Genomic DNA, 110113 nt, shown 5'->3' with positions numbered 1-110113 from the left:
TCGAGATCGTTGACCGGCTGCTTCATGAAGCACCGCGCGGCAACCGGCAGCACGTCGAGCGTGCGGTCGGTGCGGAAGGCGACCTTGCCGGCGAGCAGTTCGCTCCCGGCCGGGACATTGAGCGCGTCTGCGCTGCCGCGTTCGTTGGCAAAGCACACCAGCCCGCGCGCCTCGCGCGCCGGTTGCAGCCCGATGCCCAGCAATTGCAGGAACTTCAGACGGTTGCGCTCCGGCACCTGGTTGGTGCGGTAGATCATGTTTTCGGCGACATGCGCGAACAGCTGGATCAGCGTGATCCCCGGATCGCTGTCGTTGAAATTGGTCCATTCGGGCGTGTGGACGGGTATCCGCGCGACCAGCTCGGCGACCAGATCCTGGTAGCGGCGGTTGTCGATCGAGGGTGCGGATAGTGGCATCTGGCGGTCCCTCTCAGTTCGGTGCCGTCGACAGGCTGATGCCCACCGACAGGCGGTTGCGCTGGCCGCTGGCGACCAGCCGGTAGGTGATCGTGGCGATCGCCTGGGTGGAATTGTCCGGGCTGGCGGCGACGGTGACCTCCTCCAGCGCGATGCGCGGCTCCCAGCGGCGCAGCGCCTGCTCGACCGCGTGGGCGATGCGGGCGTGGGTATCGGGGGTGTTCGGCGCAAACAGCCAGCGTTGCAGCCCTGCGCCGAAATCGGGGAGCGCGATCCGCTCCAGCCGGTCGGTCCGCAGGATCACCGCGATGGATTCGCGCACGTTCTCCTCGCCGTCGGACCAGCCGATCCGGCCCGCGCCGTCGATGCGGAAGGGGAAGCCGATGCTCTTGCCGAAGATGCTCGCGGTCATGGCGCGGCCTCCTGCTGCTTGCCCTTGAGGCCCGGCACCGGGAAGCACATGATGAACCACGGCAGCCAGCGGAAGATGAAGTCGAGCAGGCTGACGATGATCATCAGCAGGATCAGCGCGCACAGGGTGATGATCGGGATCGAGATCGAGCAGATCATGCCGATGTCGGCCCCCGACGAGCTCTTGCAGCCGCCGCCCGCACCGATGTCGATGTCCTTGTGCAGCGGCCACGGCAACACCTGCCGGACGAGGTCGATGAACCCCAGCCCCTTGGCGCGCTGAACCTGTCCGCACAGCATGTTCGACATGACGAAAGCGGTGCCGCGCGCGTGCCTCCTGAGCCCGGCCGCACTGGTATCGCCGGGCAGGGTGATGCGGATCGGGCGGGCGGGGGCATCGGGATCGAAAAAGCTCGCCAGCTCGAATTCGACGCTCGGGCCGGACAGGGTGGGCGGATGCAGCGGCCCGCAATCTTCGTTGAGGTGGACCATGCGGATAACGAACCGCCCGCTGTCAGCGGTGGTCGCCAGCATCGTCTGGCTGAGCTTCATGGCAAAGGGCACCGCGCGGGCATCGGCCTCGTTGCCGACCGGCAGAGCGCGGCCGACGAGCGCGACCAGCTTGTCCACCCGCTCGAACCAGATCTTCGAGGTCGTCGTCGGATCAGGGGGCTCGGCGGGGTTCAGCGTCGCCGCTTCGATCTCGGAATTGCCGCTGGTGCTTTCGACCAGCTGGTCGAGCAGGCGGAAACCGCCGCTGGCGGAGATCGTCTCGCCGCTGCCGTTGCTGGCGATACCCGCCAGAAGGAAGTGGAACGAGGGCCAGTCGCCGCGCTCGCCGGGGTCGTCGCGATAGGCGGTTTCGACTCGCTCGAGCTGCGCGGCCTCCTCCGCGTCGTCGATCCGCCGCAGCGCCGCGGCGATGCTGGCGGGATGCGACGGCGTGCCGGCGAGCAAGCTCCCCATATCGGCAAAACCGTTGCGGAGCGCGTCGATCTGCCCCGCGTCGAGCTCGAGCGAAAGCCACTGGTAAAGCTCGCGCGACTTGCCGGTCAGCGTGCCGGGCGTATTGGCGCGGACAGCGGCGGCGACCGGCTTGAGGTGCCGGTCGAGAAAGGCGAGCAGGTCCTTGAGCAGCAGCCACGACTGGTGCTGGAAGGCGTGGTTGGCTTCGCGCACGCGGCGCTGGCGCTTGCTCGCGCCCGATCCCGTGCCGCGGTCGTCCTCGATCTCCGACGCGCTCTTCAGCGCCGCCTGGATCATCGCCTTCCAGCTTTCCGACACGTCCATCTTGAATTCGGCAAGCCGCGCCTGGGTGGAATTGGGACGGGACGGGGGCGGGGCGGGGTTGGCGGCGGCGAGCTGGCCTTCGAGCAGGCTCGGCGCGGCGGCGGCGATATCGGCAGCGAGATATTCCTCGCGCCGCCCGACCGGGATCACCGCGCCCCACAGCGTGCGGCGCAGCTCGGCCCCGTCGCGGTGGCGCAGCGGGAACAGCTTCAGGCGCTCCTCGCCCGGGGCCAGCTGGAGCGGGTCATCGCCCGCCAGCCGCTGCCAGACGCCGCCGCTCGCCTGCCGGACATAGGCGTGCTCGAACAGGGTGCCCGACCGGTCGGCCAGCAACCGGCGCACCACGTAGCCGACCTGTTCGTGCGGCCCTGCGGGCTTGCGATCGGGGAAGCCGGGGCGTTCGCAGGCCAGCGTTCCGCACACCACATAATGACGCATGTGGACCGGCTGGTAGAGCTTCAGCCGCTGCGGCGCAGGCGGGGCGATGTCGGCCGACAGGCCGGCGCGCCGACCCAGCAGCGTCCGGCGGCGCGCCTGGCGGATCGGAGCGGGCAGCGGCACGCGGGCGGCAAGATCGGGCGGATCGCTTTCGCCCTGCACGCTCCGCCAGGTCTCGTAGCGGGCGACATGGCCCGCCAGCAGGCCCGGATCGGTTTCGAGCAGGCCGTTCAGCTCGTCCATGAAATCGTCGTGCGCAAAGCGCAGGATCGCGGGCGCGCCGCCCAGCCCCCGGGTGTTCGACCACAGGGGGCGCGGACCCGCCCAGCGCACCGGATGGCCCGCGGCGGTCACCAGATATTCCCCGCGCCGGGGGAGTAGCTGGCCGCGACGATCGAATTGCAGATCACCGTATCGGCGCGCACCACGCCCGAGAAGTTCGACATGCCCGCATCGACGCTGACCATCGAGGCCGAGACCGAGACCTGCGCCGCGCTGATCGAAAGCCGCGCCGCCGCCTCGATCGAAATGCCGCTGGCCTCCAGCTTGACCGTGTTGCCATTGCTGTCGGCGATCTCGATCTGGCCGGGGCCGTCCTTGAGCGTGATGGTCTGCCCGGCGGGGGTTTCCAGCGTCAGGCTTTCCTGACCCCGTTCGTCGGCGATGGTGATGACCACGCCGTTGCGGCTCTTGATCTGCTTGATGGTGTTCGCATCGCTGCCGCTTTGCGCCGGGGTATCGACCCCGTTCCACAGACCGCCGAGCACATAGGGACGGCGCGGATCGTTCTGTTCGAAGGCGACCAGCACCTCGTCGCCGACCTCGGGCATGAACCAGGTGCCGCGGTCCTTGCCGGCATAGAGCGTGGCGACCCGCGCCCACAGCTCGCATTCGGCATTGTCGGGATCGGGCACGGCGCTGAGCGCGATCCTGACCCGGCCTTGCCCGTCAGGGTCCTCCAGCGAGGTAACGGTGGCGGGCATGACCCCGCCGAACAGCCCGCCGAAGCCGAACGGGCTGCGCGCCTGCGCCTCGGCTTCGCGGCGGTCGCCGGTGAGGAGGGGGTCGGCCAGCATCAGCCGCGTCCCAGCCCGGCGCGGTCGCAGGTGAACTGCGTGCGTGCGCCCTCGGCGGCGTCGAACAGGTGGGTGCGCGCGCGGATGCGGTAGTCGCCGTCGAACAGCGGCCCCAAGCCCGTGAGCGAAAGCTTCGCGCCGACCCGCAGCAGCGGATCGGTTTCGCATTCACCCTCGCCGACCACGAAGTTGCGCGCCAGGTGGCGATAGGCGGCCTCGGCCAGCGTGCGCGCCTCGGCATCATTGGCGGGCACCAGATGCGCGACCTGATCCTTGCGCTGACCGAAGGCCTCGCGGAGAATCTCGCCGCCCGCCTGATCCTGTCCCAGCTCGCTGCCGAGCGCACTGGTGTCGGCCTCGTGCCGGGCGGCCTTCTTGTCGGCGACATTCCAGCCGGTGGCGAGCAGCGCGGTGCGCTGGGTGGCCAGATCGGCGCAGACATCGAAGCTGCGCAGCGTCCCCGCCCAGGCGAGCGATACCCCCGACACATCGCGGCTGCGCCTGACCACCAGCTTGCCCTGGTCGATCCACACCATCGCATCCTCGCGCCGGGCGAGGTCGATCAGGAAGGCAAGGTCGCTCTGCGCCACCTGCGCCAGCGCCTTCCAGCTGGGGCCGGAGACGGAGACGTCGGCTTCCAGCCCGTGGTCCGAGGCGATGGTGCGGGCAATGTCGCCGAGACCCTGCGCCGCGAAGGAGCGTGTGCGGCGGGTCATGCGCAGATCCTGCAACCGGTCTTCGGCGAGCACCGAAAGTTCGGGCGGGCGGCCTTGCGGGTAATGCGCGGTGATCGCGGTGATGCGCCCGGCGAACAGCACCTCGCCGCCCTGCTTCACGGTGATCTCCTTGCCGAAATCGAGCAGCCGCCGGTCGAACCACTGGAAGCCCGGCTGCGCGCCGCCCCAGTTGCCGAAGCGCAGTTCGGCGTGGGCCATCGTGTCGATCCCGTCGGCGAGCATGTATTCGAGCAGCGCCGCTTCCAGCCGTGTCTGCTGCTGTCCGGCGATCTCGATCGTCGGGCGTGCGGAGCGTGAAGGCAGGCGGGTGATGGTCTGGGGCATGGTCCGTGCCTCAACCCCGCAGCCGCGCGTGACGCCGGGCGAGGCGGCGCAAGGTGCATTCGGCGGCGACCCGCGCCGCGCTTTCCGAACGGGGCGCGCGGCCGCCCGCGCTCGCGCCATCGCCGCTGCCATCGGCGGGAAGCGTCTCGAAATCCTGAATGACGACAGGCATGGTTCGGGTCCTCGTCAGCTGATGCCCAGGCGGGGCGGGGCGATGGTGAAATCGGGGGCGGACAGCGCAGGCGCGGCCGGTGCGCCCGCGCCGAAAGACGTGCCCGCGCCGATCCGCGCGGAGGCGCCCGTCCCCAGATTGAGGTCGATCGGCGTGCCGGGCTTTATCCGCAGCGGATCCTCGATCCGGTTGGCCGAGGCGATCGCCTGCCAGTCACCGCCCTTGCCGTCGGCGGCGGCCATGTCCTGCAGGCTCTTGCCTTGCGGGGCGGGGGTGAAGGGCCGCTGGCCGGCGCGCGGGCCGGCGCTGTTCGGGGTGCGGAACTCCGACACCAGGATCTTCTGCTGCCCGACTGTCAGGGTGATCTGTGCGCGCAGCGGCTTGCCGTCGGGCGAGAAGAATTCGAGGCTCTCCTCCAGCCCCTCGACCATCCCGTCGAAGATGAAGCTGCCCCACACGAAGCGCAGCCCCGGCGGCACCAGCTTGGAGGCATCGCGCTGGGATGCGCGCGGGGTCATGAAATAGATCACCTTGCTGGTCAGACGCCGCACATCGTCGACCGGCTCCTCGGTCATCGCGGTGACATCGAACCACAGCGTCAGCGCCAGCTTGGTCGTCCCCGCACCGACGAACTGCATCCCCGACGTGCCGGCCGCCTGATCGCCGCCCTCGGGCTGCTTGACCTCGTTGGCGTAGGTGACCTTGAAGGTTTCGGGGTTGAACTGGACGGGCACCGGCACGAACCCGGCCTTCTCGGTGACCAGATCCTCCTCGAGTTCGATCAGCTTGGCCTTGACCAGCGCGGCGTCGGTCATCGCGCGCCTCCGCCGCCGCCGGGGACAAGCTCGAACTTCTCGTAGGACAGCGCGAATTCCTCGATCGCGATGCTGCCGTCCTTGGCATTGAGCGCGGGGGCCTTGAACTTCACCGGCAGGCAGCGGTGCAGCTGGAACCGCGCGCGTTCGGTCGCGCCGTCACCGGCGAACAGCACCACCTCGGCATTGGCCCTCAGCGCGGGGTTGGCGACGGTGTCGCTGGCCCATTTCCAAAGGTCGAAATTGTCGGTCATGCCGCGCTTCAGGGTGAGGTTGGCATAGGACGCCTGACCGGGCACCCGCACCACGCGGTCGTTGACGCCGCCTTCCTTGATCGCCTTCACGTCATAGGTGACCTCCAGCCCGTCGCACTCGGCGAAGGCCGCCTTGCACAGCGGCGCGCTGGCGCCGTCGGGGTAGATCTCGACCCCGAAGTTGAAGGCGATGAAGGGGCGGCCGGCCATCACGCGGCCTCCGCGAGGGTCAGCCGCGCGCCCTGCTGGACGAGGCGGAAGGTCAGGAAGCGCAGCGGCTGCGAGGGCGCGACGCCGATCTCGGCGACGATCCGGCCATTGTCGCGATCGGCCTGGGTGGTCTCGACCGCCAGTCGCCAGCCACGGCTGCGACCGGCAAAGGCGCCGCGACGCTGGAAGTCGCCGAGCATCTGCGCGAACTCGCGCTCCAGCGCGCGGCGCAGCTGGTCGCCATTGCTTTCGAACACCAGCGGCTCGCCGCGGCGCAGGGCCACCAGCCGCAGGAAGATCATCAGGCGCCGGACATTGATCTGGCCCCATTCCGGCTCGGGGCTGAGCGTCATCGCGTCGAGCGCCGCAAAACCGCGCACCACCGGGCCGAGCGCGTTGATGCGCGCCTCCTGAAGGATAAGCCGGTCGGCGGGCGAGAGCTGCGGGTCGACCCCCGCGCAATCGGCGACGGCGCGGTTGGCGGGCGCGATCCAGGCGCCCTCGCTGCGGGCCAGCGCCGCCATCTGCCCGGCGACGCAGCCTTCCGAAGGAGCGGCGAGCAGCGCCTCGCGCGATGCGGGCGCGGCGCGGTAGAGCAGCCAGCCGTAATGCAGCGCGCCGTAGCTCAGCGTGCGCCGCTCGCCCGGGCCGAGCCGGTCGGGGCGGGCATAGTCGCCCGCCACATCGGTCAGCCGCCGCGCCTGCGCCGCCGCTTCGGCGGGCCGCAATCCGCCGGGCATGGGCAGCAGCGCGACATTGTCGAGCGAGCCCGCGGCCGCGCGCAGCAGGGCGATCTGCAGCACCGGCAGCAGCGGGCCTATCGCGGGCAGCGCGACATAGTCGCTGGGGCGCACCACCACCGCGTGCACCGACCAGGCCGAGACATTGGTGCCGTCATTGGCGCGCAGGCGGAAATACCACGCGCCCTCGCCGAGCCCGCCGAGCGCAAGGTGATCGCCGGTTCCGGCATAAATCCGCGCCGAAGCTGCGAAATCGGGGGCGGCGCTCTGTTCGAGTTCGACCGGAACGCCCGGATCGCCGCCGGTCCAGCGCAAGGTGAAGGTGCCGCTGCTGACCGGCGTGACCGGCCCCGACAGGTCGGGCGCGGCGAGTAGGCGCGTGTCGCAATCGAGGAAGCGCGCGAAATCGGGCCGCGTCGGCGGCGTGGTTGGGGCGAAGGCCGGGCAGCCGCCTTCGTGGGTCAGCCAGCGCGCGGGCGGACGTGGATCGAGCGGCGTGGCGTGCGGCAGACCGCCGATCACGTCGAGCTCCCAGCCCGGCTGTGCCATGTCGGGTGCGGCAAGGATCGTCGGCGTGCCGAAGCGGGTGTCGGGCGTGTCGAGCAGGGCGTGGATGCCGAAAAGCTGGCGCTCGGCGACGTCGCGGTGGCGGGTCAGCGCACCGGCCACCTGATCGGTCGCCAGCGCGGCGAAGGCCGGGTCGACGAACAGCGCCTCGTCGAAGCGCGACAGGCCGTCGCGTTGCAACGCGCGGCGGGGCGAGGGCAGGGCGCGGCCCGGCGCGGCATAGGCCTGTTCGCAACCGAGCGGCAGCCAGCAGGCGCGCAGCACCTCGCGGTCGGCGGCGGTGAAAGCGGTGGTGCCCATCCGCGCGGCAGCTGCGGTGAAGCCCTCCATCCCCAGCATCGGGTCGCCCGCCGCGCCCAGCTTTGCGCGGTCGCGGGCGCGCATCGCAAGCGCAAAGCGCGGCTCGGCCCGGCGGCGTTCGCGCGGCGCGAACCAGTCGTCGTCGCACATAAGGGTCGCAGGCCCGCCCGTCCCGGCAAAGCCCGGCGCCAGTCCGGCCAGCTGCGCGCCGGCACCGCCCAGCGCGGTGCGCAGGTCGAAGCTGATGGCGCGCGCCGAATAGGTCGATCCGGGGACATGGTGCGGGATCTGCCGCCACACCGGCCCGGCGATGGTCGTCTCGCCGACCTGCTCGGCTTTCAGGAACAGGCCCGCGCTGCCGAGCGTGATCTGCACCCAGCTTCCCGGCGGGGGCATGGGTTCATGCCGTGCGGGCAAGGTCAGCCGGCCCAGAGCGGGATTGAAGGTGACGTCGTGCCGCGCCGGGCTGCCGACGAACTGGCACTTGCCCGCCTGCTCGATGTCCTCGCCCGTGGCCGGAGCGAAGGCTGCGACCCACAGGGCGTGCCATTTCCCGCCGCTGCGGCGAATGATCCGCGCAAAGCGCCGCGTTGCTCCGGTGGCGCTGGCGAATTCGACCAGGTCGCCCGCCGCCAGCCCGCCCGGATCGTCGAATTGCACCCCCGCATGGAGCGCGCGGAAGGCGGCAAGCTGCGCGGGCCCGAGCCCCGCGGAACCGCTGTCCGGCGCATCGGGCAGGGCGGCGCAGCCGCTCAGTGCGAAGGGGCGCGGCGCGATCCGCACCTGCACTTCCATCGCATCGGCCCAGCTGCCGACGCTGGCGGCGGCAAGCCATGCCGGGCGCAGCCGGGACGAGCCGCCGCCGGCCTGCCACGGCAGACGCTGGAGCACTCCGGGCAGGGGAAAGGTCGCGGCCTCGGCGAGGTTGGTTTCATCGGGCGCCCGCCCGGTGTCCGCCTGCCACTGCGTCTCGCTGGCGATGGTGCGGGCGAGGCGCACCACCCAGCAGCGGCGCCCGCCATTGGCGAAGAACCCGCGCACCGTGCTGGCAAGGCGCGAGACCGCGGGCGCCCCCCCGTCGCGCCCGGCGGCCAGCGTGACCTCGTCCCCGAACAGCGCGGTGAAGCTCGCCACGCTGTCGACCGCGATCGCCCGGTGGCACGGCCCGCGCGCCGCAAACCCTGCGAACCCTGCCACGTCCATCCGCGGCAGGTCCGGCGCGCCGGCTTGCACCTGCGGGTCGACGGCGATTCCGGGCAGAATGACGGGCGCGGTCACGGGCCTATTCCATTTCCAGCCGTTCGTAGGCCATCACCAGCTCTTCCATCGCCACGTCGGTGCCCTTGGCGTTGAGCGCGCCGGAGGTGTGCTTGATGATCCGCGCGCGCAGCAGCTTCCAGGTCATGACGACCTCGGAATGGTCCTCGTTCTGGAGCTGGATGGTGACCGTGCGCATCGCGTTCTGGTCGCCGTTCCTGATCTGGTTGAGCCAGTTGTAGAGGTTCAGCGAACCGATCACGCCGCGCTTCAGCGTGACGTCGCTGGCCTTGTTGAGCCCGGTGGTCTTCATCACCGAATTCTCGAGGCTGTTGCCGTTGCGGTATTCGCTGACGGTGACTTCCATGCCGATGCCGGAAATCTCCTGGAACCCGGCATCGGGGCCGCTGGTGTTGCCGTCGCCCAGATCAACCAGGAAGTTGAACTGGACGTAGGGCCGATCGCGTTTGACTGCCATGTGCGTGCTCCTCAGGCCTTGCGGTCGGCCGTCCATTGGCCGACGCGGAAGATGACGAATTCGGCGGGACGCAGCGGAGCGACGCCGACCTGGCAAATCAGCCGGCCGTTATCGAGATCGTTCTGCGTCATGGTGGAGCGGTCGCATTTGACGAAGTAGGACTTCTCCGGCTTGTCGCCGAGCAGCGCGCCGTTCTGCCATTCGTTGAGCAGGAAATCCTCGATCGTGCGGCGGACATTGGCCCACAGCTTCTCGCCATTGGGCTCGAACACGGCCCATTGGGTGCCCTTGTCGATCGAGCGCTCAAGGTAGGCGAAATAGCGCCTCAGATTGACGTATTTCCATTCGGGATCGCTGGTCATGGTGCGCGCGCCCCACAGCCGCATCCCGCGCCCTTCGAAGAAGCGGAAGCAGTTGACCCCTTCGGGGTTGAGCACTTCCTGCTGGCCCTTGTTGAGGAACTTCTCGAAGCCGATGGCAAGGTTCACCACCTCGTTCGCAGGGGCCTTGTAGACCGCGCGTTCGATGTCGTTGCGGGCGAAGATCCCGGCGACGAAGCCCGAGGGCGGGTAGTGGTTTTCCTGATTGGTGACCGGATCGATGATCCGCACCCAGGGATAGTAGAAGGCGGCGTATTTGCTGTCGAACTTGCCGCGATAGGCGCGCACGTCGGCGATCGACTGGCCCTTGATGCTGTCGATGATGGCGATGCGGTAGCGCATGGTCTGCGCATGGGCGATCAAGGCATTGGCGACGCCCTGGGCGTCGGTGGCGGTGGCGCTCGATCCCGGCGCGGCGACGATCGAGATGTCCTCGACATTCTCGAAGGTCTTGAGGCCGGTGCGGCGATTGGTGGCGACGTCCTCGGCGCCGATATAGGTGTTGGCATCGGGCGCGACGCCGTCCCGGCCGTTGTCGAGGATGAAGGTCAGCGAGGTCTTGGCCGGATCGGCGGCGTCGGCGATCAGGTCCGCCAGCCGGATCTTGGAGGCCGTGGCACTCGAGCCCGTCGTGGTGAAGGCGGCGATCAGATCGAGCCCCGTGGGGTCGGCCGAAACACCGTCGCGTTCGATCACGATCGGGGTGGTGCGCGCCATGCCGTCGCTCGGCAGGTCCCGGGCGAAGACCTTGAGCAGCGAATCCGGTGTGCCGTTGCTGGTGTGGCGGTTGTCGAGCGCCAGTTCGACCTGCGCGAAGGTCGGCAGATCGGTGGCGGCGGGCTCATAGAACACCGACACCGAAACGCGCCGGATGCGGACATTGGCGGAAATCGCGCCGTCCGTCAGCGGCATCGATTTGGCAGGCACGGCAGCCACCGGCGGGGTGGCGGCAGGGTCGGCCGCGATGGCGGGCTGGGTCAGCTTCCAGGCATTGGCGGGGCCATCCCAGACCAGCAGGTAGAAGCCGACCAGGCCCGCCGGCGCGGCGGGCGGAGAGGCGGGCGGTTCGACCGGCGGCGGATCGAAGGAGACGTAAACGATATCGCCATCGCCGAGGCCCTTGAGCGACTTGTTCGATCCATCGATGACCAGCCGGTTCTGGCCCAGCGCGAATTGCAGGGTCAGCCGGCCATTGCCAGCCACGCCCGGGAAGCGGGCCGAGAACTTGAGATTGTTGACCGCCGTGCGGGTCGCTGCGCCGACATTGCTGCCGTCGCGCTTGTAGACGCGGCTGACATACAGCCGCTTGCCGCCTTCCTCGAAAAAGGCGCGGGCGGCGTTCCACATGTAGTTGTCGATTTCGGTGCCGTTCCACACCAGCTTGCCGCGTCCGCCATAGACGCGCTCGAACTCGACGAGCGAGGTGATCACTTCGGGTTCGAGATCGGTCGGGCCGAACCGGGTCGGGCCGACAAAGCCGGTGGTTGTGGTGCTCACGCCTTCGATCGACTTGGCGCGATAGCTCACCTCCTCGACGAAGACACCGGGTGCGAGATATTCGGGCATCCTACTTCTCCTTGGCGCGAAATCAGGGGTTGTTGAGGTACAGCGAAGATTTGCGGGTGCCGGGCGGGCTTTCGCTGCGCAGCACCAGCGGGGTGCCGAGCAGCAGGCGTTGCACGCCGAGCGCGGGCAGCGCGGCGGCGGTGGTGCGCAACGCTCTCCGCGCAGGCTGGGCAAGCTGGGCGAGAATGGCGGCGAGATCGGGCACCACGGCGGCATCGCCCGGCTTGCCGAGACCGGTGCAGTGCACTGCGATCGTCACGTCCCATCCGGCGACGGGGCGGCCCTGGGTCTTCTGCTGCGGGGTCAGGTCGGGGAGCAGCGGGTAAGGGAAGAACACTCCGACCGCGCCGCCCGCGTCGGCCAGACCGAGGCCGATCACGCGTGCGCCCAGCGAAACCTTGACCAGTGCCCAGGCAGCGTCGACCAGCGCGCCCGTCGCCGGATCGCGCAGCGCCAGATGCGCATGCACCCGGGCGAGCGGCCCGGCAGAATAGGCGCTCGAGGGGAACAGCGGCAGCCACGCAGGCTTGAACCCCTGCGCCGCGCCCGCCGGCATCAGCGGCCCGTAGTCCGCCGCCGGCAGCGCCGGCCATCCGCCCCACACCAGCGTGCCATTGACCGGCAGGTCGCCGACCAGCCGCAGCGGCAGGTATTGTCCCGAGGGGTCGTCAACCGCGATGCGGAACGCGCGGCGGTTGGCGGGCCACGCGGCAGGATCGGCCGGCAGGCTGCGCAATTCGCCCAGCACGCCCTGGTTCACCCAGTGGCCCGAAGGCGTCGGTGCGAGCACGTGGCGGCGCGCGGCGGCGACCGCGCGCTCGACCCCGACATCGACACCGCTCCCGACAAAGCGCGCCGTGGCCGTGTCGCGCAGGCGAATGCCGAGCGGCACGGGCAGCGCGACCACGTCGTGGCCCGGGGCAAGCTGCGCGATCATTCCGCCGGCACCCCTGCCTTGATCACGCGCTCGACCACCGGCGCGCCGGTATCGAGCGACATCTCGCTGTCGATCAGCACCATCCGCACCAGATAGTTGATGCCGAGCGGCGCCTTCTCGATGCGCGACCACATCGTGATATAGTCCGCCGTCGCGAGCGGATCGCAGACCGGCTCGACGCTTTCGATCGCGGGGAATACGTCGGTTTCGGACAGGTAGTGGTTGAGCTGGCCGGCGTTGATCGCCCCGGCATCGGCCATCGCCCGCATCATCCAGCCCAGAATGCGGTGCTGGCGCTCGGCATTGGTGGCGTAGGGCAGCATCATGATGTGCAGATCGAGCGGCAGCGAGGGCCGGAAGGTGCGCCCGTCGGCATCGACGCGCGGCGGCAGGCCGCGCCGCTGGGTGTTGACCGTCACCCGCCACAGCAGGATCGCGATGCCCTCGTCGCTGAGTGTGGCGACATCCTTGGGCTGGATCGTGTCGATCTTGAGCTTGGTGCCGAACTGGCTGCGCGGATAGGTCTCGCTCAGCACGCCCTTGATCGCGGCACAGACCGCGGCGATGGCCATGTGGCGGGCCATCAGTGGCGTGTCCCCGCCAGGCCGCGGGCCGCCTCGCGCACGATCCCGCACAGATCGCCGGGTGCCGAGAGCGGCTCCTCGCGGCATTCGAGATGCAGGATCGCGGCCTGCTCTCCCCTTGCGTCGAGCGCGATGATCGCGGGCGGATTGGCGCGCAGCAGATCGGCAAGCGCGACGTTGTCGCCTGTCCCCGAACACAGCAGCAGGACATCGGACCCGGCCCCCGCAGGATCGCGGGTCTGCCCGGTGACATCGAAATCGGGCTGGGTCGCGAGGGTCGATGCGATGATCTCGCGCAGGAGGCTCGGCATTGTTCCGAGGGTGATGCGAATCACGGCGTGCACCTCGCTGCTCAAAGCTGCTGCGGACATGCCTTGGCTTAGGCGCGGGGCAGGGCGCGGGCCTATGACCCGAACGGGCCAGCCGGTGGCCTGCGCCGGGTGATCCGGCCATCCGATCAGGCTGCTTTCCCGGCCCGACGGCCTGTATCCTCTTGCCCCCCGGAGCGACGCGAAGGCCGGCATTGCGGGGGCGTTACAGCTCGCCGTCCCGACCTATCCGGTTGTAATTGCTGATTGCGGCGGGGCCGCAGGCATAGGCCGAATGGTCCATGCCCCCGGTCCGGACCGGAGGCGCGCGGCCTGCCCGGCACCCCTCTATCCGCGTGGCCCTGGAAACTTGGCGGAAAAAGCCAATGTGGCGGTCAAGGACGGGCCTATCCTGTGCCAATTGATGGGACAGAATTTTCAGCGATGACCGGCACAGGCCGCAGCCCGGGTGAGCTGCGGGACGGCCAGCATCGGCTACCGACAGGTCGGAGGGCAGGATGTCTATCGAATTACCGCTGCCGCGCAGGGGTCTTCCGCGATTGCTGATCGTCGGTGATATCGTGCTGTTCCGCGAAGGCATGCTCGCCGCGCTCTCGCGCACGCAGCGCTTCGAAATGGTCGGTGCCGCTGCCATCGCCGAGGCGATCGAGATCGTTGCGGATGGCGGGATCGAGGTGGTGGTGCTCGATACCTCGCGGCGGCGCGCGCTGGGTCAGGCGCGGCAGCTGAGCAAGGCCAGTCCGGGGATCGGGATCGTCGCTTTCGGGATCAACGAGGTCGACGATGCGCTGGCCTGCGCCGAAGCGGGGGTGCGCGCCTTTGTCGGGCAGGACGGTTCGATCGAGGCGATCTGCGAGGCGGCGATGCAGGCCGCGCATGGGCTCAGCGCCTGTCCGCCGGATCTCACCGCGCGGCTGCTCGACCGGCTGGCCGCCATCGCCCGCGATGCAGAACTGCGCGCCAGCGATAGGCTCACCTCGCGCGAGGCAGAGGTCGCCAGGCTGGTCGCCAGCGGCCTGTCGAACAAGCAGATCGCGCGCGAGCTGGCGATCAGCCCGGCGACGGTCAAGAACCATGTCCATGCCATTCTGAGCAAGTTCGACCTGCCGCGCCGCAGCGCCATTGGTCGCCAGCTGGAAGGCCGGTCTTTCGAAGAGCCGGTCCGCCACGCCGCAGGCGCGCCCGTCAGCTTCTAGGCTGCCGGACAAGCGCCAGCCGGACAACGCCGGATAGGGCAAACAGATTGTCAGGATAGAAGTCCACTGGTCGGGACGAGAGGATTCGAACCTCCGACCCCCACACCCCCAGTGTGATGCGCTACCAGGCTGCGCTACGTCCCGTCACCAGTGGAGCGGGGCCTATAGGCGCGGTGTTTGAGGCTGGCAAGCGGGTTTGGGAGGGTTTGTTGTGCGATCGCGCTCACGCGCGATGCAGACCTCCCGCCCCGCCTCCCCACCCGGCCACCAATGATACGATCATGCTATGGTGGCCGGGTGGGGAGGCGGGGCGGGAGGTCTGCGCCAACGCAGGTGGCCCCAATCATTGCGACCCGCTTGCAATGCTGCTAGGCGCGCCCACTTGAACGCCGGGGGCGACAAGCTCCTTACGAAGTTTCACGGGATCTGACGGGCTCTAGCGCATGACAATCGACCTTCTCGCCGCCGCTGCCGGGGCGGGCGCGCCTTCGGGGGCGGCCTTCTGGCTCAACATCGTGCCGATCGTCGGCATGATCGCGATCTTCTGGTTCCTGATCATCTCGCCGCAGATGAAGAAGCAGAAGGAACACCAGGCCAAGATCGCCGCCGTCAAGAAGGGCGACCAGGTGGTGACCGCGGGCGGCCTTGTGGGCAAGGTGGTCAAGGTCGACGACACCTATGTCGAGCTCGATCTCGGCCCCAATGTCCGCGTCAAGGCGATCAAGGCGACGCTGGGCGACATCATCCCGCCCGCCGGCAAGCCGGCCAACGACTGAATTTCTGCGCGGCCGCATCGGCTGGTCGCGACCATGAACTTTTGCGTGTGAGACCCTGACGCAATGCTCGACTTTCCCCTCTGGAAAAAGCTGTCGCTGTGGGCGACGACGCTGGCGGCATCGCTGCTGGCGCTGCCTTCGCTGGCCAATGTCGCCGGGATCGACTGGCCCTCGGCGCTGCCCGACCCGCAGGTCAATCTCGGCCTCGACCTTGCCGGCGGCTCGCACCTGCTGCTCGAAGCCAAGGCCGCCGACGTGCGCGCGCAGCGGCTCGAGAACATGGAGGAGACGGTCCGCCAGCTGATGCGCAATGCCGAGCCGCGCATCCGCATCGGCGACGTGTCGACCGCGGGGGGGCAGCTGTCCTTCATCCTCGAGAATGCCGCCGACATCGACCGCGCGCGCGGGCTGATCGAGCCGGCCATGCAGGGCGCGACCACGGTGCGCGAGTGGGAGCTCAACGTCGTCGACGGGCAGCGCATCGTGCTCTCGCAGACCGATGCCGGGGTGAACCAGGCGATCGACGATGCGATGGACAGCGCCACCGAAGTCGTGCGCCGCCGCATCGACGAGCTCGGCACGCGCGAGCCGACCATCATCCGCCAGGGCGCGACCCGCATCGTGGTGCAGGTGCCGGGCCTGCAGGACCCGCAGGGGCTGAAGGATTTGCTAGGCAAGACCGCGCAGCTCGAGTTCAAGCTGGTCGATCTCAATGCGCTGCAGACCAACATCGACGCAGGGATTGCGCCGGCGGGCAGCCAGATCGTCCAATATGCCCCGGGCACCCCGGGCGCGGGCAGCGCCATCGCGGTCAAGCGGCTGGGCGGGATCCGCGGCGACAACCTCACCGGCGCGCAGGCCGAGCGCGATCCGCAGAACGGGCAGGCCGTCGTCACCATCGCCTTCGACGCGCAGGGCGGGGCCAAGTTCGCCAAGCTCACCACCGAGAACGTCGGCAAGCCGTTTGCGATCATCCTCGACGGGCAGGTGCTTTCGGCGCCGGGCATCAACGAGCCGATCCTCGGCGGGCGGGCGCAGATCTCGGGGAGCTTCACCGCCGAGAGCGCCAATACCCTCGCGATCGCGCTGCGTTCAGGCGCGCTGCCGGTGCCGCTGGCGGTGGTCGAGGAACGCACTGTCGGGCCGGACCTTGGCGCGGACTCGATCCGCAAGGGCCTGATCGCGATGGGAATCGGCAGCCTCGCGGTGATCGTGCTGATGATCGTCAGCTATGGCCGCTTCGGGGTCTATGCCACCGTGGCGCTGGTGTTCAACGTGCTGATGCTGCTCGGGCTGATGGCGCTGTTCGGCTTCACGCTGAGCCTGCCGGGGATCGCGGGCTTCGTCATCACCATCGGCGCGGCGGTCGATGCCAACGTCCTCATCAACGAGCGCATCCGCGAAGAGCGCGCGCGCGGGCGCAAGGTCGTCGCCGCGGTCGAGACCGGCTACAAGGAAGCCAGCCGCGCGATCTTCGACGCGAACCTCACCAACCTCATCTCGGCCGTCGCGCTGGGCATGTTCGGCACCGGCCCGGTGCGCGGCTTTGCGGTGGTGCTGTTCATCGGGATCATCACCTCGGTGTTCACCGGCGTGACCCTCACCCGCATGTTCGTCGCCGGATGGCTGCGCAAGGCGCGCCCCAACGACATCACCATCTGAGGAGCCGGGTCACATGAAACTCCTGAAGCTTGTCCCCGACAACACCAACATCCAGTTCCTCAAACTGCGCATTCCCTTCTTCGTGCTCAGCATCGTGCTGATCGTGGGGAGCTGGATCGCGGTCGCGGTCAACGGCCTTGCCTTCGGCGTCGACTTTGCCGGCGGCCAGGAAGTGCGCATGACCTTCACGCAGCAGACCGCCGCGCCGATCCCGAGCCTGCGCGAGAAGATCGCCACCCTCGGCTATGGCGAGCCGGTGGTGCAGGAATTCGGCGCCCCCAACCAGGTCTCGATCCGGGTCAAGCTGCCCGACGGCGTCGAGGAGTCCCCCGATGCCGCCAAGAAGATCGGCGAGCAGGTGATCGGAGCGGTCAAGGCCGATTACGCCGACGCCCGCGTCGACGGCAACGACACGGTCTCGGGCAAGGTCGCGGGCGAGTTCCGCAACCAGGCGATCCTCGCGCTGCTCGCGGCGATGGCGGCGGTCTCGGTCTATATCTGGGTGCGCTTCGAATGGCAGTTCGGCGTGGGCGCGATGTTCGCGCTGGTGCACGACGTGTCGATCACGGTGGGGCTGTTCGCGCTGACCCAGTGGGAGTTCAGCTTGCAGATCGTCGCGGCGATCCTCGCGATCATCGGCTATTCGCTGAACGACACCATCGTGGTCTACGACCGCATCCGCGAGAACCTCAAGAAGTTCCGCAAGATGGAGATGGGCGCGCTGCTCGACCTGTCGGTCAACGAGACGCTGGCGCGCACGGTGATGACCTCGCTGACGCTGTTCGTGGCGCTGATCCCGCTGCTGTTCTTCGGCCCGCCGAGCCTGTTCGGCATGGTCGCGGCGATCACCGTGGGCCTGTTCGTGGGGACCTATTCCTCGATCTACATGGCCGGCCCGCTGCTGATCTGGATGGGGGTGACGACGAGCAGCTTCGTCCCCGCCGCCGAGACGGCGCTGGAGAAGCAGGAAAAGCTGGCGAAGGGGCAGGGGTAGGGGAGGCTTGCGCTGCCGTCAGGCGGCCACCAACCCCTCCCAATAGGCCGCCAGCGCCGCCGCATTGGCGTCCCAGCTGAAACCCTCGGTCAGCGCGGCCACCGCCTCGCGCGGGGGCGGGCTGGCGAGGATGGCGTTGATCCCGGCCGCCACCGCTTCCGGCGTGCGTTCGACCAGCCGCCCGGCCGTCTCGCTCGCAATCAGCTCGCGCGCGCCGCCGACGTCGCAGGTCACCACCGGCGTCCCGCAGGCGAGCGCTTCGACCCAGGCATTGGCGAGCCCCTCGTTCGCGGTCGGCAGCACCATCACGTCGGCCGCCGAGAGCAGCAGCGGCATCAGGTCGTGGTCGACGGAACCTGCGAAGAAGACGCGGCTCTCCACGCCTTCGCGCTGCGCCTGCGCGCGCAGGGCCGCCTCGTCCTCGCCCTTGCCGATCAGCACCAGCCGCGCCTCGGGCACGGATTGCAGCGCCTTGATCGCGATGGCCTGGCCCTTGCGCGCGATCAGCGCCCCGACGCAGACGAGCAGCGGCACCCCCGTCGGCATGGCAAAGCCCAGCTCCTCGGAGAGCTGGCGGCGCAGCTGCGGGTGGTCGAAGGGCCGGAAGCGGTCACGGTCGAGCCCAGTGTAATGCACCGTGATCTTTTCGGCCGGCATGCCCATTGCCGCCATCTGGCGCGCGAGATCATGGCTTACCGCGAGCAGGCCTTTCGCCTGCCGTGACGCCTCGACCATCTGCGCCGCCGCAAATCCCTCCTTGCCCCACAATGTGATGTCGCTCCCGCGCGCCTTGATCGAGAGCGGGAGGCCAAGCCCGCGCGCGATGATCGCGGCCGCAGGGCCATCGGGAAAGAAGAACTGCGCATCGACGAGGTCGAAGGGCGTCTCGGCATGGAGGCGCTGCGCCAGCGGCAGCACGGCGCGCGCGATGGCGGCGGCGTTGCGGCGCGCGCCGATGCGCGGGATCAGGGTGAAGTGCGGGCGGTGCACGGTGACACCGCCTTCCTCGGCCACTTGCGGCAGGTCGGCGAGCGCGCGGTAGCGGCCGAGCGCCAGCGGCGGCAGGCCGATGGGGTTCACCACCGTCACCCGCCAGTCGCCGCGCTTCGCCAGCGCCTCGATCGATCGCGCGACGAAGGTGCCGAACCGGGGGTTCACCGGGTTGGGGTAGAGCGTCGAGAGGACGAGAGCGTGCTTCACGCCTGCCTGCCTACCAGCGCGCGCGTTAAAGCGCTCTGACCAGCATGAAGGCGACCGCGACCCAGGGCGGGTTGTCGACCACCACCTGCTTCTGCCCCGCGCCCGGCGGCAGCAGGCCCACAAGCGAGCCGCGCCGGTCTATCAGCCGCCCGAAGGCGAAGCGCCCGCCGGGCTTGGGGACGAGGCAGTCCCGGTTGATCGCCGATTGCAGAGCATCCGGATCGAGCGGGCGCAGCCACACGAGGTCGCCCGGCCGGTATTCGCCGACGCTTTCGGTGACCGCGAGAACGAGCGGGGGCGGGCCGTCGCCTTCGGCGAGCGCGCTCGGCGCAAGCGCCTCGCGCGGGTTGGTAAGCGCCTGCGGGCCCGAGGCGGTAAGGTCGGCGACGATCTGCGCCGGTGCGGCGGTCTCGGCGCGCATCAGGCTGGCGGGCTCGACGCCCAATGCGGCGGCGATCTTGTTCATCCACCCGAGCGACAATTGCCGCATCCCGGTCTCGAGCCGCCCGATGGTCTGTGCGGTGGTCGGCGGCTGGCAGGCGGCGGCGAGATCGGCGAGCGTGAGCCCCTTGGCCTTGCGGATGTCGCGGATGCGGTTGGTCATCATGCCCCAATAGAAAAATGTAACCGGATTGGTTTCTTCTTTCCTACAGATGATCTTTCTTGGCAAGTCCTGTGGGCAACAACCGGAGGATTCGCCCATGAAGCGCCATCTCGTCGAACGCGAACTGACCTCGGAAGGCCCGCGCCTGCGTCCGGCGGGGCCGGGGGGGCTGGCGCGCTCGCGCTCGGTGACGGTCAATCTGGCCGAAAGCCCGCTCGCCTGGCTGCACGCGCGCGGGCACCTCTCCGAACGGCTGTTCGATGCGGGCGAGGCCCTGCGCGCCGATTACGAGCGCGCCCAGCTGCCTGCGAGCATCACCATGCGCTGGGACCCGGTGCGGGCCAAGTCGACCGCGCCGGGCGGGCTCGACCCGAGCGAGAAGCACATCGCCGCGCGCCGACGCTTCGACGGGGCGATCAGCGCGGCGGGGCGGGGGCTGGAGGACATCCTGTGGCGCGTGGTCTGCGCCGGCGAGGCGCTGCCCGAGGCGGAGAAGAGCCTCGGCTGGCCCTCGCGGAGCGGCAAGCTGGTGCTGCGCATCGCGCTCGAGCGGGTGGCGGACTACTACCGGATCAGGTGAGGCGGTTTTCGTGTTCTGGACAGTGTCTCATGTGTCTCCAACACGGGCGAGGCGGGCCGCCACCAGCGCCCGCAGCGGCGGGAGCACCTCGGCCTCGAACCACGGGTGCTTGGCCATCCACAGCCGGGAGCGCCATGCGGGGTGGGGCAGCGCGATGCGGTTGCCGAACTGCCCGAAGGCGCGCACGCGGTCGGTCATCGACCAGCCCTTGGTCTCGGGCAGGTAGCGGGCTTGGGCATGGGCACCCACCAGCAGCGTGAGGCGGTCTTCGGGCAAGTGGGCGAGCACCGCCTCGTGCCACTGCGGCGCGCACTCGCGGCGCGGCGGGGCATCGCCGCCCGCCGCGCGGCCGGGGTAGCAGAAGCCCATCGGCATCTGCGCGAGCCGCGCCTCGTCGTAGAAGGTGGCCTTGTCGACGCCGAGCCAGCCGCGCAGCCGGTCGCCGCTGTCATCGTCCCATGGCACGCCGGAGAGGTGCACCCTGGTGCCCGGCGCCTGCCCGATGACGAGGACGCGGGCGGTGGGCGAGAAGCGGGTGATCGGGCGCGGGCCCAGCGGCAGGTGCGCGGCGCACAGGGTGCAGGCGGCGATGGCCGCCTTGAGGTCGTCGATGCTGCCTTGTGCCCCCACAGGAGGCCCGCTCATCCCTCGATCAACTCGGCGAGGGTCAGCCAGCGCTCTTCGGCCGCGTCCTTCTCGGCACGAGCATTGGCGATGCCCTGCGAGATGGCGGCGAAGCGGGCGGGGTCTGTGGTGTAGAGCGCGGGGTCCGAGAGCAGCGCCTCGCCCTTGGCGATCGCGGCTTCGAGCTCGGCGATGCGCGCCGGGAGGATCTCGTAGTCGCGCTGGTCCTTGTAGGTCAGCTTGGTGCTCCCCCGCCCGTCTGCGGGAGGGGGCTGGGGGGTGGGAGTGGCGGGAGCGGGTGCCTTGGCCGGAGCGGCAGCGGCGGCAGGCTTGCGGCGCTTGGCCTCCCAGTCGGCATAGCCGCCCGCGACAATGTCGACCTTGCCCGACCCGTCGAGCCCGAGGGTCACGGTGACAGTGCGGTCGAGGAAGTCGCGGTCGTGGCTGACGATGAGGACGGTGCCCTCGAAGTCGGCGATCACCTCCTGCAGGAGGTCGAGCGTCTCGAGGTCGAGGTCGTTGGTGGGCTCGTCGAGCACCAGCAGGTTGGCGGTGCGGGCGAACTCGCGGGCCAGCAACAGGCGGGAACGCTCGCCGCCGGAAAGGATGCCGACCTTGGTGTCGACGAGGCCGGGATCGAACAGGAAGTCCTTGAGGTAGGCCATGACATGCTTGCGCACGCCCCTGACGTCGATCCAGTCGCCGCCCTCGGCCAGGATCTGGCGGACGGTCGCCTGGGGTTCGAGCAGCTTCCGCTGCTGGTCGATCATCACGCCCGAGAGGGTGCGGGCATGGGTGACCGAGCCGGTGTCGCTCTCGATCTCGCGGGTCAGGAGCTTCAGGAGCGTGGTCTTGCCCGCCCCGTTCGCGCCGACGATGCCGATGCGGTCGCCGTTCTGGATGCGCAGGGAGAAGGGCTTGATGACCGCCCGCCAAGAATCTCCGGCGCCATATGTCTTGGAGATGTTCTCGGCGACGATCACCGACTTGGACTTGAAGTCGTCATCGCTCGCCAGCTTCAGCTTGGCGGTGCCCGCGCCCGAAATCATCGCGGCCCTCACGGCGCGCATCTGGTGCAGCTTCTCGAGCCGCCCCTGATTGCGCTTGCGCCTTGCGGTCACCCCGCGCTCGAGCCAGTGCGCCTCGATCTTGAGCTTGGCGTCGAGCCGTTCGGCGTTGCGGGCCTCCTCGGCGTAGACGGTCTCCTCCCACGCCTCGTAGCCGCCGAAGCCGATGTCCTTGCGGCGCATCGTCCCGCGGTCGAGCCACAGGGTCGCCCGCGTCAGCCGGGTGAGGAACGTGCGGTCGTGGCTGATGGTGATGAAGGCGCCGCGGTAGCGGGAGAGCCAGTCCTCCAGCCAGTCGATCGCGGCGAGATCCAGGTGGTTGGTCGGCTCGTCGAGCAGGATGAGGTCGGGGTCCTGCGCCAGCGCGCGGGCAATGGCGGCGCGGCGCTTCTCGCCGCCGCTGGCGGTGGCGGCGGGTCGGCTCATGTCGATGCCGAGCTGGCCGGCGATGGCCTCGACCTCGTGGGCCGCGGGCGCATCCTCGCCGCCGAGGGCGAAGTCCATGAGGGTGGCGTAGGGCGCGAAGTCGGGGTCCTGTTCGAGGAACACGATGCGCGTGCCCGGCTTGACCCGGCGCTGGCCGCGGTCCGCCTCCAGCCGTCCGGCGATGAGCCGCAGCAGCGTCGTCTTGCCCGCGCCGTTCCGCCCGATCAGCGCCAGCCGGTCGCCCGGGAGCACATGCAGGTCGATCGGCGCCGCGCCGCTGGTCGGCGTCGGCCCGCCGAACAGCCAGCGGCCGCCCTGCTGCAGGGCCACGCCTTCGAGCGAGAAGATGGGGGGCTGTGCCATGGTGCGCCGCACCTAGGGACTGGAGCGGCCAGCGGCAAGCCTGCGTATCCCGCATGGTTCAGTCATGCGAAAGGCGAGACGCTTCAAAGGCGCGGCAATACGAAAGGAAATACCCATGCTGAAACCCGTCGCCACTCTCGCTGCCGCCTCGGCGCTGATGCTGCCCGCCGCCGCCTTCGCCGCGCCGCAGGTCAACCTCGCGCCCACCGGTCCGGTGGTCGAGCTCAGCATCTACGAGAGCGTTGATGCCGCGCCCGATCAGGCGACCGTCAGCGCGGGCGTCACCACCACCGAGCCGACCGCGACCGCCGCGATGCGCCGCAACGCCGAGGAGATGACCAAGGTGATCGCCCGCATCAAGGCGCTGGGGATCGCCGAGAAGGACATCCAGACCACTGGCGTCGCGCTCGGCCCGCAATATGATTACCAGAACGGCAGCCCGGTGTTCCGCGGCTATCAGGCCAGCAACCGGGTGAGCGTGATCCTGCGCAAGATCGACGACACCGGCCGCGTGCTCGATGCGCTGGTAGAAGCGGGCGCGACCGACATCGGCGGGCCGAGCTTCGCCATTGCCGACGACACCGCCTTGAAGGAGCAGGCCCGCAAGGCCGCCGTCGCGCGCGGCGCGGCACAGGCGCGCGCCTATGCCGCGATGCTCGGCTATGCGGACGTCCGGGTGCTGGCGGTCTCGGAGGCGATCGAGAGCATGGTGCCGCGCTACGCGGAAGCCAAGGCGATGGCGCTTGAGGCGACCGCGACCCCGATCCAGCCCGGCCAGGTCGCGACCGGCGTGAGCGTCACCATCACCTACGAACTGCTCGGCAAAGCCGCTCCCGCAACGAAGTGAGCCATTCACGGCTTGTTCAATGGACACTTGCTAGGCACAATCCTGTCATGAACGTGCAACTTGCCTTTCTAACCGGTGCGCTGGCCGCCCTTGCTCTGGCAGGGGAGCCTGCGCTCGCGCAGAAGCCGGACCAGCTGCGCGGCGAGCAGGGCGAGGCGCGCCGCGAGGCGCAGGCGGGCAACATCATGCGTTCGGGCGAGATCGAGGCGAAGATCCTGCCTCAGATGCGCGATGCCGAATATCTGGGCTTTGCCTATGATTCGACCGCGCGCGCCTATCGCCTCAAGTTCATCAAGGATGGCCGCGTCACCTATGTCGATGTCGACGCCCGCACCGGGCGCATCATCGGCCGCTCGCGCTGACGGCTGCGCCATGGCCACTGAGCGGGGGAAAGCAGCCGGATCGGCGCAGCGGGCTTGCTTGACGCCTGCGGCCCAAAAGCGCACGAACCTGCCGAACATCAATCAGGAAACCGGGGACCCATGCGCATTCTGATCGTCGAGGACGAACCCACGCTGGGCGCGCAGCTGAAGGCGACGCTCGAAGGGCAGGGCTATGCCGTTGACCTCTCCACCGATGGCGAGGACGGGCACTTCATGGGCTCGACCGAGGATTACGACGCGGTGGTGCTCGACTTGGGCCTGCCCGAGATCGACGGGCTGACCGTGCTCGGCATGTGGCGGCGCGAGGGCAGGGCCTTCCCGGTGCTGGTGCTGACTGCGCGTGACAGCTGGAGCGACAAGGTCGCCGGGCTCGATGCGGGGGCGGACGACTATCTCGCCAAGCCGTTCCAGACCGAGGAACTGATCGCCCGCCTGCGCGCGCTGATCCGCCGCGCTTCGGGCAACACCTCCTCCGAACTCACCGCCGGCGACGTGCGGCTGGACACCCGCTCGGGCCGCGTGACGCTCGCGGGCGAGCCGGTCAAGCTCACCGCGCAGGAATACAAGCTGCTCAGCTACCTCATGCACCACAAGGGCAAGGTGGTGAGCCGCACCGAACTGATCGAGCACATCTACGATCAGGACTTCGACCGGGATTCTAACACCATCGAAGTCTTCGTCACCCGCATCCGCAAGAAGCTCGGCGCAGACGTGATAACGACCATCCGTGGCCTCGGTTACAGCCTCGACGACCCTGCCGACCAGCCCCGCGCCTGAGGTTTTGCCTGAGGCTGGGGCGGGCGGCGGCGATGCTCCGCTGACCTTGCCCGCGGGCGGGGCCGGGGGCGTGCACGAGGACGCTGCCACTGCCGCGCCCAAGCCCCGCGCCAGCCTTGCGCGGCGCATGGTGCTGATCGCGGCGGGGTGGATCTTCGTCCTCCTGCTGGGCGGCGGCATCGCTCTCGAACGCACGCTGACGAGCCAGGTCGAGGCCAATTTCGACGAACAGCTCGACTACCAGCTCACCGCGATGATCGCCTCGGCCGAGATCGATGCGAGCGGGGAGGTGTGGTTCTACCGCACGCTGGGCGACCAGCGCTTCCTCGAACCCGGCAGCGGGCTCTACTGGCAGATCTCGGGCGGCAATTTCGAACCCTGGCCCTCGCGCAGCCTGTGGGACCGGACATTGAAGCTCCACGGGGCGCAGGGGAAGGGCGAGCACTTCGACAGCGAGGTGCACATCTACAATTCCGACCAGTTTGCGGGCGAGCCGCTGAGAATCGCCGAGCGCACCGTGATCCTGCCCGGCAGCGAGACGCGCTGGACCTTCGCGGTCGCCAGCGCCACCGAGCAGATGGACGCGCAGATCGGGCGGGTGCGGCTGATCCTGATCTGGAGTTTTGCCGTCCTGGGCCTCGGCCTGCTGGTCATGGCGTTGCTCCAGATCCGCTACGGGCTGTCTCCGCTGCGGCGGGTGCGCGCGGCGATCCAGAACCTGCGCACCACCGGCGCGAACCGCATCACCGATCCGCTGCCGCTGGAAGTGCAGCCGCTGGTCGAGGAGTTGAATGCCCTGCTCGAACATTCCGAGCGGCAGGCGGAGGAAGCGCGACGGCACGCGGGCAATCTGGCGCATGCGCTCAAGACCCCGCTGACCGTGCTGACCAATGCCGCGACCGCGCGCGCGCCCGACCTCGGCGAGGCGGTGATGCGCGAGACGCGGACGATGCAGCGCCATGTCGACCACCATCTCGCCCGCGCCCGCGCCGTCGGCCGCCGCGCGGTCGGCCACGCGCGCACCAATGTCATGGCGAGCGCCGAGGCTGTGCGCCGCGCGGTCGAGCGGCTCTATCCCGAGGGTCGGCTCGACATCGCGGGCGACAAGCAGGCGCTGGTCTCGCTCGAACGGCAGGACCTCGACGAATTGCTCGGCAACCTGATCGAGAACGCGGCCAAATATGGCGGCGGCTCGGTCTTCGTCACCATCGACCCCGACGAGGCCGAGCGCGATCCCAAGATGTGCCTCATCTGGGTCGAGGATGACGGCACGGGCATCCCCGAGGCCGAGCGCATCCGCATCTTCGACCGCGGCGTCCGGCTCGACACCGGCAAGCCCGGGACCGGCCTTGGCCTCGCGATCGTGCGCGACGTGGCGGAAATCTACGGCGGCAGCGTCACCCTCGGCGAGAGCGAGGATCTGGGCGGTTTGCTGGTCGAATTGCGCCTGCCGCGCGCGCAGTGAAATTGCCGCGAAGGGTTTCTTAGCCGCCTGCGTTGTAGGGGCGAACACCCAGACGCAAACAGGCCATTTGCGACCCTATGAACACCGCGACCGAGCCCGCTCCCGCGACCGCAATCGCCCCGCCGCCGGGCGATGACGCCGCGTGGGCGGAGCGGCTGGCAGCGCGCGATCCGGCGGCTTTGCGCGAAATGATCGCGCGGCACGGGGCCACGCTCCACCGCGTCGCCTATCGCATGACCGGCGACGCGCACGAGGCCGAGGACATCGTGCAGGAGGCGATGCTGCGGCTGTGGGACCATGCGCCCGCCATCGCGGCCAAGCACGCCGTCGGCAGCCAGGCGGCGGCGCGCCTCAGGCTCGGCGGCTGGCTGAAACGGGTAGCGACCAACCTCGCCATCGACCGCCTGCGCCGCGCCCGGCGCATCTCGGGCGGCGAGGTGCCCGAGGAGGAAGACGACGCCCCGCTCGCCGATGCGGTGATCGAGGCGGGCGAGCGTGACAATCTGGCGCGGGCCCTCGTGCTCGCGCTGCCCGAACGCCAGCGCGCCGCGATCGTGCTGACCTATTACGAGGAGCTGCCCAATGCCGAGGCAGCCGAAGCGATGGACATGAACATCAAGGCCTTCGAGAGCCTGCTCCACCGCGCCCGGACGGCGCTGCGGCAGGCTCTGACGGCGCAAGGAGACGCGCCATGAGCGTGAACGAACCCGATCCCGGGCTACCCATTGCCCCCGGCTCGCCGCTGGCGCGGGTGCTCGACGGCTACCGCGCGCCCGATCTGCCCGCGGGCTTTGCCGACCGCGTGCTGGCGGCTGCCGAGGCTCGCCCGGCGCCGCTTCCCGAACTGCGCCGCCCCGCGCGCACCCGCCGCTGGCGCATCGGCCAGCGCATCGCCATCGGCGCCCTCAGCTTCGGCGCGCTCGCGACCGCCGCGGCGGCGACGGGGCTGCTCGAACAGCTCGCGATCCCCGTGCCCTCGGCCGAGACCGTGTGGGCGAGCCTCACCGGCAAGGCGCAGGCCTCGGCCGCTCCCGAGCCCCTGGTTGCCGCCGCCGCTGTCCCCGCGCCCACCCCCGCGCCGGTCGTCAACGAAGGCCCGATCGACACGCCCGAGGAACTTGCCGAGAAGCTGCGCCGCGTCGACCAGGTTCGCGCCGGCCGCCGCGAGGAACGCCGCGCGATCATCGACCAGCGCATCAAGTCCGAGATCGAGCGCCGCGGCGCCGCGGGGCTGCGCGTGCCGACGCCCGAAGAAGAGGCGCGGCTGCGCGCCAAGATCGAACAGGCCGTCACCGCCCGCGAACAGCGCGCCGATGCCGCCGCCGCCGCGCGGCGCGAGGCGATGCAGCGCAAGGTCGAGAACGGCGAGGCGCTGACCCGCGAGGATCTGACCGGCCGCAAGCCCGTCATCCCCGAGACGCGCGAGCGCTTGCGTGGCCTGCGCGGCCTGTCGCCCGAGGAACGCGCCAAGGCGTGGCGCGAACTGACCCCGGAAGAACGCCGCTTGGTCACCGAGGAACTGCGCGCCCGCCGCGCGGCTCGCCTTTCCGGGCAACCCGCGGCTGCGCCGACTGCTGTCCCGCCGCAGGACACGCCGCCCTCCGAATAGATTTTTCCTCCCTGTCGCGAAGGGTCTTCGCGGCAGCGGCGTTGAGTTCATGTCACCGGCAGCGACCCCGCCACTTTCGCCGGTACGGGCCAAGGCCCTGACAGGATGGAGGAAAATTACGATGATCAAGACCCCGCTGATGATCGCCTCGCTTGCCGCGCTCGCGCTTGCCGCGCCGCTCGCCGCGCAGGAAAAGACCCGCACCAAGACCTATGAAGGCGACAAGTACACCGCCACTCAGACCACCACGGTCAATCCCGACACCGGCACCGCGACCCGCACCGGCGTCGCCGTCAACAACGACAACGGCAAGACCGCGACCAGCATCGCTGTGCGCCAGCGCACCGACACGGGCGCGACCGTCTCGGTCACCCAGACCGGCACGCAGGGCCGCACCCGCGATCTTCAGGGCGAGCGTGTGCGCACCGAAACCGGCTCGACCTTCACCGGCACCGCCACCGGCCGCGGCGGCCAGTCCTACGGGCTCGCGGGCAGCCGCAGCCGTGACGGGCAGGGCAATTCGCAGGCGAGCCAGAGCGTGACCAATGCGGCAGGCGAGACCCTCGCCTCGCGCGACCGCGTCACCACCCGCGCCAATGGCCAGGTGAGCACCACCGTCAACAAGACCCGCGCCGAGGGCTTCAGCCGCCCGCCGCGCGCCCGTCGCCCGCGCGGCTGACCGACCGGATTCCGCCGCTCCCGCAGGCACCGCGGCCCCGCACGCCTGTTGACCCGTAGCGCGCGGATGTGGCGGGCGCGAGGCTGGCCGGTATCGACCGGCCTCGCGCCAACACGCTGGGGGCACGCAGCCCGGGATGGCTGCGTGCCCCTTTTTTGTCGCTGGAAATCAGCCCGCCGCGGCGCGTTCGTGGTGGCGGATCACTTCGTCGATGATGAAGCGCAGGAACTTCTCGGAAAACTCGGGGTCGAGATCGGCCTCCTCCGACAGCTTCCTCAGCCGCGCGATCTGGCGCGCCTCGCGGTCGGGATCGGCGGGGGGGAGGGTGGCCCTCGCCTTGTACTCGCCCACGGCCTGCGTGATCCGGAACCGCTCGGCGAGCATGTGGATCAAAGCCGCGTCGATATTGTCGATGCTCTTGCGGAAGCCCGCCAGCACGGGGTCGGGTTCGGTGGAGTGTTGCGGATCATGCGCCATTGCGCGCGAAACTAGCAGCAATTCTGCGCTTGCCAAGCACGCTGGGGCCGCCCTAGGAGCCAAGGCAGCATGAGTGCCGACATCATTCCCATGCCGCGCAAGGCACCGACGCTGGATCCGATGCTGTCGCTGACGGCAGGCGGGATGAATTCGGTCAACGCGGTGATCCTCGACAGGATGCAGAGCGAGATCCCGCTGATCCCGCGCCTCGCCGGGCACCTCATCAGCGGCGGGGGCAAGCGGCTGCGGCCGATGCTGACCTTGGCGGGGGCGGAGCTGGTCGGCTACAAGGGCACGCGCCACCACAAGCTCGCCGCCGCGGTCGAGTTCATCCACACCGCGACGCTGCTGCACGACGACGTGGTCGACGGCAGCGAGCTCAGGCGCGGGAAGGCTGCGGCCAACATCATCTTCGGCAATCCCGCGACCGTGCTGGTCGGCGATTTCCTGTTCAGCCGCGCCTTCGAGCTTATGACCGAGGATGGCTCCCTGCGCGTCCTGTCGATCCTGTCGCGCGCGAGTGCGGTGATCGCGGAAGGCGAGGTCTCGCAACTCTCCGCCCAGCGCCAGATCAACACCAGCGAGGAACAATACCTCCACATCATCGGCGCCAAGACCGCCGCGCTCTTCGCCGCCGCGAGCCAGATCAGCGCGGTGGTGGCGGAGTGCTCCGAGGAACAGGAGCGCGCGCTCGAGGCCTATGGCCGCAACCTCGGCGTCGCCTTCCAGCTGGTCGACGACGCCATCGACTATGATTCCGACGCCGCCGAAATGGGCAAGGACCAGGGCGACGACTTCCGCGAGGGCAAGATGACCCTGCCGGTGATCCTCGCCTATGCGCGCGGCAACGAGGACGAGCGCAAGTTCTGGAAGGACGCGATCATCGGGCATCGCACGTCGGACGCGGATCTCGCCCATGCGATCGGGCTGATCGGCAAGCACAACGCCGTCGAGGACACCCGCGAGCGCGCCCGCCACTTCGCGCACCGCGCGATCGACGCGATCTCGATCTTCCCCGACGGCAAGGCGCGTCAGGCGATGGCCGAAGCCGCGCAATTCGCGGTCGCGCGCGGGCATTGAGCAGGCTATCGGGCGGGGCGTGAGCCTCGACCTGCCCATCCACGCCGTCCTCCCGCAAGTCCGCGCCGCTTTGGCGGGCGAGGGTGCTGGCGTGCTGATCGCGCCGCCAGGGGCGGGCAAGACCACTGCCGTCGCGCCCGCTTTGATGAGCGAGCCGTGGTGCAGCGGCCAGATCATCATGACCTCGCCCCGCCGCGTCGCCGCCCGCGCCGCCGCCGAACGTATGGCCGAATTGCTCGGCGAAAAGCCGGGCGAGACGGTCGGCTATATGACGCGGCTCGACACCAAGGTGTCCGCCCGCACCCGTATCCTCGTCGTGACCGAGGCGATCCTCGTCAACCGCTTGGTCGAAGACCCGGAGCTCCCCGGCGTTTCGGCCCTGCTGTTCGACGAGGCACACGAACGCGCGCTCGACAGCGATCTGGGGCTGGCGCTGGCGCTGGAAAGCCGCGCCGTGCTGCGCGAGGATCTGCGCGTGCTGGTGATGTCCGCCACGATCGACGGCGCGCGCTTCGCCGGCTTGCTGGGCGAAGGCGCGGCGGTCGTCGAAAGCGAGGGGCGCAGCTTTCCGCTGACAATCAAATGGCTTGGCGGCGATGCCTCGCTCGCGATCGAGGATCGTATGGCCGCTGCCGTGATGACCGCTTGGCGCGAGGAAGCGGGCGACATCCTCGCCTTCCTCCCCGGCGTGCGCGAGATCGAGCGGGTGCGCGAGCGGCTGGAGGGGCGCCTGCCGGACACGCCGATCCACCCGCTCCACGGACAGATTGAACCTGCTGCCCAACGCCTAGCGATCCGCCGCGACCCGGAAGGCCGCCGCCGGATCGTGCTCGCCACGGCCATCGCCGAAACCTCGCTGACCTTGGACGGGGTGAGCGTGGTGGTAGACAGCGGCCTTGCCCGCCTCGCCGAATTCGACCGCGCGGCGGGCACCACGCACCTTGTCACCCGCCGCGCCTCGCAGGCGTCGGCCGCGCAGCGTGCGGGCCGCGCGGCGCGGCAGGGACCGGGGGTCGCCTACCGCCTGTGGGAGGAGGCCGCGCATGCGGGCCTGCCGCCCTTCGCACCGGCCGAGATCATGCAGGCCGACCTCGCCCCGCTGCTGCTGCGGCTGGCGAAGTGGGGGACGGTCGACCCGGCAGGCCTGCCGTGGCTCGACCCGCCGCCCGAAGCCTCGGTCGCGGCGGCGCGGCGGGCGCTCGAGGGGCTCGGCGCGCTGACCGATGGGCGCATCACCCCGCTGGGCGAGGCGATCGCGAGCCTGCCGATGGCGCCCGATCAGGCCGCGGCCGTGCTCCATGGCGCGGCGGCGGGCGAACGTGAGGATGCGGCGCGGCTGGTGATGCTGTTGCAGGAGCGCGGTCTTGGCGGGCGCGGGGAGGACCTGATGCAGCGCCTCGCCCGCTGGCGCGGGGATCGTGCGCCCCGCAGCACGGCGGCGGCAGGGATCGCGCGCGGCTGGGCGGGGCAGGCAGCCAAGCTGGCGGCCGTGCTTGGCGAAAGCCCCGCGCAGGACGCTGCCGAGGCGCTCGCGCTCGCCCGCCCGGACTTCGTCGCCCGCCGCCGTGATCCTTCCGGCGAGCATTGGCAAAGTGCGGGGGGGCGCGGTTACATCCTCGACCCTGCCTCGCCGCTCGCCCGTGCCGAATGGATCGTAGTGGGCGACGCGCAGGGGCAAGCCAAGGGCGCGCGGATCACCGCCGGGGCGGAAATCGCTCCCGAACGGATCGCCGCGCTGTTTGCGAGCGAGCTTGAACAGCGCGTCACAACCCGCTGGAACAGCGAGAAGAACCGTGTCGAAGCACGCCGCGAACGCCGCCTCGGCGCGATCGTGCTGGCGAGCGTGCCCGAACCTTCGCCCGATCCCGCACTGCTTGTGGATATCCTTGTGGAGAAGGCGCTGGAGAAGCTGGGGGAACTGCTCCCCGACGGCTTCCTCGCCCGCGCCCGCTTTGCCGGGGTGGAGGCGTTATCGCCCGAGAGCCTGCGTGCCCACGCTGACGGGTGGCTGAGGCCGCTGCTGTCGGGCCGCCGCGATCTCGATCTCCCGCCCCACCGCTTTGCCGAGGCCGCGCTCGGCCTGCTCGACTGGAACGCGCGTCAGATGCTCGACCGCGCCGCGCCGACCCACTTCACTTCGCCCGCCGACACCCGCCACGCGATCGACTACGCGGGCGACGATGCGCCGAGTGTCGAGGTGCGGGTGCAGGGGGTGTTCGGTCTCGACACCCACCCGATGATCGGCACCACTCCGTTGCTTTTGAAACTCACCAGCCCAGGCGGGCGTCCGGTGCAATCGACCCGCGACCTCCCCGGCTTCTGGCGCGGCAGCTGGCGCGACGTGGTGAAGGACATGAAGGGCCGCTATCCCAAGCACCGCTGGCCCGACCAGCCCTGGCTCGAAAAGCCGAGCATGAAGACCAAAAACGCCTTCAACCGCAGCGATTCGTGATCTAAGGGCACCGCATGAGCGCAAGGATATACCAGAAGCCCAAGCACGCCATGCAGTCCGGCAAGGCCCATACCGACGAGTGGGTGCTGGAGTTCGAACAGTCGCAGGCGCGTTTTGCCGATCCGCTGATGGGCTGGACGGGCACGGGCGATACCCAGTCGCAGGTGCGTCTGACCTTCCCCTCGAAGGACGCCGCGCGCGCCTATGCCGAGAAGTACGGCATCCCCGCGCGCGTAATTGCGACCCCGCCCAAGCGCCTGAAGCTCCAGGCTTACGCCGACAATTTTCGCTAGGCGCGCAGGCCCACCCCGCTGCGACTAGGCCCGGAACAAGTCCGGGCCTAGTCTCGCTCCCCTCCCGCTTGCCGGAGGGGTCGGGGGTGGGACGTCGGGCTTGAAATCTACCGAAACCCCCGCCATATGCCGGTTCGGGAGTCGGGTGGACGTTTGCGTCCGCTCACCGTGTCAGGGCCGGAAGGCAGCAGCACAGGTGGATTGCGGCGGGTCGCCCGGCTCCTTCTTCATGCATCCTCGCTCGCAATGCCCGCACTGACGCGCATCCGCTCGCGCGCGGCATTGCGCGATCCGGTCGCGGGTACCAGGCCGGCAAAGCGCCCCAGCCCGAACGGGGGCATATTGCCATAGACGGTCTCGTGCGCTCCGGCCGCCACCGCATAGGTCTCGTGATAGATGCCCACCGTCCCGTCGTTTCCGATCGCCTTGTTGAACGCGGTCCAGGCCGGCCAGTGGCGCGCATTGCGGTCGCGCGCATAGGCCTCGAGCGAATCAAAATCGCGCCAATATTGCAGCAGCAGGATCTGGCGCGGCGAGCACAGCGCATATTCGGTGCCAAGGAAGCCGCTCTCGGGGTTGCTGTAGAGCTCGCGCAGCATCGGCCCCATTGCGCGGAACACCGGTAGCCATTTGCCGACCTTGTGGAAATGGTTGATGCGCATCCCGATCAGGAACACGACCAGCGGCCCCTCGTGATTGTCGGTCATGCGACCCGGCGTGATGGTCATCGCGGCCCTCCCTCTTAACCTGAGTTAGATTGCAGACGGGGCGCCTCCGTCAAGCGCGGGGATGGTGATGATCACCGGCAAGCCTTCGACATTGGCGCGGGGCAGGCCTAAGATGGCGGCATATGAGCGATTCCGATCCAGACCTTCCCGAGGAAGACACCGGGCCGACCGCCGCCGAGCTCGAGGCGGCGGGGCAGAGCGCGCTGTTCGGCGATCCGGTACCGCCGCCCGCGCCCGCGCCGGAGGCGCCCCCGCCAGCGGCCACGTCGGACCCTGCGCCAGCAGGGCTCCCTCAGCCTCCTCGGCCTGCGGCGACGTCGGGGAGCGGCGGGCAGGCCTACCGCGTGCTCGCGCGCAAATACCGCCCGCAGACCTTCTCCGAGCTGATCGGGCAGGAGGCGATGGTGCGCACCCTCGCCAATGCCATCGCCCGCGACCGGCTGGCACACGCATTCCTGATGACCGGGGTGAGGGGGGTCGGCAAAACCTCGACCGCGCGCCTCATCGCCAAGGCGCTGAACTGCGTCGGCACCGACGGGCAGGGCGGGCCGACCATCGACCCTTGCGGCGTGTGCGAGCCCTGCACCGCCATCGCCGAGGGGCGCCATATCGACGTGATCGAGATGGACGCGGCCTCGAACACCGGGGTCGACGATGTGCGCGAGATCATCGAGCAGGTGCGCTATGCGGCGGTCTCGGCGCGCTACAAGATCTACATCATCGACGAAGTTCACATGCTGTCGCGCAATGCTTTCAATGCCTTGCTCAAGACACTTGAGGAACCGCCGCCGCATGTGAAGTTCCTGTTTGCCACCACCGAGGTCGACAAGTTGCCGGTCACGGTGCTGAGCCGCACCCAGCGTTTCGACCTCAGGCGCATCCCCGCCCCGCTGCTGGCCGAGCACTTCGCGCGAGTATGCGCTTTGGAAGGCGTCGAGGCCGAAGCCGAGGCGCTCGGGATCATCGCCAACGCCGCCGAAGGATCGGTGCGCGACGGGCTCTCGATCCTCGACCAGGCGATTGCCCATGCCGATCTCGACGGTGAGGGCAAGGTCGCCGCCGCGCGCGTGCGCGACATGCTGGGGCTCGCCGACAAGAGCGCGCAGCGCCGCCTGCTCGGGCACCTGTTGTCAGGCGATGCCAAGGCCTTGCTCGCCGCAGTTGACGAGCAATATGCGCTCGGCGTCGAACCGCTGGCGCTGATGCGCGCGCTGATGGACCTCGTCCACCGTGTCACCCTCGCGCAGGTCTCGGGCGGCGAGCCCGATGCTCCTGCCGAGGACGAACGCGCCGCGCTCGCCGATTTCGCCGCGCGGCTGGGGGCGGCGGAGTTGCACCGGCTGTGGCAGCTGCTGCTCAAGGGCCACGACGAGGTGCGCACCGGGCCCGATCCGCTGGTCTCGCTCCAGATGGCGCTGCTGCGCATCCTCCACGCCGCGCAGATGCCCGATCCGGGCAAGCTTGCGAAGCGGATCGAGGAACTGGCGGCGAACGGCCTCGCCGCTGCACCCACGACTGCCGGTTCCGCGCCAACCGCCGCGCCCGTCGCTGCCGCGCCTGACCAGAGCTGGGCCGCGCTGGTCGATCAGGTCGATGCGATGGGCCAACTCCGCATCGCCCAGATGATGCGCGACCGTGTGCGGGTGATCGAGCTCGGCCCCGAGCGCCTTGTTTACCAGCAGGCCGACAATTTCCCCGATGACCCCGCGCCCGAAATCCGCGAGGCGCTGTTCAAGCTCACCGGCAAGCGCTGGCAGATCGAGCGCGGCACCGGAACCGCGCAGCCCTCCCTGCGCGAAGCCGCCGAGGCCGCCGCCGCCGCCGAGGACGCGCGCATCCGCTCCGATCCGCTGGTCAAGGCCGCCTTCGAAGCCTTCCCCGATGCCGAACTGCTGGACGCCCCGCTCAAGGCCGCGAGCGGTTCGGCCGGTTCAAGCTCTAGCCCCCCCTGGAATTGACGGAGTAACCCCCGATGAAGTCGATGGAAGAGATGATGGCCGCCGCCCAGAAGGCCGCCGAGACCATCCAGAAGCAGATGAACGAGATGCAGGTGAAGCTCGACTCGATCGAAGTCGAGGGCACCGCCGGTGGCGGCCTCGTCAAGGTCCGCGCGAGTGCCAAGGGCCGCATTCTCGGGGTCTCGATCGACGACAGCCTGATGAACGCCGACGACAAGCAGATTCTCGAAGACCTTGTCGCCGCCGCCTTCAACGATGCCCGCGACCGCGCCGACCGCGTGTCGGAGCAGCAGATGAAGGACATGCAGTCTTCGATGGGCCTGCCGCCGGGCTTCAATCTGCCCGGGCTGGGTTAAGCGCTGCTAGACCGCCTTGCGCCCGAAGCCCCGTTGCGGGGCCGCCGGGGCGCGGGGTGACGGCCGGGGAGTAGCGGGGCGCGGTTTGTTGTCCGGCTCCGGCTCCTCTTCGCGCGCCTTGCGCTGCTCCATGTAGCGCGCGAAGGCCTCGTCGGCATCGAAGTCCGAGACCGGCGCGTCATCCTCGCCCAAGCGGCTGCGAGCCTCCGGCTTGCGATAGCTCTTGCCGGTCGCCACGCCCCACAGGTCGCCCACGGCGCTGCGCAGACCGCGCCAGATGCAGATATTGCCCGTCGCCACCAGCAGCAGCTTGGGGAGGGTGCCCGCAAGGCCCGTGGTCATCATCGCCTGCGGCGCAGTGCCGCCGTGCAGCGCGGCTGCCGCGACGTTGAGGCCGATCCCGCAGGCAATCCAGATCACTGTCTTCATCGCGCGTCGCTCCGGTTCGCAGCAGGTGCGAGGATAGCGGGCAAGGGTTAACGCCGTGTGGGGGGCGAGCGATCAGGCGCCCTTGCGACCGAACCCGCGCGGCTGCGGCGGCGGCAGCGCGTTCTGGCCACTCGGCTGGGGGGCCTGCGACCCGCTCTCGCCGCGCCGCTCCATGTAGCGGGCGAAGGCGGCATCGACATCGAAGCTGTCGGCACCGTCGTCGGGGAGGGTGTCCGCCAGACGCCGGGCGGGACGTGCGCCGCCGCCGGGCCCGCTGCCGCCCTTGTTCTTGCCCGTGAAGTTGTCCCAGAGGACGCGGCCCGCTCTGATGAAGCAGAACGCGGCGCCGCACAGAACGACAATGGCAAAGGAGTAGATCGGCAGGCGTTCGCCCGCGGTCGCGCCGCGGTCGCCGATCGCTTCGACAAATTTCGCGGCGATGAGCAACACCCAGCCGCCCATGACCCAGAACATCGCTTTCATCTCTGCCTCCTGTGCGATTGCGGCAGGCCTAGATGAAAAGTCTTAAATCCCTGTCATTCATGTCCACAGTCTAACCCGTGCGCCCCATTGCGGGTGAGCGCCCCGCTTCCCATATCTCCGCCATGACCCATACCTACCCCCTCCTCCCCCTTCGCGACATCGTTGTCTTTCCCGGCATGGTCGTGCCTCTCTTCGTCGGCCGCGACAAATCGGTGGCGGCGCTCGAGGCCGCGATGGAGGCGTCGAAAGACATCGTCCTGCTCGCCCAGCTCGATCCGGGCTGCGACGATCCGGAGGGCGATGACCTCTATGATGTCGGCGTGATTGCGCAGGTGCTCCAGCTGCTGAAGCTGCCCGACGGGACGGTGCGCGTGCTGGTCGAGGGCAAGACCCGCGCCCGGCTTTCCGCGCTCGAGAATGTCGGCACGCACCTTCTCGCCGAGGTCGAGGCGATCGTGCCCGAGACCGTCTCGGGCAGCGAGGTCACCGCACTGATGCGCCAGGTGACCCAGCAGTTCGGCGAATATGTGAAGCTCAACAAGAAGATGGGCGAGGACGCGGGCGTGGACCTCAGCGAGGTCGACGATGCCGGCCAGCTCGCCGACACCATCGCCGCCGCGATCAGCGCCAAGGTGGCCGACAAGCAATCGCTGCTGACCGAGAGCAATCCGCTGAAGCGGCTCGAGCTGGTGATGGCCTTCATGGAAGGCGAGCTCTCGGTCCTCCAGGTCGAACGCCGCATCCGCGGGCGCGTGAAGCGGCAGATGGAGAAGACCCAGCGCGAATATTACCTCAACGAGCAGCTGAAGGCGATCCAGTCGGAACTCGGCGGCGGCGAGGACGGGGAGGGCGGCAACGAGATCGCCGAACTCACCGAGAAGATCGAGAAGACCAAGCTCTCCAAGGAAGCCAAGGCCAAGGCGCAGGCAGAACTGAAGAAGCTGCGCTCGATGCAGCCGATGAGCGCCGAGGCGACGGTGATCCGCAACTATCTCGACGTGCTGCTCGGCCTGCCGTGGGGCAAGAAGTCGAAGCTGAAGAAGGACATCGCGGCCGCGCAGCGCGTGCTCGATGCCGATCACTATGCGCTCGAGAAGGTCAAGGACCGGATCGTGGAGTATCTCGCGGTGCAGGCGCGCACCAACAAGCTGAAGGGGCCGATTCTGTGCCTCGTCGGCCCTCCGGGCGTGGGCAAGACCTCGCTTGGCAAGTCGATCGCCAAGGCGACGGGCCGCGAATTCGTGCGCCAGTCGCTGGGCGGGGTGCGCGACGAGGCCGAAATCCGCGGCCACCGGCGCACCTATATCGGCTCGATGCCGGGCAAGATCGTCGCCAATCTGCGCAAGGCCGGGACGAGCAATCCGCTGTTCCTGCTCGACGAGATCGACAAGCTCGGCCAGGACTTCCGCGGCGATCCGGCCTCGGCGCTGCTGGAAGTCCTCGACCCCGAGCAGAACGCCAAGTTCCAGGACCATTATCTCGAACTGGACCTCGACCTCAGCGACATCATGTTCGTATGCACCGCGAACAGCCTCAACCTGCCGCAGCCGCTGCTCGACCGCATGGAGATCATCCGCCTCGAAGGCTACACCGAGGACGAGAAGGTCGAGATTGCCGAGCGGCATCTGGTCGAAAAGCAGGTCAAGGCGCACGGGCTGAAGAAGGGCGAATTCACCCTTCAGGAAGAGGCCCTGCGCGATCTGATCCGCTACTACACCCGCGAGGCCGGCGTGCGCACGCTCGAGCGCGAGATCGCCAAGCTCGCGCGCAAGTCCTTGCGCCAGATCCTCGAAGGCAAGGCGCAAAGCGTCACCATCACGCCCGAAAACCTCGGCGACTTCTCCGGCGTCCGGCGCTTCAAGCACGGCGTTTCGGAAGAGGAACCGCAGGTCGGCGCGGTGACGGGTCTCGCCTGGACCTCGGTCGGCGGCGAGCTGCTCACCATCGAAAGCGTCACCACGCCTGGCAAGGGCGAGGTCAAGACCACCGGCAAGCTCGGCCAGGTGATGAACGAGAGCGTCGCGGCGGCCTTCAGCTTCGTCAAGGCGCGGGCGCCCGCCTACGGGATCAAGCCCTCTGTCTTCAACCGCAAGAACGTCCACATCCACCTGCCCGAGGGCGCGGTGCCCAAGGACGGGCCGAGTGCAGGCATCGGGATGGTCACCTCGATCGTCTCGACCCTCACAGGCGTCGCGGTGCGCCCCGACGTGGCGATGACCGGCGAGGTCACGCTGCGTGGCCGCGTGCTGGCGATCGGCGGTCTCAAGGAAAAGCTGCTCGCGGCGCTGCGCGGGGGCATCAAGACCGTCCTTATCCCCGAGGAGAACGTCAAGGACCTCGCCGAAATCCCCGCCAACGCCAAGGAGGGGCTGGAGATCGTGCCCGTGTCGCATGTGGACGAGGTGCTCGCCCGCGCGCTGGTCGAGCCGCTCTCGCCGATCGAGTGGACCGAGGCCGACGATCTCGCCAGTCAGCCGGGCGCAAATCCCTCCGCATCGGGCTCATCGGGCGCGACGGGAGAGGTGCCAACCGCGCACTGAGCCGCTAAACACGGCTTACTTGCGGTGATTCGCCGCAGGGTCGCATTCTTCCGGCAGTCGGCAAAACGGGACTGAACCGCGCGTCCAACCCAGGTTAGGCGCGGGAAGTTCCACGTCTTTTTGCCCGGGCCTGTGACCGAAGCCGATAGGCTTTGACAGGCTTGGCAAAAACGTCTCAATTTGCGCGCTTTCGGCACGTGCGATTCACAGACACAACGAAATCCTGAAGCGAGGGGGTTCCCATATGAACAAGAACGACCTGATCAGCGAAGTTGCCAACGCGAGCGGTCTTTCGAAGAACGATGCATCGAGCGCGGTCGAAAGCGTGTTCGATGCGATCACGAAGGCGCTGTCGAGCGGTGACGAGGTGCGGCTGGTCGGCTTCGGCACCTTCTCGGTCGCCAAGCGCAAGGCCTCGACGGGGCGCAACCCGCGCACCGGCGAGCCGATGAAGATCAAGGCCTCCAACCAGCCCAAGTTCAAGGCGGGCAAGGGCCTGAAGGACGCGGTCAACTAACCCGCGCCTGATACGACAGGGGCACGAAAAACCCCGCCAGCCTTAGCGGCTGGCGGGGTTTTTTCATGGCCCTTGCCGCGGGTTCAGTTGCCGGCGGCGATCAGCGCGGTCGGGGCCTCGGCGGTGCGCGGGCTGATCTGCCACACCAGCGCCTCGCCCGCGGTGCTCGCGACCGGGCCTTCATCGGTGTTGTTGGCGAGAATACGCATCCCGGGCGCGGCGCGGATGGTGAAGGTGCCGTCGATCTGCGGCACGCCGGGGATGCTCGCCGCGTCCCCGCCGTTCTTGGCCGCTTCCTCGGCCGCGCCCATGGCGGCGAGCCCGGCGAAGGAGCCCGCGCCCAGGACCGTTCCCATCCCCGCGCTGCCGCTGTCCTGCGCCGAGAAGCCCGGCGCGTTGATCCGCACCTGACCGCCCTTGCGCAGGAACACCTGCACGAAGGGATTGGTGGTCGGGATGCCCTCGATCAGCGGGAACATGAAGTCGTGCCCCATCGTGCCCGAAATCTTGTAGCTGACGTCGAACACGCCGTCGCCCTTGTGGACCACCCGCTCCCAGCCCTTCTGGCGCTGGAGCAGCTTGATGAGTTCATCGGCAGCCTTGGGGTCGCTGGGGTCGATCCCGCCCATCAGCGCCGCCATCTGCTGGGCCTGCTTCTTCGCCTGCTCGGCCCGCTCGGCTGCGCCCGCTTCCCACTCTTCGCGCTGGGCGGCGAGTTCTTCCTCGGTGCAGTCGCGGGTCTCGAAGGTCTCGTCATTGTAGCATTCGCTGGGCGTGAATTCCTCTTTCCCTGCGTCCATCTGCGCGAGCTTGGAGAGACCGAGGAAGAAGATCTCGCCCTCATAGGTGAAGGTGAAGCTGTCCGGCCCGGTGATCGCGAGCTCGGAGGTGAACGTGCCCGGCGTCATGAAACAGCCGCTGAGCGCCAGCGCGAAGCCGGTCAGCAGTGCGGCGGCGCGCAGCCGGATGTGCGAGAACATCGTCATGGTAATTCCCCCTCTCGTCCCCGCTTCTACCCGCGCGAGGCCACCGCATAAAGCGCAATCGCACCGGCGTTGGAGACATTGAGGCTCTCGATCGCCGAGGAGATCGGCAGCTTGGCGAGCACGTCGCAATGCGCGGCGATGTTGTGCCTGAGGCCTTCGCCCTCCGCACCGAGCACGATCGCGACCGGGCCGGTGGGCAGGATGTCGGCGAGCACGGCCTCGGCCTCGCCCGCCAGCCCAATCCGCCAGTAGCCGGCGTCGGCAAGCTCCTCCAGCGCGCGGGCGAGGTTGACCACGCGCACCCAGGGCACGGTCTCCAATGCACCCGAGGCCGCCTTGGCGAGCACCCCGCCTTCGGGCGGGGCATGGCGGTCCTGCGTGACGATCGCCGCCGCGCCGAAAGCCGCCGCCGAGCGCAGGATCGCGCCCACGTTATGCGGATCGGTCACCTGGTCGAGCACCACGATCGGCCGCTCCGCCTCGCCCAGCGCGACCTCGTCGAGGAACACGTCTTCCAGAGGCGCGCATTCCAGCACCAGCCCCTGGTGCGGCGCATCCTTGGCGACAAGGCGGGCAAGGTCTGCGGCCTGCGCGTGCTCGATGGGGAAATCGGGCGGCAGCTCGCCGTCGAGGCTTTCGATTCCCTCGGGCGTCGCCCAGAGCTTCCTGTGCTGGCGCTCGGGGTTCTTGAGCGCCGCCTCGACCGCATGGCGGCCCCACAGGCGCACCTGCCCGGAGGAAGCCCGGCCCGAGCCGCGCCCTCCCTTCATCCGCCCCGCACGCCCGCGCAGCGCGCGCTTCTTCTCGCCTTTGCTCATTTTGTTTCCCGCCTGAGGCCTTCCAAACGCGCCCCCTGCCAGCAGGGGCATTGACAGGCAAGCACCGCTTCGCCAAAGGGGCGCCTCTCGGCAGCGGGCCCCCTCGGGGACTCGCGCAATTTCAGCGCTTCCGGCGCTTCGAGATGGCCCCCTTCAAGGCAAGGGACTGTGTGGACAGGTGGCCGAGTGGTTAAAGGCAGCAGACTGTAAATCTGCCCGCGCAAGCGTACGCTGGTTCGAATCCAGCCCTGTCCACCAACCCCCTATTCACCGACAAGTCGTTCGACCTGGCCGGGTTCGGGACAAAGCCGTCGTTCCCGGGCCACAGGCGCAGCGGCAGCTCCCGGGCAAGTCACCACTTGGGCGGGCGCTTTTCGAGGAAGGCCGAAATGCCTTTGGTCGCGTCGGGATGGACAATGTTGGCGAGCGCCTCCCTCTGGACGAAGGCGTAGGCCTCTTCCAGCGGCAGCCGGCTCTGGCGCTGGAACGATGCCTTGCCCGCGCGCAGCACCGAGGCGGGTTTGCTCGCGATGGTGCGGGCTAGCGCGTCCACCGCCGCATCCAGTTCGTCCACCGGATGCAGCGCGTTGACGAGGCCGATCCGCAAGGCGTGCTCGGCCGGGAACAGGCTGCCGGTCGCCAGCATCATCATCGCGTGCTTGCGGCCGACGCTGCGCTCCAGCAGCACCTGCGGGGTGTGGCACCAGAAGCCGATATTGACCCCGGGCACGGCAAAGCGCGCCGCGTCCGATGCCAGCGCGAGATCGCAGGCGGCGACCAGCTCGCAGCCTGCCGCGGTGGCGACGCCCTCGACCTTGGCGATCACGATCTGCGGCTGGGCCATGATCTGCTGCATCAGGCCGACCAGCCCCGCGAAGTCGGCGCGCAGCGCCTCTTCGCCGGGATCGCCGGTGAATTCGTTGAGATCGTGCCCCGCGCTGAAGATCCGCCCGCCCGCGCCGGAGAGGATGATGACCTTCACGTCCTCGCGCGGGGCCAGCTTTTCGAGCGCCGCCCGAAGCGCTGCGACCAGACCGGCCGAGAGGCTGTTGCCCTGCAGCGGGCGGTTCAGCACCAGCGAGGCGACGCCGCTGTCTGCCGTCAGCAGCACCGCATCGCTCATTTGAGGGCCATCAGATAGTCGACGATCGCCTTGCGCTTGGCCGGATCCTTGAGCCCGGGGTAGGCCATCTTCGTTCCCGGCACCACCGATTGCGGCGCGGCGATGAACCGGTCGAGATTGTCGCGGTTCCACACGACATCGGCCTTCTTCATTGCGGGGGAGAAGGCGTAGCCTCCGATAGCCCCGGAACGGGTGCCCGCCACGCCGAACAGGTTGGGGCCGAAGCCCGAACGCTCGCCCTTCTTGACCGAGTGGCACGTCGCACAAGGCCCGAAGGCGGCGGGCGGGGCAGGAGGCGGTGCGGCTGCGGCAGCCGCCGTCACCGGCGCCGACGAAAGCGAGGCCAGCGCAGCGAGCGGCGCAAAGGCGGCCAGCAGGAGAAGGGTCTTGGTCATTGCGTGCAATCCTTGGGCTGGGGCCGGTCAGGCGGTGGCCGAAAGCTCGGCCTCCATCACCTTGCGCATCTCGATCTTCTGCGCCTTGCCGGTGACGGTCATGATGAAGCTGTCGACGATACGCACGTGGCGCGGCACCTTGTAGTGGGCGATCTGCCCCTTGCAGTGGGCGATCACGTCCTCGGGCTGGAGCGCAGCGCCGGGGCGGGGGATTACCCAGCAGCACACTTCCTCTCCATAGACCGCATCGGGCACGCCGAAGACCTGCGCATCGGCGATTGCCGAGTGGGTGAGGAGATATTCCTCGATCTCGCGCGGGTAGATGTTCTCGCCGCCGCGGATGATCATGTCCTTGATGCGTCCGGTGATGCGGACATAGCCGTTCGCGTCCATCGTCGCGAGGTCGCCCGAATGCATCCAGCCATCGGCGTCGATTGCCTCGGCGGTCTTGTCGGGATCGTCCCAGTAGCCGAGCATGACGGCATAGCCGCGCGAGCAATATTCGCCCTGTTCCCCGCGCGGCAGGGTGGCGCCGTCGGGGCCGATGATCTTGGCCTCGGCATGGGGATGGACGCGGCCGACGGTCTCGACCCGCTCGGTCAGCGGATCGTCGGTCGCGGTCTGGGTGGTCAGCGGGCTCGTCTCGGTCATGCCGTAGCCGATGGTGACTTCGGTCATGTTGAGCTTGTCCATCACCCCGCGCATCGCGGTGACGGGGCAGGTGGCCCCCGCCATGATCCCGGTGCGCAGCGTGGAGACGTCGTAATCGCCCAGCCCGGTCTGGCCGAGGATGGTGATGAACATGGTCGGCACGCCATAGAGCGCGGTGCAGCCCTCTGCCGCCACGGCCTGCAAGGTCGCCACGGGGTCGAAGGCCTCGCCCGGATAGACCATCGCCGCCCCGCTGGTGAGTGCGGCAAGGTTGCCCAGCACCATGCCGAAGCAGTGATAGAGCGGCACCGGGATGCAGATGCGATCCTCCGGCCCGACCTTGATGGTCTTCGCGGTGAAGAGGCCGTTGTTGAGGATATTGTGGTGGGTCAGCGTCGCGCCCTTGGGAAAGCCGGTGGTGCCGCTGGTGAACTGGATGTTGATGGGATCATGGCAGGACAAGCCTTCCGCCGTCGCCGCCAGCCGCGCCGGATCGGCTTCGGCGCGCAGGTCGTCCCACGCCTTGAAGCCCGCGTGACGTTCCTCGCCTAGCGCGACCATCAGCTTGAGATGCGGCAGGCGCTCAGGCCCCAGCTCGCGCAGCATCGCGATATAGTCGCTAGTCTTGAAACGCGCTGCGGTGACGAGCGCGCTGCACCCGACCTTGTTCAAGGCATATTCGACCTCGCTGATGCGGTAGGCCGGATTGATGTTGACGAGGATCGCGCCGATCTTGGCGGTCGCGAACTGGATCACCGCCCACTCGGCGCAGTTGGGCGCCCAGATGCCGACGCGGTCGCCCTTCGCCACCCCGAGATCGAGCAGCCCGCAGGCGACTCTCTCCGCCTCGGCATCGAGCTTCGCCCACGTCATGCGGACGTCCTGATGCATCGAGACCAGCGCCAGCCGGTCACCCCAGCGTGCCGCCGCCTGCGTCAGCGCCGCGCCGATGGTATCCGTCAGAAGCGGGGTCGATGTCGGCCCCTTGGCATAACTTTCCATTCTCACCGCGCCACGTTGATGACCTGAATCTGGGCATATTCTGCCAGCCCTTCGACCGATTGCTCAACCCCGAGGCCGGAATTCTTGAAGCCGGCCATCGGGATATGCGGGCCGATGGCGACGTGCTGGTTGACCCAGACCTGCCCGCTCTCGATCCGCCCGGCAATCGCGGCCGCCCGCGCAACATCCTTCGACCAGACCGACCCGCCGAGACCGTAGTCGCTGCGGTTGGCGCGGGCGATGACGTCCTCGACATCGTCGAAGGGGATCACGGGAAGGATCGGGCCGAATTGCTCCTCGTCGACGATGGTGTCCCCGTCGCTGACGTCGCGGACCACGGTCGGGCGGAGGAAATAGCCGTCGCGCTCCAGCACCTCGCCCCCGGCGATGATGGTGCCGTCGGCCTTAGCGGTTTCGAGGAAGGCTTTCACCTTCTCGAACTGCATCTTGTTCTGGATCGGGCCGATGGTGGTTCCCTGCTCCAGCCCGTCGCCGACGATGGCTTCCTCGGCGAGCCGGGCGAGTTCTGCGCACATGGCGTCGTAGATGTCGGCGTGGACATAGGCGCGCTTCACCGCAAGGCACACCTGCCCGCAATTGAGGAAGGCATTGCCGAAGATCGCCTTGGCGGTCTCGCGCACGTCGACATCCTCGAGCACGATGGCCGGGTCATTGCCGCCCAGTTCCAGCGTCACGCGCTTCAGCGTGTTCGCGCCCGAGGCGGCAATCGCCTTGCCGGTCGCGGTCGATCCGGTGAAGCCGACCTTGGCGACATCGGGGTGGCTGGTGAGATAGGGGCCGAGGTCATTGGCATCGGTGATGATGTTGACGACGCCCGCGGGGAATATCTCGCGGCACAATTCGCCCAGCCTCAATGCGGTGACGGGGGTGGTGGGCGCGGGCTTCAGCACGATGGCATTGCCCGCCAGCACGGCGGGTCCGATCTTCCAGCAGGCGACCAGCAGCGGGAAATTCCACGCGATGATCCCGACGATCACCCCCAGCGGTCGGTGCTGGACGGCGATGTAGCCGCTCTCGTCGTCCTGGATCACCCGGTCGGGCAGTTCCAGAGTGGCGTAGTGGCGCAGATAGCCCTCGGTCCAGGCGACCTCGCCCATCGCTTCGGGGAGCGGCTTGCCCTGCTCCTGCGTGATCAGCCGCGCGAGTTCCTCGCCGTTTGCCGCGACCGCATCGGCGAGCGCCACCAGCTTCGCCTGCCGCTCGGCAAAGGGCACCGCCGACCACCCCGGCACCGCCGCCTTGGCCGCCGCGATGGCGGCGTCGGCATCGGCTTTCGACGCGTGGGGAACGCGGGCGAAGGGCGCGCCCGTTGCCGGGTTGATCACATCGAGGCTGGCCGCGCCCTCCACCAGTTCGCCGCCGATCAGCATCCGGTATCCGCTCATCCTGCTGTCTCCCTCAGCATGTCTTTTCTCAGAACGTCGTGCCCACCGTCACCCCATAGGTGCGCGGCGCGGCTACGTGGTTGTAATCGAACCCGAACCCGGCCAGCAGATCGACGCGCGAGGTGAAGTAGAACTCGTTGGTCAGGTTCTTCCCCCAGATCGAGGCGTTGAAGCGGCCATTGGCGCTCTCCCAGCGGATGAAGCCGGACAGCACGGCATAGCCCTCCTGTTCGAGACGCGGGGTGTTGACCACGTCGAAGAACTGGCTCGCGGTGTAGGCAATGTCGGCCGTGCCGCTAAAAGTGCCGATATCGCCTTCGTAGAAGGTCGCATCGATCCCTGCCGAGGCGGTCAGGGCGGGGGCGTTGGTCAGGTCGTTGCCTGCGACATTGGTGCCGCTCACCGTGCCCTGCTGGATCTTCGCGTCGAGCACGCCGATGCTTCCGCGCAGCGTCACCTTGTCCGAAGGCCGCGCGGTCAGCTCCGCCTCGCCGCCCCAGATGCGCGAGCGCGGGATGTTGAGCAGGGTCTGCGCAGCGGTCGCCGGATCGACGTTGATGAACTGCTGGTTGCGGTACTTGTAATAGAACGCGGCGAGATTGAGCGTGACCGCGCGGTCGGCGAACTGGTTCTTCGCGCCCAGTTCGAAGGCGTCGACTTCTTCTGCCTCGGCGACGTTCAGTTCCGAGGGGTCGAAAAAGGCCTGCGCATTGAAGCTCGGCGCGCGGAAGCCGCGGCTGTAGGTGGCGTAGATCAGATTGTCGGGCGCCACCTGGAAATCGACACCGATCTTGCCGGAAAGGTCGCTGATGCCATAGCTGAGCGGCTGCGCCGGGGTCGGGATCGTCACCCCCAGCACCGCGCCCGATGGCCCGATCTGCTGGGCGATGAAGTTCGGCTGGCGCCCGGTGTCGCGGGTAAAGCGCAGGCCGCCCTTCAATGCCACCGTCTCGCTCAGTTCGAAGCTCATGTCGGTGTAGATCGCGAAGCTCTTCTTGATCTGGTCGAAGCTGTTGCCGAACTGGCAGGCCTCGCCCGCGGTGGTGGCGGCGCAGTCGGCGTCATTGACCACCCCGTTGCCGTCGACATCCCCGCCCGAGGCGACATCCTGCGCGATCTTGAAGGTCGAGGCGTTGAACACCTTCTCGCGGTTGTAATAGGCGCCGAGGATGAAGTTGAACGGCCCGTCGAAGTCGCTCGAAAGCCGCAGGTCCTGCGCGATCTGGTTGGCGCGGGCGGAATAGGGAATCTCGAGCAGGGCGATGCCCTGACCATCCGTGTCCTCGATGAAGTTGAGGTTGCCCTTGTCCCATGATGTGATGCTGGTGAGCGAGAGGGTGTCGGAAAGGTCGATATTGGCGGTCAGCGCCAGCGAATAGGTGCGCGCGCGGCGGCGCGAGGTTTCGTTGGCGGCGATCTCGCGCCGTTCCAGCCCGGCGCGGTTGACCGCCTCGGGCTGGGCGAAAATGCCGTAATTGCGCGGGTTCTGATAGCTTGTGGCGGCGCGCAGGGTGATGTCGACCGTCTCGGACGGCTCGAAATAGAGCGCGGCGCGCACGCCATATTCGCGCACGCTGGCAAGATCGGGCAGGCCGGGAAGCACGTTCTCAAACCACCCGTCCGCGCGCGCAAAGGTGCCTGCCACACGCAGCGCGGCATTCTCGCCCAGTGGGGTATTGACTGCGCCGTTGACGTCGATCCGGTCATAATTGCCGTAGCCGAGATTGAGGTAGCCCTCGGTCACGCCCAGCTTCGGCGCGCGGCTGATCAGATTGACAGCGCCCCCGGTGGTGTTCTTGCCATAGAGCGTGCCCTGCGGGCCGCGCAGCACCTCGACCCGTTCCTGATCGAACAGCGCGATCCCCAGCAAGGCGAAATTGCCCTTGTAGACCTCGTCGTAATAGGTCGCGACCGGGCCCGACTGGTTGAGGCTGAAGTCATTCAATGACACGCCCCGCAGCGCGAAAATCGGGGTGTTCTCGCCCACGGTCGAGGTCAGCTGCAAGTTGGGCACCTTGGTCACCAGCTCGTCGATCTGGGTGGTGCGCCCCCGTTCGAGCGCCTCGCCCCCGACAGCCGAGACCGAGATCGGCACATCCTGCAGGTTTTCGGCGCGCTTGTTGGCGGTGACGATGATCTCGCCCGCCGCTTCGCTGTCGGCCTCCTGCGCCGCAGCGGCGCTGGCGAAGCACGCCACAAGGGCAAGGCTGGAAACGGAAATCGCCCTCGAAACCGGCTTGTGCATGTCATTACCCCCTTGTGTGATCGTTCAATCGCGCCGCACATTCTCCCCGATCGCGGCGATGAGACTGGCCCTGGTCGCTTCGCGCTCCAGCCGGAGCGGATGGCGACGAAGCTGTGCGATTTCGCCCGCCGAATAGGGCCGGAAGTCGACGGGCAGGTTGCCTGGATCGAAGCGCTGGAGCGTCCAGTTGAGCAGCTGGGCGAGGCGCGCATCGTCGAGGTCGACCGACGCGACCCCCGGCACGCGCGCCAGAAACTCGCGGCCGCCGGTGACATGGAGGAAGCGCGCGACCTCGCCATTGAGCGGCGGCGTGTGGGCGATGTCCCCACGGCCTTCGGGCTGGTGGCAGCCCTGGCACTTGAGGATGTAATCGATCCGCGCCTGCTGCGGATTGGCGACGCCGGCCATGGCCGCGGGCGCATCCTGCGCGCTGGCACCGGCGGCGAGCGCCATCACCGCAGCCAGCAGCAGGGGGCGCCCGGCGCCTGTCATCCGGCATCCTCGGTCGCCACGCCGACGATCACCGCCAGCGAGCAGTTGTAAATGCTGCTCTCGGTGCCCAGGCACCAGTTGTAGTCGTTGTTTGCCTGCGGGCGAACCTGCGGGCGGTCGCCCTCGTTGCGGTTGCACAGGCACTGGCCGCAGGAGGAGGAGCCGCAGCAGTCATTGTAGCTGATCACATAGGCGCGCCCGTCGGCCGGGTTGGTGCAGGTGCCGATCCAGGTGATCGGGCTGACTTCGGTGCCGGGCGGACATTTGCTGACCGAGCCGCCGCAGCACGAACACAGGAAGCCGTCGATCGCGCAGTAGCGCCAGTAATCGCACGAGGTGCGGTCGCCCGGATCCTGTTCCGATCCCGATGTCACCGGCACACGCCCTGCCGCGCCGCCGCCGCCATGCTGGGGCGTCGCCGCTCGGGCAACCGGCAGCGCCGGGATCGCCGCTGCGCCCGTCGCCACCATCCCGAGCCATGCGAGCGAGGACCGCCGCGAGGTGCCGCGCGCAAGACGGCGCGCAAGGCTTTCGGCGAACTTGTCGAAACCGGCCATCAGCGCGTGCTCCCTTCCCGGCGGGCGAGGTATTCCTGCAAGGACGCCACCCCGCGCTCCTTGGCCTCGAACAGGCTTTCGAGATGCTCGCGGCTGTTGACGAGCCCGAGCGCCGCGACCCGGCCGGCTTCATCGAGCAGCACGGCGTAGGGCAGCTTGGCGACCCCGAAGCTGCGGCCCAATGCCTCGGACAGCACCAGCGGCAGATGCGCGATGTCGTGCTGCGCCAGCATCCGGCGATAGGGTGCCTCGGCCCCGTCGCCCGCGATCACGACGTCGAGCCAGTCGCGCTCGGCCTGCGCCGATGCGCGCAGCACCGGCAGCAGCGATTTGCACATCGGGCAATCGGGCGCGGCGAAGAACACCAGCTGGCTTCGCGCGGCGCGCTTGCCGCCAATGGTGATGCTTCCGCCTTCTGCCGTGCGCAGGGTGAGCGCATTGGGCACGTCGCCGACATTGACGTTCTGGTGCAGCGTCAGCGCGCCCGCAGGGGCGATGCGTTCGTGCAGGATGCCGACCTGCCGCGCCAGCGCCGCGACCAGCACCGCCAGCACGATAACCGCCACCCAGAGCAGAATTTGCGATGTGAGGATCATGAGCTTGCTCTCCCGTGGCGGTGGTGACGGGCCGGAAGCGCGGCCAGTTCGGATGCGGCAAACCACAGCGCCAGCAGCGCGGCGGCGGCGAAGGGGGTTTCGATCGACCATGCGGCAGGCGGGGCGAGGGCGCAGACGAACGCCAGCACCGCCAGCCCTGCGGGGCGCAGGATCATCGCCGTGCCGACCGGCTTGTCGCGGGCGGCAAAGTCGCAGCCGCAATCGAGCACCGCGCCCCGGCGGCGCAGCAGGGCGAGGGCATAGAGCGTCCAGATCAGCGCCGCTCCCGCCGCGCCTGCGGGCGAGGTGGCGGGGATAAGCAGCGCGAGCGCGGCCAGCCCCTCGAGCACCGCCGCCAGCGCCAGCATCAGCGCCGCCATCGGTGCGGCGAGGCCGAGCAGGCTTTGGACGGCATGGGTCAGCCGCTCGCGCTGCACCGCCTTGTGCGCGGCTGCGCCGATCAGCACCAGCGCCAGGAACAGGGCCAGCGCGACCATCTTACGGCACCACCGTCAGCACGGTCGGATTGTACGCCGCCGTCGCGCCGAGCTTGCGGATCAGGCTTCCATCGGCGGCGGAGAACACATCGATCTGCCCGTCAGGCCGCGCGACGATCAGCGCTGGGCTCGCCTCGCGTGTGACCGCTATCGAGGAGGCGAGGCCGCCGATGTCGATGCGGCGCACCTGCCGGTTCGCGACCGGATCGACCACCCAGACTTCGGTGCCGCCGTCCTTGTGGCTGCCCTCGCGCCCGTTGGGGCTCATCAGCACGTAGAGCAGCCCCGCGGCATCGCTCGCGATCACCTGCCAGCCGCCGGGGCGCCATTCGGGCGCGCCGCCTTCGGCTGTGCCGACATGGGCGGCCCCGGGCAGCGGGCGGGCGGTGCCGCCCGACAGGTCATAGCCGCGCAGCTGGCCAGTGTAGCTGACGAACCACGCGGTCTTGCCGACCATCGCCGGCATCCCGAACAGCGGCTGAGTGTCGATGTCATGCGCGTTCTCGATCACCTTCGAGGAGGCGACCGTGCCATCGGCGGCGAGCACCAGCGAGATCATCGATCCGTCCGCGCACAGGCTCGAAAAACCGCGGCTGCCGGTGGGGTAGATGTGCGTGCAGCCCGGCAGGTCGATCTCGCCCAGCACCTTGCGCCCCTCGAGGTCGACCACCGTCACCGACTGCGCGGGGGTGAAGTTCGCCACCAGCGCCCACTTGTGATCATTGGTGAACTGGAAGGTGCCGGTGTAGGTCACCGATTGCTGGCGCTTGCCACCGGGCAGCACGATCTCGCCCTTGGGCTGGAGGGTGGCGGTGTCCCAGATCGTGATCGCATCGGTGCGCTCGCCCCGGGTGATGCGCGAATAGAACGTCTCGGAGGTGTAGATCTCGCGCTTTTCGGGGGCGTAGAGCATGTTGGCGAACTGCGCCGCGCGCACCAGGCCCTTCAGCGGTGCTTGCGGGTCGGCGGTATCGACAATCGCGATCCGGCCATCGACAATGGCATTGAAGTGGAAGTCATGCACCAGCACCCAGCTCTTGGGGTAATCGGCCGGCAGCGCCTCGACCTGCGAGAGCTCTTCGACCGGCAGCGGCTCGGGCTTCTGCGCCAGCACGGCCCCGCCCGCCATCGAGCCCAACAGAACCGCCCCACCCAGTAACCCGCAGCGCATCATGCATCCCCTCCGCACGACCTGACTCTGGCGTCGGAGTGAATGCTCTCATTGAACGACAAACCTTGTCAAGTGTCCTAAATTGGTCGATTGTCCACTTTTCAAAGCCCGGAGCCGCAATGCCTTTTTCCAACCTCGAATCCCGCCGATTCAAGAGTATAGCCATCGCCGATCTGGCCTTCCCGGCACGCGAGGGGGGCTATTCCAAGGGGCACGAAACGCGCGAGCAGATCCTGTCCTCGGCCCTGCACCTGCTGGTGGAGGAGGGCTACAGCGCCCTGTCGATGCGCAAGGTGGCGGCGACCTGCGGCCTGAAGATCGGCAATCTCACCTATCATTTCGCCACCCGCGAGGAGCTGATCCGGGCCCTGCTCGATGCCTTGATCAGCGCCTACGAAGTCGAGTTCGATGCCATCCTGCAATTCACCGACGAGGCCCCGGAGGAACGCCTCGCCGAAGTGTGCGGGCTGATCCTCGAGGACATCCGCACCAAGAAGACCACGCATGTCTTCCCCGAATTGTGGGCCCTCTCGAACCATGATCCCTTCGTTCTGGAACGCGTGCAGGAGCTCTACACCCGCGCGCGCCGGTCGCTGCTGGAGATCATCCGCGAGTTGCGGCCCGATCTTTCCCCGCAGTGCCACGAGGATCTGGCGCTGTTCATTTCGGCATCGATGGAGGGTCTGACCGTCTTTGCAGGCTACAGAAAGCCCTTCGAGGGACGGATGGACCAACTGGAAAGGATGGCGATCCAGTCGTTCCTCAGGATCGTCCAAATCTATCAACCGGCGTCGTCTTAGATGCGGGCAGAGACTGAGCCGACCCCATCTCTACCGGCAAATTCGTCCGTCCGCTGTCCATGAAATCTTAGGCATATCGTGCTTAAGAATCCGTCAGGTTTTTCATTGAAGGCGGGCGTGGATGTCGATCTTCAACAAGCTGTTTTCGCGCAGCTATCCGGTGGAAGAGGCGCCGCGGCCCGAGGGGCGGCGGCGGTCTTTCGGTGCTCTGGCGGAAGGGGGCGGTGCGCCGCGCGAGCCCGCGGGGCCGCCGGTCCACTGGCCCGCGCGTCCCGAGCGCCCTGCCGAGGAGACCGTCTCGGTTGTGCTGCGCAAGCAGGTGCCGATCCGCTTCGGCGAGGAGGCGCGCTCGTGGCTCGGCGGATTGCCGCGTCTTCCCGAGGGCACCGGATGGCCGCACGCCGATGACGGCACGCCGCTCCATTTCGTCGCGCAGGTCGATTGCGCCGCGCTTCCGGGCGAGCTGTGGGGCGGGCTTGGTCCGCGCAGCGGCTGGCTGGTGCTGTTCGTGGATTTCGATGCGATCAACGAGCAGGACGAGCGCCCCTTCGCCCGCGTGCTCCATGTCGACCGGCTGGGGCCGGAACTGTCGCCGCCGGCCGATCTGCCCCACGCCCAGTGCGACATGCCCGATCTTGCCGTGGTGCGCCGCCATTTCCGCAAGTGGCCGCTCGACCTTGTCGTTACCGACGCCGATACGAGCGAATTGACTGGCAGCGCGCTGTACGGAGCACCGGAGACCGACCGGGTCGTCAATGCCCATGACAGCTACGCCGGGGACCGCCCGCTGACTTGGCGTGGGGCCTGTATCGTGCTCGCGAGCCTCGCGGCGAAATACGGCGCGGCGGATTACGAGCGCGAATGGCGCGGCAATGCGCTCGGGATGATGGATTATCCCGAACCCGACATCACCGGGCGCAACGCAGTGTGGGCCGAGCGTCGTGAAAACATCGCGGCAGGGCTGGGCGGCTACCACAACCCCGCTTTCGAGAAGGCGCAGGCGTGGATGGAGGCCGAGCTTTACGAGGAGCGCCGCGCCGGCTGGACTGGCCGGGCGCTCGCCGAAATCGACGCGGTGACAGAGCGGGATCACGGGCTTCTGGAAGAGTATCGCGCCGAGCTCGCCAAGGCACAGGCGGCCGGAGATGCGTTTGCGACGCAATCGGCCGAGTCCAGCATCGAATATTACGAGAAGCAACTCGCCAACCACCGCAAGGCGCGCGCTTATCTGACGGACCTGTTCGCACAGTTCCCGAGCGAGGCCGCGCTGGTGGAAGAGGTCGCGCGGGTCGGCCGGGCGCATCTCGCATGGGCAAAGGAGACCGCCGGGCGGCTGCGCGCCCTGCAGGGCCGCACCGCGACGCAGGATCTGGACGCCCCGCTTCCCGCGCACGAATGGGACGCGATGATGGCCGAGATCGCGTTGATGAAGACGACCTACTGGCGCAAGACCTTCCAGCCTAATCTGATGGAGAAGATCGAAGACAGCGTCCACGTCAGCCTCGACGATGCGATGCGCTGGGATATTCTCGACCGCTATTGCACGCCGCCCGCTTCGGCGGGCGCGCTCGACCCGGCGGTGGTCGCCGATCTCGAACCGCGCCTGCGCCATCTCGAAAGCGGCCATCCGCACAAGCTGGGCGGTGTGATAGACAGCTATTGCGGCGATCCGCTGGCCGAAGGCGAGGTGCTGCTGTTCCAGCTCGCCTCGGATGCGGCGCTGGGGTGGATTTGCGGGGACCTCGGCTATGTCTATGTCGCGATGCAGGCGCGCGATCTGGCGGCGGGGCGGTTCGACCGGATCAGGGCGTGGCTCGAGGCGTGAGCGCCCGGCAATGTTCCACGTGAAACATTTGGGGAACAAAAGATCGGGAGGCTGACGTGGGCCAACCTCCCGCCCGCTATCCTGTGTCCGAAGCGATCAGGCCGCCATGCTTTGCGGCACGGTGTCCGTGAAGGCCAGCCCCGGCACATAGCGACCCGCCACCTTGCCGCCCTCGAGTGCGAAAAGGTGCAGCCAGCCATTGTCGAACAGCGCGCGCACCTCGGGGTGCTCCTCGAGGATGCGAAGCATTTCTTCGCGCGGGGCCTCGATCATCACGCTGAGGCGCAGCGGTTCGTGCTGGAGCGCGTCGCCGTCGTGCACGGCCTGCCACGGGAGCCCGGGGCGCAGGCGGCCGCCATTGCCCTCGATCACCCCGATCCCGCCGACGACATTGTGGATCAGTTTGTTGCCGCCACCGAACATCTCGGGCGCGACGCTGGAGCCGTAATATTGCAGCGAAATCCAGCTGGCGACCACCACCGGCGCAGTGATGATGAGTTCAAGCGTGCCGAAGCCCTCGTCCGCCTGCCAGTCGTAGGAATGAAGGAAGGCGCGCCCGCCGAGGTCGCGGCCCGCGGTCGCCTCGCGCGGGGCGGCGATGAAGGCGGCGCAGCCGGCGAGGCCCCATTCGGGGCGGATCTCGGCCCAGTTCTGGGCGCGGGCCGGGATGCTCGTGGCCGTAGCGCCGGGCATCCGCAGCGCGCGCTCGGCGCGGGCGATCTTGGCGGCCTGCGCCAGCCAGCCGCGGACCTTGGCGAGGTCGCCTGCGCGGGCGGCGGGGAGGCTGTCGTCGTAGATCGTGATCGCGTCGGTGGTGGTGTCGTGCAGCCCCGCGACGAACAGCGTGTCCTCGGCCACCTCGACGCCCCGCGACGCGAGCCCTGCGCGGGTTTCGGGATCGTTGAGCAGGATCGCCAGCAGGCGGGCTGAAACCTCCCCGGTGTAGCCCCCGCAGGCGCCGCAGTGATAGGCGCTCTCGTGCGGGTTGTTGGTGACGTTCCCGCCGTGGCCAAGCAGCAGCACCACTGCGCCGTGGCCCTTGGTCAGGCTCATCGCCTTGAGCACCGCGGCGCCGGTGTCGGCCTTGGCCTCGGCGCTCATGCCGCCGATCACTTCAGGCGCGGGTTCTGCCTTGGGCTTGGGGGTGAAGCCCAGCGCGGACTTGACCAGCTTGACCGCATAGACCGGCCCCATCGCCTCGACGAAGGCGAAGGAGGAGACCGCCGCCTGCCGGAACCGGCCCCAGGCGCGGGCGGTGCGGGCGGCGATGCGGTCGGCCTGGTCCTTGGCCGGATCGCCCGCGCTGGTGGTGTTCACCGCCGGGTTGAGCAGCACCGGCAGCCGCGCCTCGAGGATGTCCGAGCCGTGGGCGTGGTGCGCCAGCGGCAGGCCGAAGAAGCCGGCAAAGCCGATGGTCGCGACCGAGGGGTCGATGCCTTCCAGCGCGCGGCGGAACACTTCCGAGCGCACGTCGATGCAGAAGGCGGCTTGCAGGAAGGGGCGCTCGGCTGCGACAGGAGCCGCGCCGTCCAGCGCTGCGGCGAGGCGGCGCTGGTGGGCGCGGTCGGCCGCGTCCTGAAGGATCGCAAGCGCGACGTCCTCGGCCGAGGGCGCGACCGGCTCGGCGTGGGCGGCGACCACCGCGGCCCAGCTTTCGGCGATCTGCGGGGTCTGGACCAGCAGCGCCTCGTCCCAGATCAGGCGGATCGCGAGCAGGTCCATCAGCGTGCGGTCGGTGCCGCCCTGAAGCTCCGCCTGCCACAGCAGCCAGCGCGCATGCTGCGCCCAGCCGCCGAGGCTCATGGCTAGGCGGTGGAAGGCCGTCGGCGCAGCGGCGGCGGTGAGGCCGAGGGTCTCGGCGGCCGAGAGGATCGCGCGCTCGGTGGTGTCGGGGGCGCAGGCGACATGGGCGCAGAAACCTTCGAGCCCGGCGATCTCGGGGGTGAGGTCATGCATCGCCCAGCCGCGCCAGGCGGTGAAGGCCTCGGCGCCGGGGGCGGGCGACCACAGCGCCTGCCCGCGGTCGAAATGGCCCGCGGCCCACAGCCCGATGCACTTGTCGATCAGCGCGGGCCAGTCGATCCCGGTCGCCTCGGCGGCGAGATCGGCCACGGTCGGCAGCGCGCGCGGGGCGGGGGCGGCGCCGATGCGGGCGGCGGCGTGGCGCAGCATGGCGGTGTCGGCGGGCTTGAGCGGCGAGGTGCTGGCGGCGAGCGCCTCGACCAGATCGGCCTCGGTGATCGAACCGCTGGCGATCGCCTCGCAATATTCCGCGCCGGTGCGGGTGGCGCGAAGGCCCGCGACCCGCGCCAGCCGCGCGGCGGCGGTGGCGAGGTCCTCGTGGGTCTGGCCGAGGAAGGGGTTGACCGCCACGGTCGCATCGAGCGGGAAGGCGGGGGGGATCATGCGGCCGGCGGCTTCGGCCGCTTCGAGCACCGCCGAGAAGCGGGCCGGGGCGATGTCGGCGTAGTTCATCAGCATGGCAGGTCTCCTTGAGGCGCGTTCGTCAGCGGGTGGTGGTGGTGCGGAAGCCGCCGATCGCGCGGTCGAGCAGGGCGTTGAGGTAGAGGCCGTTGGCGAGGTGCACCCTGAGGCCGGCGGTGGCCGGGTGGTGCGCCCACAGCGGGAACAGCGCTTGGGCGAAGGCGACGAGCCCGAAGCTCGCGACCGCGACCACCAGCAGCGCCCATTCCAGATCGGTCGGCATCGGGGCGGCGGGCAGCAGCGGGCCCCAGATGCCTTGCGCGATGGTCTGGAAGCTGAAGTAGCCGATGGCAGCGGCCAGCGCGGCGGCGGCGGTGCGCTTGGTGAGCGCGACCGGCGCCGCGTCGGCAAGGCCCTGTGCGACGAGGTAGGCCACCCCGAAGATCAGGATTGCGCCCAGCGCGAGGGCCTGCGGGGTCTTGGGGCCGAAGGCGTAGGTGAAGCTCGCAGCGATCGCGGCGAAGATCGCGAGGGCCAGCGCGAAGCTCTTGAGCACCGCAGCGACGCTCGGCACCGCGACGGGCCCCGGGCGGCGGATGTTCGACACCTCGGTGACCGCTCCGCCCGAGGACAGGAAGGCGTGCGCCTTGTAGAGCGAGTGGGCGATGATGTGCAGCAGCGCGAGGGTCCACAGGCCGAGGCCGCACTGGAGCAGCATGAAGCCCATCTGCGAGACGGTCGACCAGGCGAGCGCGGTCTTGATCGCGCTCTGGGTGAGCATCACCGCGGCGCCGAACAGCGCGGTGAAGCCGCCGATCATCACCAGCGCGGCCATCGCGCCGGTGCTCTGCTGGACGAGGCCGGCCGCGGTGATCAGCAGCACGCCGCCCGAGTTGATGATCCCGGCGTGGAGCAGCGCGGAGACGGGGGTGGGAGCCTCCATCACCTCGGTGAGCCAGCCGTGGAGCGGGAAGGCCGCGGTCTTCAGGGCAGCGGCAGCGACCAGCGCGGCGATGCCGAGCGTGCCGATCAGGCCGAGGCCGCTCGCGGCGGCAGCGGCGGGGAGGGCGGCAAGGTCGAGCGTCCCGAAGCGGCTGAACAGCAGCCCCGCGGCCAGCACCAGCAGCACGTCGCCGCCGTGCCAGACATAGGCGAACTTGGTCGCCGCGCGCTGCGCCTCGGGGCGGTCGGGGTAGAACAGCAGCAGCTTGCGCAGGGCAAGGCCGACCGCGAAGGTGGCGATGATGAGGGTGGGGAGGGTGCCCGCCTGGACGAACACCAGCACCGCGGCGAGCGCGGTCAGCATCAGCCCGTGGAACGCGCCCTCGCGCGCCTCGCCGTCGAGATAGGTGCGGCTGTAGCGCATCACGATCCAGCCGATGAAGCCGACCAGCGCGGCGATGCTCGCCGCCACCAGATCGGCGCGCAGGCCGAGGGTGAAGGGCGCGTCGAACAAGGTCAGCCCGGAGTAGCTGCCGAGCGCGGTCTGCGCTAGCCCGACGAGCGTCAGGCCGAAAGCGGCGAAGGCGGCCAGTTCGGCCAGTGCCGGCAGGCTGCCGGGGCGCTTGCCCGGGCGCAGCAGCGCGAGCAGGATGGCCGGCACCAGCGCCAGCGGGGCGATCATGGTCTCGGTGATGGCGTCGGGCATGGCGCGTAACTCCGTCGGCGGGCAGGATTGCTGATGCCGAGCGGATAGGGGCTGGACGCGCTTAAAGAAAATTCATATTTTGTGGTCAATCGTTCTACAAAGACGAACGTTTGGCCGGATTTTTGCTCATGGCGACGCTCAACCTACACCACCTGCGCCTGTTCCGCGCCGTCGCGCGCGAGGGGACGCTGACCGCCGCGGCCAAGGCGCTCAACATCTCGCAAAGCGCGGTCTCGACCCAGATCAAGGCGCTGGAGACCGACCTCGGCCACGACCTGTTCGAACGGCGCGGGCGCAACCTGGTGCTGACCGAGGCGGGGCGGATTGCATTGGACTACGCCGAGCAGATATTCCGCGCCTCCGAACAGCTCACGGCCACTTTCCGCGCAGTGGGCGGGCAGAGGAAGGTACTGCGGATCGGCGCGCTCGCCACGCTTTCGCGCAACTTCCAGATGGGTTTCCTCGCCCCGCTGCTCGGGCGCGACGACGTGGAAGTCGTGCTGCGCTCGGGCACCCAGGCCTCGCTGCTGCGCGCGCTGGAGGCGCTGAGGATCGACGTGCTGCTCACCAACCAGGTGCCTGCGCGCGATGCGGCGAGCCCCTATCTGGTGCGGCGGCTCGCAGAGCAGCCTGTCAGCCTCGTCGGCAGCCGCTCGCGGCTGGCGCTGGCGGCGCAGGGCCTGCCGGTGCTGCTGGCGAATGCGCCGCTGATCCTGCCAACGCCCGAGACGGCCCTGCGCGCCGGGTTTGATGCGCTGGTCGAAAGCCTCGGCATCGTCCCGCGCATCGCCGCAGAGGCCGACGACATGGCGATGCTGCGCCTGCTCGCGCGCTCAGACGCCGGGGTCGCGGTAATCCCGCCGATCGTGGTGCGCGACGAGCTTGCGAACGGCACGCTCTACGAGCTCGCCCAGCTGCCCGGCCTCACGGAAGAATTCCACGCCGTCACCACCCCGCGCACCTTCCCCAATCCGCTGCTGCGCGAGGTGCTCGGGACCGCGGGCGAGGCCTCGGCCGAGCCGGCGGCCTGACCGCCCACCGCCTTCTGGCTTGCAAGACTTGCAGCCTTGCAGGCGGCGGATTAATGCCGCCCTCCCTATGCAAGAGAGTTCCATGCAGGAAACGCACGTCGCACTTACCGCCAAAATGACCGGCCGCCCGGTCATTTCCGCCACCGGCCTGTTCACCCCGCCCGAAAGCATCACCAACGAAGAGCTGGTCGCGAGCTTCAACGCCTTCGTCGACCGCCACAACGCGGCCCATCCCGATGCCGAGCCGCTGGCCTATTCCTCGGTCGAATTCATCGAGAAGGCGAGCGGGATCAAGGCGCGCCACGTGATGAGCAAGGCGCCGATCCTCGACCCCGAGATCATGTGCCCGCGCCTGCCCGAGCGCGCGAACGACGAAATCTCGGTGATGGCCGAAATCGGCGTGGCTGCGGCGAAGCAGGCGCTGGAGCGCGCGGGCCGCCGGCCGGAGGATGTCGACGCGGTGCTGTGCGCGGCCTCGAACATGCAGCGCGCCTATCCGGCGATGGCGATCGAGATCCAGCAGGCGCTGGGGATCGAGGGCTTCGGCTTCGACATGAACGTCGCCTGCTCTTCGGCGACCTTCGGGATCCAGACCGCGGCCGACTATGTGCGCGCGGGCAATGCGAGGTCGGTGCTGGTTGTCAGCCCCGAGATCACCTCGGGCCACCTCAACTGGCGCGACCGTGACAGCCACTTCATCTTCGGCGACGTCGCCACGGCGGTGCTGGTCGAGGACGCCGCGATCGCGCCCGCGCAGCACTGGGAGATCCTCGGCACGAAATTGAAGACGGTGTTCTCGAACAACATTCGCAACAATTTCGGCTTCCTCAACCGCGCGCACCCCGAAAGCGCTGGCAGCGCGGACAAGCTCTTCGTCCAGGAAGGGCGCAAGGTTTTCAAGGAAGTGGTGCCGATGGTCGCGCAGATGATCATCGACGAGGCCGGGCGTCTCGGGATCGATCCGGCGAGCCTGCGGCGCCTGTGGCTGCATCAGGCTAACGCGGGGATGAACCGGCTGATCGCGCAGCGCGTGCTCGGCCACGAAGCTTCCGAGGACGAAAGCCCGACCGTGCTCGACACCTACGGCAATACCTCGAGTGCCGGTTCGATCATCGCCTTTCATCAGCATAATGAAGAGCTTGCTGCAGGCGACACCGGGTTGATCTGCTCGTTCGGTGCGGGCTACTCGGCCGGCACCGTGTTCGTGCGCAAGGTCGGCTGAGGGGGAGACCTTCCTTGCGGGGGGCGCAAGCTCTCCCTAGAAGCGTGAGCCATGGCAGGCGAAATCCTCGACAACAAGGGCCGCGGCGAGGCGGGCCGGGACTGGCCTTCGATCCATCCCGAAGGGCGCAGGTTCGGGCTGATCGCACTTGCCGCGAGCCTGTTTTTCCTGCTCTTGCTCGACTGGGAGATCATCGGCTGGCCGCTGTTGATGCTGTCGGCGGGCCTGTTCGCCTGCTTCCGCGATCCCGAGCGGGTCGTGCCGCAGAGCGATGCCGTGATCATCGCCCCCGCCGACGGAATCGTCGCACAGATTGCCGAGGTCGAACCGCCGCTCGAACTTCAGATCGATGACGGTTCGGGCGTGCCCGGCCTGTCGGCGGGGATCGTCACCCGGATATCGATCCTGATGGGCCCCTTCGATGTCTACATCAACCGCACGCCTGTAGGCGGGACGGTGCGGCGCGTGGTCTATATTCCCGGACGCTTCATCAGTGCCGAGCTCGACAATGCCGGCGAGGTTAACGAGCGCCAGCATATTCTGGTCGAGCGCAGTGACGGTCTGCGCGTCGGCTTCACCCAGATCGCCGGTCAGCTGGCGCGCTGGATCGAGCCTTTCGTCAAGCCGGGTGACATTCTCGCCAAGGGGCAGCGGGTGGGGCTGATCCGCTTCGGCAGCCGGGTCGATGTCTACCTTCCGGCCGGGACCGACCCCAGGGTGATGATCGGCCAGAGCGTGATTGCGGGCGAGACGGTGCTGGCGGAAATCGGCCAGCGCGGCCTTATCGAAGGCATATCGCAATGAGCCGCCCTCCCAATAAGCGAGGCGCCCGCAAGCTGCCGGGCGCGCGGTTCCTTGCCGCGCGGCTCGGCCCCAAGGCAGCCGAGGACGAGGATGATGTGCGCCCGCTGCGCGAACCGGGCGCGGGGGGGCTCACGCTGCGAGCCATGCTGCCCAACGCGATCACCGCGGCGGCGCTGTGTTCGGGGCTCACCGGCATCCGCTTCGCGATCGACGGGCAGTGGGCCTTCGCCATCGGCCTCGTGGTGCTGGCGGGCGTGCTCGACGGGATCGACGGGCGCATCGCGCGGCTGCTCAACGCCCAGTCGCGCTTCGGTGCCGAGCTCGATTCGCTTGCGGACTCGCTGTCCTTCGGGGTCGCGCCCGCGCTGATCCTGTTCCTGTGGTCGCTCCAGAGCTGGGAGCGCTTCGGCTGGTTCGCCGCGCTTGCCTTTGCGATCTGCTGCGCCCTGCGGCTTGCGCGGTTCAATGCTCGGATCGATGTTGATGACCAGCCGCACAAGTCGGCCGGCTTCCTCACCGGCGTGCCCGCGCCGGTCGGGGCAGGACTTGCCTTCACACCGATCTACCTGTGGTTCGAGACGGGCTATGCGGGGTTTCGCGAGCCGGTCCTGATGGCCGCCTGGCTGACGCTGATCGCGGGGTTGATGATTTCCAACCTGCCGACGCTGAGTTGGGCGTCGCTGCGCCCGCGCCGGTCGATCCGCCTGCCGCTGATCGCCTTCACCGGCCTCGCCTTTGCCGCGCTGCTGCTCGAGCCGTGGTGGACGCTGGCGGCGATCAGCATCGTCTATCTCGCGCTGATGCCTTACGGCCTCGTCAAATATGCCCGGATCAGGCGGCGAAAGCAGGCCGCGGATGCGGCAGACCAGCCGGCAGACCCATCCGCCGCATAGCCACCGCACGGCGCGGGGCGGGTCGCAGGGCCATCTCCACCGCCGCCGCCTGCAACGCGAAACCCGCCCGCATGATCTCGCCTTCGCGCATCAGCCGCACATAGGCCTTGCGCGCTTCGACCAGGCAGTGCGCGACGGTCGCGACGGCGATCAGGCCGGTGAGGGTGAAGAGGGCGGTGATGGCGAGAGACAGCATATGGGTTTGCCCTTATGTCCGAAGGTTCCACGTTTGTTCTGTCGCTTTGTTCTCCAACTGTTCCCCTGAGTCAAGCGCAATCGTGACCGATACGGTGAGGTTTTTTCCGTAGAGGGGCATTCGGGACTGGATTTCGCGAGGCCACACGGCTAAGGGCCCGCTCGCTTCGATGAGGGCATTCGGCCATTATCGAGGCGAATTCACATGGAAGGCACACATACCGGTGCCGTTTGCGGGACGCTCCGTACACGCGGTTCCAGCCTTCCAGAGGAACAACCGGAAAGGAATTACCTATGGCGGCACCTGTCGTCACCATGCAGCAATTGATCGAGGCCGGCGCCCACTTCGGCCACCAGACCCACCGCTGGAACCCGCGCATGAAGCCGTACATCTTCGGCGCGCGCAACGGTGTTCACATCATCGACCTGTCGCAGACCGTGCCGCTCTTCGCGCGTGCGCTCGACTTCGTCGAATCGACCGTGCGTTCGGGCGGCAAGGTGCTGTTCGTTGGCACCAAGCGTCAGGCGCAGGAGCCGATCGCGGAAGCCGCGCGCATGTCGGGCCAGCACTTCGTCAACCACCGCTGGCTGGGCGGCATGCTCACCAACTGGAAGACCATCTCGGGTTCGATCCGCCGTCTGAAGTCGCTCGAAGAGATGCTCTCGGGCGACACCTCGGGCTTCACCAAGAAGGAAGTCCTCCAGCTCACCCGTGAGCGCGAGAAGCTCGAGCTGTCGCTCGGCGGCATCCGCGACATGGGCGGCATCCCGGACGTGATGTTCGTGATCGACGCCAACAAGGAAGACCTCGCGATCAAGGAAGCGGGCGTGCTCGGCATCCCGGTGATCGCGATCCTCGACACCAACGTTGACCCCAACGGCATCGCCTTCCCGGTTCCGGGCAATGACGACGCGAGCCGCGCCGTGCGCCTCTACTGCCAGGCGATCGGCGAAGCCGCGCTGGCGGGCAAGGGCAAGTTCCAGGCCGACGTGTCGAGCGATTTCGGCGCGATGGCCGAGCCCCCGGCCGAAGACGTCGTGGTCGAAGAACCGGCCGCGGAAGAAACCGAAGCCTGATTTTTCCGCGAGCGATTGATCCGTCAATCGCCCGTCACAATCCCCCTCTAGCGCGCCCGGCATTGCCCTCCGTTCGGAGAGAGCAGGGCCGGGCGCCCACACACACACGAAAAGGAATTTCTCCATGGCCGATATTTCCGTCGCCGACGTGAAGAAGCTGCGCGAGCGCACCGGCGCTGGCATGATGGACGCCAAGAAGGCGCTGACCGAAGCGGGCGGCGACATCGAAGCCGCGGTTGACGCGCTGCGCGCCAAGGGCCTCGCCACCGCCCAGAAGAAGTCGAGCCGCACCGCGGCCGAAGGCCTCGTCGGCGTGCTGGTGCAGGGCACCAAGGGCGTTGCGGTCGAGATCAACTCGGAAACCGACTTCGTCGCCAAGAACGACCAGTTCCAGAGCTTCGTGCGCAATGCCACCCAGGTCGCGCTCGAAACCGGCACCAGCGATGTCGAAGCGCTCAAGGCGGCGGCCTATCCGGGCGGCGGCACCGTTGGCGACAAGCTGACCGAAAACGTCGCCACCATCGGCGAAAACCAGCAGATCCGCCGCATCAAGCAGGTCGCCGTGACGCAGGGCGCGGTTGTGCCCTACATCCACAACGCTGCTGCCGAAGGCCTCGGCAAGATCGGCGTGCTGGTCGCGCTCGAATCGGACGCCGATGCCGACACGCTGAACGCGCTGGGCAAGGACATCGCCCAGCACGCCGCCGCGATGTTCCCGCAGGCGCTGGACGCTGACGGCCTCGACGCCGAAGTGATCGAGCGCGAGCGCAAGATCGCTGCCGAAAAGGCTGCCGAAAGCGGCAAGCCCGAAGACGTGCAGGCCAAGATGGTCGACGGCGCGGTGAAGAAGTTCGCCAAGGAAAACGCGCTGCTCAGCCAGATCTTCGTCAAGGACGGCAAGGCCACGGTCGAAGAGTACATCGCCAAGGCCGCCAAGGACGCGGGCAAGTCGATCAAGCTGGTCGACTACGTGCGCTTCCAGCTCGGCGAAGGCATCGAGAAGGAAGAAGTCGACTTCGCCGCGGAAGTGGCGGCGACGCTGAAGGGCTGATCCTTCTTCTCCCATCGCATTGAAAGCGGCCGTCGCAGCAAAGCGCTGCGGCGGCCGTTTTTGTTTGTTTACCCGTTGGTTGCCAATCGAACTTAAGCTCGCGCGGCACAATGCGGGAATCGCACGGGATGATTGACGAAAGCTGGATCAAGGGCGTGTCGGCCGAGGATGCACGGCGCGTCCTGTCATACAAGGGGCTCGACTGGTTCCTGTCCGAGCACGGCTTCGAGCAGCGATGGAAGATCTGCGTGCGCAATCTTCGCGCAGCAGGCGATCACGATTTCGCCAGCGCCCTCGAGGCGGGTGGTGAGATTTTCGACCGCTGGGAGGCAATCCGCACTTCACGCGACGAGGGCGATCTGACGCAGGCTGAGACCAACGCCTATTTCGCCGAGTTGCGTCCGCATGAGCAGCGTATCAAGGCGATCCTCAAGGGCTAGTACCGGCGCGCAGCCTCAGCGTTGCGGCGGGCGTATTTCGATCAGCCACACCTCGGGATGCGTGAACAGCCGCAGCGGAAGCAGGCTGGTGCCGAGGCCCGCGCTGGTGACCAGCACCTTGCCGTTCTGGCGCACCACCCCGCAGGCGTAGCGGTCGCCATAGTCCGACATCGTCGCGGGCGCGCCGCCCCAGGGCCAGGCGATCTGGCCGCAATGGGTGTGCCCGGCGAGTACCAGCGGTACTTGCACCGGCACGTTCGGGAAGATGTCGGGTGAATGCGTGAGCACCACCGGCACGCCCGAGCGGCCCGCCATCGCCGCCATCGTCGCGGGCAGATCGGCGCGGCCGGTGAAGTCGTCGTCCATCCCGCCGATCACCAGCGGTCCGGCCGTCAGCGCTTCGTTGCGCAGCACCCTTATCTGCGGGTAGCGCGCGATCTCGGTGGCGAGCTTTTCCCATCCGAACCAGTGGTCGTGATTGCCCGGCACCAGCACCACCCCGAGCGGCGCGTCGAGCTTGCCCAGCGGAGCGATCACTTCGGCTGCGGTGTAGATGCGCGAGGCGGTGCGCTTCTCGCTGACCAGATCGCCCGCGATGGCGATCAGATCGGGCTTCAACCCGTTCACCTGTGCCACGATCCGCGCGAGCCGTTCGGGCGGCATGTCCGGCCCGGCGACGTGGATGTCGGAGAGCAGCGCGATCGTCACGGGCGGCGATCCGGCGGGGAGGGCGGGGCTCTCCACCACCAGCCGCTCCATCACCGGCGCGCGCATCGTGTCGTGCCACGCCTTGGCCCCGACCAGCACGGCGAGGACCAGCGCCACCGCCGCGACCCTGCGCATCATTGTCTTGGCCATTATCCCCGCTATCCTCTTGGCAGCACGGTGACACCCCGATAAAGGCCCTGCGCTAGCCAACTCCCGCCAGAAAGTCTGCCTGTCTCATGAGCCTGCCCACCATCAAGCGCGTCCTCCTCAAGCTTTCGGGCGAGGTCTTGATGGGCAACCAGCAGTTCGGGATCGACCCCGAATTCGTTGCCGAGCTGGCGAAAGAAGTGAAGGCGGCCAAGGAAACCGGGCTCGAGGTCTGCCTCGTGATCGGTGGGGGCAATATCTTCCGCGGGATGGCGGGCGCGGCCAAGGGCATGGACCGGGCGCAGGCCGATTACATGGGGATGCTCGCGACCGTGATGAACGCGCTCGCGATGCAGAACGCGCTGGAGCAGCTCGGCGTCCAGACCCGCGTGCAGTCGGCGATCGAGATGGACAAGGTGTGCGAGCCGGTGATCCGCCGCCGGGCCGAGCGCCATCTGGAAAAGGGCCGGGTGGTGATCTTCGCCGCGGGCGTGGGCGCGCCCTATTTCACCACCGACAGCGGCGCGGCGCTGCGGGCTGCGGAAATGAAGTGCGACGCGCTCTTGAAGGGCACCAGCGTCGACGGGGTCTATGACAGCGATCCCAAGCACAACCCCGATGCCGTGCGTTTCGAAACCGTCACTTACGACCGCGTCCTTGCAGACAATCTCAAGGTGATGGACGCCTCCGCCGTGGCCCTGTGCCGCGACAACAAGATTCCGATCGTGGTCTTCTCGATCCGCGAGAAGGGCAACCTTGCCCGCGTGCTCGCGGGTGAGGGTGTCCAGACCATTGTTCAAGACAAGTAGAACCAGAGGAACCCAGCCATGCCGCAATTTGACAAGGCCGATGTCGAGCGCCGGATGAAGGGCGCGGTGGAATCCTTGAAGAGCGATCTTCAGGGCCTGCGCACAGGCCGCGCCAACACCACGCTGCTCGATCCGGTGCAGGTCGAGGTCTACGGCTCGATGATGCCGCTCCAGCAGGTCGCCACCGTCTCGGCGCCCGAGCCGCGGATGCTGAGCGTGCAGGTGTGGGACAAGTCGAACCTCCACGCGGTGGAGAAAGCGATCGCCTATGCCAACCTCGGCCTCAATCCGATCATCGACGGTCAGACCCTGCGCCTGCCGATCCCCGATCTGACGCAGGAGCGCCGCAAGGAGCTCGCCAAGCTCGCGGGCCAATATGCCGAGAAGGCCAAGATCGCGATCCGCAACGTGCGCCGCGATGCGATGGAAAGCCTCAAGACCGACGAGAAGAAGAAGGAAATCTCCGAGGACGAGCGCAAGCGCGCCGAGGATCAGGTCCAGAAGCTGACCGACCAATACGTCAAGGAGACCGACGAGGCGGCCGCGAAGAAGGAACAGGAAATCCTGACGCAGTAAGGCGTTTCGGGTTATGGGGAGTGCCTTGGACCAATCGCGCGCCAGACATGTCGCCATCATCATGGATGGCAATGGCCGCTGGGCCAAGAAGCGGGGTCTGCCGCGCGCGGTCGGCCACCAGCGCGGGGTCGAGGCGGTGCGGCGGCTGGTGCGCTCGCTCGAGGGCACGGGGCTCGAGTGCCTGACGCTCTATGCCTTCTCCTCCGAGAACTGGAAGCGCTCCGAAGACGAGGTCGACGATCTCATGAACCTGATGCGCAGGTTCATCAAATCGGACCTGCCCGAATTCGTCGCCAATAATGTGAAGCTCAAGATCATCGGCGACTGGCAGAGCCTTGCGCCCGATATCGTCGCGATGCTGGAAGATGCCCTCGCGCAGACCGCGAACGGCAGGCAGACGCTGGCGGTGGCGCTCAATTACGGCGGGCAGCACGAGATCGCGCGCGCGGCGGCCAAGGCGGCCGCTAGCGGCGAGGTGACGATCGAGACGATCGCCGCGCAGCTCGACACCCACGACCTGCCGCCGCTCGACCTGCTGATCCGCACCAGCGGCGAAATCCGCCTGTCGAATTTCCTGCTGTGGCAGGCGGCCTATGCGGAGATGCTGTTCGTCGATACGCTGTGGCCCGATTTCGAGCCTGCGCACCTGACGCAGGCGCTCAATGACTTTGCGCGGAGGGAGCGGCGCTATGGTGGACGGTGAGGCAGCACGGGTAAGGGACCCCAAGGCGGGCGTGTCCGATCTGCCGGTGCGCCTTGCGAGCGCAATCGTCATGCTGGTGCTGGCAGGCGGCGCGCTGTGGCTGGGCGGGTGGTTCTGGACCGTGTTTGTGGCGCTGCTTGCCTGCGGCGTCATTTACGAGTGGAACAAGCTGATCGAGCGCTTCGGCCTTTCGGGCCTCGGCGAGACGCTGTGGTTCTTTGCCGGCGTGGTCTATGTGGGCGGGGCGGCCTATGCGATGATGGTGGTGCGCAACGGGCGGCAGGTGCTCCCGCTCGATCCGGCGCAGGCCGGTTACGCGCCGCTGGCGGTGCTGGTGGGATTCATCCTGCCGGTGATCGCGGTCGATGTCGGCGCCTATTTCGCCGGTCGCGCGATCGGCGGCCCGAAGATCGCCCCCAAGATTAGCCCGGCCAAGACCTGGGCGGGTTTCGTCGGCGGCGCGCTGCTGGCGGGGCTGGTCGGGGTGGCGGTGGAGCTCACCGATTTCGGCCCCGCCGCCGCGCCCGGCACCTCGACCTTCGCGTTGGCGATGGCGATGGTGGGCGGTCTGTTCATCGCGATCCTCGCGCAGGCAGGCGATTTCTTCGAAAGCTGGATGAAGCGGCGCGCGGGCGTCAAGGATTCGGGCGCGCTGATCCCGGGGCACGGCGGGCTGTTCGACCGGCTCGACGGGTTCATTTCGGTGTTCTTCACCCTGTTCGTGATCGAGCAGGTCAGGCTTGTGTGGTTAATGTTCGCGGCATGAAGCGCACGCTGACCCTCCTCGGCGCGACCGGATCGATCGGGGCTTCGACCCTCGATCTGGTGCGGCGCAACCCCGATGCCTGGGAGGTCGAGGCCCTGACCGCGCACTGCAGCGCAGCCGAGCTGGCGGCGCTGGCGGTAGAATTCGGCGCGAAGCTCGCGGTGGTAGGTGACGAGCGCTGTCTGCCCGAATTGCGCGAGGCTCTCGGCAACAGCGGCATCGCCGCGGCGGGCGGGCGGCAGGCGCTGGTCGAGGCGGCGCAGCGGCCCGTGGACATGACCGTCGCGGCGATCGTCGGTTGCGCGGGCCTCGCGCCCGTGATGGCTGCGGTCGAGCGCGGCGGCACCATTGCGCTCGCCAACAAGGAAGCGCTGGTCTCGGCGGGCGAGGTGCTGATGGAGGCGGTGGCCAAACACGGCGCGACGCTGCTGCCGACGGACTCCGAGCACAATGCGATCTTCCAGTGCCTCGCCGGCAACCGCATCGAGGACGTCGCGAAGATCACCCTCACCGCCAGCGGCGGGCCGCTCAGGACATGGTCGCAGGCCCAGCTTGACGCCGCCACCCCGGCCGAGGCGGTGGCGCACCCCAACTGGTCGATGGGCGCCAAGATCAGCGTCGATTCGGCGACGATGATGAACAAGGGGCTCGAATACATCGAGGCCTATCACCTCTTCCCGGTGGGGCTGGAGAAGCTCGGGATCGTGGTGCATCCGCAGAGCGTGATCCACTCGATGGTCGAATTCCGCGACCGCTCGACGCTGGCGCAGCTCGGGCCTTCGGACATGCGCGTGCCGATCGCTTCGTGCCTTGCGTGGCCGCAGCGGATGGAGACGCCGCTCGCCCCGCTCGATCTGGCGGCCATCGGCGAGCTCACCTTCTTCCCGCCCGACGAAGAGCGCTTCCCCGCCACCCGCCTTGCCCGCGAAGCGATCAGGGCAGGGGGCTCGGCGCCCGCGATCCTCAACGCGGCAAACGAAGTGGCCGTGGCGGCCTTCCTCGCCGGTCAGATCAGGTTCACCCGCATTGCCGCATTGGTCGAGGAGACCCTGATGCGCAGCAACGACGCCCCGCGCCCCGCGAGCCTTGAAGAGGTGCTCGCCGTGGACCAATCCGCAAGGATGCAGGCCCAAGCCCTGCTGGAGACCCAGGCCCTTGTTTGAAAGCCCCCCTTTCTGGATGTACCTGCTCGGCTTCGTGCTGCTGCTCGGCCCGCTGGTCACCCTGCATGAGCTTGGCCACCTGCTCGTCGGCCGTCTGTTCGGCGTCGAGGCCGAGGCCTTCTCGGTCGGTTTCGGCAAGGAGCTGGCGGGCTTCACCGACAGGCGCGGCACCCGCTGGAAGCTCTCGGCGCTGCCGCTGGGCGGCTATGTGCAGTTCCGGGGCGACATGAACCCCGCGAGCATTCCCGATCCCCATGCGCCGGTGGAGGAAGGCAGCTTCCAGGCCGCCGCCCTGTGGAAGCGCGCGCTGATCGTCGCGGCGGGGCCGGTCACCAATCTGCTGCTCGCGATTCTCATCTTCGCGGCCTTCTTCGCCATCATCGGCAAGCCGGTGATCGTGGGCGTCGAGGATTCGCGCACGGTCGGCGCCTTCGCGCAAGGCAGCGTCGCCGAGGCGGCGGGGATGAAAACCGGCGATGTGATCCTTGCGATCGACGGGCAGCCGGTGCGCGATTTCACCGATCTCAAGACCCGCGTCGCGCTTCATCCCGGCAAGCGGATGACCTTCACCGTCGAGCGCGAGGGCGAGCGGCTCGCCATCCCGCTGACCACCGCACGGGCTGAACGAAAGGACTCTTTCGGCAATGTCAGCACCGAGGGCCTGATCGGGATCGCGCCTGCCGGCGGCAAGTACGAGATTGAAAAGGTGAGCGTCCTTCAGGCGATCCCGCTGGGCGTCCAGCAGAGCTGGGACCTCACCGCCATGATGATCACCGGCATCCGCCAGATCGTCACCGGCGAGCGCTCGGTCAAGGAGCTGGGCGGGCCGCTCAAGATCGCGAAGTATTCGGGCGAGCAGCTCAGCATGGGGGCGGCGGCCTTCATCCACTTTGCCGCGCTCATTTCGCTTAATTTGGCATTCATCAACTTCTTGCCAATCCCCGCGCTCGATGGCGGGCACCTGATGTTCTACGCGGCCGAGGCGATCCGCCGGAAGCCGGTCGGACCGCAGGCGACCGAGTGGGCCTATCGCACGGGAATTGCCCTGGTGCTGATGTTGATGGCGGTGGTGACGGTGAATGACATTATCGCGCTCCCGATCTTCGGCAGCTGACAGCGCGGTGGATACGGCAGGCAGGTCAGCGCGCGCGGCTTGATTGCGATTGTCACATGGGGCAGAGGCGTCCTCGAGGGCGGGACAGTGCGACGAGGGGGTCGCATTCGGAAAGCTGGCAGGTTGCCGCAACATCTCTCGGATGTGCGGCGCACAGGGTTGAGAACGGGATTTTAGCTGCATGAACCGAATGAGCCAGACGGGTGCGACGCCGGTCAACTGCACTCCCGCAAGCCAGCGCGCGCCGCTGCGGCTGGCGAGCCTGCTCGCCTGCGGCTCGATCCTTGCCGGCGTCCCCACGCTCGCCGACGCCCAGAGCCAGCCGGCGCCCCAGCCCGCTGCGCCCGCCGCCCAGCCTGCGCCCGCTCCGGCGCCCGCCCCCGCGCCGCGCGCCAACACCATCCGCACCATCACCGTGGTCGGGGCCGAGCGCCTCGAGCCGACCACGATCCTCAGCTATGTCCGTCTGCGCGTCGGTCAGGAATACACCGCCGCCGCGGCCGACGAGGCGATCAAGGATCTCGGCGCGACCGAGCTTTTCGCCAATTCCTCGATCCGCAATGACAACGGCAATGTCGTCATCACCGTGACCGAGAACCCGGTGATCAACCGCATCGTGCTGGAAGGCAACAAGCGGCTCAAGAACGACAAGATCGTGCCCGAGATCAAGCTCGCGCCGCGCCAGATCTTCACCCGTTCCAAGGTCCGCGCGGACGTGGCGCGCATCATCGAGCTCTACAAGCGCCAGGGTCGCTTCGCCGCCAAGGTCGAGCCCAAGCTGGTGCAGCTGCCGCAGAACCGCGTCGACATCGTCTTCGAGATCAGCGAGGGCCCCAAGTCCAAGGTCCGCCAGATCAACATCCTCGGTAACGAGAAGTTCTCCGACGGCGAGCTGCGCGGCGAGATGGTGACCAAGCAGTCGCGCCTCACCAGCTTCTTCAGCTCGAACACCAGCTACGACCCCGACCGTCTTGCCTTCGACCAGCAGAAGCTCCGCCAGTTCTACCTGACCGAGGGCTATGCCGATTTCCGCGTCGTCTCGGCGGTGGCCGAGCTGACGCCGGACCAGAAGGACTTCATCATCACCTACGTGGTCGAGGAAGGCGAGCGCTACAACTTCGGCGAGGTCAAGGTCGACAGCCAGCTGCGCGACTTCGACAGCGAGGTGATGAGCACCCAGCTGCCGATGAAGGAAGGCGATTTCTACAACGCCAAGACGGTCGAGGACACGGTCGAGCAGCTGACCGAGCTTGCGGGCCGCTACGGCTATGCCTTCGCCGACGTCCAGCCGCGCTTCAAGCGTGACCCCGACACCCGCAAGATGAATGTCACCTTCATCCTGCGCGAGGCCCCGCGCGTCTACGTCGAGCGGGTCGACATCAACGGCAATACCCTGACGCAGGACAAGGTCGTGCGCCGCGAGTTCCGCCTGGCCGAGGGCGACGCCTTCAACAGCCTCGCGGTGCAGCGCACCAATGCGCGCGTCAATTCGCTCGCCTATTTCCAGGAGAATTTCGAGGTCAAGCAGGTCGAAGGCAGCGCGCCCGACCGCATCATCCTTGAAGCCAACGTCGAGGAAAAGCCGACCGGGGAATTGCAGTTCTCGGCGGGCTTCTCGTCGATCGAGCAGTTCATTCTCGCGGGCTCGATCCGCCAGCGCAACTTCCGCGGGCGCGGGCAGACCATCGGCCTCAGCGTCAACTACTCGCAGTTCTCGCGCTCGGCGCAGGTGAGCTTCTCTGATCCTTACGTCTTCGATCGCAACATCTCCGGCGGGATCGACATCTACCGGCGCGACTTCAACAGCTTCAACTTCACCGGCAACGATCGCAACACGACCTTCCAGCAGGCCACCACCGGCTTCTCGATGCGCGCGGGCGTGCCGCTGACCGAGTACATGGCGCTGATCGGCAGCTACACGCTCAACTACGACGACGTCAGCCTCGACGAGAGCCTGTTCTTCTCCGACCTGAACGGCGACGGCACGACCGAGTGCGATCCGCTGCGCGCGGGCCGCTTCCTGTGCGATTCGATCGGCAAGCGGCTGTCCTCGATCGTGGGCCTCAGCCTCAACTACAACTCGCTGAACTCGCGCATCCGTCCCTCGCGCGGCAAGACCATTTCGCTCTCGAGCGAGTTCGCCGGGCTGGGCGGGGACGTGCGCTACGTGCGCTTCCGCGGGCGTGCGCAGCAGTTCTGGAACGTCGGCAATTCGGGCTTCATCTTCTCTGTCCTCGCCGAGGGCGGGACGATCATCCCGCTGCAGGATCGCCCGGGCGCCGGGGTCGACGACGTGCTGCTGACCGACCGCTTCTTCCTCGGCGAACCGCAGTTCCGCGGCTTCGCGATCCGCGGCGTGGGCCCGCGCATCCTCACCCAGCAGTCGATCCTCAACGCGGTCGGCCAGCCGGTTCTCGATGCGAACGGCAATCCGACCTACGTCACCCAGCGGAACCAGGTGCGCGACGACGCGATCGGCGGGCGCAACTACTACCTCGGCCGCGCCGAGCTCGAGATCCCGCTGGGCTCGGGCGCCCGCGAGCTGGGCCTCAGGCCCTCGATCTGGGCCGACGTCGGCGCGCTGTGGGGCGTCGAGACCCCGGTGCTGACCGTCAACCCGGCGGGCAACCAGCAGCGCAATGCCGATGGCCAGCTGCTCTACTCGATCGTCGCCACCGGCGTGGTCACCACCGCCGCGACCCAGCCCGACGGCACGGTCAATGCCCGCCTGATCGTGCCGGGCACCAACATCCGCGAACTGTTCCTCGGCAACTCGCCGAGCCCGCGCATCACCGCCGGGATCGGGGTCAACTGGAACTCGCCCTTCGGACCTTTCCGCATCGACTTCGCCCAGACCATCCGCAAGGTCGAGGGTGACGACGAGCGGCGCTTCACCTTCAACGTAGGAACCCAATTCTGATGACCCGTATCTCCAAGCTCCTTGCGCCCACCGGGCTGATCCTCGCCGCTGCCGCCGCGCTGCCTGCCAGCGCCCAGGTCCAGGGCAACATGGCCACGGTCGACATCCCGCGCACCATCATCGGCACCACCGCCTTCCAGACCGCCTACGAGCAGGTCAACACCACCTACGCCCAGCAGAACGAGCTGCGCCGCACCAAGGCGCAGGAGCGCCAGACCATGCTCGCCAAGTTCGACAAGAACGGCGACAAGCAGGTCGACGAGACCGAGCAGGCCGCGATGCAGAAGTCGCCCGACTTCGCCAAGCTCCAGACCCTCGAGCAGGAGATCGCCGGGCTCAACAACCAGATCGACGGCGCGCGCGTCTTCGCGGTCGAGCAGATCATCATGCAGTACCCCTCGGCGCTGCAGGACGTGACCACCAAGGACCAGATCAAGTTCGTGATCGATCCGAGCACCCTGCTGTTCGCCCCGCCCGAGGCCGACATCACCGCCAAGGTCACCGCCGCGCTCAACACCCGCGTGCCCGCGGTCGGCGTGGTGCCGCCGTCGGGCTGGCAGCCGAGCCGCGAGGGCATCCAGGTCTATCAGGAGATCCAGCAGCGCCTGATCCAGGCCAGCATCGCGCAGCAGCAGCAGCAGCAGGCCGCCGCGGCGCAGCAGGGCAACCCGGCCGCGCCGGCCGGCCGCTGAGGCAGGGCTGACCCATGAGCGACACGGGTAGCGCGGCGGCAGAGCCGCTCGATTACGATATCGTCAAGATCCTCAAGGCCTTGCCGCATCGCTACCCGCTGCTGCTGGTCGACCGCGTCAAGGCCATAGAGCTGGGCGAGCGGATCCACGCGGTCAAGGCCGTGAGTATGAACGAGCAGTTCTTCCAGGGCCACTTCCCGGGCGCGCCGATCATGCCCGGCGTGCTCCAGATCGAGGCGCTGGCGCAGGCCGCAGGCATCCTCGGGATCGAGACAATGGAACTCGCCGGCACCGGCAAGCTCGTCATCTTCATGGGCATCGAGAACGCCAAGTTCCGCGCCCCCGTGACGCCCGGCTGCCTGCTCGATCTCAACGTCGAGTTCACCCAGAAGCGCAGCCGCGTCTACAAGTTCAAGGGCATCGCCAGCGTCGAGGGCAAGGTGACCTGCGAGGTCGAGTTCACCGCCATGATGACCGATCCGCCCTCGGCCTGAGGCGGAACAGCTTACAGTCCCTCCCCGTTCGCGCCGCGAATGGGGAGGTGGCAGACGCCGCAGGCGGCTGACGGAGGGGTGATCCTCAGGCCGCCCGGACCCCTCCGACATCGCTGCGCGATGCTGCCTCCCCATCCTTGCAGGACGGGGAGGGACTGGCACCTGCGTCCCTGTTGGAGACACATGAGACACTGTCCAGAGGCCGAAATCCGCTCGATCAATGCGAGGGATTTGATCGCCTCTCTCGATCAGTCGGGGCAGGGTGCAATCACGGGGTCAAAGAGCGAGAATCGGTCTTATGCCTCGGGTCCCGTGTAGGAAAGCGCATTCTCGCATCACGGCGGTTGCATTTCCCCGGCGGCACCGCGATCGGTCGCACAGCGACCGCAAGGCCGACCGGCCGCCCGCAGCGATGCGGCCTTTAGGCCGCGTGAGCGAGGATTTCGCACGCCGGATGGCGTGCGCAGCACAAAGACTCCGCAGGCGGGCTTGCCTTTCAAGGCAAACCCGACTAGGCGCGCCGCTTCCCATTCATAGCTGTGCCGGTCGGAACCGGCGCCACGCTGCAAAGGATACCGTCATGAAGGCCGAAGGTCACCCCGATTACCACATGATCACGGTCAAGATGACCGATGGCACCGAATTCCAGACCCGCTCGACCTGGGGCAAGGAAGGCGATGTGCTCGCGCTCGACATCGATCCGCTGAGCCACCCCGCCTGGACCGGCGGCAAGCAGCAGGTCTCCGAAGGCGGCCGCGTTGCCCAGTTCAACAAGCGTTTCGGCGGGCTCAGCCTCAAGAACAAATAAGCTTGCATCACAAGCTGCGCAGGTTTCGGCCTGCAACGAGGGAGGCGGGCCGACGGGCTCGCCTTTTTCGATTCTAGCCCTGCCAGACCCGCTCGCGGTACCACTTGGTGATGACGTATTTGACCCCCTTCCTCACCTTCATCCCGTGGTGGAGCGTTGCCGGATTTACCGCGCCATCGGGCAAGCGGTTGTTCCAGCACAGCAATTTTCCCGCCTCGGGCTGAAAGGTCTTGTCGAGCGCCTTGAAACGCGTGGCTCCCCCCGCCGCGACATCGTTCAGATAGACCATGAAGGTCCACGTCCGGTTGCCCGACAGGGCGCAATATTTCTGGAAGTCGCGCCCGCCGGGGGTGAAGTAGTCGGTGTGGGGCTTGAACTCCTGCCCCTCGGCATAGCGCTGGCCTTGGAGCGGCTCGCCATAGGCCGGGTCGATGCCCGACAGGTCGGTCAGCAGCGCCTCGATCCGCTGCACCGCGGGCAGATCGGCGGCGAGGTCACAAGTCTCGCTGGTGCGGAAATAGGCATCGCCGTTGTCGTCGGCGATGGTCGAGGGGCGGCGGTCCCTGTCGATCAGCGCGATCAGCTCGGCGGCGAGGTCCGCAGGCACGAATCGCCGGTGCTGGAACACCGCGGCTTTCGGCGTGGGCACGCGCTGCATGGCAGCTTGCGCGGCGAGGCGGTCGGCGACAGAATCGCTGAAGGTCGTCATGGCGGGGCGGACAATAGAAGCGCGAGGCCCACAGGCAACGCTTTTGGGTCCGCGTAACAATCTTGCGCGCGCATGCCCCTCGCGCGTTTTTCGCTTCCCTTGGGGCAGGCTTTGTGCAAGAGGCGCGCCTCCTTTGCCGCGGCACTTGACGGTGCGGCTGCCATGCGTCAACCGCCACCCCTCGCGCGGGCTTGGCAGCGACCGAAATGGTGGTATGCGAGCAGGGGCGTGTGGCGATCATAGCTCAGCTGGTTAGAGCGCCGGTTTGTGGTACCGGAGGTCGTGGGTTCGAGCCCCATTGGTCGCCCCATTTTCCCCCTGAATGCGTGAACGGCACGTCCGCGCCGGGCTTCCCCCGCGCGGCAGGGGAGACGACATGACCGCATTCTGGGCCGAGCCCGATTTCGACGCGCACGAGAGCGTGACGCTGGTCCACGACCGGGCGAGCGGGCTGACGGCGATCATTGCGGTGCATTCGACCCACCTCGGCCCCTCGGCGGGCGGGACGCGCTTCTGGCATTACAACGACCCCGCGGGCGCGATGCGCGATGCGCTGCGCCTGTCGCGCGGGATGAGCTACAAGAACGCGATGGCGGGCCTGCCGATGGGCGGCGGCAAGGCCGTGATCCTTGCCGACGAGCAGCGCATCAAGACCCCCGAGATGCTCGCGGCTTTCGGCGATGCGGTCGAGGCCCTCGGCGGACGTTACGTGACGGCGGAAGACGTGGGCATTTCCGAGGCCGACATGGTCGCGGTCTCCAAGCGCACCGCCCATGTCTCGGGCCTTCCGGTCGAGGGCGCGGGCTCGGCGGGCGGCGATCCGGGGCCGTTCACGGCTTACGGGATCTATCTCGGCATCAAGCAGGCGGTGGCGCACCAGCTGGGCAAGGACAGCCTCGCGGGCGTCCATGTCGCGGTGCAGGGCACCGGCTCGGTCGGCGGCGGGGTGGCCCGGCTGCTGGCGAAGGACGGCGCGAAGCTGACCCTCGCCGACATCAACGCGGATCGTGCCGCAGCCCTAGCGGCGGAACTCGGCGGTGTGGCCGTGGCGAGCGACGCGATCATGGCGACGCCCTGCGATGTCTTCAGCCCCAACGCGCTGGGCGCGATCCTCGACGATGCCGGCATCGCCGCGCTCGACTGCGCGATCGTCGCGGGCGGGGCGAACAACCAGCTGGCGCGCCCGGAGCACGGCGCGAAGCTCGCCGCGCGCGGCATCCTCTATGCCCCTGACTACGTCATCAACGCGGGCGGCATCATCTCGGTCGCGACCGAATATCTCGCCCGCCGCGAGGGCCGCATCGGCGACATCGCCGAGGTCAACGCGCTGGTCGCGCAGATTCCCGGGCGGCTCGAATCGATCTGGGCCGAAAGCAAGGCGAGCGGCGAGACCGCTGACGTGGTTGCCGACCGGATGGCGCAGAAGCTCATCGGGCGCGGGTAAGCGCTAGGCGCGCGGGAACAATTCGCGCGAGGGCTCATTTGCGCTCTTGTCGGGAACGGGTGTAAGGCTACAAGCCGCTCCGACAGCTTGACCCATGCACATCTACGCAAACCCCACAAGATTTCTCGCCCTTGCAAAGTGGCTGATGCCGCTCCTGTTCTGGAGCGGTCTGGTGCTGTCGCTGGGCGCGGTAGGCTGGGGCCTGTTCATGGTCCCGCCCGACCGGCTGATGGGCGAGACGGTGCGGATCCTGTTCATCCACGTGCCCGCCGCATGGCTCGGCATGGGGGGCTGGGCGGGGATCGCGATTTCCTCTGCCATGCTGCTGATCTGGAAGCACCCGCTCGCCGCCATCGCCGCGCGCGCCATTGCGGTGCCGGGGATGGTGTTCTGCGCGGTGTGCCTCGCCACCGGCTCGATCTGGGGCCGCCCGACATGGGGCACCTGGTGGGAGTGGGACGGGCGGCTGACTTCGATGCTGGTGCTGCTGTTCCTCTATGCGGGCTATATCGCGCTGACCGAGGCGGCCGAGAAGGAAGGCTCTTCCTCCAAGATCGCCGCGATCTTCGGCATGGTCGGCGCGGTCAATGTGCCGATCATCAACCGCTCAGTGGTGTGGTGGAACTCGCTCCACCAGCCGCCGAGCATCACCGCGGGCAAGAGCGCGATCGAAGCGACCTTCCTCGTCCCGCTGCTGGTGGCGGTGGTGGGCTTCTCGCTGCTGTTCGGCGCGATCGTGCTGATGCGGATGCGCGCGCTGATCGCCGAGCAGCAGGTCGAGGCGCGCCTGCGCCGCCGCGCGCTCGACGATGACGCGGCGCCCGCCGCAGCGCTGGCGGAGCAGGCCTGATGCGCGAGGCGCTCGACCAGTGGGACTTCGTGTGGCTGGCTTACGGCGTCGCAGGTGTTGCACTCGTCGCACTTGTCATCTGGGCGTGGCGCGCGATGGTGCGCGCCGAGGCGCGGCGTGACGCGACGCGGCGGCGCTGAGAGGGACATATGAAGGCCAAGCATCAACGTCTGGTTCTGGTGATCATCGCGCTCCTCGCGATTGTCGGCGCGGGGCTGCTGGCGGCGTGGTCCCTGCGCAATCAGGCGAATTATTTCTACTTACCCGAGCAGATGGCGTCTGACCCGCCCTCGGTGGGTCAGGCCGTGCGCCTCGGCGGGATGGTGCAGAAGGGCTCGCTGGTCACCGAGGCGGACGGGGTGACGGTCAACTTCAAGGTCACCGGCAACTCGGCCGACGCGATCCCGGTGCGCTACAGCGGCATCCTGCCCGACCTCTTCGTCGAGGGCTCGGGCGTGGTCGCGGAAGGCAGCCTCGGCCCCGACGGCGTGTTCAAGGCGACCAACCTGCTCGCCAAGCACGACGAGAATTACGTGCCCAAGGAGCTCGAGGGCATGGGCACCGAGGACGCCGCCAAGATGGCGGAAGGCACAACGGTGGGACTGAAGTAGCGGACATGCGAGGGGTGAGGGCCAAGCGATGATTGCCGAGATTGGCCTTGCCGCCCTGTGGCTCGCTGCGGCGCTCGCCGTGCTCCAGATGATCTCGGGCGCCGCTGCCCTGCGCGCTGGCCCGGGCGAGACCAATCCGCTCGCGATCTACGCGCGCCCTGCGGCGGTGGTGCAGGCCTTCCTCGCGGTGCTCGCCTTCGCGATGCTGCTGCGCTCCTTTGCCGTCACCGACCTCTCGCTGAAGCTGGTGGCGACCAATTCGCATTCGATGAAGCCCTTCATCTACAAGCTCACCGGCACCTGGGGGAACCACGAGGGCTCGATGCTGCTGTGGGTCGGCGTGCTGGCGGCCTCCGGAGGCCTGCTCGCCGCCTTCGAGCGCCGCCTGCCCGAGCTCACCATGCACGCGACGCTCGCCGTGCAGGGCTTCGTGGCGCTGGGCTTCTATGCCTTCCTGCTCCTGTCCTCCAACCCCTTCGAGCGCCTTCCGGTGCCCGCGGTGGAGGGCAACGGCCTCAACCCGCTCTTGCAGGACATCGGCCTCGCGATCCACCCGCCGACGCTTTACGCGGGCTATGTCGGCCTGTCGGTCGCCTTCTCCCTCGCGATGGGCGCGCTGCTCACCCGCGAGGTCAACCCGGCCTTCGCCCGCGTGATGCGCCCCTGGGTGCTCGGCGCCTGGGTGCTGCTGACGCTGGGGATCACGGCGGGCTCCTACTGGGCCTATTACGAGCTCGGCTGGGGCGGCTGGTGGTTCTGGGACCCGGTCGAGAACGCCTCGCTGATGCCCTGGCTCGCGGCCACGGCGCTGATGCATTCGGTGAGCGTGCTCGCCGCGCGCGATGCCTTGCGGACGTGGACGATCATGCTCGGCGTGCTGGCCTTCTCGATGTCGATGCTGGGCACCTTCCTCGTGCGCTCGGGCGTGCTGACCAGCGTCCACGCCTTCGCGGTCGACCCCGAGCGCGGGGCCTTCATCCTTGGCCTGCTCGGGCTCTACATCGGCGGGGCCTTCACGATCTTCGCCCTGCGCGCGGGCGCGGTGGCAGAGGGCAAGCGCTTCGCCGTCACAAGCCGCGAGGGCGCGCTGGTGTTCAACAACGTCATGCTCTCGGCGATCCTCGCGATCGTGCTGCTGGGCACGCTCTACCCGCTGCTGACCGAGGCCTTCGACGTGCGTGTCAGCGTCGGCCCGCCCTATTTCAACCCGGCGGGCGCGATCTTCGCGATCCCGATGCTGCTGGTGATGGCGGTCGGGCCCCTCTTGCGCTGGAAGAGCGACAAGCCCGCCCGTATCCAGTTCGAGCTGATGCTGATCGCCGCGCTGGTGATCGGGATGATCGCGCTGGTGAGCTTCTTCGGCCAGTTCCCGCTGCTGCCGCTGCTCGGCCTCGGGCTCGCCGCAGCGCTCGCGGTCGCGGCCTTCCTGCCCCTGCGCGGACGCAGCCTCAAGCGCGTTCCGGTCGCGACCTGGGGCATGGTCCTCGCCCATTTCGGCATCGCGGTCTCGCTGTTCGGCATGGCCTGCGAGGGGGCCTTCTCCGAAGAGCGCCTCGCCGCGGTCGCCCCGGGCGGGACCGAGCAGATCGGCGACTTCGCGGTAACGCTCGAGGCCGTGACGCCCATCGCCGGCCCCAACTGGACGGCAATGGAAGCGCGGCTTGCGGTGTCGCAGGACGGCGGCGCGCCGGTGATTCTCACCCCACAAGCCCGCAGCTTCTGGTCGCCCCCGCAATCGACCTCGGAGAGCGCGCTGCTCACCAAGTGGAACGGCCAGCTCTACGCCGTGATCGGCAACCAGGCCGAGGACGGGCGCTGGCAGGTTCGCATCTGGTGGAAGCCGTTTGTCACCTTCATCTGGTATGGGGGCCTCCTGATCGGCTTTGGCGGCATCCTCTCGATCGTCGGGCGGATGCGGGTCGATTTGAAGCGCCGCGCGGCCAGCACCAAGGGCGCCCAGCGCCGCGCCGATGTCGAAGCGCTCGGGCCGGCTGCGCCCCAGCCGGCGGAGTAGCCCGCGATGCGCAAGCTCACCCTGTGGCTGCCGCTCGCGCTGTTCGCCTTCTTCGCGGGGCTGGCGGCCTATATGCTGACGCAGGAGAAGGACCAGTTCGTCGAGAGCACGATGATCGGCCAGCCGCTCCCGGCCTTCGCGCTCGATCCGGCCTTCGACGGCCTGCCGGGCGCATCCAAGGCGGACTTCAGCGGCAAGCCCAAGCTGCTTAACATCTGGGCCAGCTGGTGCCTGCCCTGCATCGCTGAGGCCCCGCAGCTGGAAGTGCTGAAACAGCAGGGGGTCGAGATCATCGGCATCGCAATCCGCGACAAGCCTGCCGACGTCGCCAATTTCCTCAACAGATACGGCAACCCCTACACCCGCATCGGCAGCGACAAGATCAGCGAAGTGCAGCTCGCCATCGGCTCCTCGGGCGTGCCCGAGACCTTCGTGATCGATAGCAAAGGCGTGATCCGCCACCAGCATATCGGCGATATCCGGCCCGAGGATGTGCCGGTGCTGCTCAGGGAACTGGAGGAGGCGCAATGATCCGCTGGGTGTTTGCCGCGCTGCTGGCGCTACTCGCGGTGCCGCTTGCCGCTCAGGATTCGATGCCGCCCGCGCCCTATGCCTATAACCAGCTCGAAGACCCTGCGCTCGAAGCCAAGGCCTCGGCGCTGATGCACACGCTGCGCTGTCTGAAGTGCCAGTCGCAGTCGATCGCCGACAGCGACGCGCCGATGGCGGGCGATATGCGCCATCAGGTCCGCGCGCGCATCCTCGCGGGCGAGAGCCCCGACCAGATCCGCCGCTGGCTGATCGCGCGCTATGGCGACTATGTCAGCTATGAGCCCGAGGTGAGCAGCACCACCTGGCCGCTGTTTGCCATTCCGGTGCTGGTGATCCTGATCGTCGCAGGCGTGCTGCTGCGGCGGCTCGGCAAGCGGCGTTCGGACGGCGGCGAGGCGGAGGCCAAGGCATGAACGGCGAAATGATCGGAGCATGGCTCGCGGTGCTCGCGCTGACACTGGCGGCCTTTGCCTTTGCCGTGCTGGTGCTCAAGCTGCCGCGCCATGGCCTCACGCTGTTCGGCGCGGTGCTGGTGTTCGGGCTGGCGGGCTATGCCTGGCAGGGCTCGCCCGGCGTTGCTTCCGCGCCCAAGGCGGCCGGCGCGCAGCTGGGCGATCAGGGTGACGAGATGGTCGAGGGCCGCGCGGCGCTGTTCGACGAAAGCCGCGCGCCCGATTACCTCATCACCTCCGATGCCTTCGCCCGCCAGGGCCGCTTCGGCGATGCGGCGGGGCTGCTGCAGAAGGGGCTGAAGGACAATCCGAACGACCTCGAAGGCTGGCTCGCACTGGGCCTCGCGCTGGTCGGCCATGCCGACGGCTTCGTGACTCCGGCTGCGGTGCAGGCCTTCGCCCGCGCCGATGCGATCAATCCCAAGCACCCCGGTGCGGCCTATTTCCTCGGCAATGCCTATCTTCAGAGCGGCGAGGTGGTCGCGGCACGCAATGTCTGGAAGGGGCTGCTCGAGCGTTCGCCCCCCGATGCGCCGTGGCGCGAGGGGCTGGCGGCGGATGTCGCCCGGCTCGACGACATGATCGCGCGCGCGCCGATGCTGCAAGGGCAATGACGGACCGCCCGAGACCGGCATGTGTCAAATGGCGGGGCCGTATTGCGGCTGCGAAAGCACAGTGCTAGGCGCGCCGCCTTGTGGCGGGCGAGTCTGACGCACCGCTTGGGCAGTACCGGGGGGATACGGGAAATCCGGTTTTTATGAGCAGCACCGCAGCCACCTCCGCCAACGACACCGCCGGTGCCGCCTCCGGGTCCGACCATGGCCATGGCCACGGCCATACCGGCTCTCCTCTCGCGCTGGCGATCGGAGCGATCGGGGTGGTGTTCGGCGACATCGGGACGAGCCCGCTCTACGCCTTCCGCGAGACCTTCGCCTCGCACCACGGTGCGCCCGGCATCTCGCCCGACGTCGATCACATCCACGGGGTGCTGAGCCTCGTCTTCTGGTCGATGATGATGGTGGTGACGGTGAAATATGCCTTCACCATCATGCGCGCCGACAATGGCGGCGAGGGCGGGAGCCTGGCGCTGCTGGCGCTGATCAAGCGCACCGCGCGGACCAAGACCTGGACCGCCCCGCTGATCCTGCTCGGCGTCTTTGCGACCGCGCTGTTCTACGGCGACTCGATGATCACCCCGGCGATGTCGGTGCTCTCGGCGACCGAGGGGCTCCAGTACATCGTCCCCGGCTTCAAGCCGTGGATCGTGCCGACCGCGATCGCGATCCTGTTCGGCCTCTTCGCGATCCAGTCGCGCGGGACCGACCGGGTGGGCAAGCTGTTCGGCCCCATCATGCTGACCTATTTCGCGATGCTCGCGGTGCTCGGCGTGATGCACCTTTCCGCCGACCCCTCGATCATCCTCGCGACGATCAATCCGCTCAACGCGCTCAAGTTCTTCGCCACCGACGGCTTCGTCGCCTTCGTCGCGCTGGGCTCCGTGGTGCTGGCGGTGACGGGGGCCGAGGCGCTCTATGCCGACATGGGGCACTTTGGCCGGAAGCCGATCAGCATCTCGTGGCTGACCTTCGTCTACCCCGCGCTGATGCTCAACTACATGGGCCAGGGCGCGCTGATCCTCTCGCAGTCCTCGCCCGCCGAGGCGGCCGCGCTGATCAAGGACCCGTTCTTCCTGATGATCCCCGACATGGTGCGCGTGCCGGTGATCATTCTCGCGCTGTTCGCGACGATCATCGCCAGCCAGGCAGTGATCTCGGGCGCCTTCAGCCTCACCCAGCAGGCGATCCAGCTGGGCTTCATCCCGCGCATGGAGATCCGCCACACCAGCGCTGCCGCCGCCGGGCAGATCTACATCCCGGTGATCAACTGGGCGCTGATGGTGATGGTGATCCTGCTGGTGCTGTTCTTCCAGTCCTCGAGCAACCTTGCCGCGGCCTACGGCATCGCGGTGACCGGCGCGATGTTCATCGACACGCTGCTGCTTGCCGCCGTGCTCTTCAGCCTGTGGAAGTGGCCGCTGTGGAAGGGCCTGCCGCTGGTGATCGCCTTCCTTGTGGTCGACATCGCCTATTTCGGTGCGAACCTCATCAAGGTGCCGCAGGGCGGGTGGGTGCCGCTGATGATCGGCGGGGTGATCTTCACCCTGCTCACAACCTGGTCCAAGGGCCGCGAGCTGATGCGCGCGAGCATGGCCGAAGGCTCGCTGCCGATCGAGATCTTCGCCAAGAGCGCGCACAATTCCTCCACCCGCGTGCCGGGGACGGCGGTGTTCATGGCCTCGACCAATTCGGGGGTGCCGAGCGCGCTGCTCCACAACATCAAGCACAACAAGGTGCTGCACGAGCGCGTGCTGATCCTCACCGTGCAGGTGAAGGGCATGCCTTATGTTCCGGAGGAGAACCGCTACGAGTGCAAGAGCCTCGGCAACGGGTTCTACCGCGTGACGATCTATTGCGGCTTCCTCGAGGAGACAGACGTGCCCCGCCTGCTGAGCACGCTCGACCTGTGCGACGGCGCCTTCGACATGATGCAGACGAGCTTCTTCCTGTCGCGCCAGACCCTGCTGGCCTCGGCCAAGCCCGGCATGGCGATCTGGCGCGAGAAGCTGTTCGCGTGGATGCTGCGCAACGCGGCGAGCGCGATGGAGTTCTTCCGCCTGCCAACCAACCGCGTGGTCGAGCTGGGGAGCCAGGTGGAAATCTAACCGCCCGTCGGCGGCTCGTCCTTGAGCGCCTCGTCCTCGGCATCCTCGAAGCTGAGGCCGTGCTTCATCAGCAGCGGGATCTGGCTGAAGGTGAAGAGGAAGGTCAGCGGCAGGAACACCCAGATCTTGGCCCACAGCCAGCCCTCGAAGTCCATCTGCGCGCGCAGCACCTCGTTTAGAACCGCAAGGACGAGGAAGAACACCCCCCAGTTGCGCGACAGCTTGAGCCAGCCCTCGTCGGACAGCCCCTCGAAGGCGGCTTCGAGCAGGATTTTCAGCATCGCGCGGCCCATGAGAAAGCCGCCCAGCAGGATCACGCCGAAGCTCGCATAGATGATCGTGGGCTTGAGCTGCACGAAGGTCGGATCGCCGAAGAAGATCGTGAGGCTGCCGAAGCCCATGATCAGCGCGGTCGAGAACCACAGCATCGGCGAGACCTTGCCGAGCCGCCATTTCGACACCAGCAGCGCAACCACCGAGGCCGCCATGAAGGCGCCGGTGCCATAGATGATGGCGATGATCTCGCCCGCCGCGCTGGTCTCCTTGGGCGACATCCAGCGGTAGACGCCGAGGAACACCAGCAGCGGGCCGTAATCGACCGCGACGCCGAGCCAGCTCGAGGCGGCCTTCTTGCCTTCGCCCTCGGCCATCACGCCACCCCCGCGATCACGCGCGCGACGAGGTCGGGGTCGAAGGGGCGCAGGTCCTCCATCTTCTCGCCGACGCCGATGGCGTGGATGGGGAGGCCATATTGCTCGGCGGCCGCGACCAGCACCCCGCCGCGCGCGGTGCCGTCAAGCTTGGTCATGATGAGGCCGGTGACGCCCGCGACTTCCTTGAAGACATCGATCTGGCTGAGCGCGTTCTGGCCGTTGGTCGCGTCGAGCACAAGCACCACGTCATGCGGTGCCTCGGGGTTCAAGCGCCCGAGAACGCGGCGGATTTTTGCCAGCTCTTCCATCAGCTCCTTCTTGTTCTGGAGGCGCCCCGCGGTGTCGACGATCAGCGCGTCGATCCCGGTGTCGGTGGCCTGCTTGACCGCATCGAACACGATCGCCGCCGGATCACCGCCCTCGGGCCCGCGCACAAGATCGACGCCGATGCGGCCCGCCCATGTGGCGAGCTGGCCGATGGCGGCAGCGCGGAAGGTGTCGCCCGCGGCCAGAAGCACGCCGTAGTCGTCCTCCTGAAACAGATGCGCGAGCTTGGCGATGGTGGTGGTCTTGCCTGAGCCATTGACCCCGATCACGAGGATCACCTGCGGGCGCGGGAAGGCGGTGATCTCGAGCGGCTTGGCGACGGGCCGCAGGATCGCGGCGATTTCCTCGGCAACCGCCTCCTTCAGCTCGCGGCTGGTGATCTCGAGCCCGAAGCGTTTGTCCGAAAGCCGCGCCCGGATGCGGGCGGCGGCCGACGGGCCGAGGTCGGAGAGGATCAGCGCATCCTCGACCTCGTCGAGGGTCTTGTCGTCGAGCTTCGCGGTGCCGCCGCTCGCGGTCGGCAGATTTGCGCTCAGGCGCTCGGAGGTCTTGGCGAAGCCCCCGAACAGGCGCTGCGTCCAGCTTTTTTCACTCATGCGAGCAGGCCCTCCCTGAGGCCCGATGGGGTCACGTCGATGATCGTGCCTGCCGCCGTGCCGGGGGGCAGGGCGACGGGAGCGTAATTGGGGGCATAGCCCGTCCCGCCCTTCTCCGCGAGGACCGGCAGGGTTTCGCCCACAAGGCGTGCGAGCCACGCGGCGCGGCGCGCGGCGGCGCGGGCGCGCAGGTCGGCGGCGCGGGCCTTGACCACCTCGCGCGCGACTTGCGGCATCCGCGCGGCGGGGGTGCCGGGGCGGGGGGAATAGGGGAAGATATGGGCGTGGACGATGTCGAGCTCGTCGATGATGCTGAGGTTCGCCAGATGGTGGCTTTCGTCCTCGGTCGGGAAGCCGGCGATGAGGTCCGCGCCCACGGCGATGTCGGGGCGCAGCGCCTTGAGGCGGCCCACCAGTTCCACCGCATCGGCGCGGCTGTGCCGCCGCTTCATGCGCTTGAGGATCAGGTCGGCCCCGTGCTGGAGGCTGAGGTGGAGGTGCGGCATCACCCGCGGCTCGAGCGCGAGGAGGTCAAACAGCAGCGGATCGATCTCCACCCCGTCCATGGAGGACAGGCGTAGGCGCGTTAGTTCACTTAGTTCATGCAGGATGGTGTGAACGAGTGTGCCCAAAGGCGGCGAGCCCGCAAGATCATGTCCCCAACTAGTAAGATCGACACCCGTGAGCACAACTTCCTTAGCGCCCACCGCAAGATGTGCTTCAATCTCGTGTAGGACTTCGGCCACCGTCAACGACCGGCTCGCGCCTCGGCCTTGGGGGATGACGCAGAAGGTGCAGGCATGGTCGCAGCCGTTCTGCACCGCGACGAAGGCGCGGGTGCGGGCCGGGGCGAGGGGCGGGGCCTCGCCGGGGACGTTCCACGCCCTCGGATCGAGCTTGGCGGCGTTGGCGACCAGCCCGTCCACCTCCTCCATCGCGCCGATGCTCTCGCGATCAATCTCCGCCGCGCAGCCCGTCACCATCAGTCGCGCCTGCGGGTGATCGCGGCGCGCACGGCGGATCGCCTGGCGGGTCTGGCGCAGCGCCTCGGCGGTGACCGCGCAGGAATTGACCACGACGAGATTGTCCTCGCCCGCCAGCATCGCGCGCATCCGCTCGCTTTCGGCGATGTTCATGCGGCAGCCCAGACTGATGATTTGCGGGGCGTTCAAGAATAGTCTTCCCAACGGAAGCTGCCGCGGAAGCTTTCGACAGCGGGGCCGCTCATCAGGATGGTGCTGCCCGGCTCCCACGCGATCGCGAGGTCGCCGCCGGGGAGGGTGACGCGCACCGGGCTCTTCACCAGCCCTCGCCGGACCGCCGCGACCGCCGTGGCACACGCCCCGGTGCCGCAGGCGCGGGTGAGGCCCGCGCCGCGCTCCCAGACGCGCAGCTTGAGGTGGTCAGGCCCCGCAAGGCTCGCGACATTGACATTGACGCGCTCGGGGAACAGCGGGTCGTGCTCGATCAGCGGCCCCAAGCGATCCAGCTCCACCGCGTCCGCATCCTCGACGAAGAAGATCACGTGCGGGTTGCCGACATTGACCGCCATCGGCCCCGCAAGGCTCTCCCATCCGACCGGCATCGCAAACGTGTCCATCGGATAGGCGAGGGGAATCGCATCCCATTCGAAGCGAGGGCTCCCCATGTCGACCCGCGCGCCGCCCTCGAAGGGTTCCAGCCGCAGCGTGCCCCCTTGCGTTTCCACCATCGCAGGCGCGCCGTGGAGCAGCGCCACCGCGCGGCTGCCATTGCCGCAAGCGCCCGCCTCGCTGCCGTCGGCGTTGAAGAAGCGCACGCGGAAATCGTGGGTCGCGCTCGGCTCGAGCAGGATCAGCTGGTCGAAGCCGACCCCCGTGCGCCGGTCGCCAAGAGCGCGCGCCACGGCGGGCGTCATCGCCGGGATCGCGGCATCACGCGCGTCGATCACCACGAAGTCGTTGCCGAGCCCGTGCATCTTGATGAAGGGAATGGTCGTGCTCACTGGGCGTGCATCTATGCACGCGGCGTCCCCGCGTCCAGTCTTACGGGCGCGCGATGCGGTAGCGGGCCTGCGCGTCCTCGCCCGCCGCGGGCTGGGCCGGGGCAGCCTCGGCACCCGCGCCCGCGCCGGTCAGCCTGCCCGCCGCCCGCAGCCGCGTGCGCACGGCCTCGGCATCCTCGGGCTGGCCGTAGAAATAGCCCTGCGCCTTGAGCTTGCCCATTTCCTTCAGCGCCTTGAGGATATCCTCGTCCTCGACGCCCTCGGCGGTGAGCGGCATGTCGAGCCCGCGCCCCAATGAGACGATCGCCTCGACCAGCCGCGAGCGGTTGCCCGGCTCCTTCAGCTCGGACACGAAGCTGCGGTCGATCTTGATGCGGTCGAAGGGCAGGTTGCGCAGCTGCTCGAAGCTCGAATAGCCCGTGCCGAAATCGTCGAGCGCGATCTGCACGCCCTGGTTGCGCAGGGACATGATCATCGAGCGCACCAGGCCGATATTCTCGTGCAGGCAGCTTTCGGTGATCTCGATCTCGAGCCGCTGCGGCGGGAAGCCGGCGGCGACCAGCTTCTTGAGGATGCGCTGGGCAAACCACGGATCGCGCAGCTGCACCGGCGAGATGTTGACCGAGAGCGTCAGCGCCTCGTCCCATTCGCGCGCATCGGCGAAGGCCTGTTCCATCAGGCGCTCGGACATCTCGTTGATGAGGCCGATCTCCTCGGCGATCGGCACGAAGATGTCGGGGCTGATGAGGCCGAGCTGCGGCGAGCGCCAGCGCGCGAGCATCTCGAAGCCGACCAGCGCGCCAGTGTCGAGATCGATCTGCTGTTCGTAATAGGGCACGAATTCGCCGCGCGCGAGCCCGCCGCGGATGCCGGTTTCGAGCTGGTTGCGGAAGCGCAGCTCGCTCTCCATCGTCGGCTCGAACCAGAAGTAGCGGTTCCGGCCCTGCTTCTTGGCGTGGTAGAGCGCCATGTCCGCGCGGTGCATCAGCGTGGCGGCATCGACCACGAGGCCGATCGTGCCGTCCGCATCGTGATCGGCGGCAAGCCCGATCGAGAGCGTGAGCTCGACCGTCAGCTCGGGCATGCGGAAGGGCTGGGCGAGGCTTTCGAACAGGCGGATGACGAGATCGTCGACCCGGTCGGCGTGACCGGCGGGAAAGGGCATGACGAAGGCGAATTCGTCGCCCCCAAGCCGCGCCAGCCGCGCCTCGCGCGGGAGCAGCGCGCGGACCCGCTCGCACAGCATCACCAGCACCGCATCGCCCGCGGAGTGGCCGTGCATGTCGTTGATCTGCTTGAAATTGTCCAGATCGATCATGCAATAGGCGACTGCCTCGCCGCGGATCGCGGCGCGCGCGCGCAGTTCCTCGGTCGCCTCGAACATCGCGCGGCGGTTGAGGCACCCGGTGAGCGGATCGGTGGCGGCGAGCAGCCGGGCGCGGGCCTCGGCGCGGCGGCGTTCCTCGATCTCGCGGGTCAATTCGCGGTAGCGCCGCCAGCCGAAGATGATCAGCGCGATATTGAGCAGCAGGGCGTTGACGAGGATGACATTGGGCGCGCCGCCGGTGCCGGTCAGCACGTTCATAACCTGCGGCATCACCGAGCCCCCGGTGCCGATCAGCAGGATGATCGAGGCCGTGGCAATCCCCAGCGCGATGATGTCGCGTTCAGCCGCTCCGAGCGGATTGTCTGGTTCGTGCTCCGTCAAGACCGTCGCCCCCTGCCTCGCGCTTTTCCGGTGGGGCGGCGAGCCTGGCCCCCTCCTGCAATTGGGGATGCATCGCAGATTGCACTAAACATCAGGTTAAGATGCGGGGCTTGGCGAGGGGGCCGGGGAGCGGCTATCGGGGCGCATCACCCGCATGGAGCACTCTCGCGCATGGCCTACTGGCTGATGAAATCCGAACCGTTCAAATACAGCTGGGACGATCTCGTCGCCGAGGGCGAGGGGACGTGGGACGGGGTGCGCAACTACCTGGCGCGCAACAACCTGATGGCGATGCAGCCGGGCGACGAGGCGTTCTTCTACCACAGCCGCGAGGGGCTGGAGATTGTCGGGATTGCCGAGATCACCGTCAGCGGCATCGGCGATCCCACCGACGAGACCGGCAAGTGGGCCGCGGTGAAGCTGAAGGCGAAGGAGAAGTTCCCGAAGGCTGTGACGCTCGCCGCGATCAAGGCCGAGCCGCGGCTGGCCGAGATGCAGCTGATCCGCCTCTCGCGCCTGTCGGTATGCGCGGTGACCCCCGCCGAATGGGCGGTGATCCGCGAAATGGCGGGGGGGGCCTGAGCTACCTGTCGCGCCGGGGACACCGTTCGCCCCGATCGGGGGAACGAAGTCGCGCGGGGTCCGTAAGTCCTGTGAAAAGCCAATAAATCCATTGGCTTAACACAGGAGGTTATCATGGGTGAATTCACCGACAAGGCCAAGGGCGCCGTCAAGGAAGTGGTCGGCGAGGCCAAGCAGCAGTCGAACGATCCGCGCACCCGCGCCGATGGCCGCAGGCTCGAGGCCGAGGGCAAGGCTGACAAGGTCAAGGGTGCGGTCAAGGGCGCGCTCGGCGACCGTATCTGACCGGCCACGCGGTTGACGCGAGAAAGGGCCGCTCCCCGCATCGGGGGGGCGGCCTTTTCGCGTTTCAGGCGGTGCGGTTCGCCCGCGCGCGCAGGCCCGAGATGGTCGCGCCGCTCGCCGCGATGCGCTCGAGATCGGTGAGCGCGTGGATCAGGCGAATGCCCTTGCGCCCCTTGGCCTCCTCGAGCGCGGCGATGAACTCCGCGGTGGTCGTCGCCCGCGCGCTCCACGCCCCGTAGGCCGCGCCCAGCATCGCGAAATCGGGATTGGCGAGGGCCGTGGCCGAGACCCGGCCGGGATATTCGCGCTCCTGGTGCATGCGGATCGTGCCGTAGGCGCCGTTGTCGACCACCACCACGATGAGGTTCGCGCCATATTGCGCGGCGGTGGCGAGTTCCTGCCCGTTCATCAGGAAGTCCCCGTCACCCGCCACGGCGACCACCGTCGCCTCGGGCAGGCGCAGCGCGGCGGCGACCGCGGCCGGCACGCCGTAGCCCATCGCGCCGCAGGTCGGGGCAAGCTGGCCGGGATAGGCCGCATAGCGCCAGTAACGGTGCCACCACCCGGCGAAGTTCCCCGCGCCGTTGCAGATGACCGTGTCGGCGGGGAGCATTGCGCGCATCGCCCCGACGCAGGCCGCAAGGTCCATCGCCGCGTCGGAGGGCTGGGGGGTGGACCACGCGAGCCATTGGGCGTGGGCCTCGGCGCCCGCATCGAAGGGGATGATGTCGGAATGGTCCCACAGCGCCGCGCACTCGGCGAATTCGTCCATGGCGCAGCACAGCGCCAGATCGGTGCGGTAGACGCGGCCGAGTTCTTCCGGATCGGGGTGGATGTGGACCAGCGTCTGGCCGGGGTGTTCGAGGGTGGGGACGGTGTAGCCGTCGGTGGTCGCCTCGCCAAGCCGCGCGCCAACTGCGATGACGAGATCGGCGTTCTTCACACGCTCGACCAGCTGCGGGTTCGGCCCGTAGCCGAGATTGCCGGCATAGACCGGCGAATCGGGCGCGATCGCGTCCTGACGGCGGAAGGCAGTCGCCACGGGAAGGCCGATGGTTTCCGCGAATTGCTGGAAGTAGTGGCGCGCCTTGGCGTTCCAGCCTGCGCCGCCGATGATCGCGATGGGGCTCGCCGCGTCGCCGATCATGTCGAACAGGGCGCGCATCGCATCGGGGCAGACCGCCTGCGCCGGGCGCAGCGCCTGCGGGCGCGGGGCGAGGCTGGCGGGCACCTCTTCGACCAGCATGTCCTCAGGGAGAGCCAGCACCACCGGCCCGGGCCGCCCGCTGATCGCGGTGGCATAGGCGCGGGCGATGTATTCGGGGATGCGCGCCGGATCGTCGATCCGCGCCGCCCACTTGCAGATCGGCGCAAAGAAGGCGGTGAAATCGACCTCCTGAAACCCCTCGCGCCCCTGAGCCCCGCGCGCGACATCGCCGACGAAGAGGATCATCGGCTGCGAATCCTGATGCGCGACATGCACGCCGATGCTGGCATTGGTCGCGCCCGGCCCGCGGGTGACGAAGGCGATCCCCGGCGCGCCGGTCATCGCCCCGTCGGCACAGGCCATGAAGGCGACCCCGCCTTCCTGGCGGCAGGTGACGACCTCTATCTCCGGCCGGTCGGGCAGGGCATCGAGCACCGCGAGGAAGCTTTCGCCCGGCACGGTGAAGATCCGGCTCGCGCCCTGCACGGCAAGGCAATCGACCAGCAGCGCGGCTGCTGCCCTCGTTCCTCCAGAGTGCGTGGAATCGGTCATCGCAAAAACTCTCCCGTCGTCTGACGGCGGCTCTAACCGCGCCAGCGCCCGCGCGCAAACTCGCCCTGTCCCACGCTGCGACACACCCGCCGCAAACCGTTTTCAATGGTTAAGAAAGTCTTAAAGCTGGTGCTCCTGACACTCGGAGAATCGCACAATGCGTCGCAGCCTGGTCCTCACCGATGAGAGCGCCCGCCACTGGTTCCGCCGGAGCCTGCCGCCGCATGTAAAGCGCGACATCTTCCCGATCCCCGCCGAAAGCCTGTGGCGCCTGACGATGGACGACGTGCGCGGCGTCGCCAGCACCTATGTCGCGGTGACGCTCGCGGTGTTCGCCTTCATCATCTAGCCCGCCGCCCCGGGGCCTTGCCCGCCGGAGATTCTGCGCCATGAGCGATGAGCCGAAGACCAAGGGCCCGGCGTCCTACTTCCCCTCGATCGAGAAGACCTACGGCCAGCCGATCGCGCACTGGAAGGCGATCGTGCGGGCGGCGATGCCTGCGAAGCACATGGAACTGGTGCAGGTGCTCAAGCAGCAAGGGCTCGGCCACGGCCATGCCAATGCCGTCGTTGCCCATACGCTCGCCGAGGACGCAGCAGGCTAGGCGGTAGCGGCCACCCGCTGCTGCTCCACCCGGTAGAGCTTGCGCGCCAGCTGTGCCGAGACAAGGCAGAGCGCCAGGCTCAGCAGCAATTGCTCGGCGAGCGGGATGCCGAGGAAGCCGAGCACCCCGGCAACGCCTGCCCCCACGGCCATGAAGATCGAGGAAATGAAGTTGTTCGCCGCCACCGAGCGCGAGGCTTCGGCCTTTTCCACGCGGGTCGTCAGGAAGGCATAGAGCGGCACCACGAACATCCCGCCCGCCACCGCGATCAGCAGCAGGTTGGCAATCATCACCAACGCGAGCGGCTGGGCGAGGAATTCGGTGACGGTGAACAGCTCGCCCGCGGGTTTCAGGTCCCATGTCCGGCACAGGAGGTAGAACCCGATCAGCAGCAGCCCCATCACGATCACCGAGACGGGCGAATGGCGCGCGGAGATCTCGCCCTTCAAGAGCGCGTTGATCGCCACAGATCCGATCGCGATGCCGGCCGAGAAGGCGACCAGCATCACCATCGCCACCTGCTTGTCGGCGAGCAGCACGTTCTTGGCGAGCGGAAAGAACTGCACGCCGAGGATCGCCGCGATGGCCCAGAAATAGGAGATCGCCAGCACCGCATAGCGCAGCTCGAGATTGCCCATCGAGAAGGCGATCAGCGACTTCGACGCGCGCAGCGGGTTCCATTCGACCGTCACGTCAGCGCTCTGCGCCGGGGCGGCGGGGACGAAGCGGCATACGCCGTAGCCGACCAGCGCGATCACGATCACTGCGACGGTGCTCTGCCCGACCGAAAGCACCGCGGCGAGGATCATGCCGGTGAGGATCGCCACATAGGTCCCCGCCTCGACGAGGCCCGTGCCGGCGAGCACTTCGTGGTCTTCCAGATGCTGCGGGAGGATCGCGTATTTGATCGGGCCGAAGAAGGTCGAATGGACGCCCATCGCGAAGAGCGCGGCAAACATCAGCGGGATCGCCACCGTCTCGACCATCATGCCTTGCGCTGCAAGCAGCAGCCCGGCCGCGCCGCCCGCCATGATGATGATCTCGGCAAACTTGATCCAGCGGATGATCCTGGTCTTGTCGCGCATGTCGGCCAGCTGTCCCGAGGTTGCCGAGAACAGCACGAAGGGGATCACGAACAGCGCGGTGGCGACGCCCGAGACCAGCGTCTCCATCTCGGGCGAATCATACAGCTGGTACACGATGAACAGCACCATCGCGTTCTTGTAGAGATTGTCGTTGAGCGCATTGAGCAGCTGGGTGAGGAACAGCGGCGCAAAGCGGCGCTTGCCCATGAGTTCGAGCGATGTGGTCATGCCGTGTTTACGCTGGGGCTTCCCTGTCAGTTACCAGCGACATAGCGCGGGAGCGCGGTTTCACAAGTGCGCATGACGTTGCGGCAGGGCGGGGGCAGGGCGCGCGCCTTCCCCGCGACTTTATCCGCGAAAGGGTTTTGCGCCGCGCCGCAAGCGGCTAGAGGGAGCGGGGGAAACCTATGTCGAGCCTGCCGAACATCCTTACTGCCAGCCGCATCTTCGCGGTGCCCTTGCTGGCGTTCTTCCTGTGGTGGCCCGAATGGCGCGCGGGCTATCTGATTGGTTTCGTGCTCTATTGCATCATCGCGATCACCGATTTCTTCGACGGCTATCTGGCGCGCGCGCAGGGGACGGTGTCGAAGCTCGGCATCTTTCTCGATCCCATAGCCGACAAGATCATGGTCGCGGCGGTGATTCTGGTGCTGACCGCGCAGGGCTATCTGCGCGGGCCCTATGCGGGCGATGTTCATGTGATTGCCGGGCTGGTCATTCTGGTGCGCGAGATTGCGGTGTCGGGCCTGCGCGAATTTCTCGGGGGCATCCAGGTCTCGGTGCCGGTCTCGGCGCTCGCCAAGTGGAAGACGACCTTCCAGCTGGTGTCATTGGGCGCGCTGATCCTCGGCGGGGCGGTGCACGGACCGCCGTGCCAGTCGGTGGGCGAGGCCTGCGGCTCGATCGCGCAGAGCTGGGTGCACCTTGTCGGTCTGGTCTCGCTGTGGACCGCGGCGGTGCTGACCTGCATCACCGGCTGGGACTACCTGCGCGTCGGCCTCAAGCACATGGATTGAATTGCGCGTTTCGCACTGGTCGCGGGGCGAGGTTTCGGGTTACTTTATCTCCCATGGGATCGGATTCGACGCACCGCGACGGTGCCTTCGTCGGACAATTGGCAAATCACGCGCGGCGCCTGCAGGGCGAGGCGCGTGAGGCGCTGGCGCGCGGCGAGTTCACCCGCGCCTCGGCGCTGATCGGCGATGCCGAGCTGCTGGCCGAGGATGTCCACGGCATGGTGGACGACATGGAGCGGCGCGAAATGGGCGAGCTGGCGATGCTGGCGGCCCTCGATGTCCGCGCCGCCGCCGGGCCTGCGGCCCGTCCCGCGCTGGCCCCGCCCTCGCGCCGGACGCGTCTTGCACTCGCTGCAACGCTGGCGATGAGCTTCGCGCTGGTGGAGTGCTGAGCGGGTTCAGCCGGCCCGCAGCTCTTCCGCCAGCAGCAGGAAATCGGCCTCCCGCGGCGAGTTCTTGCGCCATGCCAGCACGATCTCGCGCTTGGCGGTGGGGCTGTCGACGGGGCGGGCGACCACCTCGGTGCCCGCAAGAATGCCCGCTTTCAGTGCCATTTCGGGGAGCATGGTGAGGCCGAGGTCGTTGTCGACCAACTGTACCAGGGTATGCAAGCTCGTGCCGATCATCGCCGCGCTGGCGCGCAGTTCGGAGCGCGAGCAGGCGGCGAGGGCATGATCGCGCAGGCAGTGGCCATCCTCGAGCAGCAGCAGCCGGCCCTGATCGATCATGTCGGGCTTGATGGTCGCGGGCGGATCGCGCGGGTCGTCCTTGGGGAAGGCGATGAACAGCCGGTCGTCGGCAATATGCGCGATCGCCGCCTCGCCGGTATCGAAGGGAAGGGCGAGTAGCACGCAATCGACCCGCCCGTGGCTGAGCGATTCGAGCGCGTCGTGGCTGGTCTCCTCGCGCAGCATCAGCTTCAAATCGGGCCGCTCGCGCTTGAGGCGAGGCAGCATCCGCGGCAGCAGGAAAGGGGCGATGGTGGGGATGACGCTCATGCGCAGCTCGCCCGAGAGCGGCTTGCCCGAGGCCTGCACCAGATCGGCCAGCTCCTCCGCCTCGCGCAGCAGCCGGTTGGCCTTGGCCACCACAGCCTCGCCCAGCGCGGTGAAGCGCACCACCCGGCGCGAGCGCTCGACCAGCGTCACGCCGAGCAGCGACTCCAGCTCCCTGATCCCCGCCGACAGCGTCGATTGCGACACGAAGCTGGCATCGGCGGCCTTGCCGAAATGCCCGTGCTCGTGGAGCGCCACCAGATATTGCAGCTGCTTGATGGTGGGCAGGTAGGTCGACACCCCGAAGACTACTCTGCCGCCAGTTCGTCAGGCTCGGCCGCAGCGGCGGGCTCGGCAAGCACCACATCGTCGATATGGGTCATCTTGAGCCGCCCCTTCTCGACCGCAAACGCCAGCTTGCCCTCGACCAGATCGAGCGCGTCCTTGCCGAACACCTCGTAGCGCCAGCCTTCGAGCACCGGCAGCTTGCGCACGCCTGCCGCGAGCGCTTCCATCTCGTCGGCGCGGGTGAGGAGGCGCGGGGCGACGTCGATTTCGCGGGCACGGATCTTGAGCAGCAGCTTGAGCAGGTCGGCGACCAGCGCGCCTTCCTTGCCGAGCGGCGCGCCCTGCTTGATCTTCTCGGGCATCTCCGATTTCGGAAGCGGCTCGGCCTCGGCGAGCACCTTCATCAGGCGCTTGCCGATGTCGTTGTCCTTCCATGCGGGGCTGAGCCCGCGCACCTTGGCAAGATCGCCCTGCACCTTGGGCGGGTGGCTGGCGATGTCGGCGAGGGTCTCGTCGCGCATGATGCGGCCGCGCGGGATGTTCTTGTGCTGCGCCTCGCTCTCGCGCCACGCGGCCAATGCCTTCATCCGCCCGAGCACCTGCGGATTGCGCCCCGGCTGCCGGATGCGCTTCCATGCGACGCCCGGATCGGTGAGGTAGTTCGCGGGGTCGGCGAGCTTCTCCATCTCGGCATCGAGCCACAACCCGCGGCCGGTCTTGATCAGCTTCTTCAGGATCTTTGGGAAGATACCTGCGAGATAGGTGACATCGCCGATGGCATATTCGATCTGCCGTTCGGTCAGTGGACGGCGGCTCCAGTCGGTGAAGCGCGCGCCCTTGTCGATGGTGACGCCGACCCACGTCTCGACCAGATTGGCATAGCCGATCTGTTCGGACTGGCTGATCGCCATCATCGCGATCTGGGTGTCGAATATGGGATGCGGGGTCTTGCCGGTGAGGTTGACGATGATCTCGACATCCTGCCCCCCGGCGTGGAAGACTTTCAGAACATCCTCGTTCTCGCACATCAGGTCGAGCAGCGGGGTGAGGTCGATCCCCGGCGCCATCGGGTCGATCGCGGCGGCTTCCTCGGTATTGGCGATCTGCACCAGGCACAGCTCGGGCCAATAGGTGTTCTCGCGCATGAATTCGGTATCGACCGCGACGAAATCGGACTTCGCAAGGCGGGCGCAGAGGTCGGAGAGGGCCTCGGTCGTGGTAATCAGAGGATGGATTTTCATTTTCTCTTGCTTCGCTAGGGGCGGAGTGCCGCCCTCGGGATCGTTCCCAGTGTGGCCTGTCCCGCTTGACAAAGCGGCAGGCTTGCCCTGTTAGCGCGCCGACGGCGGAGCAAGGCTCCGAACGCGCCCGCGCGCCCTAGCGTCATAGCCGCCAACAGGACAAGAGTTTAGATGCACCCCTACCGCACGCATACTTGCGCACAGCTTTCTTCCGAGCATGTCGGCGAGACCGTCCGCCTGTCGGGCTGGATCCATCGCAAGCGCGACCACGGGGGCGTGCTGTTCATCGACCTGCGCGATCATTACGGCATCACGCAGATTGTGGCCGATACCGACAGCCCGGCGCTGCCCGTGCTCGAGGGCCTGCGCGTCGAGAGCGTCGTCACCATCGAGGGCACCGTGAAGGCGCGCGTCGCCGAGACGGTCAACGCCAACCTTGCCACAGGCAGCATCGAGGTGTTCGCGCGCGGCGTGACGGTGCAGAGCGCGGCCGAAGAGCTGCCGATGCCAGTCGCCGACGAGCAGCCTTACCCCGAGGATATCCGGTTGAAGTATCGCTTCCTCGACCTGCGCCGCGAGACTCTGCACAAGAACATCATGACCCGCGTGGCGGTGATCGCCGACATGCGCGCGCGGATGAACGCAGCCGGTTTCAACGAGTTCTCGACGCCTATTCTCACGGCTTCTTCGCCGGAGGGTGCGCGCGACTTCCTCGTGCCGAGCCGCATCCACGCGGGCAAGTTCTACGCGCTCCCGCAGGCGCCGCAGCAGTACAAGCAGCTGCTGATGGTCGCGGGCTTCGACCGCTATTTCCAGATCGCCCCCTGCTTCCGCGACGAGGACCCCCGCGCTGACCGTCTGCCGGGCGAATTCTACCAGCTCGATCTCGAAATGAGTTTTGTGACTCAGGAGGAGGTATGGGAGACGATGGAGCCCGTGATCCAGGGCACCTTCGCGGCCTTCGCGGGCGACAAGGCGGTGACCCCGGCGGGCCAGTTCCCGCGCATCCCCTATGACGAGGCGATGCTGAAGTATGGCTCGGACAAGCCTGACCTTCGCAACCCGCTGATCATCAGCGACGTTTCCTCGCACTTCACCTCGAGCGGCTTCGGCCTCTTCGAAAAAATCGTCGGCGGCGGCGGTGTCGTGCGCGTCATCCCCGCGCCTGCGACCCACGAGAAGAGCCGCAAGTTCTTCGACGACATGAACGACTGGGCGCGCAAGGAAGGCTTTGCCGGCCTCGGCTATGTCACCCGCAAGGGCGGCGAGTTCGGCGGGCCGATCGCCAAGAACCACGGGCCCGAGCGGATGGCCGAGCTCTATGCCGAGCTCGGCCTTGGCGAGAACGACGGGCTGTTCTTCGCTGCGGGCAAGGAAGCCGACGCCGCCAAGCTGGCGGGCGCGGCGCGCATCCGGGTGGGCGAGGAACTGGGCCTGATCGACGAGAGCCGCTTCGAGCTGTGCTGGATCGTCGACTTCCCCTTCTACGAATGGAACGAGGACGAGAAGAAGGTCGACTTCTCGCACAACCCCTTCTCGATGCCGCAGGGCGGGATCGAGGCGCTGGAGGGGCAGGACCCGCTGACGATCAAGGCGTTCCAGTACGACCTCGTTTGCAACGGCTACGAGATCGCCTCAGGCTCGATCCGCAACCACAAGCCCGAAACGATGGTGAAGGCGTTCGAGATCGTCGGCCTGAGCAAGGCGGATGTGGAAGAGCGCTTCGGCGGCATGTACCGCGCCTTCCAGTACGGCGCGCCGCCGCACGGAGGGATGGCGGCGGGGGTCGACCGCATTATCATGCTGCTGTGCGGCGCGAAGAACCTGCGCGAAATCTCGCTCTTCCCGATGAACCAGCGCGCCGAAGACCTCTTGATGGGCGCGCCGAGCCCGGCCGAGCCGCGCTCGCTTCGCGAACTGCACCTGCGCGTGGTCGAGCCGCAGGCCAAGCCGGCGGGTTAAGCGCTCTCCAGCCCGGCAATGAAGGCGGCGACGTTGCGGCCCAGCGCCGCGACGTTGTAGCCGCCTTCCATCACCGTGATAGTCGGCAGGCCCGCCGCGCCGATCATCGCGCCCATGAGCTGCATGTCCTCGGTGGTCAGGGCGAATTGAGTGATCGGATCGTCGGCAAAGGTGTCCGCGCCGTAGCTGACCACCAGCGTCTTCGCGCCGAATGCCGCGATCGCGTCCAGCGCCTTGCCTAGCGCGCGCTCGTAGTCCTGCCAGCCCGTCCCGCGCGGTAGCGGCTGGTTGAAGGTCGCGCCTTCGCCATCGCCCGCGCCGCGTTCATCCGCATGGCCCCAGAAATAGGGGAAATCAGTGCGCGGGTCGGCGTGGATCGAGGCGAAGAAGACGCTCCCGTCCTCCCGGAAAATGTCCTGCGTGCCGTTGCCGTGGTGGTAATCGACATCGAGCACCGCCACCGGCCCCAACCCCCGCGCCGCCGCTGCCCGCGCGGCGATGGCGGCGTTGTTGAGGTAGCAATAGCCGCCGAAATAGTCCGCCCCCGCATGGTGCCCCGGCGGGCGGCACAGGGCGAAGGCGTGGCGGGCCTCGCCGCTTGCCACCGCCTCCACCGCGGCGAGCGCCGATTGCGCCGCGCCATAGGCTGCCGCCCACGTGCCCGCCGCAATCGGTGTCACCGTGTCGAAGCCATATTGCCCGAGCCTCCCGTCGATCCGCTCGAGATCGAGCGGCCGCCGCCCGCGCACCGGGAAGGCATAGCCGATCGCATCGCCCTCGCGGCCCGCCGCCAGCCAGTCGGCATGGGCGGTTTGAAGGAAGGCGACGTAAGCCGGATCGTGCACCGCATGGATCGCGGCAAGGCCGAAGTCGGCAGGCTCCCGCACCGCGCCCATCTGTGCCAGCATGTTGGCGAGCCGCGCGGGCGTCTCGGCATGCTCCTCCGCCTTGCCGTTGACGAGCTCCAGCATCGGCGCGTGGGTCTGCTGGGCGGGGGAGCAGAAAGTCAGCATGATGGCTGAGGCTCTCGCACGGGTGCAGCACGGCTGGCAAGGGGTGCCGAAGCGGCTTGTTAATGACGGCAAAGGCTGCGAAATTCCGGTTCACGGACGGGTTCGAGAGGGGGCTGGGCAATGCGGCTGAGGTTGATGGTCGGAGCGGCAGCGATGCTGTACGCGGGCGTGGTGCAAGCCGAGACGCTGCCGGTCGAGGGCATCTACGCCGCCGGCACCGATGCCCCCTCGCGCGCGCGCTCGATCGCGCTGGCGGGCTTTGCCGGGCGCGGCGGAGAGCGGCTCGCCTTCGCGATCGATTCGGCGCTGCGCGGTGCGGTGATCGAGGGCCGGGCGTGGTTCGAACTCACCTTCTCCGAGCCCCCGCGCGGCACCACCTACACCTATGACCGCGACGCCGACCCCGCCGCCTATCGCGGGGGCGCTGACGCGGTGATGCGCGGGATTGCCGAGGTCTCGTGGCGCGACCGCGACGACGGCACCAAGCAGGTCGAGGAGTGCGTTACCCGCGACGACAACGACAAGTGCATCGAGCGCAAGAAGGTCGAGATCCCCTGCCGCGCGCGCGAGGTGACCTTGCGGCCCGAGGTGCGGCTGGTCTCGCGCGAGGGCGAGCTGCTCTACGGCAAGGGCGACCAGCTCGTCACCAGCCGCCGGTTCTGCAAGGACGAGGAGGCGACGCCGCCGGTCGATTCGATGATCGAGGAGCTCGCCCGCCAGTTCGCCGATGCGGTGCGCTACGATCTCGCGCCGGTCCAGCGCTACGACACGATCCGCGTGCTCGAGAGCCGCGAGGGCATGTCCAAGCCCGATCAGGCGGCGTTCAAGGCCGCGCTCAAGCTCACCAAGAAGGACCCGGCCGGAGCCTGCCGCGCCTTCGAGGCCTTGCAGGCGACCAATCCCCAGAGCGTCACGATCCTGTTCAATATCGGCCTGTGCCGCGAGGGCGAGGGCGATCTGGAGGCGGCGGAGCAGCTTTACAGCCAAGCGCTGGCGCTGAAGCCTGGCAAGCTCGAGCCGCAGGAAGGCCTCGGCCGCATCGCCTCGCGCCGCCGCGCCGAGCGTCAGCTTTCACTTCGTTACGGTGATGCCCCGCGCTGAGCGTCATGCCACTTGCACATCGCACCGCCCTTCTTTAGGGCGGGGGCGACTTATCTAACCCCAGTTTCAAGAGGGAATACCATGAGCGATACTGCCGACCGGGTGGCAAAGATTGTCGTCGAGCATCTCGGCGTCGAGGCTGACAAGGTCACTCAGGATGCAAGCTTCATCGACGATCTCGGCGCGGACAGCCTCGACATCGTGGAACTGGTGATGGCCTTCGAAGAGGAATTCGGCGTCGAAATCCCCGACGATGCGGCCGAGAAGATCACCACGGTCGGCGACGCGACCAAGTACATCGAAGAACACAAGGGCTGAAGCCCGCAGAGACGCCCCGTCTTCCGCATTGGCCTGCCGCCAGCCCCTCGGGGACAAGGCGGCAGCGCTTTCCGGCCATCAGATTGCCGGGATGCGGATCCGGGCCTAGACAGGCTCAGCCCTTTGGGGGGTTGGGCCTGTTGCTTTATCGGAGAACCTGAATGCGCCGTGTGGTTGTAACCGGGCTTGGCCTTGTCACCCCGCTTGGAGCCGATGTCGAGACGACGTGGGCGAACCTGATCGCGGGCAAGAGCGGGGCGGGCCAGATCACCCGTTTCGACGCCTCGAACCAGAAGTGCACCATCGCCTGCGAGGTCAAGCCCAAGGATCACCCCTGGGGCTTCGATCCCGACAAGCGTGTCGATCACAAGATCCAGCGCCAGGTCGATCCCTTCATTATCTACGGCATCGACGCCGCCGGGCAGGCGCTGGAAGATGCGGGCCTCACCGACATGACCGATGCCGAGAAGGAGCGCACCGGCTGCTCGATCGGATCGGGCATCGGCGGCCTGCCGGGGATCGAGATCGAGAGCGTCAACCTCCACGAGCGCGGCCCCGGCCGCGTCTCGCCGCACTTCGTGCACGGGCGGCTCATCAACCTCATCACCGGGCAGGTGCAGATCAAGTACGGCTTCATGGGCCCGAACCATGCGGTCGTCACCGCCTGTTCGACCGGCGCGCACTCGATCGGTGATGCCGCGCGCATGATCATGATGGACGATGCCGACATCATGCTGGCGGGCGGGGCGGAATCGACCGTCAACCCGCTCGGCATCGCCGGTTTCGCACAGGCGCGCGCGCTGAACATGAGCATGAACGACCGGCCCGAGGAGGCCAGCCGTCCTTACGACCGCAACCGTGACGGCTTCGTCATGGGCGAGGGCGCGGGCGTGGTGGTGCTCGAGGAATACGAACGCGCCAAGGCCCGCGGCGCGAAGATCTACGCCGAAGTCACCGGCTACGGGTTGTCGGGCGATGCCTATCACGTCACCGCCCCGCACCCTGAGGGCCGCGGTGCGGAACTGGCGATGCGCATGGCGCTGAAGAAGGCCGGCCTCGGCCCGGGCGATATCGACTACATCAACGCCCACGGCACCTCGACCATGGCCGACACCATCGAACTGGCCGCGATCAAGCGCGTGCTGGGCGAGGGCCTGTCGGGCGCGTCGATGTCCTCCACCAAGAGCGCGATCGGCCACCTGCTGGGCGGCGCGGGCGCGGTCGAGGCGATCTTCTGCATCCTCGCGATGCGCGACCAGATCGTGCCGCCGACGCTCAACCTGCACGATCCCGATGACGGCACCGAGGGTATCGACCTCGTGCCGCTGGTGGCGAAGAAGCGTCAGGTGCGCGCGGTGCTGAACAACTCCTTCGGCTTCGGCGGCACCAACGCCTCGATCATCATGCAGAAGGTCGACTGACAGCGTGACACGCGTGCGGGGTCTCGTGCTGCTGGTGCTGGGCCTTGCCGCGGCGGGGCTGGTGCTGGCGTGGACCTTCCTCGGATCGGCGACGATCGCGAAGGACACGCCTTTCACGATCCCTGCAGGCGCCTCGGTCGGCACGGTCGCGGCCAAGCTCGAGGCGGAGGGGCTGATCTCCTCGGCCTCCGGCTTCACGCTGCAAGCCCGCATCTTCGGCTCCGACGCGCCGATCCAGGCGGGCGAGTTCCTGCTCACCGCGGGCATGAGCCAGGGCGACATCCTCGCAGCCTTCCAAAGCGGCGACGTGATCCGGCGCTTCGTCACCATCCCCGAAGGCATGCCCTCTATCCTCGTCTGGGAACGGCTGATGGGCGAGGAGCTGCTCACCGGCGAAATCCCGGTGCCGCCCGAAGGCTCGATCCTGCCCGACACCTATTCCTTCGAGCGCGGCCAGTCGCGGGCGAAGCTGGTCGAGCAGATGCAGGCGGCGATGGACCGCGCGCTCGCCGAGGAATGGGCCAAGCGCGCGCCCGGCATCGCGGTCGACACGATGCGCGACGCGCTGATCCTCGCCTCGATCGTCGAGAAGGAAACCGGCAAGCCCGAGGAGCGGCGGATGGTCGCCGGGCTCTATTCGAACCGCGTGCGCACGGGGATGAAATTGCAGGCCGATCCGACGATCATCTACCCGATCACCAAGGGCAAGCCGCTCGGGCGACGGATCAACCAGTCCGAGATTGCCGCGGTCAACGGCTACAACACCTATACCCGCACGGGGCTGCCCGAAGGCCCGATCACCAATCCCGGGCGCGCCAGTATCGCCGCCGTGCTCAATCCCGAGAAGACCGCCGCGCTGTTTATGGTCGCCGACGGGACGGGCGGGCACTGGTTCGCCAATACGCTCGCCGAGCACAATGCCAATGTGGCCAAGTGGTATGCTATCCGTAGAGAACGCGGCGAGATGTAGGTAAGGCTGGAGAAGCGCGGTCAGGAAAAGTGGGACCCGGTTTTCCGGTTCGACCGCGCGACAAAGGAACCATGCCGCAGCCTTTCATCGTCACCGCCGTTCTGCCGCGCGATCTGCAGGCCTTCGCGCAAGGGTTACGGCGCGCGCATTATCCCCCTGAGAAGAACCACCTCCACGCCCATGTGACGCTATTCCACGCCTTCGCGCCCTCGTTGCTCGAGGAGCTGCGCGACTTCCTGCCGCGCGTGGCCTCTGAGTTCGCCGCGCCCGAGGGGGCGGTGAAGGGGGTGATGGATCTGGGCAAGGGCACCGCAATCGCGCTCGAGGCGCCGCAGCTGCTCGCCCTGCGCGAGGGGCTAGCCGAGCACTTCCGCGGCAGCCTCACCGAACAGGACCTCTACGAGCCGCGTCCGCACGTCACGATCCAGAACAAGGTCACCAAGGACGAGGCGAGGGCGCTTCAGGCGGCGCTCCCTACGCTGCTGGCGCCGTGGATCGCCAAGGGCCGCTTCGCCTTCCCCGCGCTCGCGCTGCACCGCTACTGCGGAGGCCCGTGGGAGGAGATCAAGACCTGCGCTTTCCGCGGCCGCGAGCGGCTGTAACCGGCCTTCCCAAGGGGCTTGACCCCGCGCCCGCACCGCCCTAATGGCGCGCCTCGCGTCGGGGACACCCGGCGCCGAATCCGGCCGGATCAGCCGCCGGATCCCCCTTGGGGCGGAGTAGCTCAGCCGGTTAGAGCAGCGGAATCATAATCCGCGTGTCGGGGGTTCGAGTCCCTCCTCCGCTACCAATTCACTTAAGTCATTGATAATTTGTGATATTCATGGCGGCAGCGCTATTCAGGCGATGTCGAGGTCAGCCGAATGCACCCAATTGCTTTCCCGAATTGCGCGATACCGCTAGCCTTCTGGCGTATACCAGCGTGAAACAGAGAAATTGTTGATTCGTGGGTTTGATTTGAAGACCAGCAGCAAAGTTACCGCGCGTGCGGAAGTCGGGCCGTTCATGGCCGGCGTGGATTGACTTTGTCCGCGAGCATCGGTCGGCAAGTAGCGAGCGCGTTTGGCGAGATAATGCTGGATGTGACCAGGTTGGTTGCCCTTCGCTGGGCCGGCCGTCCTTCGAACGGCTTGGACCGCGTGGCAGAAGCTTATCTGGAGCACTGCGCGTCCAACGCCCGTGCCGTTGTTCAGCTACGCGGTGCAGCCCGGGTGCTCAGCCGGAGGCATAGCGAACAGCTCTTCGCCCTGTTGCAGCCCGGCCCGGTGACCTCCTTCCGCAAGCAACTAATGCATTTGGCCCCAGTCGCTCTGGCGGCTGGGGGCCGGGGTGCCGCGGGCAGCTTCTATATCAATGTGACCCATACAGACTTCGACCTGCCGAGGCATCGCCGCTGGATCGAAGGCCGCCGTCTGAAAGCGATCTATCTCATCCATGATCTGATCCCGATACTTCATCCGGAGTTCTGCCGGCCGCATGCCGTCATCCGGCATCGCGAGCGCGTTCATGCCGCTTTGTCGATTGGCAGCGGTATTGTGGTAAACTCGCATGCCACGGCCGAAAGCCTCGCAAGCTATGTCCGGACGCATGGACTATCGTCTCCGCCGGTTCTTGCTGCGAGCATTGCGGGCGCGGCCTTGGATCCGAACGCTGCGGGGCCGAGCTTCGCGGCGTCGGCGGAACACGACGCCAACGATTATTTCTTGTGCGTCTCGACGATCGAGCCACGCAAGAACCACGGGCTCTTGCTCGACGTCTGGAAGGATCTTGCCGCAAGGCGCGGCACCCTCACGCCCGGACTGGTGTTGGTGGGAAAATGGGGCGCCTTGTCGGACGACGTGCAGCTACGGATCGCAGAAGATCCGGTGCTGCGCCGCCATGTCACCGTGCTCACCGATCTCGAGGATGCGCAGCTGGGGCTGTTGATGGCCCGCTCACGCGCAGTTCTGCAGCCGAGCCGCGCAGAGGGCTTTGGCCTTCCGGTCTGCGAAGCACTCGCCATGGGCACGCCGGTCATCGCCAGCGATTTGCCGAGCCATCGCGAGATCGCGCAGGGGCAGGCGCTGCTATTGAATCCCGATGACACCGGGGGGTGGTCCGCAGCGATCGATGCGGCGATAGATCGGCCCGCGCAACCCGAGGCGCGTCAGGCGGCAGCCCGGGCGTACCGCGCTCCCACATGGGAAGATCACTTCCGCAAGCTGGACGCTTGGCTGGATGAGCTTCGGGGGTAGGGCAGGGGGCGGTAGCCCGATATTCGGGCCGACGGAGATCGACAACGCTTGCCTGTTCCCAATGATCTCACCTAACGGGCTTGATGACAGGGACCCACGAGAAAGCACCGGATCTGAGCGTGATAGTTTCTGCCATTGACCATGACAAACCGCAGGCGGTCGATCGACTTCTGGTTTGCGGGCTGCCCGGCCGATATTTGAGTGCCGTCATCGAATTCGTCCGTCAGGCGCTTGCGAGTGCGACCGGCCAGTGCGCAGTGATCAACGTCAATACCCTGACCGATTCCGTGACATCCGATCTGGACTCGTGCGATGGACCAGTCTTGCTATGGGCCGATTCCCCCGATCGGGGCGTCGTCAGATGGGTGCGGGTGACTGGCACACCGGTTCTCCTTGTCGATCAGCCATTCGACGAAGTCGGCGCGGAGTTCATGGTAAGTCGCAAAGCCGGGTTTTCGGACAGCGCCCGCGTCCTTGCCCTGTCACGGATAGGCTGGTGGCGATTGGCAGAGCTTCCCGCCGCGACCATCCTCGATGCCTCCCAAAGCGTCGCATCGGGCTTTGCCGATGCTCTGGAGCAGTGGAACATTGCTGCCTTGCTGCCGCCTGACGATGCGGTTGCAGCCAGCGCAGTAGCTTCTGACCTGCCGATGCCGCTCCACGGCGAAAACCCGTTCACCGGCATTGCCGCCTTTTACGGTGTGCCATGCGGCGCGGACTCGCAGAGGCTGGCGATAGACCTGAAACTGCTGTTTGACGGAGCGCCGCCTCACGCTCCCCTTTCCGGCCCCATTGATCTTACGGGACCGGTCAGAGCCCTGACGTTTGGACCGTTTCTCTACTTGCCGCAGGGCGCGTGGATGCTGCACTTTACCTTCGAGGCGGGCATGAACCGTTCCGGCAATTCCCTGATGTTTGACGTTTTCGTGGACAACGAAGCGAAATGCGCGACAGAATTTCACTTGCCGCACGATGGTCAGTTCGCCTTCGACTGCCGCTTCGACGTCCGGGACCCGTGGTCGACGTTCGAATTCAGGAGCCATCTGCGCCGGGGCGCAATCGAGGGTGTGTTCACACCTCTGTCGCTTGAGCTCTCGCGCGCTTGAAGCGAGGCGCGCGGCCAAGCTTCAAGCGCGGGATCGGGTGCTGGATCAGCTGACGTCGCGAACGATAATTCGGTCAATCCGGGCTGCACTCTTTTCGTCTTCGGCCCGCAGAACCACTTCGAAGTACCGGATGTCGACATTGGTATCGAAGGTGAAGGTCGGATTGCTGCTGTCGATCCACCCCGACGCGAGCTCGAAGCCGAACTCGTGTGTGGCGGCGGCGCGCATTCGGCCGTTGATCGTCCCTTCGACGGTCACCTCGTAGCGGCCCTGCGGCAGATACCAGTAAGGACCGTGGACCAGGACCCCGCCGGGCTCGGCCGTCAGCATTCCGTCATGCGTGGGCCTGCCGACCATCCGCAAGGCCGTCGGCTCGAGCGCGAGCCCTGCATCGAAAGGCTTCTCGCGTGCCGCCACCAGGTAGCAATCACCGCCATGGATGAGCTGTTCGCGCGAAACCTCCTCAAGGCGGCCGCGATGGCCGATGCGCCAGTAACGCAGGCCCATCTCTTCCAGCAGGTCAATGATCGTCTCGCTTCCCGCTTGCCCCTGCATTCCCGTGAAAAATTCGAGGATGATTTGCACCTTGGGAGAACGGGCGATGAGCTGGCGCATGCCGCGCAAGGCAGCCGCTTCATGGCCTTCGACGTCAAGCTTGATGACATCGGCGACAATGTCCTTCGGCAGTTCGTCGTCGACCGGGACCAGCGGAACCTCGACGTATTCGTTGCCGTGGCCTTCGCCGCCGCCGAGCATCAGCGAACCGCCGCCGATGTGAGCGTAGGAAAAGCCGAAACGCGCAGTGCCGGTGGTGTCGGCCACGGCCTTGTTGATGAGGTTCACACGATCGCGCAGGCCGTTGATGTAGATGCTGCCTTCAAGATAGGGGATCAGATTGGGATTCGCCTCGAACGAGTAGACCTTCCCCGACGATCCCATCTGTTGGGCCGCAAGAAGAGTGTAGAAGCCGAAGTTGGCACCCACATCGAGGAAGACGCTGCCCGGCACGAAGGCGCGCTGAAGCACGGCCATCACTTCCGGTTCGATATAGCCTGAATGGAGAATTTCGAGCCCGGATCCTGTATCGCGACCGTCGATCAACATGCGCAGGCCCGCGCGCGTTTCGGTGAGCATGCGAGTGCCACCCAGATTGACACAGTGTCCGTTGGCCAACGCGAGCAATCGCCGGTGCATCAGCTCCTGACGGTCATGCATCCGCTGGATCGTTCCGATCAGCTGCTGAACCTGTTCGTTCATGGAAGGTATGCCTTTCTTTGGGAAGGTATTTGAGTGTGAAAGTCACTGCGTCACGGCGCGGGCCGTGACGATCGGCGCGAAGATCTGGCCGATCAGTTGCAGGATCTTGGTCGGTTGATTGGCCTCTGCCCCGCCGATGTAGATCACGTCGTCGTGGG

Annotated in this window: 112 protein-coding genes, 4 tRNA genes and 1 other RNA gene (2 of these 117 only partly in view); 65 read left to right on the top strand and 52 right to left on the bottom strand. The window is 67.8% G+C overall.

From position 1 onward, the window contains the following. The 14 genes in view from PFX90_RS04425 to PFX90_RS04360 are tightly spaced (at most 22 nt apart) and all read right to left on the bottom strand, a layout consistent with a single transcriptional unit that may run on beyond the window. Positions 1-416, bottom strand: partial view of a baseplate J/gp47 family protein gene (locus tag PFX90_RS04425; RefSeq protein ID WP_285711040.1) — the start only. The gene continues 1861 nt to the left of window position 1, outside the view; the window shows 416 of its 2277 coding nt (coding positions 1-416); the start codon lies at positions 414-416; the stop codon falls past the left edge of the window. Positions 417-429: 13 nt separating this feature from the next. Next, entirely contained in the window at positions 430-828 is a 399-nt protein-coding gene (locus tag PFX90_RS04420; RefSeq protein ID WP_285711037.1) for a GPW/gp25 family protein, read from the bottom strand. After that, positions 825-2909: a hypothetical protein gene (locus PFX90_RS04415; RefSeq protein WP_285711035.1), complete on the bottom strand. Its 2085-nt coding sequence runs from the start codon at positions 2907-2909 to the stop codon at positions 825-827. Before PFX90_RS04415 ends, PFX90_RS04420 begins: the two co-directional genes overlap by 4 nt. Next, positions 2906-3631, bottom strand: coding sequence for a phage baseplate assembly protein V (locus PFX90_RS04410; RefSeq protein ID WP_285711032.1), 726 nt, complete (start codon positions 3629-3631; stop codon positions 2906-2908). Before PFX90_RS04410 ends, PFX90_RS04415 begins: the two co-directional genes overlap by 4 nt. Next, positions 3631-4692 carry a phage late control D family protein gene (locus PFX90_RS04405; RefSeq protein WP_285711029.1) on the bottom strand — a complete coding sequence of 354 codons (1062 nt, stop codon included), beginning with the start codon at positions 4690-4692 and terminating at the stop codon, positions 3631-3633. The genes PFX90_RS04410 and PFX90_RS04405 overlap by 1 nt, the downstream gene beginning before the upstream one ends. Positions 4693-4702: 10 nt before the next feature. Further along, positions 4703-4864 (bottom strand): hypothetical protein, encoded by a 162-nt coding sequence (locus PFX90_RS04400; RefSeq protein WP_285711027.1) that lies wholly within the window; start codon positions 4862-4864, stop codon positions 4703-4705. 14 nt (positions 4865-4878) lie between these two features. Then, positions 4879-5679, bottom strand: coding sequence for a CIS tube protein (locus tag PFX90_RS04395; RefSeq protein WP_285711025.1), 801 nt, complete (start codon positions 5677-5679; stop codon positions 4879-4881). Beyond that, positions 5676-6143: a phage tail protein gene (locus tag PFX90_RS04390; protein ID WP_285711023.1), complete on the bottom strand. Its 468-nt coding sequence runs from the start codon at positions 6141-6143 to the stop codon at positions 5676-5678. The genes PFX90_RS04395 and PFX90_RS04390 overlap by 4 nt, the downstream gene beginning before the upstream one ends. Then, complete coding sequence (locus PFX90_RS04385; protein WP_285711018.1) at positions 6143-9028, bottom strand: phage tail sheath C-terminal domain-containing protein; 2886 nt, start codon at positions 9026-9028, stop codon at positions 6143-6145. Before PFX90_RS04385 ends, PFX90_RS04390 begins: the two co-directional genes overlap by 1 nt. A gap of 4 nt (positions 9029-9032) precedes the next feature. After that, positions 9033-9485, bottom strand: a complete 453-nt coding sequence (locus PFX90_RS04380; RefSeq protein WP_285711015.1) for a phage tail protein — start codon at positions 9483-9485, stop codon at positions 9033-9035. Positions 9486-9496: 11 nt separating this feature from the next. Further along, positions 9497-11431 (bottom strand): phage tail sheath subtilisin-like domain-containing protein, encoded by a 1935-nt coding sequence (locus tag PFX90_RS04375; RefSeq protein WP_285711012.1) that lies wholly within the window; start codon positions 11429-11431, stop codon positions 9497-9499. 22 nt (positions 11432-11453) lie between these two features. After that, the gene (locus PFX90_RS04370; protein WP_285711009.1) at positions 11454-12368 is read right to left on the bottom strand and encodes a hypothetical protein; all 915 of its coding nucleotides are present in this window, start codon (positions 12366-12368) and stop codon (positions 11454-11456) included. Further along, on the bottom strand, positions 12365-12952 hold the full coding sequence (locus tag PFX90_RS04365; protein WP_285711007.1) for a Pvc16 family protein: 588 nt from the start codon (positions 12950-12952) through the stop codon (positions 12365-12367). The genes PFX90_RS04370 and PFX90_RS04365 overlap by 4 nt, the downstream gene beginning before the upstream one ends. Beyond that, complete coding sequence (locus PFX90_RS04360; protein ID WP_285711006.1) at positions 12952-13287, bottom strand: hypothetical protein; 336 nt, start codon at positions 13285-13287, stop codon at positions 12952-12954. Before PFX90_RS04360 ends, PFX90_RS04365 begins: the two co-directional genes overlap by 1 nt. Positions 13288-13778: 491 nt before the next feature. Here PFX90_RS04360 and PFX90_RS04355 point away from each other — a divergent pair, with 491 nt between their 5' ends. Next, positions 13779-14477 carry a response regulator transcription factor gene (locus tag PFX90_RS04355; RefSeq protein ID WP_285711004.1) on the top strand — a complete coding sequence of 233 codons (699 nt, stop codon included), beginning with the start codon at positions 13779-13781 and terminating at the stop codon, positions 14475-14477. Positions 14478-14544: 67 nt separating this feature from the next. Here the strand turns inward: PFX90_RS04355 and PFX90_RS04350 are convergent. After that, positions 14545-14621 (bottom strand) — tRNA-Pro (locus tag PFX90_RS04350). A 299-nt stretch (positions 14622-14920) separates the two neighbouring features. On the opposite strand from PFX90_RS04350, the gene yajC reads away from it, so the two are divergent. The 3 genes from yajC to secF all read left to right on the top strand — a co-directional run bounded on the left by yajC (position 14921) and on the right by secF (position 17909). After that, on the top strand, positions 14921-15253 hold the full coding sequence (gene yajC, locus PFX90_RS04345) for a preprotein translocase subunit YajC (RefSeq protein ID WP_285710999.1): 333 nt from the start codon (positions 14921-14923) through the stop codon (positions 15251-15253). Positions 15254-15316: 63 nt separating this feature from the next. Beyond that, on the top strand, positions 15317-16915 hold the full coding sequence (secD, locus tag PFX90_RS04340; protein WP_285710997.1) for a protein translocase subunit SecD: 1599 nt from the start codon (positions 15317-15319) through the stop codon (positions 16913-16915). 13 nt (positions 16916-16928) lie between these two features. Further along, positions 16929-17909, top strand: coding sequence for a protein translocase subunit SecF (secF, locus tag PFX90_RS04335; RefSeq protein WP_285710995.1), 981 nt, complete (start codon positions 16929-16931; stop codon positions 17907-17909). An 18-nt stretch (positions 17910-17927) separates the two neighbouring features. Here secF and PFX90_RS04330 read toward each other — a convergent pair whose 3' ends face one another. Beyond that, a complete protein-coding gene (locus PFX90_RS04330; protein WP_285710992.1) occupies positions 17928-19109 on the bottom strand; it encodes a glycosyltransferase in 1182 nt (393 codons plus the stop codon). A 25-nt stretch (positions 19110-19134) separates the two neighbouring features. Continuing rightward, positions 19135-19713, bottom strand: a complete 579-nt coding sequence (locus tag PFX90_RS04325; protein ID WP_285711244.1) for a helix-turn-helix domain-containing protein — start codon at positions 19711-19713, stop codon at positions 19135-19137. Between the two features lie 97 nt (positions 19714-19810). Here PFX90_RS04325 and PFX90_RS04320 point away from each other — a divergent pair, with 97 nt between their 5' ends. After that, on the top strand, positions 19811-20293 hold the full coding sequence (locus PFX90_RS04320) for a DUF6456 domain-containing protein (protein WP_285710989.1): 483 nt from the start codon (positions 19811-19813) through the stop codon (positions 20291-20293). A 27-nt stretch (positions 20294-20320) separates the two neighbouring features. On the opposite strand, the gene PFX90_RS04315 is transcribed toward PFX90_RS04320, so the two are convergent. After that, entirely contained in the window at positions 20321-20938 is a 618-nt protein-coding gene (locus PFX90_RS04315; RefSeq protein ID WP_285710987.1) for a uracil-DNA glycosylase family protein, read from the bottom strand. Continuing rightward, positions 20935-22773, bottom strand: a complete 1839-nt coding sequence (locus PFX90_RS04310) for an ABC-F family ATP-binding cassette domain-containing protein (RefSeq protein ID WP_285710983.1) — start codon at positions 22771-22773, stop codon at positions 20935-20937. Before PFX90_RS04310 ends, PFX90_RS04315 begins: the two co-directional genes overlap by 4 nt. A gap of 115 nt (positions 22774-22888) precedes the next feature. Between PFX90_RS04310 and PFX90_RS04305 the strand changes: the two genes are divergently transcribed. The 7 genes from PFX90_RS04305 (at position 22889) to PFX90_RS04275 (ending at position 28533) form a co-directional block, all read left to right on the top strand. Next, positions 22889-23620, top strand: a complete 732-nt coding sequence (locus tag PFX90_RS04305) for an SIMPL domain-containing protein (protein WP_285710979.1) — start codon at positions 22889-22891, stop codon at positions 23618-23620. Between the two features lie 47 nt (positions 23621-23667). Next, the gene (locus PFX90_RS04300; RefSeq protein WP_285710977.1) at positions 23668-23982 is read left to right on the top strand and encodes a PepSY domain-containing protein; all 315 of its coding nucleotides are present in this window, start codon (positions 23668-23670) and stop codon (positions 23980-23982) included. 120 nt (positions 23983-24102) lie between these two features. After that, positions 24103-24780, top strand: a complete 678-nt coding sequence (locus PFX90_RS04295; protein ID WP_017666152.1) for a response regulator transcription factor — start codon at positions 24103-24105, stop codon at positions 24778-24780. 127 nt (positions 24781-24907) lie between these two features. After that, positions 24908-26245: a sensor histidine kinase gene (locus PFX90_RS04290; RefSeq protein ID WP_285711243.1), complete on the top strand. Its 1338-nt coding sequence runs from the start codon at positions 24908-24910 to the stop codon at positions 26243-26245. A gap of 77 nt (positions 26246-26322) precedes the next feature. Beyond that, complete coding sequence (locus PFX90_RS04285; RefSeq protein WP_285710974.1) at positions 26323-26940, top strand: sigma-70 family RNA polymerase sigma factor; 618 nt, start codon at positions 26323-26325, stop codon at positions 26938-26940. Further along, positions 26937-27854 (top strand): hypothetical protein, encoded by a 918-nt coding sequence (locus tag PFX90_RS04280; RefSeq protein ID WP_285710972.1) that lies wholly within the window; start codon positions 26937-26939, stop codon positions 27852-27854. The genes PFX90_RS04285 and PFX90_RS04280 overlap by 4 nt, the downstream gene beginning before the upstream one ends. 121 nt (positions 27855-27975) lie before the next feature. Then, positions 27976-28533, top strand: a complete 558-nt coding sequence (locus tag PFX90_RS04275) for a hypothetical protein (RefSeq protein WP_285710970.1) — start codon at positions 27976-27978, stop codon at positions 28531-28533. Between the two features lie 168 nt (positions 28534-28701). Here the strand turns inward: PFX90_RS04275 and PFX90_RS04270 are convergent, their stop codons facing one another. Beyond that, positions 28702-29010, bottom strand: coding sequence for a chorismate mutase (locus PFX90_RS04270; RefSeq protein WP_285710968.1), 309 nt, complete (start codon positions 29008-29010; stop codon positions 28702-28704). Between the two features lie 69 nt (positions 29011-29079). Here PFX90_RS04270 and PFX90_RS04265 point away from each other — a divergent pair, with 69 nt between their 5' ends. The 4 genes from PFX90_RS04265 (at position 29080) to ffs (ending at position 33064) form a co-directional block, all read left to right on the top strand. Further along, a complete protein-coding gene (locus tag PFX90_RS04265) occupies positions 29080-30090 on the top strand; it encodes a polyprenyl synthetase family protein (RefSeq protein ID WP_285710965.1) in 1011 nt (336 codons plus the stop codon). A 19-nt stretch (positions 30091-30109) separates the two neighbouring features. Further along, the gene (gene hrpB, locus PFX90_RS04260; RefSeq protein WP_285710963.1) at positions 30110-32542 is read left to right on the top strand and encodes an ATP-dependent helicase HrpB; all 2433 of its coding nucleotides are present in this window, start codon (positions 30110-30112) and stop codon (positions 32540-32542) included. 14 nt (positions 32543-32556) lie between these two features. Further along, the gene (locus tag PFX90_RS04255) at positions 32557-32835 is read left to right on the top strand and encodes an ETC complex I subunit (protein ID WP_285710961.1); all 279 of its coding nucleotides are present in this window, start codon (positions 32557-32559) and stop codon (positions 32833-32835) included. A gap of 134 nt (positions 32836-32969) precedes the next feature. After that, positions 32970-33064, top strand: an RNA gene (ffs, locus tag PFX90_RS04250) — signal recognition particle sRNA small type. Here the strand turns inward: ffs and PFX90_RS04245 are convergent. Continuing rightward, entirely contained in the window at positions 33063-33563 is a 501-nt protein-coding gene (locus PFX90_RS04245) for a DUF4188 domain-containing protein (RefSeq protein WP_285710959.1), read from the bottom strand. The two genes, ffs and PFX90_RS04245, sit on opposite strands and share 2 nt — an antisense overlap. A gap of 122 nt (positions 33564-33685) precedes the next feature. On the opposite strand from PFX90_RS04245, the gene PFX90_RS04240 reads away from it, so the two are divergent. Next, a complete protein-coding gene (locus PFX90_RS04240) occupies positions 33686-35521 on the top strand; it encodes a DNA polymerase III subunit gamma/tau (protein ID WP_285710957.1) in 1836 nt (611 codons plus the stop codon). Between the two features lie 14 nt (positions 35522-35535). Further along, positions 35536-35877, top strand: coding sequence for a YbaB/EbfC family nucleoid-associated protein (locus PFX90_RS04235; RefSeq protein WP_285710955.1), 342 nt, complete (start codon positions 35536-35538; stop codon positions 35875-35877). Between the two features lie 6 nt (positions 35878-35883). On the opposite strand, the gene PFX90_RS04230 is transcribed toward PFX90_RS04235, so the two are convergent. Both PFX90_RS04230 and PFX90_RS04225 read right to left on the bottom strand, forming a co-directional pair. Next, positions 35884-36306 (bottom strand): hypothetical protein, encoded by a 423-nt coding sequence (locus PFX90_RS04230; protein WP_285710953.1) that lies wholly within the window; start codon positions 36304-36306, stop codon positions 35884-35886. A gap of 72 nt (positions 36307-36378) precedes the next feature. Next, positions 36379-36789: a hypothetical protein gene (locus PFX90_RS04225; protein WP_285710951.1), complete on the bottom strand. Its 411-nt coding sequence runs from the start codon at positions 36787-36789 to the stop codon at positions 36379-36381. 122 nt (positions 36790-36911) lie between these two features. Here PFX90_RS04225 and lon point away from each other — a divergent pair, with 122 nt between their 5' ends. After that, positions 36912-39329 (top strand): endopeptidase La, encoded by a 2418-nt coding sequence (gene lon, locus PFX90_RS04220; protein WP_285710949.1) that lies wholly within the window; start codon positions 36912-36914, stop codon positions 39327-39329. 244 nt (positions 39330-39573) lie between these two features. Next, positions 39574-39846 carry an HU family DNA-binding protein gene (locus PFX90_RS04215; protein WP_073973754.1) on the top strand — a complete coding sequence of 91 codons (273 nt, stop codon included), beginning with the start codon at positions 39574-39576 and terminating at the stop codon, positions 39844-39846. Between the two features lie 83 nt (positions 39847-39929). Here PFX90_RS04215 and PFX90_RS04210 read toward each other — a convergent pair whose 3' ends face one another. Together PFX90_RS04210 and rlmB are read right to left on the bottom strand one after the other, a co-directional pair. After that, complete coding sequence (locus tag PFX90_RS04210) at positions 39930-40832, bottom strand: hypothetical protein (protein WP_285710944.1); 903 nt, start codon at positions 40830-40832, stop codon at positions 39930-39932. Positions 40833-40858: 26 nt separating this feature from the next. Further along, entirely contained in the window at positions 40859-41650 is a 792-nt protein-coding gene (gene rlmB / locus PFX90_RS04205; RefSeq protein WP_285710943.1) for a 23S rRNA (guanosine(2251)-2'-O)-methyltransferase RlmB, read from the bottom strand. Positions 41651-41822: 172 nt separating this feature from the next. Between rlmB and PFX90_RS04200 the strand changes: the two genes are divergently transcribed. Further along, positions 41823-41908: transfer RNA gene (locus PFX90_RS04200), tRNA-Tyr, on the top strand. Positions 41909-42002: 94 nt separating this feature from the next. On the opposite strand, the gene PFX90_RS04195 is transcribed toward PFX90_RS04200, so the two are convergent. Genes PFX90_RS04195 through PFX90_RS04150 form a run of 10 tightly spaced genes read right to left on the bottom strand, consistent with a single transcriptional unit; the run spans position 42003 to position 51743 of the window. Beyond that, the gene (locus PFX90_RS04195; RefSeq protein ID WP_285710942.1) at positions 42003-42773 is read right to left on the bottom strand and encodes an enoyl-CoA hydratase-related protein; all 771 of its coding nucleotides are present in this window, start codon (positions 42771-42773) and stop codon (positions 42003-42005) included. Beyond that, positions 42770-43168 carry a c-type cytochrome gene (locus PFX90_RS04190; RefSeq protein WP_285710941.1) on the bottom strand — a complete coding sequence of 133 codons (399 nt, stop codon included), beginning with the start codon at positions 43166-43168 and terminating at the stop codon, positions 42770-42772. Before PFX90_RS04190 ends, PFX90_RS04195 begins: the two co-directional genes overlap by 4 nt. 27 nt (positions 43169-43195) lie before the next feature. Then, the gene (locus PFX90_RS04185; RefSeq protein ID WP_285710940.1) at positions 43196-44821 is read right to left on the bottom strand and encodes an AMP-binding protein; all 1626 of its coding nucleotides are present in this window, start codon (positions 44819-44821) and stop codon (positions 43196-43198) included. A gap of 2 nt (positions 44822-44823) precedes the next feature. Beyond that, on the bottom strand, positions 44824-46227 hold the full coding sequence (locus PFX90_RS04180; RefSeq protein WP_285710939.1) for an aldehyde dehydrogenase family protein: 1404 nt from the start codon (positions 46225-46227) through the stop codon (positions 44824-44826). A 28-nt stretch (positions 46228-46255) separates the two neighbouring features. Continuing rightward, positions 46256-48472 (bottom strand): TonB-dependent receptor, encoded by a 2217-nt coding sequence (locus tag PFX90_RS04175; protein WP_285710938.1) that lies wholly within the window; start codon positions 48470-48472, stop codon positions 46256-46258. Positions 48473-48496: 24 nt separating this feature from the next. Beyond that, positions 48497-48964, bottom strand: a complete 468-nt coding sequence (locus PFX90_RS04170; protein WP_285710937.1) for a c-type cytochrome — start codon at positions 48962-48964, stop codon at positions 48497-48499. Further along, entirely contained in the window at positions 48961-49521 is a 561-nt protein-coding gene (locus tag PFX90_RS04165) for a methylamine dehydrogenase light chain (RefSeq protein WP_285710936.1), read from the bottom strand. The genes PFX90_RS04170 and PFX90_RS04165 overlap by 4 nt, the downstream gene beginning before the upstream one ends. Beyond that, the gene (locus PFX90_RS04160; protein WP_285710935.1) at positions 49521-50117 is read right to left on the bottom strand and encodes a thioredoxin domain-containing protein; all 597 of its coding nucleotides are present in this window, start codon (positions 50115-50117) and stop codon (positions 49521-49523) included. Before PFX90_RS04160 ends, PFX90_RS04165 begins: the two co-directional genes overlap by 1 nt. Beyond that, positions 50114-50614 (bottom strand): MauE/DoxX family redox-associated membrane protein, encoded by a 501-nt coding sequence (locus PFX90_RS04155; protein ID WP_285710934.1) that lies wholly within the window; start codon positions 50612-50614, stop codon positions 50114-50116. Before PFX90_RS04155 ends, PFX90_RS04160 begins: the two co-directional genes overlap by 4 nt. 1 nt (position 50615) lies before the next feature. Further along, positions 50616-51743, bottom strand: a complete 1128-nt coding sequence (locus PFX90_RS04150) for an amine dehydrogenase large subunit (protein ID WP_285711242.1) — start codon at positions 51741-51743, stop codon at positions 50616-50618. A 161-nt stretch (positions 51744-51904) separates the two neighbouring features. On the opposite strand from PFX90_RS04150, the gene PFX90_RS04145 reads away from it, so the two are divergent. Next, a complete protein-coding gene (locus PFX90_RS04145; RefSeq protein WP_285710933.1) occupies positions 51905-52585 on the top strand; it encodes a TetR/AcrR family transcriptional regulator in 681 nt (226 codons plus the stop codon). Positions 52586-52706: 121 nt separating this feature from the next. Next, complete coding sequence (locus tag PFX90_RS04140; protein WP_285710932.1) at positions 52707-54410, top strand: DUF1963 domain-containing protein; 1704 nt, start codon at positions 52707-52709, stop codon at positions 54408-54410. A gap of 96 nt (positions 54411-54506) precedes the next feature. Here PFX90_RS04140 and PFX90_RS04135 read toward each other — a convergent pair whose 3' ends face one another. Both PFX90_RS04135 and PFX90_RS04130 read right to left on the bottom strand, forming a co-directional pair. Further along, positions 54507-56891, bottom strand: a complete 2385-nt coding sequence (locus PFX90_RS04135) for a YbcC family protein (RefSeq protein ID WP_285710929.1) — start codon at positions 56889-56891, stop codon at positions 54507-54509. Positions 56892-56916: 25 nt separating this feature from the next. After that, on the bottom strand, positions 56917-58482 hold the full coding sequence (locus PFX90_RS04130; RefSeq protein ID WP_285710926.1) for a proton-conducting transporter transmembrane domain-containing protein: 1566 nt from the start codon (positions 58480-58482) through the stop codon (positions 56917-56919). Positions 58483-58610: 128 nt separating this feature from the next. Here PFX90_RS04130 and PFX90_RS04125 point away from each other — a divergent pair, with 128 nt between their 5' ends. The 4 genes from PFX90_RS04125 to pssA all read left to right on the top strand — a co-directional run bounded on the left by PFX90_RS04125 (position 58611) and on the right by pssA (position 62432). Next, positions 58611-59513, top strand: a complete 903-nt coding sequence (locus PFX90_RS04125; RefSeq protein WP_285710923.1) for a LysR family transcriptional regulator — start codon at positions 58611-58613, stop codon at positions 59511-59513. A 115-nt stretch (positions 59514-59628) separates the two neighbouring features. Next, positions 59629-60735 (top strand): beta-ketoacyl-ACP synthase III, encoded by a 1107-nt coding sequence (locus PFX90_RS04120; RefSeq protein ID WP_336426482.1) that lies wholly within the window; start codon positions 59629-59631, stop codon positions 60733-60735. A 51-nt stretch (positions 60736-60786) separates the two neighbouring features. Next, entirely contained in the window at positions 60787-61539 is a 753-nt protein-coding gene (locus PFX90_RS04115; protein WP_285710918.1) for a phosphatidylserine decarboxylase, read from the top strand. Further along, complete coding sequence (pssA, locus tag PFX90_RS04110; RefSeq protein ID WP_285710916.1) at positions 61536-62432, top strand: CDP-diacylglycerol--serine O-phosphatidyltransferase; 897 nt, start codon at positions 61536-61538, stop codon at positions 62430-62432. The genes PFX90_RS04115 and pssA overlap by 4 nt, the downstream gene beginning before the upstream one ends. On the opposite strand, the gene PFX90_RS04105 is transcribed toward pssA, so the two are convergent. Further along, entirely contained in the window at positions 62371-62628 is a 258-nt protein-coding gene (locus PFX90_RS04105) for a hypothetical protein (RefSeq protein WP_285710913.1), read from the bottom strand. The two genes, pssA and PFX90_RS04105, sit on opposite strands and share 62 nt — an antisense overlap. A gap of 293 nt (positions 62629-62921) precedes the next feature. Here PFX90_RS04105 and rpsB point away from each other — a divergent pair, with 293 nt between their 5' ends. From rpsB to PFX90_RS04090, 3 genes are all read left to right on the top strand, one after another. After that, positions 62922-63704, top strand: a complete 783-nt coding sequence (gene rpsB, locus PFX90_RS04100; RefSeq protein WP_285710911.1) for a 30S ribosomal protein S2 — start codon at positions 62922-62924, stop codon at positions 63702-63704. Positions 63705-63828: 124 nt separating this feature from the next. Next, positions 63829-64755, top strand: a complete 927-nt coding sequence (gene tsf, locus PFX90_RS04095; protein ID WP_285710908.1) for a translation elongation factor Ts — start codon at positions 63829-63831, stop codon at positions 64753-64755. A 128-nt stretch (positions 64756-64883) separates the two neighbouring features. Further along, positions 64884-65195 (top strand): hypothetical protein, encoded by a 312-nt coding sequence (locus PFX90_RS04090; RefSeq protein WP_285710906.1) that lies wholly within the window; start codon positions 64884-64886, stop codon positions 65193-65195. A gap of 15 nt (positions 65196-65210) precedes the next feature. Here PFX90_RS04090 and PFX90_RS04085 read toward each other — a convergent pair whose 3' ends face one another. Continuing rightward, complete coding sequence (locus PFX90_RS04085; RefSeq protein ID WP_285710904.1) at positions 65211-66053, bottom strand: metallophosphoesterase; 843 nt, start codon at positions 66051-66053, stop codon at positions 65211-65213. A gap of 86 nt (positions 66054-66139) precedes the next feature. Between PFX90_RS04085 and pyrH the strand changes: the two genes are divergently transcribed. The 10 genes from pyrH (at position 66140) to rpmE (ending at position 76095) form a co-directional block, all read left to right on the top strand. Then, positions 66140-66859, top strand: a complete 720-nt coding sequence (pyrH, locus tag PFX90_RS04080; RefSeq protein WP_285710902.1) for a UMP kinase — start codon at positions 66140-66142, stop codon at positions 66857-66859. A gap of 18 nt (positions 66860-66877) precedes the next feature. Beyond that, the gene (frr, locus tag PFX90_RS04075; RefSeq protein WP_285710900.1) at positions 66878-67435 is read left to right on the top strand and encodes a ribosome recycling factor; all 558 of its coding nucleotides are present in this window, start codon (positions 66878-66880) and stop codon (positions 67433-67435) included. Positions 67436-67496: 61 nt separating this feature from the next. Continuing rightward, positions 67497-68138: a polyprenyl diphosphate synthase gene (uppS, locus tag PFX90_RS04070; protein ID WP_285711241.1), complete on the top strand. Its 642-nt coding sequence runs from the start codon at positions 67497-67499 to the stop codon at positions 68136-68138. Then, positions 68125-68904: a phosphatidate cytidylyltransferase gene (locus PFX90_RS04065; RefSeq protein WP_285710898.1), complete on the top strand. Its 780-nt coding sequence runs from the start codon at positions 68125-68127 to the stop codon at positions 68902-68904. Before uppS ends, PFX90_RS04065 begins: the two co-directional genes overlap by 14 nt. Then, positions 68901-70067 (top strand): 1-deoxy-D-xylulose-5-phosphate reductoisomerase, encoded by a 1167-nt coding sequence (gene dxr, locus PFX90_RS04060; protein WP_285710896.1) that lies wholly within the window; start codon positions 68901-68903, stop codon positions 70065-70067. The genes PFX90_RS04065 and dxr overlap by 4 nt, the downstream gene beginning before the upstream one ends. A 16-nt stretch (positions 70068-70083) precedes the next feature. Then, complete coding sequence (gene rseP / locus PFX90_RS04055) at positions 70084-71181, top strand: RIP metalloprotease RseP (RefSeq protein ID WP_285711240.1); 1098 nt, start codon at positions 70084-70086, stop codon at positions 71179-71181. 190 nt (positions 71182-71371) lie between these two features. After that, positions 71372-74101 carry an outer membrane protein assembly factor BamA gene (gene bamA / locus PFX90_RS04050; protein ID WP_285711239.1) on the top strand — a complete coding sequence of 910 codons (2730 nt, stop codon included), beginning with the start codon at positions 71372-71374 and terminating at the stop codon, positions 74099-74101. Further along, positions 74101-74793, top strand: coding sequence for an OmpH/Skp family outer membrane protein (locus PFX90_RS04045; protein WP_285710893.1), 693 nt, complete (start codon positions 74101-74103; stop codon positions 74791-74793). Before bamA ends, PFX90_RS04045 begins: the two co-directional genes overlap by 1 nt. 14 nt (positions 74794-74807) lie before the next feature. Beyond that, the gene (gene fabZ / locus PFX90_RS04040) at positions 74808-75287 is read left to right on the top strand and encodes a 3-hydroxyacyl-ACP dehydratase FabZ (protein ID WP_285710890.1); all 480 of its coding nucleotides are present in this window, start codon (positions 74808-74810) and stop codon (positions 75285-75287) included. A 580-nt stretch (positions 75288-75867) separates the two neighbouring features. Continuing rightward, positions 75868-76095: a 50S ribosomal protein L31 gene (rpmE, locus tag PFX90_RS04035; protein WP_285710887.1), complete on the top strand. Its 228-nt coding sequence runs from the start codon at positions 75868-75870 to the stop codon at positions 76093-76095. A gap of 73 nt (positions 76096-76168) precedes the next feature. On the opposite strand, the gene PFX90_RS04030 is transcribed toward rpmE, so the two are convergent. Next, positions 76169-76804 carry a prolyl hydroxylase family protein gene (locus tag PFX90_RS04030; protein WP_285710884.1) on the bottom strand — a complete coding sequence of 212 codons (636 nt, stop codon included), beginning with the start codon at positions 76802-76804 and terminating at the stop codon, positions 76169-76171. A 233-nt stretch (positions 76805-77037) separates the two neighbouring features. Between PFX90_RS04030 and PFX90_RS04025 the strand changes: the two genes are divergently transcribed. From PFX90_RS04025 to PFX90_RS03980, 10 genes are all read left to right on the top strand, one after another. After that, positions 77038-77114, top strand: a tRNA-His gene (locus PFX90_RS04025). A 66-nt stretch (positions 77115-77180) separates the two neighbouring features. Next, positions 77181-78248 (top strand): Glu/Leu/Phe/Val family dehydrogenase, encoded by a 1068-nt coding sequence (locus PFX90_RS04020; RefSeq protein WP_285710881.1) that lies wholly within the window; start codon positions 77181-77183, stop codon positions 78246-78248. Positions 78249-78342: 94 nt separating this feature from the next. Then, positions 78343-79098 (top strand): heme ABC transporter permease CcmC, encoded by a 756-nt coding sequence (ccmC, locus tag PFX90_RS04015; protein WP_285710878.1) that lies wholly within the window; start codon positions 78343-78345, stop codon positions 79096-79098. After that, positions 79098-79238, top strand: coding sequence for a hypothetical protein (locus tag PFX90_RS04010; RefSeq protein ID WP_285710874.1), 141 nt, complete (start codon positions 79098-79100; stop codon positions 79236-79238). The genes ccmC and PFX90_RS04010 overlap by 1 nt, the downstream gene beginning before the upstream one ends. A gap of 9 nt (positions 79239-79247) precedes the next feature. Continuing rightward, positions 79248-79709 (top strand): cytochrome c maturation protein CcmE, encoded by a 462-nt coding sequence (gene ccmE / locus PFX90_RS04005; RefSeq protein ID WP_285710871.1) that lies wholly within the window; start codon positions 79248-79250, stop codon positions 79707-79709. A gap of 28 nt (positions 79710-79737) precedes the next feature. Further along, entirely contained in the window at positions 79738-81723 is a 1986-nt protein-coding gene (locus PFX90_RS04000) for a heme lyase CcmF/NrfE family subunit (protein ID WP_285710868.1), read from the top strand. 6 nt (positions 81724-81729) lie between these two features. Then, a complete protein-coding gene (locus PFX90_RS03995; protein WP_285710865.1) occupies positions 81730-82254 on the top strand; it encodes a DsbE family thiol:disulfide interchange protein in 525 nt (174 codons plus the stop codon). Continuing rightward, on the top strand, positions 82251-82688 hold the full coding sequence (locus PFX90_RS03990; RefSeq protein WP_285710862.1) for a cytochrome c-type biogenesis protein: 438 nt from the start codon (positions 82251-82253) through the stop codon (positions 82686-82688). The genes PFX90_RS03995 and PFX90_RS03990 overlap by 4 nt, the downstream gene beginning before the upstream one ends. Next, positions 82685-83341 carry a tetratricopeptide repeat protein gene (locus tag PFX90_RS03985; RefSeq protein WP_285710857.1) on the top strand — a complete coding sequence of 219 codons (657 nt, stop codon included), beginning with the start codon at positions 82685-82687 and terminating at the stop codon, positions 83339-83341. The genes PFX90_RS03990 and PFX90_RS03985 overlap by 4 nt, the downstream gene beginning before the upstream one ends. A gap of 143 nt (positions 83342-83484) precedes the next feature. After that, positions 83485-85449, top strand: a complete 1965-nt coding sequence (locus PFX90_RS03980) for a potassium transporter Kup (protein WP_285710855.1) — start codon at positions 83485-83487, stop codon at positions 85447-85449. On the opposite strand, the gene PFX90_RS03975 is transcribed toward PFX90_RS03980, so the two are convergent. The 5 genes from PFX90_RS03975 to PFX90_RS03955 all read right to left on the bottom strand — a co-directional run bounded on the left by PFX90_RS03975 (position 85446) and on the right by PFX90_RS03955 (position 90717). Further along, positions 85446-86099, bottom strand: coding sequence for an inner membrane-spanning protein YciB (locus PFX90_RS03975; protein ID WP_285710854.1), 654 nt, complete (start codon positions 86097-86099; stop codon positions 85446-85448). The genes PFX90_RS03980 and PFX90_RS03975 overlap by 4 nt on opposite strands. Then, positions 86099-87025, bottom strand: a complete 927-nt coding sequence (ftsY, locus tag PFX90_RS03970; protein WP_285710851.1) for a signal recognition particle-docking protein FtsY — start codon at positions 87023-87025, stop codon at positions 86099-86101. The genes PFX90_RS03975 and ftsY overlap by 1 nt, the downstream gene beginning before the upstream one ends. Continuing rightward, positions 87022-88197 (bottom strand): MiaB/RimO family radical SAM methylthiotransferase, encoded by a 1176-nt coding sequence (locus tag PFX90_RS03965; protein WP_285710848.1) that lies wholly within the window; start codon positions 88195-88197, stop codon positions 87022-87024. Before PFX90_RS03965 ends, ftsY begins: the two co-directional genes overlap by 4 nt. Further along, entirely contained in the window at positions 88194-88982 is a 789-nt protein-coding gene (dapF, locus tag PFX90_RS03960; RefSeq protein WP_285711238.1) for a diaminopimelate epimerase, read from the bottom strand. The genes PFX90_RS03965 and dapF overlap by 4 nt, the downstream gene beginning before the upstream one ends. A 67-nt stretch (positions 88983-89049) precedes the next feature. Further along, positions 89050-90717, bottom strand: coding sequence for a putative bifunctional diguanylate cyclase/phosphodiesterase (locus tag PFX90_RS03955; RefSeq protein WP_285710844.1), 1668 nt, complete (start codon positions 90715-90717; stop codon positions 89050-89052). Positions 90718-90888: 171 nt separating this feature from the next. Between PFX90_RS03955 and PFX90_RS03950 the strand changes: the two genes are divergently transcribed. Both PFX90_RS03950 and PFX90_RS03945 read left to right on the top strand, forming a co-directional pair. Next, complete coding sequence (locus PFX90_RS03950; protein WP_285710838.1) at positions 90889-91299, top strand: EVE domain-containing protein; 411 nt, start codon at positions 90889-90891, stop codon at positions 91297-91299. A 114-nt stretch (positions 91300-91413) separates the two neighbouring features. Beyond that, on the top strand, positions 91414-91584 hold the full coding sequence (locus tag PFX90_RS03945; protein WP_285710836.1) for a CsbD family protein: 171 nt from the start codon (positions 91414-91416) through the stop codon (positions 91582-91584). Positions 91585-91648: 64 nt separating this feature from the next. Here PFX90_RS03945 and PFX90_RS03940 read toward each other — a convergent pair whose 3' ends face one another. Then, the gene (locus PFX90_RS03940) at positions 91649-93343 is read right to left on the bottom strand and encodes a thiamine pyrophosphate-binding protein (RefSeq protein ID WP_285710834.1); all 1695 of its coding nucleotides are present in this window, start codon (positions 93341-93343) and stop codon (positions 91649-91651) included. 157 nt (positions 93344-93500) lie between these two features. Between PFX90_RS03940 and PFX90_RS03935 the strand changes: the two genes are divergently transcribed. Both PFX90_RS03935 and PFX90_RS03930 read left to right on the top strand, forming a co-directional pair. After that, positions 93501-93692, top strand: coding sequence for a hypothetical protein (locus PFX90_RS03935; protein ID WP_285710832.1), 192 nt, complete (start codon positions 93501-93503; stop codon positions 93690-93692). A gap of 40 nt (positions 93693-93732) precedes the next feature. Next, on the top strand, positions 93733-93948 hold the full coding sequence (locus PFX90_RS03930) for a DUF4287 domain-containing protein (protein ID WP_285710831.1): 216 nt from the start codon (positions 93733-93735) through the stop codon (positions 93946-93948). Here PFX90_RS03930 and PFX90_RS03925 read toward each other — a convergent pair. Beyond that, positions 93945-95261, bottom strand: coding sequence for an MFS transporter (locus tag PFX90_RS03925; protein WP_285710829.1), 1317 nt, complete (start codon positions 95259-95261; stop codon positions 93945-93947). The two genes, PFX90_RS03930 and PFX90_RS03925, sit on opposite strands and share 4 nt — an antisense overlap. Positions 95262-95440: 179 nt before the next feature. Between PFX90_RS03925 and pgsA the strand changes: the two genes are divergently transcribed. Further along, positions 95441-96049 (top strand): CDP-diacylglycerol--glycerol-3-phosphate 3-phosphatidyltransferase, encoded by a 609-nt coding sequence (gene pgsA, locus PFX90_RS03920; RefSeq protein ID WP_285710826.1) that lies wholly within the window; start codon positions 95441-95443, stop codon positions 96047-96049. Positions 96050-96102: 53 nt separating this feature from the next. After that, positions 96103-96441, top strand: a complete 339-nt coding sequence (locus tag PFX90_RS03915) for a hypothetical protein (RefSeq protein WP_285710823.1) — start codon at positions 96103-96105, stop codon at positions 96439-96441. Between the two features lie 6 nt (positions 96442-96447). Here PFX90_RS03915 and PFX90_RS03910 read toward each other — a convergent pair whose 3' ends face one another. Together PFX90_RS03910 and rnd are read right to left on the bottom strand one after the other, a co-directional pair. Further along, the gene (locus PFX90_RS03910) at positions 96448-97344 is read right to left on the bottom strand and encodes a hydrogen peroxide-inducible genes activator (protein WP_285710820.1); all 897 of its coding nucleotides are present in this window, start codon (positions 97342-97344) and stop codon (positions 96448-96450) included. Between the two features lie 8 nt (positions 97345-97352). Then, complete coding sequence (gene rnd, locus PFX90_RS03905; RefSeq protein WP_285710816.1) at positions 97353-98573, bottom strand: ribonuclease D; 1221 nt, start codon at positions 98571-98573, stop codon at positions 97353-97355. 171 nt (positions 98574-98744) lie between these two features. On the opposite strand from rnd, the gene aspS reads away from it, so the two are divergent. Continuing rightward, a complete protein-coding gene (gene aspS / locus PFX90_RS03900) occupies positions 98745-100535 on the top strand; it encodes an aspartate--tRNA ligase (protein WP_285710814.1) in 1791 nt (596 codons plus the stop codon). Here aspS and PFX90_RS03895 read toward each other — a convergent pair. Next, a complete protein-coding gene (locus tag PFX90_RS03895) occupies positions 100532-101548 on the bottom strand; it encodes a histone deacetylase family protein (RefSeq protein ID WP_285710812.1) in 1017 nt (338 codons plus the stop codon). The genes aspS and PFX90_RS03895 overlap by 4 nt on opposite strands. A 120-nt stretch (positions 101549-101668) precedes the next feature. Between PFX90_RS03895 and PFX90_RS03890 the strand changes: the two genes are divergently transcribed. The 8 genes from PFX90_RS03890 to PFX90_RS03855 all read left to right on the top strand — a co-directional run bounded on the left by PFX90_RS03890 (position 101669) and on the right by PFX90_RS03855 (position 108698). Further along, a complete protein-coding gene (locus PFX90_RS03890) occupies positions 101669-102649 on the top strand; it encodes a hypothetical protein (RefSeq protein WP_285710810.1) in 981 nt (326 codons plus the stop codon). A gap of 81 nt (positions 102650-102730) precedes the next feature. Then, positions 102731-102967, top strand: coding sequence for an acyl carrier protein (locus PFX90_RS03885; RefSeq protein ID WP_017666217.1), 237 nt, complete (start codon positions 102731-102733; stop codon positions 102965-102967). Positions 102968-103128: 161 nt separating this feature from the next. Continuing rightward, complete coding sequence (fabF, locus tag PFX90_RS03880) at positions 103129-104388, top strand: beta-ketoacyl-ACP synthase II (protein ID WP_285710803.1); 1260 nt, start codon at positions 103129-103131, stop codon at positions 104386-104388. 13 nt (positions 104389-104401) lie between these two features. Next, positions 104402-105358 (top strand): endolytic transglycosylase MltG, encoded by a 957-nt coding sequence (gene mltG, locus PFX90_RS03875; RefSeq protein ID WP_419180080.1) that lies wholly within the window; start codon positions 104402-104404, stop codon positions 105356-105358. 71 nt (positions 105359-105429) lie between these two features. Next, positions 105430-105960: a 2'-5' RNA ligase family protein gene (locus PFX90_RS03870; RefSeq protein ID WP_285710801.1), complete on the top strand. Its 531-nt coding sequence runs from the start codon at positions 105430-105432 to the stop codon at positions 105958-105960. Positions 105961-106071: 111 nt separating this feature from the next. Then, positions 106072-106148 (top strand) — tRNA-Met (locus tag PFX90_RS03865). Between the two features lie 283 nt (positions 106149-106431). Beyond that, positions 106432-107592, top strand: a complete 1161-nt coding sequence (locus PFX90_RS03860) for a glycosyltransferase family 4 protein (protein ID WP_285710800.1) — start codon at positions 106432-106434, stop codon at positions 107590-107592. 83 nt (positions 107593-107675) lie between these two features. Beyond that, the gene (locus PFX90_RS03855) at positions 107676-108698 is read left to right on the top strand and encodes a hypothetical protein (protein ID WP_285710798.1); all 1023 of its coding nucleotides are present in this window, start codon (positions 107676-107678) and stop codon (positions 108696-108698) included. Positions 108699-108743: 45 nt separating this feature from the next. On the opposite strand, the gene PFX90_RS03850 is transcribed toward PFX90_RS03855, so the two are convergent. Then, a complete protein-coding gene (locus PFX90_RS03850; protein WP_285710796.1) occupies positions 108744-109955 on the bottom strand; it encodes an FkbM family methyltransferase in 1212 nt (403 codons plus the stop codon). 42 nt (positions 109956-109997) lie between these two features. After that, on the bottom strand, positions 109998-110113 hold the end of the coding sequence (locus tag PFX90_RS03845; protein ID WP_285710793.1) for a polysaccharide biosynthesis/export family protein. Its footprint extends 964 nt past the window's final position; only the last 116 of its 1080 coding nucleotides appear in the window; its start codon lies off the right edge, out of view; it ends in the stop codon at positions 109998-110000.

This window comes from Erythrobacter oryzae, from assembly GCF_030271515.1.
GTDB classification, from domain to species: domain Bacteria; phylum Pseudomonadota; class Alphaproteobacteria; order Sphingomonadales; family Sphingomonadaceae; genus Erythrobacter; species Erythrobacter oryzae.
The sequence above is the reverse complement of the archived record's forward strand: the minus strand, read 5'-3'. Positions and strand labels throughout refer to the sequence as shown.

Coding starts and splice junctions, on each gene's coding strand:
- PFX90_RS04420 (WP_285711037.1), bottom strand. CDS start 828: ATGACCGCGAGCATCTTCGGCAAGAGCATCGGCTTCCCCTTCCGCATC.
- PFX90_RS04410 (WP_285711032.1), bottom strand. CDS start 3,631: ATGCTGGCCGACCCCCTCCTCACCGGCGACCGCCGCGAAGCCGAGGCG.
- PFX90_RS04405 (WP_285711029.1), bottom strand. CDS start 4,692: ATGCCCCAGACCATCACCCGCCTGCCTTCACGCTCCGCACGCCCGACG.
- PFX90_RS04400 (WP_285711027.1), bottom strand. CDS start 4,864: ATGCCTGTCGTCATTCAGGATTTCGAGACGCTTCCCGCCGATGGCAGC.
- PFX90_RS04395 (WP_285711025.1), bottom strand. CDS start 5,679: ATGACCGACGCCGCGCTGGTCAAGGCCAAGCTGATCGAACTCGAGGAG.
- PFX90_RS04390 (WP_285711023.1), bottom strand. CDS start 6,143: ATGGCCGGCCGCCCCTTCATCGCCTTCAACTTCGGGGTCGAGATCTAC.
- PFX90_RS04380 (WP_285711015.1), bottom strand. CDS start 9,485: ATGGCAGTCAAACGCGATCGGCCCTACGTCCAGTTCAACTTCCTGGTT.
- PFX90_RS04375 (WP_285711012.1), bottom strand. CDS start 11,431: ATGCCCGAATATCTCGCACCCGGTGTCTTCGTCGAGGAGGTGAGCTAT.
- PFX90_RS04370 (WP_285711009.1), bottom strand. CDS start 12,368: ATGATCGCGCAGCTTGCCCCGGGCCACGACGTGGTCGCGCTGCCCGTG.
- PFX90_RS04365 (WP_285711007.1), bottom strand. CDS start 12,952: ATGGCCCGCCACATGGCCATCGCCGCGGTCTGTGCCGCGATCAAGGGC.
- PFX90_RS04355 (WP_285711004.1), top strand. CDS start 13,779: ATGTCTATCGAATTACCGCTGCCGCGCAGGGGTCTTCCGCGATTGCTG.
- yajC (WP_285710999.1), top strand. CDS start 14,921: ATGACAATCGACCTTCTCGCCGCCGCTGCCGGGGCGGGCGCGCCTTCG.
- secD (WP_285710997.1), top strand. CDS start 15,317: ATGCTCGACTTTCCCCTCTGGAAAAAGCTGTCGCTGTGGGCGACGACG.
- secF (WP_285710995.1), top strand. CDS start 16,929: ATGAAACTCCTGAAGCTTGTCCCCGACAACACCAACATCCAGTTCCTC.
- PFX90_RS04325 (WP_285711244.1), bottom strand. CDS start 19,713: ATGACCAACCGCATCCGCGACATCCGCAAGGCCAAGGGGCTCACGCTC.
- PFX90_RS04320 (WP_285710989.1), top strand. CDS start 19,811: ATGAAGCGCCATCTCGTCGAACGCGAACTGACCTCGGAAGGCCCGCGC.
- PFX90_RS04315 (WP_285710987.1), bottom strand. CDS start 20,938: ATGAGCGGGCCTCCTGTGGGGGCACAAGGCAGCATCGACGACCTCAAG.
- PFX90_RS04310 (WP_285710983.1), bottom strand. CDS start 22,773: ATGGCACAGCCCCCCATCTTCTCGCTCGAAGGCGTGGCCCTGCAGCAG.
- PFX90_RS04305 (WP_285710979.1), top strand. CDS start 22,889: ATGCTGAAACCCGTCGCCACTCTCGCTGCCGCCTCGGCGCTGATGCTG.
- PFX90_RS04300 (WP_285710977.1), top strand. CDS start 23,668: ATGAACGTGCAACTTGCCTTTCTAACCGGTGCGCTGGCCGCCCTTGCT.
- PFX90_RS04295 (WP_017666152.1), top strand. CDS start 24,103: ATGCGCATTCTGATCGTCGAGGACGAACCCACGCTGGGCGCGCAGCTG.
- PFX90_RS04290 (WP_285711243.1), top strand. CDS start 24,908: ATGGTGCTGATCGCGGCGGGGTGGATCTTCGTCCTCCTGCTGGGCGGC.
- PFX90_RS04285 (WP_285710974.1), top strand. CDS start 26,323: ATGAACACCGCGACCGAGCCCGCTCCCGCGACCGCAATCGCCCCGCCG.
- PFX90_RS04280 (WP_285710972.1), top strand. CDS start 26,937: ATGAGCGTGAACGAACCCGATCCCGGGCTACCCATTGCCCCCGGCTCG.
- PFX90_RS04275 (WP_285710970.1), top strand. CDS start 27,976: ATGATCAAGACCCCGCTGATGATCGCCTCGCTTGCCGCGCTCGCGCTT.
- PFX90_RS04270 (WP_285710968.1), bottom strand. CDS start 29,010: ATGGCGCATGATCCGCAACACTCCACCGAACCCGACCCCGTGCTGGCG.
- PFX90_RS04265 (WP_285710965.1), top strand. CDS start 29,080: ATGAGTGCCGACATCATTCCCATGCCGCGCAAGGCACCGACGCTGGAT.
- PFX90_RS04255 (WP_285710961.1), top strand. CDS start 32,557: ATGAGCGCAAGGATATACCAGAAGCCCAAGCACGCCATGCAGTCCGGC.
- PFX90_RS04245 (WP_285710959.1), bottom strand. CDS start 33,563: ATGACCATCACGCCGGGTCGCATGACCGACAATCACGAGGGGCCGCTG.
- PFX90_RS04240 (WP_285710957.1), top strand. CDS start 33,686: ATGAGCGATTCCGATCCAGACCTTCCCGAGGAAGACACCGGGCCGACC.
- PFX90_RS04235 (WP_285710955.1), top strand. CDS start 35,536: ATGAAGTCGATGGAAGAGATGATGGCCGCCGCCCAGAAGGCCGCCGAG.
- PFX90_RS04230 (WP_285710953.1), bottom strand. CDS start 36,306: ATGAAGACAGTGATCTGGATTGCCTGCGGGATCGGCCTCAACGTCGCG.
- PFX90_RS04225 (WP_285710951.1), bottom strand. CDS start 36,789: ATGAAAGCGATGTTCTGGGTCATGGGCGGCTGGGTGTTGCTCATCGCC.
- lon (WP_285710949.1), top strand. CDS start 36,912: ATGACCCATACCTACCCCCTCCTCCCCCTTCGCGACATCGTTGTCTTT.
- PFX90_RS04215 (WP_073973754.1), top strand. CDS start 39,574: ATGAACAAGAACGACCTGATCAGCGAAGTTGCCAACGCGAGCGGTCTT.
- PFX90_RS04210 (WP_285710944.1), bottom strand. CDS start 40,832: ATGACGATGTTCTCGCACATCCGGCTGCGCGCCGCCGCACTGCTGACC.
- rlmB (WP_285710943.1), bottom strand. CDS start 41,650: ATGAGCAAAGGCGAGAAGAAGCGCGCGCTGCGCGGGCGTGCGGGGCGG.
- PFX90_RS04195 (WP_285710942.1), bottom strand. CDS start 42,773: ATGAGCGATGCGGTGCTGCTGACGGCAGACAGCGGCGTCGCCTCGCTG.
- PFX90_RS04190 (WP_285710941.1), bottom strand. CDS start 43,168: ATGACCAAGACCCTTCTCCTGCTGGCCGCCTTTGCGCCGCTCGCTGCG.
- PFX90_RS04185 (WP_285710940.1), bottom strand. CDS start 44,821: ATGGAAAGTTATGCCAAGGGGCCGACATCGACCCCGCTTCTGACGGAT.
- PFX90_RS04180 (WP_285710939.1), bottom strand. CDS start 46,227: ATGAGCGGATACCGGATGCTGATCGGCGGCGAACTGGTGGAGGGCGCG.
- PFX90_RS04175 (WP_285710938.1), bottom strand. CDS start 48,472: ATGCACAAGCCGGTTTCGAGGGCGATTTCCGTTTCCAGCCTTGCCCTT.
- PFX90_RS04170 (WP_285710937.1), bottom strand. CDS start 48,964: ATGACAGGCGCCGGGCGCCCCCTGCTGCTGGCTGCGGTGATGGCGCTC.
- PFX90_RS04165 (WP_285710936.1), bottom strand. CDS start 49,521: ATGGCCGGTTTCGACAAGTTCGCCGAAAGCCTTGCGCGCCGTCTTGCG.
- PFX90_RS04160 (WP_285710935.1), bottom strand. CDS start 50,117: ATGATCCTCACATCGCAAATTCTGCTCTGGGTGGCGGTTATCGTGCTG.
- PFX90_RS04155 (WP_285710934.1), bottom strand. CDS start 50,614: ATGGTCGCGCTGGCCCTGTTCCTGGCGCTGGTGCTGATCGGCGCAGCC.
- PFX90_RS04150 (WP_285711242.1), bottom strand. CDS start 51,743: ATGGCGGGCGGGGCCGTGCTGGCGCAGAAGCCCGAGCCGCTGCCGGTC.
- PFX90_RS04145 (WP_285710933.1), top strand. CDS start 51,905: ATGCCTTTTTCCAACCTCGAATCCCGCCGATTCAAGAGTATAGCCATC.
- PFX90_RS04140 (WP_285710932.1), top strand. CDS start 52,707: ATGTCGATCTTCAACAAGCTGTTTTCGCGCAGCTATCCGGTGGAAGAG.
- PFX90_RS04135 (WP_285710929.1), bottom strand. CDS start 56,891: ATGCTGATGAACTACGCCGACATCGCCCCGGCCCGCTTCTCGGCGGTG.
- PFX90_RS04130 (WP_285710926.1), bottom strand. CDS start 58,482: ATGCCCGACGCCATCACCGAGACCATGATCGCCCCGCTGGCGCTGGTG.
- PFX90_RS04125 (WP_285710923.1), top strand. CDS start 58,611: ATGGCGACGCTCAACCTACACCACCTGCGCCTGTTCCGCGCCGTCGCG.
- PFX90_RS04120 (WP_336426482.1), top strand. CDS start 59,629: ATGACCGGCCGCCCGGTCATTTCCGCCACCGGCCTGTTCACCCCGCCC.
- PFX90_RS04115 (WP_285710918.1), top strand. CDS start 60,787: ATGGCAGGCGAAATCCTCGACAACAAGGGCCGCGGCGAGGCGGGCCGG.
- pssA (WP_285710916.1), top strand. CDS start 61,536: ATGAGCCGCCCTCCCAATAAGCGAGGCGCCCGCAAGCTGCCGGGCGCG.
- PFX90_RS04105 (WP_285710913.1), bottom strand. CDS start 62,628: ATGCTGTCTCTCGCCATCACCGCCCTCTTCACCCTCACCGGCCTGATC.
- rpsB (WP_285710911.1), top strand. CDS start 62,922: ATGGCGGCACCTGTCGTCACCATGCAGCAATTGATCGAGGCCGGCGCC.
- tsf (WP_285710908.1), top strand. CDS start 63,829: ATGGCCGATATTTCCGTCGCCGACGTGAAGAAGCTGCGCGAGCGCACC.
- PFX90_RS04090 (WP_285710906.1), top strand. CDS start 64,884: ATGATTGACGAAAGCTGGATCAAGGGCGTGTCGGCCGAGGATGCACGG.
- PFX90_RS04085 (WP_285710904.1), bottom strand. CDS start 66,053: ATGGCCAAGACAATGATGCGCAGGGTCGCGGCGGTGGCGCTGGTCCTC.
- pyrH (WP_285710902.1), top strand. CDS start 66,140: ATGAGCCTGCCCACCATCAAGCGCGTCCTCCTCAAGCTTTCGGGCGAG.
- frr (WP_285710900.1), top strand. CDS start 66,878: ATGCCGCAATTTGACAAGGCCGATGTCGAGCGCCGGATGAAGGGCGCG.
- uppS (WP_285711241.1), top strand. CDS start 67,497: ATGGATGGCAATGGCCGCTGGGCCAAGAAGCGGGGTCTGCCGCGCGCG.
- PFX90_RS04065 (WP_285710898.1), top strand. CDS start 68,125: ATGGTGGACGGTGAGGCAGCACGGGTAAGGGACCCCAAGGCGGGCGTG.
- dxr (WP_285710896.1), top strand. CDS start 68,901: ATGAAGCGCACGCTGACCCTCCTCGGCGCGACCGGATCGATCGGGGCT.
- rseP (WP_285711240.1), top strand. CDS start 70,084: ATGTACCTGCTCGGCTTCGTGCTGCTGCTCGGCCCGCTGGTCACCCTG.
- bamA (WP_285711239.1), top strand. CDS start 71,372: ATGAGCCAGACGGGTGCGACGCCGGTCAACTGCACTCCCGCAAGCCAG.
- PFX90_RS04045 (WP_285710893.1), top strand. CDS start 74,101: ATGACCCGTATCTCCAAGCTCCTTGCGCCCACCGGGCTGATCCTCGCC.
- fabZ (WP_285710890.1), top strand. CDS start 74,808: ATGAGCGACACGGGTAGCGCGGCGGCAGAGCCGCTCGATTACGATATC.
- rpmE (WP_285710887.1), top strand. CDS start 75,868: ATGAAGGCCGAAGGTCACCCCGATTACCACATGATCACGGTCAAGATG.
- PFX90_RS04030 (WP_285710884.1), bottom strand. CDS start 76,804: ATGACGACCTTCAGCGATTCTGTCGCCGACCGCCTCGCCGCGCAAGCT.
- PFX90_RS04020 (WP_285710881.1), top strand. CDS start 77,181: ATGACCGCATTCTGGGCCGAGCCCGATTTCGACGCGCACGAGAGCGTG.
- ccmC (WP_285710878.1), top strand. CDS start 78,343: ATGCACATCTACGCAAACCCCACAAGATTTCTCGCCCTTGCAAAGTGG.
- PFX90_RS04010 (WP_285710874.1), top strand. CDS start 79,098: ATGCGCGAGGCGCTCGACCAGTGGGACTTCGTGTGGCTGGCTTACGGC.
- ccmE (WP_285710871.1), top strand. CDS start 79,248: ATGAAGGCCAAGCATCAACGTCTGGTTCTGGTGATCATCGCGCTCCTC.
- PFX90_RS04000 (WP_285710868.1), top strand. CDS start 79,738: ATGATTGCCGAGATTGGCCTTGCCGCCCTGTGGCTCGCTGCGGCGCTC.
- PFX90_RS03995 (WP_285710865.1), top strand. CDS start 81,730: ATGCGCAAGCTCACCCTGTGGCTGCCGCTCGCGCTGTTCGCCTTCTTC.
- PFX90_RS03990 (WP_285710862.1), top strand. CDS start 82,251: ATGATCCGCTGGGTGTTTGCCGCGCTGCTGGCGCTACTCGCGGTGCCG.
- PFX90_RS03985 (WP_285710857.1), top strand. CDS start 82,685: ATGAACGGCGAAATGATCGGAGCATGGCTCGCGGTGCTCGCGCTGACA.
- PFX90_RS03980 (WP_285710855.1), top strand. CDS start 83,485: ATGAGCAGCACCGCAGCCACCTCCGCCAACGACACCGCCGGTGCCGCC.
- PFX90_RS03975 (WP_285710854.1), bottom strand. CDS start 86,099: ATGGCCGAGGGCGAAGGCAAGAAGGCCGCCTCGAGCTGGCTCGGCGTC.
- ftsY (WP_285710851.1), bottom strand. CDS start 87,025: ATGAGTGAAAAAAGCTGGACGCAGCGCCTGTTCGGGGGCTTCGCCAAG.
- dapF (WP_285711238.1), bottom strand. CDS start 88,982: ATGCACGGGCTCGGCAACGACTTCGTGGTGATCGACGCGCGTGATGCC.
- PFX90_RS03950 (WP_285710838.1), top strand. CDS start 90,889: ATGGCCTACTGGCTGATGAAATCCGAACCGTTCAAATACAGCTGGGAC.
- PFX90_RS03945 (WP_285710836.1), top strand. CDS start 91,414: ATGGGTGAATTCACCGACAAGGCCAAGGGCGCCGTCAAGGAAGTGGTC.
- PFX90_RS03940 (WP_285710834.1), bottom strand. CDS start 93,343: ATGACCGATTCCACGCACTCTGGAGGAACGAGGGCAGCAGCCGCGCTG.
- PFX90_RS03935 (WP_285710832.1), top strand. CDS start 93,501: ATGCGTCGCAGCCTGGTCCTCACCGATGAGAGCGCCCGCCACTGGTTC.
- PFX90_RS03930 (WP_285710831.1), top strand. CDS start 93,733: ATGAGCGATGAGCCGAAGACCAAGGGCCCGGCGTCCTACTTCCCCTCG.
- PFX90_RS03925 (WP_285710829.1), bottom strand. CDS start 95,261: ATGACCACATCGCTCGAACTCATGGGCAAGCGCCGCTTTGCGCCGCTG.
- pgsA (WP_285710826.1), top strand. CDS start 95,441: ATGTCGAGCCTGCCGAACATCCTTACTGCCAGCCGCATCTTCGCGGTG.
- PFX90_RS03915 (WP_285710823.1), top strand. CDS start 96,103: ATGGGATCGGATTCGACGCACCGCGACGGTGCCTTCGTCGGACAATTG.
- rnd (WP_285710816.1), bottom strand. CDS start 98,573: ATGAAAATCCATCCTCTGATTACCACGACCGAGGCCCTCTCCGACCTC.
- aspS (WP_285710814.1), top strand. CDS start 98,745: ATGCACCCCTACCGCACGCATACTTGCGCACAGCTTTCTTCCGAGCAT.
- PFX90_RS03895 (WP_285710812.1), bottom strand. CDS start 101,548: ATGCTGACTTTCTGCTCCCCCGCCCAGCAGACCCACGCGCCGATGCTG.
- PFX90_RS03890 (WP_285710810.1), top strand. CDS start 101,669: ATGCGGCTGAGGTTGATGGTCGGAGCGGCAGCGATGCTGTACGCGGGC.
- PFX90_RS03885 (WP_017666217.1), top strand. CDS start 102,731: ATGAGCGATACTGCCGACCGGGTGGCAAAGATTGTCGTCGAGCATCTC.
- fabF (WP_285710803.1), top strand. CDS start 103,129: ATGCGCCGTGTGGTTGTAACCGGGCTTGGCCTTGTCACCCCGCTTGGA.
- PFX90_RS03870 (WP_285710801.1), top strand. CDS start 105,430: ATGCCGCAGCCTTTCATCGTCACCGCCGTTCTGCCGCGCGATCTGCAG.
- PFX90_RS03860 (WP_285710800.1), top strand. CDS start 106,432: ATGCTGGATGTGACCAGGTTGGTTGCCCTTCGCTGGGCCGGCCGTCCT.
- PFX90_RS03855 (WP_285710798.1), top strand. CDS start 107,676: ATGACAGGGACCCACGAGAAAGCACCGGATCTGAGCGTGATAGTTTCT.
- PFX90_RS03850 (WP_285710796.1), bottom strand. CDS start 109,955: ATGAACGAACAGGTTCAGCAGCTGATCGGAACGATCCAGCGGATGCAT.